The sequence below is a fragment of the Fictibacillus sp. BK138 genome, assembly GCF_004216955.1.
In the GTDB taxonomy this organism is placed as follows: Bacteria; Bacillota; Bacilli; order Bacillales; family Fictibacillaceae; genus Fictibacillus.
This window is the reverse complement of sequence record NZ_SGXL01000001.1, coordinates 905596-1020938: the sequence shown is the minus strand read 5'-3', so window position 1 is coordinate 1020938 and position 115343 is coordinate 905596. Positions and strand designations below refer to the sequence as shown.

Genomic DNA, 115343 nt, shown 5'->3' with positions numbered 1-115343 from the left:
GGATAGAGATCATGAAAGAAAGAAGGGGAAATATAAAAAAAGAGGTACAGCTCACAAATGGTCCTGGAAAGCTTTCAAAAAGTATGGGATTTTCGCTAGAACATTCTGGTCAAAAAATGAATATGTGCGGAATAAGTATAAAAGAAAAAATGAAAATCCAGTCTCATGAAATAGAGTCTGGACCAAGAATAGGCATTCAGTATGCAGAAGCGGCCGTATTTTTCCCATACCGTTTTTGGATAAAAAACAACCCTTACGTATCGCGTTAGTACGTAGGGTTGTTTTCATTGATAGAGACAGCTGCATCATCTTGAATGAAATCAACAGCTGCAGTTCTATTCGTTTCCTGCATCCAAGCAAGATGATAATAGGTCTGTTTTTTCATCGAAACATACTTTGATTGCATGATAAAAAGCCATGCAAGTAAAAATAAGACCGTTTTCAAAACACTTTCACCTGTAAAACTTACAGAGTTGATAGGCAGCACATTCGCTGCAATACTCGATAGTAATCCTGTAAAAATTGCCGCCAATAAAAATAGGGCCTGATTATTTCTCAGAAATCTCATTCGCTGCTGCAAATTATTCTGAACAAAAAGTCTTTCTTGTAAATTAAACTGTAAGTACCGGCTTTTTGCTGCTTTCGCATTTGCTACTAACCCTTTAGATCGGTCTGATTGCCAAAGAGTCTTTAAAAAGAGACTAAATTCAATATCCCTGGCAGGTTCCCTGACCATCTTTCGGTGAATAAAATTGTGCGCCTGATAAAAAGTTATAGCTCTATAAAGGATCTCTAAGATGATGAACCCAGTTATTACAGTTAAAGCAAATACAAACCAAAAAGAATTCATACCGCTTTCTATTAACTCAACAACAGGATTAATAACAGTTTGCAGCTGCACCCAAATAACTTTTCCAGCAAGTATTATTAATTCAAGCCACTTTTCCAAAAATATCACTCCGAAACATCATTATGTATTTATCTATTTTAACATGAAGTTCGGTTTTTGCTTACATTTATTTACTCATTTTCACTAAACTAGGGATTTAGGCATAAATAAAAGCCGCAGGAAAACCTGCGGCTTTTGATAAAATTTATTAAGCAGTTGCCTCTTCTTTTCTTTCGCCAACATGCTTATCTTCACCTTTGTCGACGATAAGAGCACACGCTGCATCACCTGTAATATTAACCGCTGTTCTAAGCATATCTAGAAGACGGTCTACACCTAGAATCAATGCGATACCTTCAACCGGCAATCCTACAGAGTTTAGGACCATCGCTAACATGATAAGCCCAACCCCTGGTACACCGGCTGTACCGATACTTGCCAGTACTGCCGTTAAGATAACCGTAAGCATTGCACCGATGCTTAAGTTCACATCATACACTTGTGCAATAAAGATTGTTGCTACCCCTTGCATAATTGCTGTTCCATCCATGTTGATCGTAGCACCAAGCGGCTGAACAAAACCGCTCACAGACTTACGAACACCTAGGTTTTCTTGAGCAGTTTTCATAGATATCGGAAGTGTAGCACTTGAACTTGAAGTACTGAAAGCAACTGACATAGCTGGCGAGAATCCTTTAAAGAACCAAACCGGACTCTTTTTGGCTAATAAAGCTACTCCCCCTCCATAAGTTACGATCGAATGAATAGCTAGCGCCGCAATGACTATAATCATATATAATCCCATTGCTTTAATCGCTTCCATACCTTGGCTTCCAATCGCGGAAGCAATCAACGCGAAGGCACCATATGGAGCGAACTTCATTATTAGGTTTACAAGGTACATCATTACTTCATTACCTTGTTCAACCAAGTTTAAAAGTCCCTTTGTCTTGCTGCCCAGCATTGTTAACGCAAAACCAACAAATACTGAGAATGCAATGATTTGAAGCATGTTTCCATCAGCCATAGCCTGAACAGGGTTAGTAGGAATAATTCCTAACAAAGTATCTGTTACAGCCGGAGCTTCCTGAGCTTCAAATTTTGCTCCTTCGGTTTCAAAGTCACCTACGCCAGGTTTAAAAATAAGTGCTAACGACATAGCAATAATAATGGCGATTGTTGTAGTTGCAAGGAAGAAACCGATTGTTTTTACACCGATACGTCCTAATTTTTTTGGATCACCCAAACCTGCTGTACCTAGTACGATTGAGAAGAACACAATTGGTACAACGAGCATTTTAATAAGGTTTAAGAATAATGTTCCCACTGGTTTTAATACATACTTATCCAGTGTCGCGAAAGCATCTGGCAAGGCTAAGTTGAGAATAAGACCCGCAACAACCCCAAGTGCCAATGCAATCAAGATTTTTGTTGATAACTTCATAAACGCATCCCCCTTTATTAGAAAATTCTTACTATTGTTACTATAGTATGAGGAGTGTGTCCTAATACATGCCTAAATTTTTGTTTGCATATAAAAACCCACGAAAACTAGAGAGGAATTTTCCGTGGGGTACACTGCAACACATAGACTTAGCCCATGTATATAAGCTCTCTCTCCAAAAACGCTTACGGGGTTAGCTGTCGGATTAGGGAATTGAGAGTTATCCCTTCTGCTTTTAACAAATTCATCCCAAGGCTTTAGTGCCAAAGTTGTGGTTCCCCCGCTTCTTTTAAGTTCAGAATAGAACAAAAGAATTCAGCGAATCATATTAACGTGCTTTAATCTTATCAACATACATAAAAACTTGTCAAGATTTCTGAACATGCATATTTATTCCATTTAAATGTTTCTTCATGAAGGTTTTTCCAAAACTTCTTTTCTACCCCATAAGCCAAAACGTGTAAGCGAATGATGTAAAAGGTTCTATTTTTCAGGGAGGTATTGTAAATGAAGATCGTATTTTATGAAAAAGGTGATCTAAGCATTATCGTTGGTGCTTCAAAACTCAAAGGCGAATTAACGATTGAGCAGATAAAAAATGAAAGTGAAAAAAAAGCCAAAGAACTTGGTGAGTTATTAGGCCGCGAGATTGGTTTCCTAATCGACATGAATGGAAAATTAGATGCTCAATTTAAAAAATAGTATGAAGAAAGCTGACCAATTCGGTCAGCTTTTTCTTATGGCTTCCACTGATTGTAAACCCAATTACCCATTTTATAATAACCTCTTCGGTTCGGATGCAAAGAATCTGAAAAATACATGTCTTTCTCAATATTTTCATAAAGTTCATACGTAGAGATGTATTTCGTCAATGTGCTTTCTTTACTCGCTTCAATAATTGCTTCATTCCACGAACGTATACTCTCTGGAGCTTTTTTGTCATACTCCTTTCCGAAATATGGGTTATATAACCCTAAAACATATACTTGTGCAAAAGAGTTGTTCTCCCTGATAACAGTAAGTGTTTTGCTTAAATTATTGCGCAGCTTTTCCTTTCCGAGCAAGAGCGGCTGCTGTGGGAGCTGACGGAAGTTCCAGCCAGCTGCATGCCTAAAATCGTTCGTACCTATAAATACAAACACATATTCAGCCTGCTTGAGGGCTTTTATTACGACGCCATTGTCCAATTGACGTAAAAGTTGGTCTGATCGTTGTCCGCTGATTCCGAAATTATTTACGATTACATTTCTTCCGGTTTCCTTCTGAATATTTTGACGCACAACGCCAATATATCCGGTCTTTGAAGGATCGCCCACACCATACGTTAATGAATCACCAAGTGCGACTATTTTTATTGTCTTTGTCTTATTAGAACCTTCTGTTTTTCCTGCTTGAAAAATAGCAAATAAAAGGATGGCAAGGATCGCTCCTCCAACTAGCCACTTTTTTGAAACTTTCCTCACATTACGTCCTCAATTCTAATTATTGTTTTATTACTTTTTACCATAATGGAGGAAAATATCAAGTAATGAATGTGCTATTTGATACGATAATCTTCCGAAGTTTGTGGTGCATCTTCCCAAAGGTGATCTTTATCATAGTGATAGGTGTCCTTCTTCACGAATGAATGTATGAGCAAAGCCACTCCTCCGCATAATAGTCCTGCCGGTAATAAGGCAATAAGAAAGCCTGTCATTCAAATCCCCTCCTGTACAAAACTATATGTGTACCAGAAAATTTTTATGAAACTACAAAAAAGGTGAATTTGAATCATTACATATATACTTTTAGGGTATAAGAAGATAGAAAGTATTAGACGGAGGTGCCTTCGTGGGTTTTTTGTTTACGTTATTATATTTTGCCATTATTGCAATCGTAATTGAGATCAATGTTCTTCTATTTACATTCACAGGATTAAAAAAGGAAATAGCGCGCTTCCAGGTAATTTCCATGTTTACCGCAACAGGATTTACTACAGGAGAGTCAGAGTTAATCTTAGAACACCCTATCAGAAGAAGGCTAAGCACTTTTTTGATTCTATTTGGAGTTTTCTCTCTTGCAGTAGTTATTTCTGCGATCAGCAATATTTTATCTGATGAATTTCGATCTATTGAGCTTGGAATGATTATTCTGGTTCTTTTAGGTATCTATCTAATCCTAACCATACCGAAACTTAAACATTATTTGGAGAAATCGTTTAAAGGACATCTTGAAAAACAATACAATCTAGCTGATCTGCCTCTGCGTGATGTTATGTATTTTGATGAAGATGATGTCGTAATTGAACTGCCAATCCATGATAACTCGTCAATCATCGGCAAGAAGCTAAAAGACGTTATAGAAATAGAAGATGACATGCTGGTTTTATTTATTAAGCGGGGGGATGTTACTTTACGGAAGGACAGCTATACTACTGAAATACAAGAAGGCGATATGATATTCCTCTATGGAAATCAAAACTCCCTAACGAAGAGGTTCAAAAAAGAAATGGAAGACCTAAAAGAAAAAACAGAAAAAGAAAAAGAAAATAAAGCGTAAAAAGGAGCTTAATAAGCCCCTTTTATATTTATACAGTAATAGGTTTGTTTGTTTTTATCCCACTAAAATGTTTCATCATCAACAACTCAATTTTTTTAGCTTCCATCGGCCTGCACGTAAAATATCCTTGGATTTCATTACAGTTCTTCTTTTTTAAATAATTATATTGTTCTTCTGTTTCAACACCTTCAGCCACCACGTTCATTTTTAATGAATGTGCCAGAGTGATGATGGCCGTCGCAATGGCAGAATCATCTGTTTCAGTACCAATCCCTCTTATAAATGATTGATCGATCTTTAAAGTATCAATATGGAATTTCTTTAAATACCCCATCGAAGAATAACCCGTACCGAAATCATCAAGCGCAAAATGCACACCCATTTTTTTTAATTGTTCGATAGAAAAAAGTATAGTTTCTTCATACTTCATTAATGTGCTTTCCGTAATCTCAAGTTCAACATATTCCGGAGGCAAACCCGTTTCCTTCAGAACAGATTGGATAGATGAAACAAGATCTCTTTGCAAAAATTGCCTAGCAGAAAGATTTATGGCTATCCTTACAGGGGAATATCCACGATCTATCCACTCTTTCGTCTGTCTGCAGGCTGTTCGAATCACCCATGCACCTATTTTAGTAATCAGTCCCGTTTCTTCTGCTAAAGGAATGAATTCTGCTGGTGAAATCATCCCCCATCTCGGATGATCCCATCGAATTAAGGCTTCTAACGCAATGATAGACGTCCGATCTATTGAATACCTTGGCTGGTAATGCAATAGCAGTTCATCATTTTCTATGGCTGCATGCAGCTCATTTTCCATTAATAATCTTTCATAACTGTTGCTGTCAAGTGTACTTTTATAATATTGGTACGTGTTCTTACCATCTTCCTTAGCCCGGTACATCGCAAGGTCGGCATTCTTCAATAAAGCTTTAGGATCGTGACCATCCAGAGGAAATATCGATACTCCTATACTCGCTGTAATATGTATCATTTCGTCCTTTATTAAAATAGGTTCTGAAAATATTTCTAGAAGGTCAGTCATTTTCTGTTTAAGCTTCTCTTCGTTTATATCTTCTAGAATGATTGTAAATTCATCTCCACTCATGCGGTACACTCTGCCAAAACCACTCGTAAACAGTTTTAGTCTTAAAGAAACTTCTTTTAAGACAAGGTCCCCAAAAGAATGCCCGAGAGAATCATTAATAAATTTAAATCGATCTAAATCTAAAAACAGGACTCCCAGCTGCTGGCTCTTATTTTCAGCGCTATGTATATGACCTTCAAACTCTTCTGTAAATGATCTTCGATTGGGCAAACCTGTAAGCTGGTCCTGATAGGCCATCTTTTTAATAAGTTCTTCGTGCTTATTTCTTTCAGTAATATCCCTTGCCACGACTACAATGTTCTCAATATCGCCTGATTCTTTCAGCACCGGCATGGCCCTGGCTTCAATCGTAACGTAGTGTCCACTAGTGTGAAGATAACGAAACTGAACCTCTGTCGGCTTTTTATCCTTTAAAAGAATTCTAAATTTATCAGATACAGCAGGAATATCTTCCGGATGTGTATACGTTAGAAAAGAGTTTCCCAGTTTGGCTTCAGCTCCAAAGATAAACTTGTAAGAAGGCGATGTATACTTCACCTTTCCACTCATATCAAGTGTGACGATTAAGTCCGTTACATTTTCAGTCATCGCTCTGAACTTGGCTTCACTTTTTCGAAGGGCTTCTTCTTTTTGCTTCTGTTCGATCGCTAAACCGGCAAGGTGCGTAAACGCTTCCATTGTTCCCCAATCTTTTTCACCAGGCGAAGAAGGCGCATTAAAGTATACGGCTAAGATTCCAAGCAGCTGATTTGAAGATGAAAGAATGGGGTTGCTCCAGCAGGCTCTTACTCCATGCTGCAAAGCCATTCGTTTCTTTTTATCGTTTTTTAGTTCCTTCTCGATGTCCACCAAAATAACAGGCTGGTATGTAAACGCAGCTCTTCCGCAGCTCTCTTCAAAAGAATTAATTTCGATCTGATGAATAGCTTGAACGAATGATTCAGACAGTTTAGCAGAGTATACATACTCAAGTCTTTTATCCCGCTCATTAGCCAAATGGATACACACTTCGGATTGCGGCATGGCTGCTTCAAAATTCAAAGAAATGGCTTTAAACACATCATGCAAGCTGTTTCCTTTCGCAATCATCTCTAATATTATTTTTTGACCGATAAGCAAAGATTCAGCATTTTTTTGTTCCGCATAAAGGATGCGATATTGTTCTTCTGATCTTTCTAATTTTTCTGCAATGGTTTTCGTCTCAGTAATGTCTTTAACAGATGCTAATAAATGGGTGCACTCACCAAGTTTATTATGTATAGGAGTTAAGTTCGTCAATGCAGTTTGGCGCATACCATTTTGGAACGTTTCCGTCTCAAACTGAATTGATTCTTCAGAGAATACTGTTTGTTTATATACCGCTTGCAATTCTTCAGCTAGTTTCTTATCCAGTACCTCGTCCATAAACCTGCCAATAACATCTCTCTGGATACCTGCATATTTAAGAGCTGAATCATTTGCTGCTGCATATTGAAATCTCTTTCCTTCATCCACTACTTTCATTAAAAACATCATATCGAGAAATCCATTAAATAATGTGTTGATCTCTTTTTGATCTTCTATCCGAAACATATTTTAATCTCCCCGATAATTAAGTTGAAACTATCAAAAAATTCTAATTTCTACTATAAGTATATAAAAATGTTAATTTTTTTACCATGAAAATTAAAACAACCCCCATAGCGAATACTTTATGTTCGAAAAAGTAAAAAGTATAAATAAAAAAGAACCTCTTCGCGGGAGGTCCTTTTGGTGTTTCCGTCTTAAATTTTTATCCTACTTCTTTAACAGTCATTGGAACAAATGATAGTAACAAAGAAATGATGTTATTCATTTGTTCCGGTGTAATATGTATTCCATCGTTGGCTAATAATTCTTCTTTAAGACGTATGATCCTATCCACTTCTTCTAACCGCGCATCACTCAAGCAATAATCAATTGTATTTAATAACTCCAGCAACTGATTATTTTTATTGGTAATGTAATATGTAGTGTTCACCAATAAACACCCCCCACTATCATTATTATCGAAACTAAGGTCATTTTCCTACAAAAACAATTCGTCAAATGACGACATATCTTACTTTATATGGATTTTAACCCATTATACCTAATGATTTTTGTCGAAAACAGTCGTATTTCCAGGAACAAAGTCCTATCATCAAATTATTGGTTAACTTATATTTTTTATAAGTTTACGCAAATGATTTTAATTACTTTAGTTAAATAACTTTGATAAGGAAGCAAATGGGGAGATTTCCTCTTCAGCTTTTGTCTTATAAACTAGTTTTTCAGGTTCAAAGAGTTTAGATTCCATGTAGGAAGCCGGATTCTTTGTAAACACTACATTGTTAAAAATCTTTTGAAGGATTTTAGCTGTATTGATAGCGTCATCTAGTGCACGGTGCTTAGATCCTACATAAGATAAGTCCAATGTTTGAAGTGCACGTGATAATCCATACCGAAAACCTTTTCCACTATCATGGAGCATACTGAAATGGAATTGCAGATCATTGTGATTAATAATCCATTCGATATCTGTCTGATGAAAAGTAGAATCTGTTATGAATGCCCATTTATCCTCAGGTCCCCAGGAGCATAAATAATAGTCTTCTAATCCGATCCATGCTCTAAAGCTATCAATGGCCTCAGTGTAAGAAGGAGCGGAAATTAAGTCTTTTTTTGTTATACCTGTAAGGTTCGTGATGCGTGTATTTAATTTATCCATCTTTGGCTGAACAAAGGATTGGAACGTATCAAGAAGCACAAGTTCTTCATTTACTACCTTCATACGAATTGCACCAATCTCAATAATTTCAGACAAACGGTTAGTCATTTCTAAATCATAGACAATATATTGCATCCTCCACCACACCTGCCTTTCATCATTTTGCTCTTTTGGTGAATGTCTACTATTATTGTAGATGATTTGTTAACAAAATGAAATATTTCCATGGTTTTTGTTCGTTATAAGCTGATATAATGGCTATGTCTTCATATTTAGCGTTCTTTAACATTATTTTATGACTATGATCAGCTTACATGTCATCTAATATCCATTCGTAAATGTTTATTAATCTGCCAAACTTTTCATTTTCAATTTACTTTTTCTTTTGTTAACATTATTGTTGGCTGTTTTATAAAAAGGCTGTTTTCTTGAACTTTGTTGCTCTTGAAAGTAGTTGATTTCCGCTCCAGGATGCTCGCTTTCCGCGGGGCGTGCGGTGAGCCTCCTGCCGCTTTGCGCCATTAGGAGTCTCCACCTGACCGCTCGTCCCGCAGGAGTCTCGCACCTTGCTCTCCAATCAACTATCCAATGAAGATAACAAAAAAATGACCGGAAACAGCAATCTTTTTTAGTAAAGCCTAAAAATCGAATTACATAATGAGGGATCTATTATGAAAAAACTAATAATTTTATTAATATGTGCTGTGCTTTTAACCATTTCCGCTTGTTCTAAGGATGATAAAACGAAAGATCAACCGACTTCTGAGGCGGTGAAAGCAGAGAATGATAAGAATGAATCTTCTCAGCCTGCTGCTTCAGGTGATGAAGAAGCAGAAGAAACTGTAGCAGCTGATGACGCAGAAAATACTTCAGAAGAAGATGCTTCGAGCGAAAATCAGACTGAAGAAGATAAAGATTACTTAACTAGCCATCACCAATTTGTTGCAAGTGAAGTAACAAACCTTTCGGAAAAAGAAGTCAGCAGCTTGTGGGGAGAACCCGTACGATCTGAAAAAATTCAATTTCGTTATTCTGGAACATCAAACTTTGTTCCGGCCGTTGTTCGCTATTATCAAAATGAAAAGTATGCTGTTACATTTGTTGAAGGAAAAGCCGCTCGCCTTGTTTATTCGGTAATTGATGAAGAAATCTTATTTGATGATGATAAAACAAAGGCACTAGAATTAGCTGGGCTGCCAACAGATGTTGAAGAAACAACAGATACAGACACCGCTTTTGTATGGAATGATATCGGTGGTGTTTATGAAGTCACAATGTTCTCTAAAGGTGAGTTTGCAGACTATCTATATATTATTTTAGATGAAGCATACAAGTAATCTTAAAAACTGACATCTTGGTTTCTATAAATCCGCATCTATCACGTTTCTATGCTTATCCTTTCTGCATAAAATGGGATGAGGAGAGAAACCGGCTTCTCATAGTGCAAGAAGAGGAGTGAAACCATGTCGTCGAGAAAGTACTGTTCTGATAGCTTTACGCTTTATGTGGTACTATTCGTACTGCTCATTATTGTCGGAGCCGTTTCGTACAGCGGAAATTGCTGCGTGTATTCGTATCCATGCCCTTACCCATACGGATATGCAGCGAACGTACCGGTAAGCGGTTATTGGAACGCTTAATCGAGAAAAAACACCATTCCCTTGGGAACGGTGTTTTCTTTTTATTACAGCTTATCCCTCATACTGTCTGCAATTGGCTCAACTTCTGCTCCCACTACTACTTGGATGTTTTGATTATTAAGTTTAATTAACCCTTTTGAGCCAGCTTTTTTTAGAGCAGCTTCATCAACTTTACTAATATCCTTAATCTGTAGACGCAATCTAGTAATACAGTTATCAAGCTGTACGATGTTCTCTTTGCCGCCCAATGCTGCAAGGTAAGCATCTGCCGCCGTATCATATTTTGAATCAGCTACAGTACCCGTTGCTGCTGCTTCGGCAACAATTGTATCTTCATCTTCTCTTCCTGGTGTTTTAAGATCTAATTTTACGATCAAGTAACGGAAGATTACATAGTACACTGCAAAGTATACGGCTCCGATAGGAAGTAAAACCCAACCATTTTGAGCTTTTCCGATATTTAAGAAATAGTCGATCGCTCCCGCAGAGAACGTGAATCCATGGTGGATATCAAACAATACAGCTACTGACATAGATACAGCTGTTAACACAGCATGGATAACATATAGAAGCGGTGATAAGAACATAAAAGCAAATTCGATTGGCTCAGTAATACCTGTAACAAAGGATGTAAGTGCCATACTGCCTAGCATTCCAGCAACTGCCTTCTTACGATGCTTCTTCGCTGCACTAATCATTGCAAAACAAGCTGCCGGCAGCCCGAACATCATTACAGGGAAGAATCCTGCCATATAGAAGCCTGCTTTTGGATCATCTGCAAAGAATCTCGCCAAGTCACCTGTGACTACTTTGCCGTTTTCACCCGTAAACTCACCGAAAACAAACCATAAGAAACTATTTAAAACGTGATGAAGTCCGAGCGGTATTAATAACCGGTTAAAGAACCCAAAGATTCCTGCTCCAATAGCTCCAGCACTTGTAATCCATGTACCGACATTTTCTAATCCCATTTGGATATAAGGCCAGATGAAACCAAAAACTAACGCAAGAACGACCATCGTACCCGCTGTGACAATCGGCACGAACCGTTTTCCGCCGAAGAAAGATAACCATTCCGGTAGCTTCGTATTAGAAAATTTATTGTATAAGAGCCCTGCTACAACCCCTGCCAGAATACCTCCGAGAACGGACATGTCAAATTTGCCTTCAAAGCCAAGATTCACTTCTGCAAACTTTACTGCTCCTTCTGTTAAAACAAAGTATCCGATGGCACCAGCAAGACCTGCTGCACCGTTTCCGTCTTTTGCAAGTCCTACTGCAACCCCAATCGCAAATATTAATGCCAAGTGACCAAAAATTGCATTACCAGCAGCAGCTAAAAAAGGTATACCTAATAAATCATCCTGTCCAAAACGCAATATCAATCCCGCTGCCGGAAGAACGGCAATCGGCAGCATCAGTGCACGGCCGATTCGCTGTAAAAATCCCAACATCACAACCTACCCCTTTCACTTTTGAGTGTAGTTTTTGATCGCTTCTTTTAATCTTCCATTTTGCTGTTCGAGATGTGTTTTTGCCTCAATTGGTGAAACACCAGTTACAAGCTGAAAGATAGCTGCCTTCGTGTTTCCATCCTGGTCTATCAACGCTTGTTCTGCAACATTTTCCGATACCCCAGCAGCTTCTATGATGATATTTTTGGCACGCTGTTTCAGCTTTGCGTTTGTAGGCTGAACATCAACCATAAGATTGCTGTACACTTTTCCCCATTTGATCATACTTGTTGTACTGATCATGTTAAGAACAAGTTTTTGTGCAGTCCCTGCCTTCATACGCGTTGAGCCTGTGACCACTTCAGGTCCTGTTACAACCGTTATGCACGTATCTGCTTCATTCTCCATTGGAGAATTTAGAGAACATACCACTGCAGCTGTAAATGCTCCTTGATTCTTTGCATATGCCATCGCACCAAGACAATAAGGGGTTCTGCCTGATGCTGCAATTGCTACAACAACATCTTTTTTAGTTACGTTTACTTTTTGTAAATCTTTCTTACCAAGCTCAAAATCGTCTTCTGCTCCTTCAATAGCATGCTGAAGGGCATAATCTCCTCCAGCGATAAGACCAACCACCAAATTCGGATCCGTTCCATATGTCGGAGGACATTCGGATGCGTCCAAAACACCAAGTCTTCCGCTCGTACCTGCGCCTATATAGACCAGCCTGCCGCCAGTTTCAAAAGCTTCAACTACTTTTTCAGCAACCATGCTAATCTCAGATAATACCGGGGTGATACAGCTGGCTACGCCTAGATCTGCTTCGTGTATTTTTTTGACCACACCTAAAGTTGAAAGTTCGTCAATATTTATCGTGTCTGAGTTTCTTTTTTCTGTAGCCAATTTTGTTAAATCCATCACGTTCTCCCTTCGGTGTTTGTTCACAACTATTGATCTGCTAATCTAAGAAAATATACTTCTGTCCGCTTCCAATCCATTTTAAAAGAGACTGGCTTTCCTTTTTTACATGTCCAGCTGTATTCACTTTTTGACTGACTGGAAGTGTCTCTAAACAAATTTGAAGTTCGCCTGCATATCTTCCATACAGCTTGTTATCTACTGTGATCGTACCTCTTTCGAACTTTTCATCCGATAGAGAATCTGGCTCATAGACTGTGTCCATGCCCCTCGATTCTACAGATCGGATTACATATTGCGCCGCATCCATTCTATTCGTGTGGATGCTGTTCAATAAATGCTCATACCCTTTATTAACAGAAACATATAAGGGGACAGTGCCTTCAGCTAAGTAGCTAAATCCTTTTGCAGTGTCTTCTGAGAGATTTGGGTCGCCGATGCAAATCTTATCCGTGTCAAGTGCACGAAGTTCTAAAGCTGCCTCTAAAGGCGGGATATTCCTATGGTCTTCAATCGTAGGAAGTCCCTCATGTAAAGGACCTCGTAACCGATCGTCACCCGGGACAAATCCCATCGTTCTTATTCCAAAACGGTGAAAAAGTTCGTTTCGATCTTTTAGGGCTTGTTTAGAAATGCCAGTGAACGGTTTCGGATAAAAGTTATGCCATGCTTCTGATTGATTCGGCAAGAGTCCCTCGTTCAGCAATTCTACAAGCTGAGTTTCATCGACAGTACTGGCATTCAATCCAATTTTTAAAGAATGGGACAGCCAAGCGATCTGCTTGGCTGTAAACCCATAATCCATCCTGACTCCAGAAATACCCCAATCCTTTAACTGAGGGAGTTCCTCAAACGTAAGGCCGAGACGTTCAAGTGAAGCCGGCGAAACATCAGCCATCACTTCCATATGAACATCCTGTGCTGTTTTCCCCAGCCACTTCACCTTTTCAACAAAAGAGAATCCCTCTTCTTCTGGAATATGAAGAGAAGTGAAAATGTACTGAAAACCATTTTTCGCCGCCCTCTGAATCCAGTCTTTATTAAGAGAATCCGGTTCACTTAAATAAATGGATATACCATAACACAAGGATCATTCACTCCTGGTTAGATGTCTTTTGCCATGCTTTCTTTAAATCCAAACGTCCATGTGAACAAGAATCCGAAGACGTAAGCAATGACTAAACCTACTAGATAAAGCACCATTTCATTTGGATTCACTAAGAACACTAGAGGTATTCCAGATACACCGATCGCAATTGTAGCAACCTCATAGAATGCCTGGAATGCTCCGCCCACTGCAGCCCCTAAACATGCCGTTAAGAACGGACGGCCAAGCGGCAGTGTTACACCAAAGATCAACGGCTCACCGATACCTAGCATACCAACAGGCAGACCACCTTTGATTACTTTACGAAGTCTTTGATTCTTCGTTTTAAAGTAGATCGCAAACGCAGCACCTACTTGACCGGCACCGCCCATTGCCAGGATCGGCAATAACGGGTCATCTCCGATCGTGTTGATAAGCTCCATGTGAACTGGAGTTAAACCTTGGTGAAGTCCTGTAACAACTAATGGCAAGAATGTACCTGCTAAAATAAGTCCAGAGAAAATACCGCCAATATCAATTAAATTCAGTAAACCTTTAGTGATCAGGTCTGACAAGAAGCCTCCTACAGGCTGAAGAACGAATAGTGTAGCAAAACCAGTAATTAATAGCGCAAGTGTAGGTGTAACAATGATATCAATAGATGGATGAACAAACTTTCTGATGCGTTTTTCTAAAAAGGCAATAAATACAGCTGCAAGCATCACTCCGATCAAACCGCCGCGTCCAGCTACAAGCGGATCGCCAAAAAGGGTAATGTTAGCAAGGCCAGGGTTGATGATCAAAATCCCCGCTGCACCACCTAATGCAGGTGTTCCACCAAATTCTTTGGCCGTGTTAATCCCAACAAAAACAGCTAAATAACTAAAAACACCCCAGCCGATCAAGCCCAGCATTTGTATAAATGCGGATTCTGGATCTGCACCCATTCTTATCGCTACATTAGTAATTCCGGCAATCAAACCTGAAGCTACGATAGCAGGAATTAACGGAATGAAGATGCTGGCAATCTTTCTTAGAAATTGTTTAAAAGGTGTAGCATTCTTCTTATTAATGGCATCTTTGTTCATGCGAGCCATCTGCTCAAGGTCCAAAGGGTTTGTTTCATCCTCCACCGAATGGATGTTCATACCTGTTTCTTCACTCATAGCAAGTGTGACACGGTTAACGATTCCAGGTCCGACGATGATCTGCAATGTATCATCTTCAACAACACCTAAAACACCGTCCACATCTTTCAAACCTGCTAGATCTGCCTTTGACGGGTCATGTAAATTCACCCTGATTCTTGTCATACAATGCATCAAAGTCTGGATGTTGGATGCGCCACCCAGCTTTTCAATAATGCTGTGAGCCATTTGCTGCTCTTTCCCCATTTTCCTTCCCCCTTCACGTAAACGCTTTCATTTTTTTATATAAAACGCTTCGTTTAGCGCTTCATATCGATCATAAATTTGTAGCGGTCACCCCGGTATACGGAATGAACCACTTCAAGCGGTTTTCCTGTAGTTAAATAAGTCTGCCTTTGAATCAGCAGCACAGGTGCGCCCTTGGCAATCTCCAGAATCTCACTTTCTGCCTCGCGGGCAATGGAAGCTTCTAAACTTTGATTTGCATAATCTATATGGAAGCCTGCATTCTCGACCTGTGAATACAAGGAGCCTTCTTTAATATGAATCTCACTTAATTGAATAAGCTGTACAGGGACATAAGTCGTTTCAATCGCCATCGGAATCTCGTTCGCAAGACGAACACGTTTAATCTCATAAACTTCTTCGTTTTGTGAGATATCCAATGCCTTGGCTAGCTTGTTATTCGCTTCAACCGTTTGGAAGGATACAAGCTTTGAAGCAGGTTTATAACCTCTTGTTTTCATATCTTCTGTAAAACTTGTAAGTCCCAATAACTTTTGCTCAATCTTTTTACCGGAAACGAAAGTACCTTTGCCTTTTCGCCTTGTTAAATATCCGTCATTGACCAGATTGTTGATAGCTTGGCGAACGGTCATTCGGCTTACTTCGTAATTCTCTGCAAATTCTCTTTCAGAGGAGATCATGCTGCCAGACTCCCATTCTCCTTTATCGATCTTCTGCTTGATCGCCTCTTCTATCTGAAAATAAAGTGGCAGGGGTGATGTTTTATCAATCATAAAAATGGGTCAACTCTCCTTATCTAAAAGCTTTCTAGCACCTTTATCCGCAAGCACTGTAACATGTGGATGATTTATTAATGCGGTTGCAGGTATATCTTCATTTAATGATCCTTTAAAAAGCTCTTTTACAGCATTCGCTTTTCTCTCACCTATTGCGAGCAGGAGTATTTCCCTGCTTTCCAATATCGTTCCAATCCCCATGGTAATCGCTTGTTTAGGCTGCTCACTGTCAACAAAGTATTTAGCATTTGCTTTAAGCGTGGAATCTGTGAGCTCTACAACATGTGTCCTTGCATCAAAACTGGTACCCGGTTCATTAAAACCGATATGACCGTTTTCTCCAATTCCTAATACTTGCAGGTCAATACCGCCTAGTTCTTTTATGAGTTGTTCATATCTGCTGCACTCTTCTATTAAACGATCTGCCTCTCCATTCGGAATATGAGTCTGACTTCTTGGAATATCAATATGTCGAAATAAGTGCTCCTCCATGTAAGCGTGGTATGTTGTAGATCCCACATATTCGTCGAGATTAACAGTGTGAATCTGGTGAAAAGTCTGCTTACATTCTTTACTATATTTCGAAAGGTAACGGTACATGCCTTGTGGTGTTTTACCGGTAGCGAGGCCAAGAACCAGCTTTTTAGCAGATTTTACTTTTGTAAATAAAATCTCTGCCGCCATCCTGCTGAGTTCTTCTTCATCTGAAACAGATATTAGTTTCAAACTTTCTCCTCCTTTCTCCGGTACGCAAGTTCTCCTATGCAAAAAGTCATGAACACATCATAATCCTCTGTTAATACCGTTATATCAGCATCTTTACCTTTGGACAGGCTTCCCTTTTTATCATAGATTTTTAATTCTTTCGCAGCGTTTACGCTTGTCATTTTCACGATATCTGCAATAGAACAATTAGTAAATTTCATCATGTTCTTTACTGCGTCATTCATGCTCAAAATACTCCCTGCAAGTGTTCCATCTTCTAAATTAGCTCTTCCGTTTTTAACAGTTACTTGCTGACCGCCTAACGTATAAGTACCTTCGCCTAATCCTTTGGCACGCATCGAATCAGTTATAAGTATTGTGCGATCTGATTCCGTTGAATGATAAGCTAGTTTAGTCATTTCTGGGCTGGCATGCACACCGTCGACAATCATCTCCACGTTTAATTCACTCTGAATGAGTGCAGCACCGGCAACTCCAGGGTCTCGGTGATGCATACCTCTCATTCCATTAAAGAGATGGGTGACATGAGAAATGCCATATTGTATGCCTTCTTTTACTTCTTCAAACGTACTGTCGCTATGGCCAATAGAAGCTATTATGCCATTAGTAGATAGATAAGAAGCTAGCTCCAGTCCTCCATCCATCTCTGGAGCAAGTGTCACTAATCGAATATGATTTTTCGCTCTTTCATTCCACTGTTTAAACTGTTCTATATTAGGCGGTTCAATAAACTCTTTTGGCTGCGCACCCGCACGCTTTGGAGAAATAAAAGGTCCTTCCAGGTGAATCCCAACAATTTCTGCAGATCCTGGTTGTTGTTTTTCAATAAAAAAAGCAGTTTGTGTTAATGCTTCTTCAATATGAATAGGGTTTTCCGTCATCGTTGTCGCCAAGAATGAAGTCGTTCCTTCAGCAGGTAAGGCTTTTGCCATGATCGATAAAGCTTCCTCTGTTCCATCCATCATATCTGCACCTGACGCTCCATGAATATGAATGTCGATCATACCTGGAATCATGATCGATCCTGAAGGCATCTCAGAAATCTCAGCTTTTTCATCCTCTTTTAATGGATTCACTCCGCCGACGTATTCAAGCTTGCCATTCTCTATCAGAAGATAGCCTTGATGAACGATTGTTCCGTTCTCATCTATATAGTCTCCATGCAACAATACCTTTGGCTTCATGTCCACTCCCCTTTATCACTTTATGCCAAGCGTATCATTGTTATGACTAGTTGTCTATACCAGTCAGAAAATTCAAATAAAAAAAGCTAAGGCCAAGTATTCAGCCTTAGCTCCATTTCTTAATAAAGCAGATAGTTCTGTCTGATTTCTTTAAAATCATTTAATTCATCTTGATAACGGTTTACGATCTCCTCTACAGAACTTCCGGATTCAATGGCATCTCTTACCCATCCGTTTCCAATCAATAAATCAAAGAAAGATTTACCAGCGCTGTCTTCAGCACGGAAAGCAAAATCTTGAGGGTACATGTCATGTATCGTTTTTACTAATGTAATTCCCGAAAGCACTGGCTGGAATAACTTTTCATCTGTTACATGTATTTCTACGCCATGAGATAGTTTGCCTGAATGCTTAGAGAATGACGGAATGAAAGATGCTGAACGGAACTTCACTCCAGGAAGTGCTTGTTCATTTAATGATTCAGCAAGATCATCTCCATTTATAAAAGGAGCTCCGATCAATTCAAACGGTTTCGTTGTTCCTCGTCCTTCTGAAACATTCGTTCCTTCAATTAAAGCAGCACCTGGATAAGTAATCGCTGTATCCTTTGTTGGCATATTTGGTGAAGGAAGCACCCATTCGAGTCCGCTGTCCTCATATGTCCAAGATCTCTTCCAGCCTTTCATTTCAACAACTTCCAAATCAGCATCAATATTGAATTTTTCGTTAAATAGTTTCGAAAGTTCACCAACCGTCATCCCATGTCTTAATGGAATTGGATAAAGACCTACAAACGATGAATAAGATGGATCCAATACCGGACCTTCAACTTGTTCTCCGCCAAGCGGATTAGGTCTGTCTAACACAACAAATGGAATGTTGTTTTCCTTAGCAGCTTCCATCGCATAAGACATCGTATAGATATATGTGTAGAACCGAGTACCCACATCTTGGATATCAAAAACTAATACATCGATACCTTCAAGCATCTCAGGAGTTGGCTTTTTTGTTTTCCCATATAAGCTGTATACAGGAAGTCCTGTTTTAGGATCTGTATAGAATTCTACATATTGACCCGCCTGAGCACTTCCTCTTACTCCATGTTCCGGACCGTATAACGCCTTTAACTCGATGTCCGGATGATTGTACAGCACATCAACGACACTGTTCAATTCACGATCAACACCTGTTGGATTAGTGATCAAGCCTACATTTTTACCTTCTAAAAGGGATATTTGATCACTCATCAACATCTCTAGACCAGTCTTAAAGTTTTGTCTATGTTTAAGGTGTTCACCTTTTGTTGCATTTAAAATTTGTGTACCAGGTAGAATACATGAAAACATAAGAAGCACTGCGAAAAACAATCCCCATTTTTTCATCTCTTCTTTCCCCCTCTATTAATAGCTTAAACCGTGTCCAAATGGATAAAGTACCGAATCAGCATCCCTATAAATTGTTACGGGAAGTTTTCCTGACGGATTATTCAAACCAAAAATCGTTTCTGCTGAAGCTTTGAAGCTAGCATCTCTAAATCCGTACTGTGTGAGATAAGCAGTAACTTCAGGAAAAGCCATAATGTCATATGGATTTCTAATCCCTACAGCAACCGTTTTATCAGGCGCAGCCTGAATAACTTGATTTACCATCTGCATTTGAGGAGACGATGGTGAGCGGCCAGATACATTGAATGTGTATGTTCCAAGAACGACTAAATTTGCATTTCTTACTTTCGTTAATTGCGCTTCACTTAGAGGCTGTGTTGATTTAATCAGTTCTACTGACGAGTGATGCTCAGCTAAAGCCTTTTGCAGACTATCACTATAGGTGTTTCCAATAACTACAACAGAGTCTAAGTTATTTTTATCCACAGGCAACAAGCCATTGTTCTGCACTAAAGTAATCGATTTGCGGGCAACTTCTAATTCAGTTTCTTTATGAGTGATGTTACCCACCACTTCTTCAGCATGTTCGATCTTTTCTTCCACTGGTGTCTCTGTCACTTGTTTGAAGATTCCGCGCTTCGCTTTTAATGTCAGCAGCCGTTCTACAGACTGATCTAGTCTTTCTTCTGTAATTTCACCTTGATCAACTGCTTCATATAATCCATCAGCCACTTCTTCTAACCCTACAGGCATTAAAATAATATCTGTACCTGCGTTAACCGCTCGAATTACAGCGTCTACAGGACCAAAGTGATCGGCAATTGCTTTCATATTTAATGCATCAGTAGAAATAACACCGTCAAATCCCATTTCATTTCTCATTAAATTTGTTAAGACTTCATAAGACAATGTTGCAGGGAGCGCAATTTCTGTTCCGTCCTTTTTTGAAATAACTGTTGTCGGATCAATCTTAGGGAAGGTTACATGTGCAGTCATTATGGCATCTATTCCCTCATTCATTGCCTGCTGAAAAGGATAAAGTTCTACTTCTAAAAGACGCTCTTTATCATGCGGGACAGAAGGCAGTCCTAAATGTGAATCTGTTGCAGTATCTCCATGACCTGGAAAATGCTTAGCTGTTGCAGCCATACCTGAATTTTGCAGACCTTTAGTGTAAGCAGTTCCTAAGTCAGCAACAAGCTGTGGATCTTCACCGAACGAACGCACTCCGATAACCGGATTATCAGGATTGTTATTCACATCTAAAACAGGTGCTAAATTCATATTGATTCCAAGTGAATGAAGCTCTGACCCGATCGCATGTCCGACAGATTCCGCCAGTTCTGTTGATCTTGTTGCACCAAGCGCCATATTTCCTGGGAAATCGGTACCACTCTGCAAACGTGTCACAATTCCTCCTTCTTGGTCGATTGAAAGGAGCAAACCATAGTCTTCATTAGCTTTTTTATATTCATCCACAAGTCTTACCGTTTGTTCTGTTGTCACAACATTTTCGCGAAACAGGATAACTCCGCCAAGATGGTATTTCTTAACTAACTCTTTGATTTCTTGATTCATTTCTGTAACAGGCTGGCCATTCCAGTTACGGAAATCAGGCATTAACATCTGACCCACTTTTTCTTTCACTGACATGGAATGTACAGCTTTAGAAATAACGTCATACTTATGCCCTTTTTGTTTTTCAAATTTGGCTTCACCATGTTTAACATGTACACCGATTCTGTCGTATAATTTACCATCTGTAACAAAGATAAATGTTTTACCGCTTTGACCACTTAATGTAACGACACCTTCATTTGAAACAGAAGCTACATTTTTATTCAAGGATCCCCATTTGAGGTTGTCTTTCACTTCAACATATTTACCATGCTCATAAGCTAATAGCGCTGAAAGGTCAAAGGTTTCCCCTTCGATCTCATCATCTAGCTGTGGAATGTTCTGTGCAATGATTAAATGCCCGTCATTACCTTGTTCCGCAGAAACAGACTCACCCTTCCCCATTCCACTGAACAACGGAACGATCAATACAGCAGCTAAAATTAAAAATCGAATCATTTTAAATACGTTCAATTTTCTAGCCTCCTCTTTTTTGGTAGCGCTTTCTTTCTTTGACACTTTTCGGTAGAAAAAAGGAGGTTCCTGTCACATGATGTTAAAACAGAACTTAAGTCCTTTATGCTACTAGGACTAGTTGTCTATACCAATTTTAATTACTGTTTTTACAGGTAAGAAAGCCTCATTAAAAAAAGCTTTATCTTTTTAGACAAAGCTTTTCGATCAAATCTTTTAATTATTGTTAGATAAGAGATTAGATTTATGCAAAATTAGCCAAAAAAGCTTGCGGCTTAATTTTTATAATTATATAATTCATTTGTCAGGACAATTATGGGGGCTTAGCTCAGCTGGGAGAGCGTTTGGCTGGCAGCCAAAAGGTCAGCGGTTCGATCCCGCTAGTCTCCACCATACATAACGAAAAACCCCTTGAGGAATCAAGGGGTTTATTTTTTCTTTTTGTCTCTCGGATCTTGCTCTTCTGCAAACTCAGTCGCATACCTTAGGCTTGGCTGTCTAAATCTTCTATGAGGACGCGTCACCTTTTTTCTTGATGGCATATGTTTCAACAAGTATTGATGAACGAAAACTTCTCCTGCTGTAATAATACCCGCAGAAATAATACTTCCCCACGCAATTTGAAGGTACCCGTTTAAAAGGATCGAACCAAAAATCCATACGATCATATAGATTAAAATAAATTCCGCCATTAGCGTGTTCTTTTTACCAAGTCGCGGTAGGAGGATTCGATCAGCAAGAATATAAGATACGGCTGTAGCCGTTACAGCGAATGAAATAATATCACTGATCGATGCATCAAAAAATAAATCCAATGCAATCCAAAACGCGATCAAAGAGACAATAAATTTAATTAAAATTCCTTTAGCTTGTTCCAATGAAAGACCTCCTTATTCTGTTCCTAGTTTGCAACAAAACAAGAAGGTTCATACTTAAGCTATTTAAATCTGTTTATTACGATTCTTTTATTCAGAAACAGCAGGAATTATTTCTGTATTGTCTCTTTGTTTATTTAGGTTTGTGCTTTTGTCCATTAGTGTTACAACAATGAATACAACTGTGGAAAGAGGCAGAGCATAAAATAATGGATCCACATGTGTCCATGGAAATGGCAACAGTGTAGCCTTACCAAAGATAGCCTGTGATAGACCAACGGCCGCTGCTTCTTTTAGATGGAAGAATAAAAATCCAATAATACTTACGGTAAAACCAGTGATCATGCTAGCTGTTGCGGCTGCTTTTGTAGCTCTTTTCCAATACAGAGCTCCGATCAGAGCCGGTAAGAATCCAGCAGCACAAATCCCGAACCAAAAAGCTGTCGCTTGAGCAATAATGCCGGCAGGAAGAAGGTAAGCAAGAATTACAGCTGCAACTACCCCAATTAAAACTCCAATTCTTGAAGGACTCAATCTTGAGCCGAATAAAGTGTTAACGCCTAGTGTCTTCAAAATATCCTGTCCAAAAGCTGTAGCTTGTACATGTATTAATGAACTAATTGTTGAGATCGTTGCAGAAAGAAGAGTTAACGTAAAGAGATAGATAAACCACTCGGGCATAAGCTGATTAATAAAAATCGGAATAATTAAGTCTACATTTCCTTTTGCAACACTCAAAGATATTTCACCTGTATTATTATAAAAATACAAGTTACTTAAAGGACCAATAACGAATGCCGCACCCGTCATGAAGAAGATAAAAATACCCCCTACAAGAACAGAACGATATAGCGCTCGGTCGTCCTTTACTGTCATACATCTCATTGCCAGCTGCGGCTGAGCCAATACTCCGACACCAACTCCCATTATGATTGTGCTGACAATTGTCCACCAAAGCGGTGAGCCAAACTCAGGCATACTTGTCCAGCCTCGGTGGCCCTGGTCAACAAGTGCCTGTGGTACAAGCTCTTTCATTGCACTTAACCCGCTATGTCCATCTACAATTCCGCCGACCGCTTTGTATGTAACAAACAAGAAAATGGCCATTCCAATAAGCATAATGACAGCACCAAAAGCATCCGTATACATAACCGCTTTGATGCCTCCAGTAATTACATAAATCGCGATGATGGCTGCAAGAATAATCAGTGCCAGATTAAAGTTCATGGACATTGATTCTTGCAGGAACCTTCCTCCACCGATCAGGACAATACTCGTATAGGCTGGCATTAAAACAAAAATCATGATACCTGAAAAAACGGTAATGAATTTTGAGTCGTATCTTTTACCTAAAAGTGTAGGGAAAGTCGTTGCATCTAAGTGTAAAGAAAGCTTTCTAATCCTCGTTCCAAATATTGCAAATGCTACAAAAATTCCTAGGACGATATTTAAAAAGGCAAGCCATAGTAAGCTGAACCCGTGCGCGGCAGAAACTCCCCCAAATCCAACGATCGCGGAAGTACTGATAAATGTTGCCCCATAAGAAAGCGCCATAATGGAAGGATGAATATTTCGCCCGCCAACTAAATAGTCGGATTCTGTTACTGTTTTTTTGTAACCATAGTATGCCAGCCAAGACATGATACCCATATAAACGATAAGGACTGGAATTAAGATCGCAAAATTCATTTTGAATCTTCGCCCCCTTTATTCCACATCACTGCTCCAAAAACAGCACACCCTACAGCAGAAACCACCGTTGCAATCCAAACAAACGTTATTACTCCGTCTTCCATTCCAAGCAAACTAATCTCCTCCTAGAACTTCAATTTCGAAACTTGAATATACATACAGCCGACTTTGTTAACGCTTACATTTTATAGCGCTGCCTAATCCCCCTTACAAATTTAATCATAAAATGTCATAATTTTTAGATTTCTTCTTTATGCAGAATATCCCTTTAATTTTATATATACATTCACTTTATGTAACATTTTTGAAATATTTTTGTAATAATTGAAACCAAATGAGGTTTACTTTCGTCTAATAAGTGAACTAGCTTTTAAGGGGGATTTAAATTGAAGAAAAGAAATCGTACGGTAATTTTCACAGTTTCAGCACTGCTTACAGTTGGCGTGTTTACTTTTAATAACTTTGATAGCAAAGCTAAGGCAACTTCAGATTTATACAGAAGTGATATAAATAAAATACATACACCTGATCATTCGGCGGAAACAATCTTAGATGAGACTGTTCAAAGTCAAAGGGAACAAAAAAAGCTGGGGGTAGAAAAAACTCCACAAGCTGCCGATGTTAATAACCAATCACCACTCAAGAATTCACAGTCAAAAGATGAACAAGGCCAAATTGAAGATAATAAGCCTGTAAAAAGCGATAAGGAAACAACAACTATTGAAAAAGAAACTAGAGTTAACCCTGAAACAAGAGTGGTAGATGGTTATACGTTTGTAAATATTACGGATTCTGCAGGAGAAAATTTAACTGATTTAGTTGAAATAGCAAAAAAGCATAATGCCGCGTTATATGCGATTGAATATAGTGACTCATTTGCGATGTATTCCAACAAAACTGGGGAACCTCTTATCATGTTCAGTACAGGTTCAAGATCTGTTCCTGTTGAGCATGCATCCATCCTTTACGACATGCATCCCTCCATTAAAGAGCAGATTAAATCTGTAATAGATACAGGCAAGGAAACAGTTGTTGAACTTGGTGAATTCCAGAGCTACCACATTTCTAAAACCGACGGAAGAATTTATCTTTCATTTTAAGCAATAAAAAAAGTCCTCCACACAGAGGACTTTTTATTTTTTCTTATTTATTTCTTTTAGGGCAACAACTTTTAATGCAAGCAATTCTTTTTCTGTAAATTTTTCTAATAGCTTTTCATAAACTGCTACTTTCTCTTCTTCACTCAGCCCGCCGCTAACCTGCTCTCTCGTTCTGGCTAATTCAGTTACCGTATACTTCTCAGAAATCAGCTTTACTGCTTCTTTTCTCGTGGTAAATGGTAGGTCTTTCGAGTTCGTTTCCCCTGTTTCAATGTATTTTCTGATTTCAGGGTCTTCGAGAAGCTTGTTTATTTCTTCTTCATTAGAAGATAATTCTCTAGAAATCTCACTCATTGCTTTTTCAGACGCATAGTCCATTACAAATAAATAACTGATTACACCCACTGCTATAAAAAACATGAACACAACACCAAGCCACCATTTAACCATCGAATCACCATCTTATCTTTAGATAGTTTTATTCATAACACACCTTCAAAAATTTGGAAAGTGATGATTAAGATTTTATAAGATTTCTGTTAGTCTTGCATCCCGTTCGTTTCTATTATGCTATTATTTACCATAAGAATAGATTAATTTGTATGCTGGAGGTTATTATGTCGCGTCTTACTGATCATTTAATCGTAATCTCTTTTGATTGCTTATCTACACTGGATTTCCCTATGCTGCAGGAACTTCCGAATTTTAAAGACCTTTTACAAAGAGGATCCTACTGCAATCAAGTTCAAACGATATATCCTTCTGTTACTTATCCATGCCACGCAACGATTGTGACCGGAAATTATCCGAAACGTCATGGGATCGTGAATAATACGCTTCTTCAGCCTGGCAGATTATCTCCAGATTGGTATTGGCATCGCAAACATGTAAAGGGAACCACTTTATATGATGAAGCGAAAAAGGCTGGAATGAAGACCGCCGCATTATTATGGCCAGTTACAGCGAGAGCAAACATCGATTATAACATGCCTGAAATATTCGCCAACCGTTCTTGGCATCATCAGGTTCCTGTCTCTCTATCAAATGGAAGTGTCCGCTATCAATTAGATATGAACAGACGTTTTGGTCATCTGCGGAACGGACTTGATCAGCCTGAACTGGATGATTTTGTTTTAGAATCAACAGTACATACGATTAAAACGAAAACACCAGGATTGCTTCTCGTTCATTTTGTTGATCTGGATTCACAGCGTCACTACCATGGCTTTTCATCAAAAGAGGCGAAGGCAGCTGTCAAGAGACATGATGTTCGCTTAGGACATATTATTCAAGCGCTCAAAGAAAGTGGTATATATGAAAATACTACTGTCGTGGTTCTAGGAGATCATAGTGCTCTGGATGAATCGAAGGCGATTAAACTCAACGTTTTGTTTAAACAAAACGGTTTGATAGATGTTGATAAAAGTGGAAAATTGAAAAGCTGGAAAGCCTATTGCAAGAGTTGTGATGGATCGGCATATATTTACTTAAATGATCCATCAGACCATCATACAAAGGAGGTAGTAGAGAAGCTTTTGAAGAATCTAGTAGTAGATCAAACAAGCGGTATAGAAAAAGTCATCAGCCAGCAAGAAGCAGCAGCTATGGGAGCAGATGAAAACTGTGCTTTTATGGTAGAGGCACGACGAGGCTTTTACATCAAGGAACAAATTGACGGAGAATTAATCGATTCTATTACCGACAGAGATGTAAGAGCAAAACGCTATACACTAGCGTCACATGGATACTCACCTGAAAAAGAAAATTATACAACAGTTATCATGGCAGCAGGTAAAGGTATACGAACAAATGTTGTCGTTCCTTCCATGCACCTTGTCGATGAAGGACCTACATTCGCTAGACTTCTTGGGCTTGATTTAGGCAGCACAGACGGATCTGTCATCGAAGATTTCTTAATAGACGGATAAAAAATCGTTATAGAGAGGATAAACCTAATGAAACGGTTTACGAAGGAAGAGAATAGCTGGATGTTCTATGATTGGGCTAATTCCGCATACTCCATCATCATTACAACAGCCGTGTTTCCACTATTTTATAAGGCTGCGGCCATGAAAGCCGGAGTGAGTGCTTCTGATTCAACAGCCTATCTCGGTTATACGATTGCCATTGCTACTTTTATTCTGGCAATGCTTAGCCCGATACTAGGCACGATAGCAGATTATAAGGGATTGAAGAAACGTTTTTTCACATTCTTTTTTATTCTTGGATTGATCTCTACAGCTACGCTTGCTTTTATACCAAGTGATCAATGGCTCTTATTATTAATTTTTTATACACTGACAGCAATAGGTTCTAGCGGATCAAACGTCTTCTACGATGCATTTATTACGGATGTAACAACAGAAGATAGGATGAACAGAGTATCATCCAGAGGTTTTGGTTTAGGCTATATCGGGAGTACGATTCCCTTTATTATCAGCATTGCGATAATCATTTTAGCTCAAAAAGAAGTACTTCCGTTTTCGACCACGATTGCAAGTAAGATTGCATTTCTCATTACAGCTGTATGGTGGGGTATTTTTACAATTCCAATGTTGAAGAATGTGTATCAGCGCTACGGTATTGAGAGAGAGCCAAAGCCGATTCTTAACAGCTTTAAACGTTTAGGAAATACGTTAAAAGAAATCCGAAAATATCGTGCATTGTTTTTATTCTTGCTCGCTTATTTCTTTTATATTGATGGTGTTGGAACAATTATTACAATGTCCACTGCGTATGGTTCAGATTTAGGCATCAATTCTACAAACCTGTTAATTATTCTGTTTGCCACTCAGGTTGTAGCAGCACCTTTTGCCATCCTATATGGTAGATTAGCAGAGAGATTTACAGGGAAAACGATGCTGTACGTAGGTATTTGCGTTTATATCATTGTCTGTATCTATGCTTACTTTTTAAAAACAACACTCGACTTTTGGATCTTAGCCATGCTTGTTGCCACTTCACAGGGAGGCATTCAAGCATTAAGCCGTGCTTACTTTGCTAAATTGGTACCGAAGAAAAACGCAAATGAGTTTTTCGGATTCTATAATATTTTTGGTAAGTTCGCTTCCATTATGGGACCTTTGCTGGTTGCTGTTACAGCACAGGTTACCGGGAACTCAGCGAGTGCTGTGTTCAGTCTTGTCATACTGTTTATTATTGGAATTACAATATTGTTTTTTGTTCCCGAACCTAAAATTGATTCTAATCATTCAATCAGTGCGTAACCATACAAGAGAGAAGACTGACCTAAAAGGTTTCCCCTTTGGTCAGTCTTCTTTCTGTGATCTATGCTGTAACTTCCCTCTCTTGGCTTTGTGTTCTGTCCTTTTTGAAGGTAAACACAACAAATGCTAACAGGGCAAACACAATGAGAAAGGTTAGCAGGATGGCCATGTTTGAAATAGCAGCTCCAAAATCGTTTAACGAAATAACCGATTTAAACCCTGCGATTGAATAAGTGAAAGGCAAGTATTGACTAAGACTTCTATATTGCTCTGGCAGCATCTCGATCGGAAGGTTTGCACCTGTTATCGAAAGCTGCATGATAACAAATCCTAACGCGATAAAACGTCCTAAATTTCCACCAAAAGCTGCTAAAAAAAGAACAATGGCAGAAAAGGTGATACTAGCAACCAGTGCAAAAAGGATCAATCCGCAAAAGTTGCTCACATTCACTTTTAAAAATAACACAACAATTAATAATAAGATCGCCTGAACTACAGCAAGGGATGCTAGATTAAGAAACTTTACCGCAAACCAGTTAAAGCTCGAAATAAACGGCGGCCTTTTAAAATCAATAAATAGAGACATAATCAAGATTCCGACGAACAACGCTAGGGTGATCACATATGGAGCAGTTGAATCACGATAGTGCTCATATTCATTTACTGTTTTGCTTTTTAGCTGAACAGGAGAGGCAAACATATTGATATTATCTTTGTCATTCATACCCCCTGTTTTATCCGCACCTGATTTAAGACCAGATGATAGTTTTTCGCTTCCATCGTTAATTTTACCAGCTCCGTCATTTAGTTTAGTTGCTCCTTGAGACAGTTTCTTCCATCCCTCATCAACTTTTGCGTTACCCGCTGAGATTTTTCCTGCTCCAGAATCTAATCTAGTAACTCCGGATATTAATTCGTTCCACCCTTTATCAACCTTTGCATTTCCGTCCGCAATCTGGGCAGCCCCAGATTCAAGTTTTCCTGCTCCTTGATCAAGTTTTGTCTGTCCGGCAACTAGCTGATTAAGCCCATCATTAAGAGCTTCTGTACCTGGCGCAACTTTGTAAGCGATTCCATCTGCAACCGAAACTGCTCCTTCATTCAATGCGACTGATTTGGTGGAAAGGTTATTTAATCCGGTTGATATCTTTTTTGCACCATCCATAATCTGCTGATAATATGGACCTACATTGACAGTTGGATTCGCCTTCTTATATTCTTCAAGTCCCGCAACTAATTTTTGTGCACCAGCTGCAAGTTCAGCAGAACCATCCTTAAGCCTGCCTGTACCGTCTGCGACCTTTCTGCTTCCTGGCACCAACCGTTCTGCTACACCATTCTTCAGTTCCTCACTGCCAGTTTCAGCTTTTTGGAGTCCCGCGAGAATTTGAGAAGATCCATCCTTTAAACTGACGGTCCCTTCGTGCAGCTGTTTTGAACCATTCGCTAATTTGTTAATATCTCCAGATTTTTCATTAAGCGTTTCTAATAAAAGTCCTGTTCCGCTTTTTAATTCCTTTGTTCCATTTGCGAGCTTCGTAATATCTGACTGCTTGGAAGTAACAGAGGTTAAGAGTTTATTTGTTCCCTTATGAAGCTGATCTGTTCCAGCAGCGAGCTGAGATGACCCATCGGCAGCTTTTCCGAATCCTTCAGAAACTTCACCTAATATGTTTGCTGCATAGTTTTCAGTGATGGTATCCGCAAGTTTTTCACGCATTTTTTGTGCAGCTGTTTCTGTTACTTTAGAGGCCAGGAAATTAAGCCCTTCATTCTGAATGTATTCTAATTCAAGCTTTTTGGGATCTGAATCCGTTACGGTTGTTACCCTTTCCGAAAAATCTTCAGGTATTATGATCGCCATGTAGTAATCGTTTTTCTGAATTCCTTTCATGGCTTCTGCCGAATCTACAAATTTCCAGCCGAGATCTTTTCCCTCTTTCATATTCGCCACTAGATCACTGCCCACATTGATAGGCAGATCTCCGGAGAGAGCACCCCTATCATTATTAACTACTGCAACTGGCAAGTTAGAAAGATTATCATACGGTCCCCAAGTGGCTGATAAAAGTATTCCGCCATAAACAACAGGTACAAGCAATGCTGCAATAACTGAAAAAAGAATCGCTTTATTTGCAGTGAGTTTGCTGAACTCTGCGGAAAGCAACTTAAATGTATTCATTTAGAATCCCTCCAAATGTATGTAAGACATCGAAATGAATGAGTCGCCATTCATTTAATTATCATAATATTCAAATAATAAATAGAAATCCAGTGTATTTATAAAAACACATATTCTTTACTAGTTAGCCGTACACAAAAAGTAGTATTTTAAAATATCAATGAGATAGGCAATAGTATACAAAAAAAGATGACCCTTTTGGATCATCCTACTGGTTTACTATCTTATTGTGCTGGTCCCTGGTGCGGAAACTGATTCATATAGTTCGAAAATTGCTGATAGGTTTGCTGCATTTTTTGTGCATCCGCTGCTTCAAGTGCATACCAGCCCTTTTTAAACATCATGTTGTAAAGTTCTCTTTGCATATTTTGAGTTTCATTAAATACAGCAAGCAAATCTTGATAGAGAGCTGCATGACTTGCTTCATTTAAAGCTACTGAATAAGAATCTGTCATATACTTCTCATAAGACAAAATATCATTAATGAAATCCCGGTCATTCATCTCTGGCGTTTTCGGTACCGCAGACTCAGGATTTTGAAGTTTATTAGGCTCATTCATTTTTTTAGCTCCTTTCTAGTTTTGTAAATTAGCTTGTGTCTGATTCATTGCTGATTGTTGAGATGAGATATGCCCTAAAATTCTTTTATAGTGGCTTTCATGCATTTGACATGCCTTTTCAAGTGTTGCTTTTATTTCTGGATCCTGACATTGAGTTGCCATAAAATGTGCCTTTTTCATTCCAAGAAGATTCCATGAAAGCATGTCTCTAACATAATTAAGATCTTTTCCTGTTATTACTTGTGGCGGATTTTGATAGACAGGCTGCTGTTGATTTTGCATCTGATTTTGATTCTGTTGCTGCATAAAGAATAACCTCCTTCATATTTTTTCCATATTATCATTCCTAACTCTTAGGGGATTATTCATTTTTTCTTTTGCTGATATGAAAAAACAAGCAGCAATCCACTGCTTGTTTTAGATTGATTTTTATTTTAAGATCCACTTTGGTCCAAGAATAGTCTGTATACGATAAAAGTTGCCATATGTCGCATTTACCTTATAAGTTCCGGGATACAGACTCGCTGCCGCCATTTTATGTTTGGTATTTGGACGATCATGCAGGAGTACTTTTTGTGTCAGGGTAATGGTTTTGTTTAGAGGTGTAATTCTCTTTTCCCATCTCTTATCCCCTTCTATCGCCATATATAGGCCGGCTTTTTTATTGCGGCTCCATTCTTCTGAAAAAATAGAGATCGGAGGGTTCGTTTCACCTGGATAAGGTGCAAGTTCAAAAGTAAAACCAGGACGTTTAAATGTTTGAATGAACCAGTCTTTATAACCGCCTCCGCTGGATAGTTTAGCATCTGGAGGAATTAGCCTGTACCCTGTCATCCCAGAAAGTGCAGTTCCTAATGTCTTATCACCTTCATATGTATTGGTCCCATAGTTAAAGTGATAATAAAGAATTCTTCCTGCAGTATGATAGGAATTTGTTAATTCTGGGTCCACTAAGTAGGTAAGTGCAGAAACTGCTTTTGTTTCCATCGTCTGAAGCGGTGCTTTTCCTTTATAATCTTTGTAATAAGGTGCTTTTGTATTATTATCGATTTCTTCCCACCTTGCCGGATACTGCCGATTTAAGTCTATGCCTTCTGCATTGGATTTCCAGCGTTTGAAGTCTTTGCTTCCGCCGTTCATTTTTATAAGGTTTGCATGTGCTGATGACGGAAATGCTGACAATCCTTTTTGCTGCAGAGTGACTCCATCTGGATTAGTCATCGGCACAAACCATATGGAAGTGTTATTCAGAACATGTGCAACGTTGTATCCTTCCATCGTTCCATTCACTACATACTTCTCACTGTACTGATCGATCATCTCCATCACGATATTCGTCGTAATCCATTCTCTGGCATGATGTGAGGCATTATATAGGACTGTCGCATCCCCTCTGCCAAGCTTTACTGCCCATATGTCTCTTCCATATGGTGTTTTCCCTAGAGATCGGTATTGAACTAACCCGGGATATTTTTGTGCAAGAGTTTTAATGTTACTTGTCATTGTTTCATATGTATACGTTTGATTCGGGTTTACATAGCTTGCAGCTTGAGTTTTATCGCTCATTGATGTTATTCCAACTAACATGAAAGCAATAAATAATATAAATCTCCTCTTCAAAGCTTCCTCTCCTTCCCAAAACTTAATTATTTAAATATATTAAAATTATAACGAGGAGAAGAAATTTGTGCGCATGAGTATAGTAGTCTTTAATATTTCATTTTTTTTACTTAATCTAAGACAAACCTCATGTATATTTGGTAATCATCAACAAAAAAAGAGAAACGATAAAGTCTCTCCTTAAACGCAAATATTTTATATAGACTCTTTTCTAAAGGCTTTTTCCGCATACAATGTTGCTATTGAAAGTAGTTGATTTCCCTTATGGGAGTAGAAATTGCCAAAATATTAATATATAAAATCATACCCTGTTAATTTTAGTTGGTAGGAAAGATCCTCTAATTTAGCGAGTATTCGTTTCTCCTCTTTTGAATCTAGTTTTATAACCGTATCGTTTTTAATGTAATAAGGTTTGAACTGCATACCTATTTTTCCATTTACAATATTAATTTTTAATAATCCTGTCTCTGCACTATCACCCTTTACATAGTCCGGTAATAAAAAGTTCCCTAAGGAATAAGCTATTGGCTTCCCTTTGTAATACTGAAATCCCTGAAGAACGTGGGGATGAGAACCCACGATCGCGTCTGCCCCCGCATCTATCATGGTTTGTGCATAATTCACTTGATACGGTTCTGGGTGCTTGCTTCTCTCTTTCCCCCAATGCATGTAAACCATCAAATAATCACATAATTTGCTCTCACGGCTGACGATATCTTTTATGAGACCTAAGTTGTAGCCGTTAGCTATCCCGGGACTGTTTTCCCCTGCTACCCACGATGTACTAGGCAGTACCCTCGAAAATGCAAGAAACCTTAATTTCTTTCCTTTAATTACAACTTCTTTTGAACTGTATGCTTCTTTCGCGTTTCTTCCTGCTCCTATATAAGACATTTCATATGTATGTATGTGGTTCAGGGTATCAAGCAGCCCTTTGGTCTCATAATCCATCGTATGGTTGTTAGCTAGAGAAATAAGGTCAAACCCTGCATTTTTTAGACCCTGTAGAGCTATAGGATCTGATTTAAAGTTATATTCTTTCGTGAAGACTCCAGTATGGTCGGTAACAGCTGTTTCAAGGTTAACAACAGCATAGTCACTTGCCTCAATTTCTTCTTGCACATAACGAAATGGATAATCCGGTCCTTTTGTCTTAACTGTATCCTTTATTGACCAGTCCATCATTGTATCACCGGCAAACACAATAGATATTTCAGGGTTAACGTAATCATACACGGGTTTGTGCCAAAATCGTTTAATATGATTTGTATCAAATAAAGACGTACTCGAAAGTAAGATCGTAGTAGAGAGCACTAAATTTTGCAGCACGTTCATTTGTATCCCCCCTGCTCCAGCTTTGCATGAAGATTATACAAAGTCTCGTTTGAAAAATCTGTCACAATCCGATGAAAAAGAACTCAAATCTTGTAGAACACCTTTAATTGGAATATTAAGTGCTAATTCACAATATATTGATTTAACAAATGTTATACAATAGGTTTACAAAGGTTGAAATGGTGGAATAAAATGTTTGTAATCATATTTAAAAATGGGAGGGATTTTGAATGGCTAGTAAATTTGTTAAAGTTTTAGGAATCGTTTTTCTTATTCTGGGTGTGATAGGTTTTGTGTTTCCGATGGAGGGATTATTTCATCTGACACCGATTCATAATGTAATTCACATTGTTTCTGGTATTGTGGCTCTAGTTATGAGTTCAAGTGAAGCAAAAAGCATTCTCTATGCAAAGATCTTTGGAGGGGTGTATCTGCTCGTAGCTATCCTAGGTTTATTCACCCATGAATTTGCAGGAATCATGTTTATGATCGCAACAAACATCCTGCATTTTGCAATTGCCTTTTCATCTATATATGTTGGCTTTCGATCTAATGCATCTGCAGCTGCTGGGCATACAGCATCGAGATAAGTACTTGTTTACGAAAAAAGAGCACTCCGCTTTTTTTAGCGGAATGCTCTTTTTATCTTTATATGTCAAATAGTAAATTCAGCGTTTCTTTTTACCATTTTTAAATTCTTCTTCAAAGAAAAAAGTACCAGGATGTTCACTAACTTTATAACAGTATTTCTTCATATGTTTAACATACTGAAATTTTGAGATGGTTACACATTCACCCGTTTTTAAAACTGTTACGGTATCCCCTTGATTAAAAATGTTACCTGATCCTTTCAAGTGAGCACTTCCCTTCCTCTCTATTTTACCACATATCATGAAGGGGCATTAGATTACATTTTAAATACTTTATACTGTATTTAGTTTCTTGGTTTCTTGTTTTGGGAAGAGTAATAAAACAAGAATGACGAAATTTGAGGGAAAATGAATGGGAAAAAACCAAAAAAAGACACCAGATGTACCTGATCGGCAGTATTTCTTTCCGGCACAAATTATTGAATACTTCATAGAAGAAGGAAAAGAATCCTTAAAGATTACGAACTTAGCACAATTTATTCTATCTTTTATGGCAGGTGCATTCATTGCATTTGGAGCGCTAGGTTCTGTTCTTTTATCAATGGAAGTCCATACACCAGGACCCTATAATCTGCTGGCAGGTGTTGGGTTTGCGATTGGTTATGCCATGATATTCTTATCTGGTTCCATACTTTTTACTGAGATCAATGTACTGCTTCCAAGTTATATTTTGCAGAGCAAGTATTGGATCAGTAAAAACGTTTTGCGTTTCTGGGGAATTTGTTATATTGGAAATTTCCTTGGAGCCCTCTTTGTTGGATTTTTATTGAATTTATCAGGTTCTCTCGATAAAGAGTTTTATGAAGGACTGCTCAAGTTCATGGAAAAGAAAATGCAATTTACCGAGCGGGGAACATGGGGATGGTTTCAAGTCCTTTTTTCAGGAATTCTTGCAAACTGGCTCATCGGTATAGCTGCAGTTCTTGCTACAGCAGCCCGTGATGTAATGGGGAAAATCTTTGGAATTTTATTGCCTGTCATCATATTTGAAGCCGGAAACTTTCAGCACGCAGTAGCAAATATGGGATATTTCAGTATTACGGTATTAGAAGGCTTTGAATACAGCTGGTATGAATTCATATTGCTTAACTTGATTCCAGCTTCCATCGGAAACTTAATCGGCGGTGGAATCCTTGTATCTCTTCTGCTATCATTTGCTTTTAAAGATGATATTGATGAAGATATTGTAAAAGATGATGATGAAACTGAAAACATATCCGATAAAGTTCATCATTAAAATAAGATCAACACCTTCATTGTCATATACAGTGAAGGTGTTTTTTGATAGAGTTCAACTAGGAACAGATTTTCATCAAAACAAAGGATGTATCACTATGTCTTATCAAACTAAAATCGCATTCCTATTTGTGGCGATCGGCGCTTCGTTATGGGGAATTATCGGGTATTTCGTTAAAGAGCTGGCTTCGATCGGATACTCACCTTTACAGATCGTTTTCTTACGAGCCATTAGCGCGTTTATCTTCTTTTTTATATGGATCATGATTTACCGACCCGCACTTTTGAAAATCAAAGTAAGAGACAGCTGGTATTTTTTCGGTACAGGCGTGCTGAGCGTTTCCTTCTTTAACTGGTGTTACTTTACAACGATCCAGCATTCCTCGCTGGCTATTGCAGCTATCCTTTTATATACAGCACCTGTTTTTGTTTTGTTGATCTCTATCTTTGTTTTCAAGGAAAAATTAACGTGGCAGAAGCTTACTGCATTATTCATTACTTTTTTAGGCTGTATGTTTGTTTCAGGTATTTTTTCGGGCAATTTCTCCGAGCTATCCTGGACAGGATTAATTACTGGGCTCGGAGCTGGATTCGGTTACTCCCTCTACAGTATTTTTGGAAAACTGGCATCGAAAAAGTACGAAACATTGACGATCAGCTTCTACACATTTTTATTTGCTATGATCGTTTTATTTCCAATAAGCGGCATCTATTCTTCGGAAACGGTTGCTTTTGATGCTCATGCACTCGCATATACAGCAGGGCTCGGACTATTCCCAACTGTTCTGGCTTATTGGTTCTATACGCAGGGATTAAAACAGGTTGAAGCGAGTAAAGCGTCTATCGTTTCGACAGTGGAGCCGGTTGTCGCAACCGTTATGGGACTATTACTATTTAAGGAATCCGTATCTTTCATTCAGATTACAGGTATATTGCTTGTGTTGGGTGCGGTACTGCTTATCCAAGAGCGAAAGAAAAAGACAGTGATGGATGCTTCATTATAAGCTTCTTTGACAAGTTGATTGGAACGCAAGGTGCGTGCCTACTACATGAGAAGCTTCTAGCATGGCATGCGCCGAGGAAGCTTACTGCGTTAGCATTAACTTGTAGACGCAGGAGCAAGGTTACTTCCTTGAGCGGGACAGGTGAGACCCCGCAGGCGCTATGTGCCGAGGAGGCTCACCGCACGCCCCGCGGAAAGCGAGCATCCTGGAGTGGAAATTAACCACTTCAAAGAGCCTTAAATAAAGCACAATAAAAGGGTGCAGCATAGTGCTGCACCCTTTATGATTAAAGAATGGAACTTAAGAAATCTTTTGTACGATCTTCTTTTGGGTTATTAAACAACTCGGATGGTGTTCCTCTTTCCCAAATTTGCCCGTCATGCATATATACAACTTCATCTGCCACTTCTTTAGCAAAGCCCATCTCATGTGTAACAACAACCATCGTCATTCCTTCCTGAGCGAGCTCTTTCATTGTGGCTAATACTTCACCAACCAGCTCAGGGTCTAGTGCTGAAGTGGGTTCATCAAATAGCATGATATCAGGTTTCATAGCAAGCGCTCTTGCAATAGCAACACGCTGCTTCTGTCCCCCTGACAGCTTAGCTGGATATACATCTGCTTTATCCGATAAGCCTACCTTATCAAGCAAGATCCTCGCATCTTTTTCAGCTTCTTTTTTATCTTCGTTTTTCACCATTACTGGTGCTTCCATTACGTTTTCAAGAACGGTCTTATGAGCAAATAGATTAAAGTGCTGAAATACCATTCCTACTTTTTGGCGTACTTCATTTAAATTATGAGACTTGGGATCAACTTCTTCTCCTTCAATCACAATTTTCCCGCCATTCTTTATCTCCAAGAAATTAATACAGCGCAGCAGCGTACTTTTCCCTGATCCGCTTGCACCGATTAATACGACAACATCACTCTCATTAACATTAAGATTTACTTCTTTTAATACCTCTAAATCACCGAAGCTCTTTTTCAGGTTTTCGATTCGAATCATTTCTCTTTTCATATTAATCTCCTCCTATTCCCCAGCTGAAAGTTTCTTTTCCAACATATTAACGAGAAGAGTGAAAAGAAGGACTAGGATCAGATAGTATAAACCAACAATGATTAAATAGGTCATCTCATCGAACGTTCTCGATCCTTGAGTGGTCGCAATACTGAATAGCTCTGATAACGCGATAAAAGATGCCAAGGAAGAATCTTTAAGCCCGATGATGAATTGATTTCCAAGTGGAGGAAGTGCACGTTTAAAGGCTTGCGGCAAAATAATTCTGCGCATCGTCAAACCGTATGGCATTCCTAAAGAGCGGCCCGCTTCCATCTGTCCTTTGTCTACAGATTGGATAGATCCTCTGAAGATCTCAGCAATATAAGCACCGTTATGCATAGCAAGACCAAAAGCTGCAGACCAGAATGCTGAGATGCCTAATTCAGCCAGACCAAAATAAAAGATAAAGATTTGAACGATTAGTGGTGTACCACGAATCAGTGCAATATATATGTTAGCGATCCAATTAAGGATTTTAATTCCTGATATTTTAAATAGTGCAAAAACAAGTCCGATTCCAGTTCCGATCAGAATGGAAACAACGGTTAGTTTTAAGGTAATCCATAGACCCTTCATGAAGAGCGGGTAACTTTCTATTAATACATCTAGAATATGTGCTATATCAAACATGCAGTTTTTCTCCCCTTTTCCTCTCTATTCTCTGAAAAAGAAAGCCGCCCTGCACTTTTGTCATGCGGACGGCTCACATAGGTTATTCAGGCTTTTGTGTGATATCAGCACCGACGTATTCTTCACTAAGCTTTTTAAGCTCTCCACTGTCCTTAAGCTTCTTTAGAGCTTTATTAATAGCTTTTAACAGTTCTTTATCTTCTTTTTTAACAGCAATCGCTTGTTCACTCGTACCCAACTGCTCTTGCTCTACAATTTTGAACCCTTTTTCGATCGCTTGTTTACCAGTGATCGCATCTGTAATGACAGCATCATGTTTTCCTTCACTTAATGCACGTAATGCTGTTGCATCACTGTCATAGTTTTTAATCTGATCCGTGAAATCCTGAGCAGATTTTTCATAGGTAGAACCTTTTGAAACAGCAACTTCTTTTCCTTTTAAATCTTCCTTCGTCTTAATATCACTGTCCGGTCTCGTAAAAATGACTGGACCTGAATAATAATATGGCTCGCTGAAATTCACTGCTTGTTTACGTTCTTCAGTGATTGTATGGCTTGCCACTGCTGCGTCAAAACGATCTGCCTTTATTGCAGAAACTGCACCATGAAACTTGAACTTTTCTGGAACAGCCTTTAAGCCAAGTTCGTCTGCAATTGCTTTACCCACTGCTACATCATATCCTGTTAATTCACCATTCTTATCAACAGAACTGAATGGAGGAAACTCCCCAGACACAATAAAATTAAATTCCCCTTCTTTTTTCAACTCTGGTCCACCGTCACTTGATTCACTGCTGCCACATGCAGCCAGCACCATCATTGAAAAAATGACTGTTAAAATACTAATCTTCTTTTTGAAATCCTTCATTCTTATCCTCCTTGAAATCCCATTTAGCAGGTTACCCCCACATGACAATGGTAGCATGAAATGTAATCTTTCTCAATTTTCCGCAAATTTACAGGTTAAAAAAGTGATTCCCTCCACGCTCCTATGCGTTATTTACCCATATCAAAAAAGATTTAAACACCTAGTAAGCAAGCAAAAAAACGCTTTTCAGCCGAGGCTAAAAAAGCGTTTGATATTTTTGCTATGGTAAAAGTTTAGTAGGCAGCAAGACCGTGACAGTTGTACCAACGTCTAACATACTTTCAAACGTGATGTTTCCGTGGTGGTTCTCAATAATTTTCAGACTTACCATCAATCCTAAACCTATTCCTTTTTCTTTGTTTGAATAAAAAGGTTCTCCTAATCTTGCAAGACGTTCTTCACTGATTCCAGACCCTTCGTCTGTCACTTTTATGAACACATAGCTCTCATCAAAAGTACCGGTTTCAACGGTGATCGTTCCACCATACAGCATAGATTCTATCGCATTTTTTATGACATTGATAATAACTTGTTTTATTTGATTTCCTTCGCAAAGTATTTGTGGTACATCTTTAAGCATTGTTCTAAACTGTACATTGTTAAGATTAGCTTCTGAATCTAAAAGAGTGATCGTCTGTCTAATAAAATCATTTACGTTCCGATGCTGAAACACTGTAGCCTGATGAGGTTTAGCTAAAACTAAAAATTCAGTTATGATCGACTCGATCCTATCCATTTCTGACAGTATAATTTCGCTGTGCAAGTCATCCATATCTTGTTTCATCAATTGGACAAATCCTTTTATACTCGTTAGAGGATTCCTGATTTCATGGGCTATACCTGCTGCCAGTTCACCAACGACAGTAAGTTTGTCAGATTTTCTGAGCAGTTCTTCTTTTTCTTTCAGTTCAGTAATATCTTCAGAAATACCGGCAATTCTATAAACTTCTCCTCTATCATTTGTTATAGGGAAAGCTCTCGTTCTGATCCAGCGGACTTTTCTATTTTTGCTTTGAATGCGGTACTCAATTTGTGACTCCCCGCCTGCAATTGATTGAATAAACCCTTGGACTTCTGACTGATCATCAGGATAAATATTAGTAAAGACAGATGAAAAAGTCTCTGTCTCATCTATATCCCATATTTTTTGATACGCTTTTGAAACATAGATAAGTGTTCGTGATTTATAATCTTCCATCCAAAAAACATCTTTAGCATTTTCAGCAAATTGCCGAAATCTCTCTTCACTTTCCAGAAGGCCGATCTCCATCCTTTTATTTTCTGAAATATCCCTTGAAACTCCAACAATGCCTTCTACTTGTCCTTGCTCGTTCTTAATAGGAGAGAGTATGGCTTGATAATATAGCCGCTCTCCGTCTCGAACATTGCTCCATTCATAGACCTGAGACTTTCCTTTCAGAACAAGCTGGCATACTTTTTCCTGCCCTTCGGCGATTGTTTCTCCAAATACCTCTTTTAACGATTTTCCTAAAAAATATTCAGGTGTAATATTATGTTTTTCCATCCATTTTCCATAGATGCCTGTATGTATTAGATTTTCATCTAATGTAAAAACGGTATCTTCCATTGAATCAACAAGTGAAAGAAATCTTTCTTGACTATGACTTAAGGCTTGTTCGGTTTGCTTCCTAGCCGTGATATCTACTAGTGTAATAACTATGTGATCTGCTTTTTTCTCTGTTAAGAAAATAGGCTTAGTACTTACTAGTATCCAGCGAATACCATTAAGTCCTTTTCCGGTAATGCCAATTTCACAGTTGTTAACTTCTGTGCCCGTTCGAATAGTAGTCTGTGAGGGCAGTTCTTCGAAAGAAACCTTATTCTTTAGCTGATCCATTACTTCAAATGGCATATTATATAAAAAAGAACCTTCCATTTCTGATTTGGAAAGCCCAAGTATTTCACACGCTTTCTTGTTTGCAAGCAGGATACGATTCGTTCGCTCCAACACGATAATACCACTGGAAACTGCCTCGTATAATGTATACATGATTTCATTATTGTCCTGTAATTTGGCTGGAGTATTTTTCATTAGCTACATCCCTGTTGATTTATTTTGAAGCTATTTTACAAGAATTGTCTTTTCTCTATTTTTCTATTAAATACAAAAAATTACAAGTGTTATTTTTTAGATGGGATTTGTTTTATCGTTTTAGAGGTAAAAGAAAGTATATTGATTTTCAAAAGATAGAGCATGAAATACATAAGAAGTTAATAGTTTAATAAAAATAGCAAATCGGAGGTTATCTAATGTTCCTTTTTACAATTGTTTGTTTAGCAGCTTTCTATCTTTTAACTAGAGGAGATTCATTACGGTTCAAACAAATTACCTGGCCAGCTTATGGTGTCATTGCTGTAACGTTTATAATTGGATTCTTTTCGTTAAAACCAGACACTGCAACGTATGTCTCCTGGGTACAGTTATTCTTCCTTCTCCTTGCATTGCCTGTCTTAATTCTTGTAATCAGAAAGCTTTGGCAGCTAAGCAAAAACATGCCTGTATGGGTACAATACTCCGTTTCTATTCCTGTATCTATGCTTTTCGTTCTTACCCTTTGGATTTGCTGGAACATGTTTCCGATCGTTATGTACATTTTTTAAAACCTCTCTGTTTTTATAATTTGCAGGTTACATCTGTAAGTTTATAAGCCTAAGACAACAAAAAACGCCTAATGGTTTGATTTAACCATTAGGCGTAGTTGTGTTGTTTCTGCTGCCTTGTTACTTATGTAAGTGTCCGTTCCATATAAACAAAAAGGCTATTTGTCTTTTTCTGGGGTCTGTCCCCGGGTCTGTCCCCCCTGCATCAGTGAGAGAACTTCTTTGACGATGGTATTGATCTTTTGATCGATGAAGTCGTTTCCGAAAGTTTCTTTCGCTTCCTTAATAGCAGCGATAACCTCTTCCTCATATTGAATAAGATCCTCATCATCTTCCGCTTCGTTATATAAATCAATCATACTGTCCAGACCTTCTTGCATACGATCGATGGCATCACTGTATTTTTCTCGGTCTTCTTTATTATATTTCACGTTTATCACCCACTCATCAGTTTCTCCATCTCTTTTTACTATCAAACTCCCTAACATTCGATAGACGTGACTTTTTTCACTATATTTCCAAGCAAAAGTATACTATAATAATTTGGTTATTATTATCTTGAAATATATTATTTTACATAAGTGAAATATGAAGGAAGGAGGGGTAAAGTTGATTCGCCGATGGTTTAACAAAAAGCAGAAATCTTCGCAGCCGATACAGGAATCTCCAGCCGCAGAAACGGCGGCAGGTCTGTGTAAGAAAGCTGCAAATCCAGACCCTGTACGAGAGATATCTCATTTTAAAAGCAGACTAAAGGATTTCGATATTGAATTTAGCCAATTAGCGGCCTGTACACCAAAAGAAGAAAATAGACTTCAAGCGATTCAAGTTGCGGAAGAAATTGCGGCAGATCCTGAGATGAGAAACTACTTTTTAACATGGAAACGTTTGCCCCTTCTTCATGATGAAAAATCACAGGTTCAAAAACTCACCATGAAAAGGCAGCGTGAATACATAACCGCACTAACATTGATTTTCATTGAAAATTATCAAGTGTTGATGCAATATGTGCCGGGCACGGGAGGAAAACACTAATGAACAAAGCGATTATTGTAGAAGTCAACAGCCGCCACCTCATCGTTCTGGCTGAAGGCGGAGAATTTAAGAAGGTTAAAAATACGAATCCTGCTTATACGGTTGGACAAGAAATCATGATTCCTGTTCTTAAAGAAAAGAAAGATTCCATCTTCTCTGTATTTATCAACTGGAAAACTGCAACTGCAGCAGCTTTAGCTATTTTTCTATTGTTCTTTCAAGTCTTGTCTCCTATGTCAACAGAAGGAGCGTATGCTTATGTCGGAATGGATATGGATCCGAGCCTTGAATTAAAAATCAACGAAGAAATGCAAGTCCTCAGCATTTTATCTTTCAATGAGCAAGGAGATACTGTTCTTGAACATATGGGTGATTGGGAGGAAAAAGAGATTGGCTATGTGACCAACCTTATATTTGAAGCTTGTGAAGATCTAGGATATTTAAAAACCAAAGAGGAAGTCCTTATTACAACAACTCTTTCTGAAGAAATTCCAGAGAATAAGGAAAAAGAAATGAAGGAAAAGGTCAATGAGGTCATGACCGAGACTGCAAAAAAGAAATCAGTCGAAATGACGACAATCGTTATGAGTTCTAAAGAGCGTGAAAAAGCTAAAAAAATGAAAATATCACCGGGTCATTATGCTATTTATACAGCTGCCAAGAAATCTGGCATTAAAATTAGTGCAAAAGAGGTTTCTGGCCATACCATTGAAGAGATTTCAAAAAAAGTTGGACCGATCAAAGAACTTCTAGAAGAAAATGATGAAAAAATTTCAACACCAGCTAAAACAGAAGAAATAGATCAAGTATACGAGCCGCCGCTACCCATTCTCGATAATAAAGCAGAAGAAGTAGAAGAAGTAAAAGAAAAGACAGCTGTTGCAGTTCAGGAAAAAGTAAAGAACACTCGTAAAGAAAAGGCAGCAAAACCTAAGAATACTCATTCTATTATTGCCGCAGAACCTAAAAAAGAAGAAAAGGCACCAGAACCTGTTAAAAAAGAAGCGGCCAAGAATAAAGACGTGCCTTTGACAGCAGCGGCAGCTGCACCTCCAAAAGAGGAAAAACCAAAGGAAGAAAAACCTAAAGAGGAAAAGCCTAAAGAAGAAAAACCAAAAGAGGCGAAACCTAAGGTCGATCTTCCCCCTGCTGATCCAGAGGAACCTCCTGTTCAGACAGAACCTGAACCAACAACAGAACCTGAATCAAAAGAATGGATTTACATTGAAATCATTATTGATAACCTCGTTATAACAGTGAAAATCAAAAGTGATTCTAACCTACTAAAAGAAGACTTAAAGAAACAAGCATTAGCCATTATAAATCAAAATCATTTATTATTACAAAATCAGTCTTTAGCTGTTTCCCCAGAAGAATTGAAAGGATTAGCAGCAAAAGACCAGACAACTAATCAAAACACTTATTGTGAACAAAAAGCTGATTCAGCAGCTGAATTCAGCACACAAAAAGCTTCATAATGCTTAAAACTCCGGAGATTATCCGGAGTTTTCTTTTGTTTCCCTTCGAATTATCCGTATAAGCCTCTATCTTAATTGGCAATAGTGATAATAGGAGGAGTGCATATGCTCAGAATTTATCATACCTATTTAAGACTGCCTATGCTGATTAGATTAAGCATCATTCTTATGCTTATCTTATATTTGAGCGCTATTTTAGCACACTTCTTAGAAAAAAAGACTTTTCCTACTATTTTTGAAGGCTTTTATTGGGCGGTTATGACTGCTGGCACTGTCGGTTATGGCGATTATGCCCCGCATACATTTGAGGTGAGAGTACTTGCTATTATCCTTGTATTTTCAGGCGGGTCTTTTTTAGCTTTCTCAACCGTTCACTTTGCGAGTGCTGTAGTAAAGAAGGAAAATCGTTTTTTTGAGGGGAAAAATATGTATAAAAATAAAAACCATTTTATCGTTGTTGGATGGAACGAACGTGCACGAAAAACTATATATGCAATGATGGAAAGTAAAGAAACCTATGAAATTCTTCTCATTGATGATTCTTTAACATCAAATCCATTGTATCAAGAAGGCGTTCATTTTATCCAAGGAAAAGCGAGTGAGGATCAAATATGGATGAAAGCAAATATTGATCAAGCGCAGGTTGTCCTGATTACGGCAGACGCTAATTTGAAAGAAAATGAAGCTGATATGAACACTATCTTATCGATTCTAACTGCACGTGGGTTAAATGAAAAAGTTCTTATACATGCTGAAATACTGACTTCTGAGCAAACAGCTAATGCTAAAAGAGCTGGAGCGGATCATATTATTCAAACTTCAAACCTCGCTGCTAACGAAATGGTCAATTGCTTATATAATAAACTCATGCAAAAATAGATAGGCAAACAATGCCCATCTATTTTTTATTTTAATAACTGTGCTTCAGCTTTTTGAACGAGCTCTTTCGCTATGCCGATCCACTTTTTATCAATTGTAGCATCCGGATCCTGAGGCTCCGAAAATTGATTTACACTCCCTGATAAGTTCCCTGCTCCTGCATGATCATCAAGACCGATCTGATATTTATGTGCCAACAAGAATGGCTCACCCATTTGAACAGTCGTATCTCTTTTATCAAGTTCCCCTTCAACAGCCTTAAATGGGATTCTTAAAAATGTATATCCGTCTTCATCATCGAGTTTGTAATCAAAATAGCCATGATCATAATCCCAGTTGCCTCCGTAAGAAAAGCCCATACTTTTGAGAATATCTTCCGCTTCATTCAATGCAATCAATTCGTTTTCAAGCCTGCTTTTTATCGGTTTCATGTTCACCCTCCTTCTTGTTCTAATGTTTAGGCTTTCCAAATTATAGATAGATTATAAGACCCTCACTAATAAGTGGATTGGATTACAGAAAATACAGGAGCAGAGTACAAAGCTTTCACTTTAGTAATGTTGTCTTTTTGAGGCGGACATATTTTTTGATGAGATACATTTTTGTTCGGTGGGTTAGAAAAATTGTTCGGTGAATTACCTTTTTTGTTCGGTGAGCTGTGATTTTTGTTCGGTGAACTGCGGTTCATGTTTAGATTCGACCTTTTTGTTTTTTTCACAAAGAAAAATCAAATGGGATGTTGCATGCAGCTCTTTGTTCATTCCAAACAAAAAAGCCTGGTCTATTGACCAGACTTCTTTTTCTTATAATCGCTTTTCAAGCTCTTCTTTTTCTTTCTCAAATCCAGGTTTGCCTAAAAGAGCAAACATATTTTTCTTATATGCTTCTACACCTGGCTGATCAAATGGATTAACGCCTAAAAGATATCCGCTGACCGCACATGCTTTTTCAAAGAAATATACCATGTATCCAAAATGGTAAGGAGACATTTCTGGAATATTCACGATTAGGTTTGGTACCCCACCGTCTGTATGTGCAAGAAGTGTGCCTTGGAAAGCTTTCTTATTAACAAAATCCATTGTTTGGCCTGCTAGGAAGTTCAATTTATCCAAGTTTTGATCATCTTCTTCAATCGTTAACTCTTCACGTGCGGAATCCACATAAAGAACCGTTTCGAAAAGGTCACGGCGTCCTTCTTGAACGTATTGTCCCATCGAATGCAAGTCTGTTGTGAAATCCACAGACGCAGGATAAATTCCTTTGTAGTCCTTCCCTTCACTCTCTCCATAAAGCTGTTTCCACCATTCAGAAACATAGTGAAGGCCCGGCTCATAGTTAACCATTAGCTCAATGGTTTTACCTTTGTTGTATAATGCATTTCGAACAGCAGCATATTGGTAAGCCATGTTTTCTGCTAGGTTTGGATTGTTAAAATCTACTGATGCATCTTTGGCACCGTTCATCATTTCCTCAATGTTAACTCCGCTTACAGCGATCGGTAAAAGTCCTACAGCTGTTAATACAGAGTAACGTCCGCCAACATCATCAGGAATAACGAATGACTCATAGCCTTCTTCGTTAGCTAACGTTTTTAATGCACCTTGTGCTTGATCTGTTGTAGCATAAATACGCTTGCGTGCTTCTTCTTTTCCGTATTTTTCTTCTAAAAACTTTCTAAAGATACGGAACGCGATAGCAGGTTCTGTTGTAGTACCAGATTTAGAGATAACATTAACGGAAACATCTTTATCCTTCAATACATCGAAAAGCTCTTTTACATAGGTTGATGAGATGTTTTGTCCAGCAAAGAATACTTGCGGAGTCTTACGATCTTCTTTGGATAACAGGTTGTAGAAAGAATGGTTTAACATTTCAATCGCCGCTCTTGCTCCTAAATATGAGCCTCCGATTCCAACAACTATCAAAACATCAGAATCAATTTTAATCTTTTCAGCACTTTTAACGATTCGGCTGAATTCCTCGCGGTCATAGTTCTCTGGCAGATCGACCCAGCCTAAAAAATCATGGCCTGCACCTGTTTTTTCGTGGATTGCCTCATGTGCTGTTTTAACAGCTCCTGTAAGGTAATCAACTTCATGCTGCCCAATAAAAGAAAGGGCTTTGCTATAATCAAAACTCAGCTTCTTTGTCATATGTAAGCCTCCTAACAATCATTTATTCTTTCACTTTATACAATGGAACTCAGCAAATCAAGAAACCTCATTAATGTAAACGGTTTCGTTCGAATAGACGAAATATTCTTTACTATTGCATAAAAAAGAAGGGGACATCCCCTTCTTTTATAATGACATTTTTAAAATGTTTAATACGTCTTCTTTATTTTGCTTGCTGAAGTTGCCAAACTCACCTCTAGCCATTGCTTTATCGGCTATTAGGTCAAGCTTTGAACTGTCTATATCATAATCGGCTAATGTGTTTGGTGCACCTAGAGATGTCCAGAATGCAGATAACCGGTCAATCCCTTCCAATGCTGCTTCTTTATCTGATTTACCTTCTGTTTCTACGTTAAATACACGGACAGCTAGCTGTTTAAATCTTTGCACATTGGTATCTACATTATGTCTCATCCAATTTGGGAAAAGGATAGCTAAACCGCCAGCATGAGGAATGTCATATACAGCTGATACAGCATGCTCTATATTATGGCTTCCCCAGTCACCGCGAAGACCCATTTGGAGGGTTCCATTAAGCGCCATCGTCCCATTGTAAAGAATGGTTTCACGCAGTTCATAATTTTCCAGGTCCTCCAGCAGCTTAGGTGCCGTTTCCATGACCGTTAATAGAATGGATTCAGCAAACCTGTCCTGCAAAGGTGTATTTTCTGCATTATGGAAGTACTGTTCTAATACGTGAGACATCATATCCACAATTCCGTAAATCGTTTGATCTTTTGGAACAGAGAACGTATAAGTTGGATCCAATATCGAGAATTTAGGGAATACTAACGGACTTCCCCAACCATACTTCTCTTGTGTCTCCCAATTTGTGATAACTGATCCTGAATTCATTTCTGAACCAGTAGCTGCTAATGTAAGAACTGTACCAAAAGGAAGTGCTTCTTGCGGCTGAGCTTTTAAAGTGATGAGGTCCCAAACATCTCCATCATATTTTGCTCCTGCTGCAATCGCTTTTGTACAATCAATGACACTTCCGCCGCCAACAGCCAATAAGCAATCAATTTTGTTCTCTTTACAAAGCTCTACTCCTCTCTTTACAGTGGACAGCCGCGGATTAGGCTCTACACCAGAAAGCTCACTTACTTCCATCCCCATCTCGTTTAATTCACTCATAACTTCATCGTATAATCCGTTTCGTTTTATGCTTCCCCCGCCATAAACAACGAGTACTTTTTTACCGTAACGGCCAAGTTCATCTTTTAATGCTTTAATTTGATTTTTACCGAATACTAATCGGGTAGGGTTATAATATATAAATTCATTCATTGTAAATATTCCTCCTTACATCATTTAACCCGTATTATGTGGGACTGAGCCTCAAAAAGTAAAGTAATCAGCTTACCGAATATTAGGATGTGTTAGTAAAGGTTTTTCATCCTGCTGAAGTGGGGTATGTATAAATATAGTTAAAAATTGGAACGATAAGGGAGTATTTTATTAATAAAATTGGAGGAACACAAATGAGTGGATTACAGCGATTTGCGTTAGCATTAGTGATAATTGGAGCAATAAATTGGGGCTTGATCGGATTCTTTCAGTTTGACCTTGTTGCAGCCATTTTTGGCGGACAGGACGCTGCTTTAGCTCGCATCGTTTATGGACTTGTTGGTCTATCTGGCTTGTACTGTCTAACACTATTATTTAAGCCATCTGAAGAATTAAGCGGCGAAAGAACTCCTGAACATAATCGTGTTTAATCATTAGATTTTGAATAAAAAAAAACCTCTCGCAATGAGAGGTTTTTTTATTATTTTTTAAGGCGCTTGTTAAGTTGAGCCTGACGATCTGTTGACTCTTTCAACCAGTCTTTAAGCTTCGCTTCAAGAGTGTTGAAACCTTTGTTAGCGTCTTGATTGTTGTTGCTTGTGTTTTTCTTGTTGTTGAAACCACCAGGACGGCGCTCTTTTTTCGGTGCTGGCGCTGGTGCTTCTTGTGTTTGTCGGATGGAAAGTGAAATTTTCTTGCTGTCTTCGTCAACAGAAAGAATCTTTACTGACACAACGTCGCCAACACTTAAAGCGTCATTAATATCTTTAACGAAGCCATGAGAAACTTCAGAAATATGCACAAGACCTTGTACATTATCATTTAATGCAACAAACGCACCAAAAGGCTTAATGCCTGTAACTTTACCTTCAACAATGCTACCTACTTCAAAATTCATGAAAACACTCCTAACTATTTTTTAACCTGTTAAGTATAACATAACTATACAGTACAAGCAAAATTAATAAATGGAGTGTTAACGTCCTGTTAACGTTAATTCCTGTTCGATATTCGGATTGTACATTTCGTTCTTTCCGAAATTGTATCTTTTTTCAATATTTATCTGGTGCCATAGCATGAACATCAGTACGGTCCATATTTTTCTGCTGTAATCTCCTCTTCCAGCACGGTGTCCTTCAAGGAGATTAAGCACCAAATCTTTATTAAGATATTGATCCGTATCGCTCGATTGAATCAGTTGTTTAGCCCAGTCGTATATTTCATTTTTCAGCCAGTGCCGGATCGGTACAGGAAATCCTAATTTTCTGCGGTGAAGTACTGAATCAGGGACAATCCCTTGCATAGCCTCTCTTAAGGCATATTTAGTAGTTCCGTTGGTTACGGTTAGATTAGGATGCAGACTTGAAGCCACTTTAAATACTTCTTTATCTAAAAATGGTACTCGCAGTTCCAAGGAATGAGCCATGGTCATCTTATCTGCTTTAACGAGTATATCCCCTCTCATCCATGTGTGAAGGTCAATATATTGCATTTTGTGTACATCATGAAAGGCTTCAGCTTGATCATATAAAGGTTTAGTCACATTTTTATAGTTATAAGCTGACCGATAATCTTTAAGCAACTGACTCTTTTCATATTCCGAAAACATCTTGGCGTTTCCAATATAACGCTCTTCAATCGTCATGCTCCCTCGTTCTAGAAAGCTTTTGCCTTTCATCCCTTCAGGAAGTACCTTTGCAAGAGCAGCAAGGCCTTTTGTAATCCCTTTTGGCATGGAAGACAAGTGACGTAAAGAGTTTGGTTCATGGTAGATGTTGTATCCCCCAAAAAGCTCATCTGCTCCCTCACCTGATAATACGACTGTTACATGTTTTGCAGCTTCACGAGCCACAAAATACAATGGAACCGCAGCTGGATCTGCAACAGGATCATCCATATGCCAGATTATCTTTGGGAGCTCCCTTATAAACTCTTCAGGTTTAACGAGATAATGAATGTTTTCGACATTTAGCGCAGCTGCCGTTTGCACTGCTACATCGATCTCACTGAAACCTTCTCTTTCAAACCCTACTGTAAAAGTTTTCAGTGATGGATGAAGTTCGCTTGCCAACGCAACAATTGCACTGGAATCTATGCCGCCAGATAAGAAAGCTCCAACAGGTACATCTGAACGCATGTGCACTTTTACAGAGTCACGCATACTTGAGCGAATTTCATTTTTAGCGTCTTCAATTGTCATATCTTTTGGAGTGAAATCCGGCTTCCAATATGACTTGATCTTTAAAGGTCTGCCAGCTTTTTTAACAAAATAATGCCCTGGTTCAAGTTTTTTGATTCCCTTAGTTAGGGTCATCGGTTCAGGTACGAATTGATAAGTTAAATAGTGATGCAGTGCTTCAGCATCAATATGCTGCTCTTGTTTTGCTAAAGTAATGCTTTTCTTTTCAGATGCACAATACAAACCTTCTTCATCTTCCAAATAAAAGAAGGGCTTGATTCCAAAGGGATCTCGGGCACCAAATAGCTCTTTCGTTTCCTTATCCCAGATTAAAAAACCGAACATTCCTCGAAGTTCTTTCATAGCCTCTTCACGTCTTTCGCTAAAAAGAGCGAGAATGACTTCCGTATCAGAATGAGTTTTAAATTCAAAACCTTTTTCTTCAAGGTCTTTTCTTATTTCAACATAATTATAGATTTCTCCATTAAAAATGATCCAATAACGGTCGTCTTCATATGATAAAGGCTGTTTCCCGCTTTCTAGGTCTATGATGCTTAAACGGCGGAAGCCAAAGCGGACATATTGATCAACAAAGTGTCCGCTATCATCCGGACCTCTGTGTGTAATGATGTTTGTCATCGCTATTAATTTTTCTGTTTCCTGCTGCTCAGCAGTTTCAGGTGTATTCAACATATATCCAATAAAGCCGCACATTTTAAAGTTCCTCCCAGATCAGCAGTTCAAATATCAAGTTTTTCATAAATCTCAAAAGGTAAAAAAGTTTTCCAATATATTAAATCAATTCCTATATTTGAGAAATACCTTTTAATTATAACGCCTTTTTTTAACTATTCACTACATTTTTGTTAATAAAATGAAAAACAAGGAATCTGTACTATATTTGTCGAGAAAAACAATAAAAAGTTACAACAATTTTAATTAAATCATCGAGTTCGGATCTAAAATACGCTCCGCTTCTTCCGGTGTGAATAAATCTTTTTCAATTAAAAGGTCTTTCAACGTTTTCCCTGACTCAAAGCTTTCTTTTGCCAGTGCAGCTGCCTTTTCATATCCGATATGAGGATTCAATGCTGTTACCAGGGAAAGACTTTGGTCGAGCCACTCTTTAATTCTCTCTTTATTCGCGCTGATTCCCTTCAGGCATTTATCCGTAAATACATTCATCCCGTTGCTTATGATCGAAATAGATTGCAAAACATTATAACCGATTACAGGCATCATTGGATTGATTTCAAGCTGGCTGCCGATCGCTGCAGTCGTTACACAGGAGTCGTTACCAACAACCTGTGAACAAATCATATATAAATTCTCTAGAATGACCGGGTTTATCTTTCCTGGCATGATAGAAGAACCAGGCTGGACCGCCGGCAGTGTTATTTCTGCAAGTCCAGTTCTCGGTCCGCTGCTCAACAGACGCAAGTCGCTTGAGATCTTTATGAGATGAATCGCTAGTTCTCTTAAGTGGCCGCTAATACGGATCGCAGCATTTGTATTTTGCATGAACATATACGTGTTTTCGCTTTGTGTGAATGGCAGGTTCGTACGGTTCGCAATCTCCTTTATGGCAAGACCTGCATATTTCTCGTGGGCATTAATTCCGGTTCCTACTGCATTTCCGCCTAAACCAAGTTCGAATAAATACTTTTCAGCATCTTTTATAGCTTTTTTTACAGAATGAACAGCTCCTTTATATCCTTTAAATTCACTCCCCAACCTAATCGGCACCGCATCCTGCAAATGTGTACGACCTGCTTTGACAACAGGATGGAATTCTTTTACTTTTTCTTCCAAGACTTCAAGTAAATGATCTAAAGCAGGATACAGCGTTTCATATAGCTGACCCGCAATTGAAATATGTATAGCTGTTGGAATAGTGTCGTTTGTAGATTGTGACATATTTACATCATCGTTTGGATGGACGAGACTCCAATCACCTTTTTCTCCACCTAGAATCTCAGCCGCTCTTGAAGCGATTACCTCATTAACATTCATATTTTGTGAGGTGCCTGCACCTGCTTGGTATACATCCACAACAAATTGGTCGTTCCATCTGCCATTGATGATTTCTTCAGCAGCCTGAATAATACTGTCAGCTTTTTTAGTGTCTAAAACACCGCATTCTTTATTGGCAGCGGCAGCACTGGCTTTGATGATCGCTTGAGCTTTAATAAAAGAAAAAGGCAGTCTGAGACCGCTTATTGGAAAATTATTTACCGCTCTCTGAGTTTGAGCACCATAATAAACATCTTCAGGAACTTTCACTTCACCCAACGTGTCCTTGGCAATTCGATATTTGTCCACTTCGTTCACTCCTTTTTATAGCCTCTTATGACTTGTATTCCCATCAGCCGAATGTATGTAATCCTATTTTCAATTATTTGCTTTGTTTTCTCTTTGGGTATAACCTTCACGGTACGTGTTCTTATTTTTATTACACGTTCGCTCAGATTCTTTGAGTTTCGCTCAAAAACGCTGAGTTACGCTCAAACGCGCTCTCGTTTCGCTCAAAATCTTTCTTTTTCGCTCAAAGCACAAACTCCTTACGTGTTCAGCTGACTGTAATGACAAAAAAAATCCATAGAACAGAACAAAACCGCCATGAGAAAGGCGGTTTTACAATTGAGGCAATGCTATGACCACAGCAGGTTCTTTTTTAATAAACTTATGCTCTGTTTTATAGCCCGCTTTTTTTTGTTTCAAAAAGGTTCTCTTTGAAATTGGACGGGGCCTTGACCAGGAAAGGGAGTCAAGATTTTTCCAATTATCATGTGTAATAATTTCACTTTTGTAGTAATAACAGTTTCCGCTAGTATACTCTTCACAAATATAGCGAACTGTCTGACGACTGTGCATATCATCTCTCCATTTTTTACTTCATTATCCCCGCATAACGCTTCAATCATACTTTAAGCAAAAAAAGGCCTGAAGACCCTACCTCCAAGCCTTAATCTGTTAATCTCTGGTGTTCCACCACCACCAGCCACCAAATATCAAGATGAGAATAAACAAGATTATTATTACAGCCCAGATCCAACCGTAGCCATAGCCGCCATAACCGTAGCCACCTGCATACGGATAATAGTAAGGATAATATGGAAATGCCATCCTGCTACCTCCTTCATTTCTTTTCTTTATGCGTTCTTACTCCTTATTAAAATATGTACGAAGCAGGTAAAGAGGAATAGAGACAAACGCACAAATTTTGAAGGAAATGCAGGAAACACGCGATGAAACAACCTTTAAATTAAAGGAAATAATTACACCTTGTATCTTGTGTGGCTTTGGTAAAACTACGTATAAGATTTTTGCGGACGGAGGGTGAAAGTTCATGGCCGTAAATAAACAACATCCATTTGTTCCTGGATACCGGTTAAATGTAAACAATGTAGAAATCTATTACGAATACTTCAATCATGAAAGCCCTGATGCAAAAGTAATCGTTCTCGTTCATGGGTTTTTATCATCTACAATCAGTTTCAGAAAATTACTTCCTTATCTAACAAAAGAATATAAAGTGATTGCTCTTGATCTGCCTGGTTTCGGTCAGAGTGAAAAATCTACGAGTTTTATCTATAAGCTTAGTAATTATGGACAATTAATCATCGATTTTTTAGATAAGCTGAATATTCAAGATGTTATATTAATCGGCCATTCAATGGGCGGTCAAATTTGTATGCATGCTGCAAGAAAAGCGCCAGAACGGATTAAAAAGCTTATTCTTCTTGGCTGCTGTTCCTATGTAAAACGCGCTAGCCGTTCGTTGATCGCGTGCTCATATTTACCTTTGTTTACATGGGGGATGAAAAGCTGGATTCAAAAAAAAGATGTGAAACAAAACCTATTGGCCGTCTTGCATGATTCGAAATTAGTCACGCAAGAAATGATCGACGGATACAGCAAACCGATAAGTGAAGCAGCTTTTCCCCATTGTTTGATACGGCTTTTAAGGCACCGCGAGGGAGATATGAGTTCGGAGGAATTAAAAGAGATCACTCAGCCAGTATTGATGATCTGGGGTAAGGAAGACAAAGTTATCCCTTTGAAGACCGGTTATAGGCTTAAACACGATCTCCCAAACGCAGAACTCATTGTCTATGAAAAATGCGGCCATCTTGTAATGGAAGAAAAACCAGAAGAAATCACAAACGAAATTCTTCGTTTTATCGCCCAGCCAGAAGGGGCAAGCCATGAAATTCTTTAAAACAGGGAAATCGATAAAATCCAACCGCAGTACAGAGAAAAAAGAAAATAAACAGTTAGATAACAATATCCTATGGCAAGAAACTGGTATTTCGGACTGGGAATCTGGCTATATTGAGTCTTTGATCTCACAGGAACGTTTTAATAAAGAGGTGCTTCGTTTCTTACAAGACCATCAGAAGCTCTCAAGTAAAGAAATGTATGAGCAGCTTCCATTTGGAAATAAACATTGGGATGAGAGCCCTGATAATAAAACGATCAATGCTATGATTCTGCAGGGATGTGTTGCACTGAAGAAACGGTCATCTTCAGGGATGGTTTTCGTTCATGTCATGAAAGAACAGACTGTCAGAGCCATAAGTGTACCAGAAGTAGAATTTAGCGTGATCGGTCCAAAAGAAGCTTTTAATGAGGATTTAGAAACAAACTTGGTGCTGATTCAAAAAAGGCTGCCGACCTCTGCTTTACAGATTGAGCTCATCGAAATCGGCTTGCGCTCTAAAACGAAGGTGGCTGTTCTTTATTTAAAGGATATTGCGAACGAGCAAAATGTTAAGACATTGAAGGACCGGTTAGCTGGAATTGAATATGATCACATTTTGGACAGCTCATACTTGATTCAAATGATTGAAGACAATAAAATGTCGATCTTCCCGCAATTTATCGATACAGAAAGACCTGACAGAATTGTTGCATCTTTGATTGAAGGCAAAGTTGCATTCATAACACAAGGATCTCCCCATGGTGTTTATGGACCTGTCTCGATCTTAGAATTCTTTTCGGCATTTGATGACTACTTTGTATCGTGGCATATTGCTTCTCTATTCCGCTTAATGAGAATGTTTGCCGTATTCTTTTCCATTTTTGCAACACCTTTATATGTTTCCGTAATCACCTACCACCCTGAATTGATACCGGATGATCTATTATCAACGCTCACGACTTCAAGGACAGACATCCCTTTTCCACCTGTGCTGGAAGCTTTGTTCCTGGAATTAACTATTGAATTATTAAGAGAAGCTGGAGCTCGTTTACCTACGAAAGTAGGACAAACGATCGGTATCGTTGGAGGGATCGTTATAGGAACTGCATCTGTTGAAGCGGGCTTAACCAGTAACGTTCTTTTAATTATTGTCGCTTTATCAGCACTTGCTTCCTTTACAACACCTGTATATCGAATGAGCAATGCAATAAGGCTTCTTCGTTTTCCGATGATTATTCTTTCAGGCTTTTGGGGACTTCTAAGTTTAACACTGGGATTAATGATGATTATTTCACATTTGCTGGCTTTAACTTCTCTAGGAAGACCGTATCTTGCTCCTATTTATCCTCCCAGACTCTCTGATTGGAAGGATTCGTTTATAAGACTGCCATTTTTTATGCAAAAAGAAAGACCTAAACAATTAAAGGTCAAAGAAAAACGGAAAATGAGCTGGTGGAAAAAGAGGGATATTGATGAATTTGAATAAAAGTAAATTTCCGCCTCAAGTTCATGAAAACGCCAAAATTGCGCCACAACTCGTTTTCTTTTTAGTTATTGGGGCACAAATTGGCGTTGGGATCCTTGGTTTTGTTAGATATATAGCGAAGTTTGTTAATCAGGACAGCTGGCTTGTTGTTATAGCGGGAGGCTTAGGCATCCATCTTGTTATTTGGATGATGTTTTCTATTTTGAACAAGCATGGCGGAGATATCTTTAATATCCACCATCAATTCTTTGGAAAATGGCTGTCCATACCGTTGAGTTTATTGCTTTCCTTGTACTACCTGGCTACAGCGGTTGTAGTTCTCCGCACATTTATTGAAGCCGTACAAAACTGGATGTTTCCAGGTATACCAACGTGGACACTTTCTTTAATCTTTGCAGGTTTAGCATATTACATCGTATCAAAAGGATTTCGCGTTATTACAGGTATTGCGTTCTTCTGCTTTGTTTTAACCTTATGGATTATGTTTACTCACTACTTCCCAATAAAACATGGACATGTAATCAATCTAATGCCTTTTTTCGATCATGAGTTAGAAGATTTTTATCAGGCATTTAAAGTGATGGTTTTAAGTTTTATTGGCTTTGAATATTTACTCGCCTATTATCCTCATATTCAAGATTCAAAAAAGGCACAAAAATGGGCTCATTATGGTTCAGCATCGACCACGGTTATTTATATTATTACAACCATTTCCACACTGATGTATTTCAGCCCGAAGCAGTTGCAGGGATTAACCTGGCCGACCCTTCAGGAATGGAAGATCGTTACCTTCCCTTTTATCGAGCGGTTTGAATATATAGGGATATCATTTTTCGGTATTGTAATTCTCATCAACCTGGCATTAGCACTTTGGGCTTCTTGCCGCGGTTTAAACCGTGTGTTTGATATTAAGATCAGATTATCGGTAATTCCTGTTTCTCTAATTTTATTTCTTGCTCCTGCATTTTTCACAACCCGCTTTCAAGTAGATGAACTAAATAACTATACAGGAAAAATCGCATATTATTTGTTTTATGCCTATTTACCACTGCTTTTTGTAATTAGTATTTTTAAAAAAGGAGCAAAAAAATGAAGAAATTAATTCTCCTTTTTATGTGTTTCTTATTAAGTGGATGTGCAGAAAGAGAAGTTTTGGATGACATTACAATCGTAAGAACACTTGGATTTGATAAAGCATCAAAAGACAATGAAATAAAAGGTACAATCAATTATCCGATATTTATTAACGAACAAACTTTTAAAATGAAATATTTAACTGCCTCTGGAGAAACATCGAAAGAAATTAGAAACGAATTAAATGAAATGACAGCGAGACCTCTCTTTATAGGAAAATTAAATACGGTGTTATTTAGCGCAGAGCTTGCAAAACAAGGAATCATGGAAACATTGGATACGCTGCAAAGAGATCCTGGTGTAGGAAGAGCGATTTATCTGGGTATCACGAAACAAGATGCAGAGAGTGTTTTATCGGATGATTATAATTACACAAATTCTGATGGAAACTATTTTAGTAACTTGATCAAACAAAATGAAAACTTTTCTAATCTGCCGTATTTAAATTTTCATACGTTTTTATACGCATTTTTCGCAGATTGTATGGATCCTGTTATGCCGTACTTATCAAAAAAGGATGATGCAGTAAAAATTATAGGGCTTGCACTTTTTAAGGATGATAAAATGGTTGGATCAATAGATGAACATCAAATCCTGATATTTAAGACTTTGTTTCAAAATTTTAACGAGGGAAGTTTTCAGTTTTCGACCAAAGGATATAAAGGCAATCTTGAAATTTTAAAAAGTAAAATGCATTTTGAAATCATTCAGAAGCCTCATAAGAAGGTCATGATCATCGTAGATGTAAAAGGCCGTCTAACCGAATATACAAAGGTTAATGCGGGTGATCCAAGAGTAGTAAAAGGGATTGAAAAAAACATAAAAAAAGAACTCGAACATCATGCTTTAGAGTTAACCCGTAAATTTCAAAAGTTAAATATAGATCCGCTAGGTATTGGGGAGCATGTCCGCTCTCAAACGAAGGGATTTAATCTTCAAAAATATCGGGATCAGTATAAAGATATGGATATTAATGTTGTATATAACCTGAAGATTACCGAATCGGGTATATCCCAATAAGTAGTAAGCCCGCTGAAATTCAGCGGGCTTACTTTATAGCATTTTATTGTTCCCGGCTCTTTGTCATCTGCTGCCAAACCGTTCCTGCCGCTTCTTCACCGCTTTGAATCCGTTCTAAAGCTATTTTCACCTGTAGAGAGACTTCAAATTCCGGATCATCCTGTGCGGCTTTTAATGCCGGAACTGCTGTCTCATCACCTACTTCAAAAAGAAAACGTGCTGCACGCCATCTAACTAATTTGTTTTTATCAGATAATGCATCACACATGACTGGAATCGCTTTTGGGTTACCCAGATCAGACAATGCATCACCTGCTGTGCGTCTTACAGACACATTTTTGTCCTGCAAAGCAAGATATAGTAGTGGAAGGACAGCTTCATCTTCAATCATTCCTAAATAAACAACTGCTAAACGTCTGATAGATGGCTTTTCATCCTTTAATGCTTGTTTTAAAACCATTACATCATCAAGTGTCGGATTCATTCTTTCAAGTGCGGCATACCGGGTCTGCCAGTCACTGTCACGAAGTTTCTCAGCAACTTCGGTGGTGGAAACTTCCTCTTCCTCCACGTCTTTGCCCTCATTTGAGCTATAAGCCTGTTCTACTAATTGATCAAGCCGTTCTTGAGGATAAACGGCTGAAAGTTCTTCTGCTACTTCATTCCCTACTTGCTCAAAAGTTCCATAACGAACACCTTGCTCTTCCCATTGTCTCTCCATTACAAGATTATCTGAAGAATCCTGTGCCTTAAGTGCTGCTTTTGCAAATCGCTCTGGCAGTCCAACGCGTTTTTCTTCTTTTTCTGTTTTAAGCTTTATCTGCATCGGCAGTCCGCGGAACATTTGAATAAGAACTGTAATCTCGGTAATTTCTTCTTCCTTTTCCTCACTTTGTTCTTCTGCCGTTTCTTCTTCCTGTCCAAATACTTTTCTTACTCCCGCTAAAATATCTTCCCACTTCGAACGGGGATTCCTATCCAGCGCCATAAAATCCGCAACATGATAGATGCTTTTTACCCCTTCTACTTTCAAGATTTCCTGGATAAATTCTGGAGCGTTCTGAGCATTGTCTTTCGTGTAATTGTGGCGCTCTGTTCCTGGAAGTGTTTCATCTAGATTTATTTTCATGGAGTTCGGGCTCGGAGTTGGTTCAATTCCTGTGATCTTCAATTATCATTCACTCTCCTTTAATTAATTGTTTTTCGTTTATTCGTTTTAAATAGCTTGTAATCTGCTCTTTTTCTTTATCCGTAAACTTGTACTCACAATCCACGCCTTCATCATGTGCGATGATCTCCTGGAGTTCACCGTCTTTATCATATACGGCAAGTGCACTTGGATCGTTTAATCCTTCAGGTAGAATTTCCACATTTTCAATCTCGAAGGATATATATACATTCAACCACGGGCCGACCTGGTTTATTTCATAGCCAGTGAAGTTGAGTTTTCCTTCAAAGTAATTTGTAAAACCATATTTAAACATCGTTTTCCTCCAATAAGCATCTCTTTCCTATTATAAGGAACAACCATCTAAATCTCAAAAAATGCTGTTTAACGAAAAAAAACAAACACATATAGATGTGCTTGTTTTTTAAAGAAGGATTGCTTTTGGCTCAAACTTGTTGCATTTTGAAAGTGGTTGATTTCCGTTCCAGGTGCTCGCTTTCCGCGGGGCGTGCGGTGAGCCCCCTAGGCTATTTAAGCTTTCGGTGTCCCACTTCCAAGGAAGGATTTGTGCTCCTGCGTCCACAAGGTAATCCTCTCGAAGCGAGCTTCCACGTCGCATGCCTTGCGAGGAGAATACGCATGTAGCAGGTACGCTGATCCCGCAGGAGTCTTACACCTTGCACTCCAATCAACTTGTCAATGAAGAGAATGAATAAAGTGAACCAAAATCAACAATCTTTTTGAGAGATTTCTTTGAGAATAGCGCGTACAGGACTGCCATCTGCATCTTGTAACGGAAGAGGCAGCGCGATCAGTTCATATTCTCCTTCTGGAACGTCATCAAGTACAAGCCCTTCTAAGATATGAATGTTGTGCTGATGGAGCGCATGGTGTGCGTGAAGTTCCTTGCTGTCGAGCGGATCTACTGACGGCATGTCCACTCCAATCAAACCTACTCCTTGCTTTTTTAAAAATGGAACCAATTCTGGAGATATAGGTACGATTTTTTCTGGGAAATTAGTACGATCACTCCAACAGCTCGTCTTGAAAATTACACGTTTTGTACCTTCTTTAAGTTTCCCCGCTAAACTTTCAGCTGTTATCTCCGAACTACCTGTAACATCGATCACCAAAGCGGTACCTGTGTATAGATCAAGAGGCAGATCAATAACTCTTTTCCCTTCTTGATTAAAATGAAAAGGAGCATCAATATGTGTGCCAGTATGAGTACTCATCTCAAGTCTGCCAACGTTAACAGAACCCGATTGTGCCTTCGTCCAAGCCAGGTCAAATGCATAAGGAGTGTCTCCTGGCCAGCCGGGAACACCGTTATATAGCGGCATAGAAATATCAAATATCTTCACTCTTCTGATCTCCCTTATGCAATGACTTCGCGTTTATTTTCATATTTCTCATATTCACGCGTGTTCATTATTTTAGCTAGAATGTGAACAGCATCATAAACATCACGGAACGAATTGTAAAGAGCTACAGGAGCTAGACGAATCACATTAGGAGCACGGAAGTCAGGCACGATACCGTTATCTTTTAACGCTTTACAGATTCTTGCCGCATCGTTATGCATTAATGCTACATGTCCACCTCGTCTTGCATCCTCTAATGGATTTACAATTTTAAATACACCTTTCAGCTCTTGATCTAAAAGATCCATTAATAACGTTGTCAGTTTCAATGATTTACTTCTGATTCTGTCAATCTTCGCTTCTTCGAAAATAGAAAGCGAACCGATTAATGGGGCAGTACTGAGCATATGCGGCGTACCAATTTGAAATCCTCCAGCAGATTCTTCAGAGTCAAAAGTATGATCCATATCAAACTGCGATTCTTTTTTACTTCCGAACCAACCGGAGAGCCCAGGTGTTTTTGTGAAATGCTTTTTGTTTACATAAATACCGCCTACTCCTCCAGGTCCTGCATTTACATATTTGTAGTTGCACCATAAAGCGAAATCAACGCCCCATTTGGATAGTTCATGAGGAATTGCACCAATGGAATGACATAAGTCAAATCCGATCGGGATATTTCGTTTGTGCGCCTCTTTTGTCAATCTTTCCATATCAAGCAGCTGACCACTGCGGTATAGAACGGAAGGCAGCACGATGAGCGCAATGTCATCTGTCATCGCATCAATGATATCCTGCTCATCTAAAGTCATACCGTTTTTGCTCTTGACTTGGACAAGTTCTGTGTCAGGATTAAGCCCTTTGAGCTTCATCTGGCTTTGAAGGGCATATATATCTGACGGAAATGTCAGTTCATCTGCTAAAATCTTCGTCTTGCCTGCTTTTGGCTCGAAAAATGTAGCAGCCAGCTGATGCAGGTTTACCGTCGTTGATCCAGTAACGATCACTTCGTTCGCTTCTGCACCAACTAATACTGCCAACTTTTCAGCTAGCTGTTCACTCAGTGTGAACCAAGGGTATTTACCACCCATCCAGCCGTCGATCCCATGCTCTTTCCAATCGTTAAGCACATCAAATAAAGACTGTTCAGCACGCCTTGATAATAACCCTAATGAATTTCCATCTAAGTATATTGAATCATTTTTTACGTAAAACTCATTTTTAAAAGAAGACAGGTCATCATTCTGATCTAAAAGTTCTACTGTTTCCGTTGTAATTTGGGTCATCTTGTTAATTCCTCCTGCGACTAGTACTTGTAACCGTTTTCAACTCAAGGTAAAAAGACATATACTTTTCCCCTCTTCTTCCATTATGATAGAGCCAAGGGGGGTGTTGCCAGTGAAACGTTATTTGTGGTTTTCAGGAATAATTTCCGTTTTCTTTATTACAATTGCACTCTTATATATGTATAATAACGCAGATTTACAGGCGATAGAAGAGAAAAAGGCACCCAGACAAGAAAATACAGCCGTGCCAAAAAAGAAAGAGCTTGAACCTGCAGTTGAAAAACCCATCGAAAAAACGACAAGCCTTACACTTGCCGCTGTAGGTGATATTTTAATTCATGACACCGTTTATAATAAGGCTAAACAGCAATCAGGTGCATATAATTTCAACCCAAACTTCTTGCCTGTGAAATCCTATCTGACACAGCCAGATATAACAATGGCTAACCAAGAGACAATGATTGGCGGTACACAATTTGGTCTATCTTCTTATCCATCTTTTAACTCCCCTTACGAAGTTGGTGATGCATTAAAAGAAAATGGTGTTGATCTTGTTACACTAGCGAACAATCATACGCTTGACCGAGGGGAAAAAATTATTCTAAGCGCATTAAATTATTGGAATGAAATTGATGTGATGTATACAGGAGCTTATTTTTCTCAGGACGATCAGCAGAATATCAGGCTAATGAAAAAGAACGATATCACCGTTTCCTTTTTAAGCTATACATATGGTACGAACGGAATACCTGTTCCAGCCGGAAAAGATCATCTAGTGAATTTAATTGAAGCCGAAAAAATTAAAAATGACATACAAAAAGCTAAAGACTTGTCAGATGTATCTGTTGTGTCATTGCATTTTGGCAATGAATACGAAAGGTTACCGAATGATTTCCAAAAGGAAATTGTTAAAGTGGTAACAGAGGCTGGCGGTGACATTATTATCGGACATCATCCACACGTCCTTCAGCCCGTAAAATGGGAAACAGCAAGTGACGGCTCAAAAACATTTGTAGCTTATTCATTAGGAAATTTCCTTTCTGGTCAAAGAAGGAACTATAAAGATATAGGCGGCATCGTTCAACTCACCGTAACGAAACATGTAAAAGGAGAAGAAACAACAATCAGTCTTGTGGAACCTAAATTCCTTCCGACATATGTGGATCGTTCTTTCGTTATCCATCCCATGAAAGACCTGCCTGAAATGAAAAAATCATATGACGAGATCAAATCACACATGAAACAATGGGTACCCGAACTGAATTTCTTTGAATAAGATAAAAAAGCTGGCTCTGTAGAGAGCCAGCTTTTGCTTATTATTTTCCTTTAGACCGCGGACTTTGTGTATCTCTTTTTGGAAGTTCGTCTGCAAAAGATTCATTTGAAAATTCTACGTTTGCCATACTTTCTGTCGGTGTCTGATTGTTTTTTGCCGCTGCATCTAAAGCATGTTTTCTTTTCGCCATAGTAACATCCCTCCTTATAAATAGGATGTGTACTTTTGAAAAAAATAAAGGCTGTTTTCGAAATCATTGTTGCTTTTGAAAGTGGTTGATTTCCGCTCCAGGATGTTCGTCCTCCAGGAAGGGGAAGGTGAGCCTCCTGCCACTTTGCGCCATTAGGAGTCTCATGAAAGCATATGTGCTCCTGCGTCTAAAAGCTATTCTCAACGAAGCCAGATTCCTCGTCGCATACCTTGCGAGAAGAATATTCATGTAGTTGGCACGCTCCTATCAACTTGTAAATGATGAATTACAACATGTTAAAAGTAACAGCCTTTTTGAAATAAACCCAAATCTAAATAAAAGACAGACTCAAAATGAGCCTGTCTTTTAACTTATAACACCATCGCCGCGATGAAACCAAATGCGATCAATGGCAAGTTGTAATGTAGGAAAGTTGGAACACACGTATCCCAAATGTGATTATGCTGATTATCAACATTCAAACCAGATGTTGGTCCGAGCGTACTGTCTGATGCCGGTGAACCTGCATCTCCTAATGCTGCAGCTGTTCCAATCAATGCGATGGTTGCCATAACACTAAGACCTAATTCGCCTGCTAGCGGAACGAAGATCGTTGTAATGATAGGAATCGTTGAGAACGAAGAACCAATTCCCATTGTCACAAGCAGACCGATCACTAACATAAGCAACACTCCAAGTGCTGTAGAGTTGCCAATAAATGCAGCACTGTCTTTAACCAATGTTTCAACTTCACCGGTCTCACGCATAACCGCGGCAAAACCAGCTGCAGAAATCATAACGAATCCGATGTATGACATCATCTTCATGCCTTCTGTTAGAACCGCATCTGACGATTTTAATTTTAATTGACCGCTAAAGTAAAGCAGCACAATACCTGAAAGAGCACCGAAGATCATGGAATCAGTTTTCAACTGAACGAAAAGAGTTGCAGCTATTGCTAGAACTGCTGTTATGATTGATCTTTTTGTGTAAACTGCTCCTTCTGAATCGGAAGAGCCTACACCTTTATTATCATAGCTGCGAGGCTTTCTATACGTAATGAAAACTGCGATCAATAGTCCAACAATCATACCTAGTGAAGGAATGGTCATCGCTGTTGGAATTTGATCCATTTTTACTGTTAGTCCGCTATCCTTCATATTTGTCTGGAGAATCTCATGAAAAATGCCTCCAAATCCAACTGGGAACCACATATATGGCGTTATTAAACCGAATGTGATAACTGTAGCCACCAGACGTCTGTCTAGCTGAAGTTCATTCAAAACATGCAGAAGCGGCGGAATAAATATTGGAATAATGGCAATATGAACTGGAATCAAATTCTGAGAAAAAGATGAAATCATTAAAATGACAAAAAGGATAAGAACTTTAGATAGAGATTTTTTTCTTGCTTCTCCTTCTTTCCCAACTAACAAGATGGCTTTGTTAACCATCAAAGCCGGAAGTCCCGTTCGTGACAGAGCCACAGCAAAACTTCCTAATAATGCATAACTTAGTGCAATAACTGCATTGGATCCTAATCCTTCAGTAAATACGGTTATCGTTTCTGTAAGTCCCATTCCGGCGATAAAACCGCCCGTAAGAGCACCTATTAGTAAAGCAACAACTACATGTATACGTAAAAGGCTTAGTACCAGCATAACTGCAACCGCTAATACCACAGCATTCATTTTTATTTCCTCCTTGAAGCTTTATTGCTTTATTTCGCTAAATCACTAATTTGTTAAACCTTTAACAAATTAACATGTTTGTGTGCCTCTGTCAATCAAAAAAGGAAGCTAAATCTTGTAAGATTCAGCTTCCTTTTTGTTTTATGCTTTAAAGTTTCTGACAAATGTCGTCAAAGTACGGACCATTACCCCTGTCGCGCCTTTTGGACCAAGTTCCGATGCTTTTGATGAATATGCTGTTCCTGCGATATCCAAATGAACCCAAGGCGTTTTTTCTGCAAATTCTCCTACAAATAATCCGCCAGTAATCGCATGACCCAGTCTTCCCGTAGCGTTATTAAGATCAGCGACATCACTTGTTTTCAGCATATCTTTAAATGGCTGGAAACTAGGAAGCAGCCATAGAAGTTCTGCTTCATCTGCAGCTGATTGTTTAATATGCTCATAGAAGTTTTCATCATTCGTTAAAGCACCTGTTGTACAATCTCCGAGAGCTACCAATACGCCCCCTGTTAACGTTGCAACGTCTACGATGAATTCCGCCCCTTGTTCTTTTGCGTATGTAATGGCATCACCAAGAATAAGGCGTCCTTCAGCGTCAGTGTTACGTACTTCGATTGTTTTTCCGCTTAATGAGGTTATAACGTCACCTGGCTTCATAGCAGAGCCATTTACAAGGTTTTCTGAAGATGGAATAACAAACATTACATTTATCTCAGGCTTCAATCGGCCAATAGCTTCCATGGCACCAAGCACAGCAGCACTTCCACCCATGTCGCTTTTCATCTCATGCATGTTTAATGCTGGTTTGATCGAGTATCCGCCGGCATCAAATGTTAAGCCCTTACCAACTAATGCAACCACAGAATCCCAAGTTTTTCGTCCTTGGTATTTTACTGTAATCAACTTTGGCGGCTGATCGGATCCTTGACTTACGGCAAGAATACCTCCCATACCCAGCTTTTCCATATCTTCTTTTTCTAAGATTTCGTACTCCATACCGTATTCCAGTGCCACGTCGATGGCTTCAGCAGCAAGATCAGTCGGAGTCAGCAAGTTAGCTGGCGTGTTCACTAGATCTCGTGCCAGATTAATACCCTTCGCATATGCATATCCACTGTTTAATCCAGCTTCAGCTTCACTATTTTCCGTATAAACTGTCACTTTCTCCAGCCTTTTTTGAGGTTCATTGGATTTCTTTTTATAATTCTCAAATTGGTAAGCCGAAGTCCCCACCGCTTCACTAAAAGCATGTGCAAGCTTTTCCATTGATACTTGATCACTTTCAAAAGTATCTAAAAGGATTGAAAAATGAGTTCTTTTCTCTTTTGAAATTTCTTGAACGGCTCTTCCAAATGTATTTCTCACTCGATCATACGTAAGCTCTTCTCGTTTTCCTAAACCAGCAAAATAAATGCGTTTTGTACCAATCTGATTCAGCGTATTTAATTTTTTTATGCTTTTAACTTTATTCGAAAGATCTCCGTCCTTAATGAGCTCGGTAATATGACCTTGAAGCTGTTCATCTATATTTGCCATTACTCCTGAAAGTTTAGGCTCTTGAAATAAACCGACCAGTAGGACTTCTTCTTGTTCTTTAGCATTCCATTGATGTTTTATCGTAAACACGTTAAAGTTCCCCCTTGTACATATTCTTATTTACTTAACTCATTATACTCTTTCTTTTAGAATATTTCGAATTCATCTTGTTTTATTCTTCTAAATTTATATAGTATGTCGGCAACTCAGGCAAAGTGTGTGATGCTGAGAATGGGACTCTATCAATATGTGGAGGCATTAATTCTAGACACTGTTCGATAAAATAAAGAACAGGCTCTAAATCTAAGTTCCAGAAATGAGGTTTGTAAGGTGTCAGATAGATTTTTGCGGCTTTCATCATCTCACATGCACCTTTTACATTGCCATACTCATAATGATATAAGGCAACGGTCATCTGCAGGAGTCCCTTGATGAACAAGTTGCTGCGGTCTGTAAGCCAGATCGCCTCTAATAAATCATGCCCTGTATAATAGTCACCTTCATTAAATACTACAAAAAACTCATAATACTCTTGAGGAAAAAAGTCCATCTCAAAAACCCCTTCCATAATTCATGTTACCAGAGATTGAACACCATTCAAATCGGGTAACAACTATCTAAAATAGCCATACTATAAACCACCACAATGAGAGGGAGCCATCTATGTCTGATTTATTCTTTAACTTTCCATTAATCGCAGCATTATTAGGTGTTTTTTCTGCACAATTCTTAAAAATCCCTATCCACTACTTCCAAACAAGAAAAATCAAATGGGATCTATTTATAAGTACCGGGGGAATGCCGAGTTCACACTCAGCTTCAGTGACATCTCTGGCGACTGCAGTTGGTGCCATGCATGGTCTAGGTTCTACTCTTTTTGCAATTGCAGCAATGTTTGCCATTATTGTAATGTATGATGCAAAAGGTATTCGATGGCATGCAGGAGAACAAGCCGCTGTATTGAATGATTTAGTAGAAGAATTCAGAGATCACGTTCAGAAATCAAATAAACAATTTGAGCAAAAGGATGTTGAAGAGCAAAGAAAAGAATTGAAAGAGCTTTTAGGACACAGTCCTAAAGAAGTATTCTTTGGCGGTCTGCTCGGAATAACACAAACATTGATTCTATCGTGGCTCTTTTTGTAAAAAAGGAGGTACTTTGTCTTGAAACTGATCTCAATCTGCCCCAGCAATACAGAGCTTCTTCATTTTTTAGGAGCCACTCCTGATCTGATTGGAATCGACGACTTTTCGGACTGGCCATCAGAGGTGGAGAAGTTGCCCCGATTAGGTCCAGACTTATCGATAGATATGAACAAACTTGAGGCGTTAGAGCCAGATTTAGTTTTAGCAAGTCTAAGTGTGCCCGGAATGGAGAAAAACATAGAAGAGTTGAACAAGCGAAACATCCCGCATGTCATTTACGATCCACAGTCTCTAACAGATATTCAAGATGATCTACTGGATTTAGGAAAGAGGCTGAACAGAACGGAAGAGGCTCATCACATAGTTAAATGGATGAAAAATGAAATAGAAGAATATAAGAGAATTGGCGACTCTCTCCTTCACCGTAAAAGAATCTATTTCGAATGGTGGCCTAAACCTGTTTTCACACCTGGAAAGATAAATTGGCTAACGGAGATCTCACGTCTTGCAGGCAGTATGAATGTTTTTGAAGATGTAGAACTCGCCAGCATACAAACAACATGGGAAGATGTTGTTGATCGGAAACCTGATATTATCGGAATGGTTTGGGTTGGCGTAAAGACGGATAAAATGAATCCTTCTCATATAAAAAAGAGAGAAGGCTGGGATAATTTAAACGCTCACCATACTGAGATTGTAAAGCTTGAGGAATCATTATTTTGCCGTCCTTCACCGCGTTTAATCTTCGGTCTAAAAAGACTTGCTGCGCTTATTCATCCTGATGATTATCCTGCTTTTTTACCTGATGATGAAGAAATATATATGAAAGAGCTTCAAGTTATCATGAGATGACCTGAAGCTCTTTCTTTGGTTATGTAGCTTATATCAATATATAAGCTGTTGTCTGAACACTTGCATAGATTTATCTTCGTTCATTGCCTTAAGTTCTGTTTCAGTTATTTCGCCATCACCGCGCTGCACGACATACACGTTAATGGTTTTCTTGCCCCATTTTTCATATACTTCTTCTACCGTATTGTAATAGAGGTCAATTCTATGCCCCTTAATCGCAGATCCCGTATCAGCAACGACACCATAGCCGTATCCTGGAACCCATAGAACGGTGCCAATCGGAAAAATACTTGTATCGGCAGCAATCGTTGAGTACAAATCCCTTTTTACTTTAACGCCAGATTTCGTTATTCCATATGCAGGATGAGTTTTTTCTTTTCCGGTACTTTCTTTTCCAGCAGTATAACCAGTCGCCGTTACACTAACAGCTGGATATTTTGTAAAATCAATCGTATCCTCTATGGACTTTGAAGTTTTTACCTCTGCAGAAGAAAGCATCATGTTTGGAGCATAAAACGATGGCATTGATTTTAAAGTCTGTGACAATGTTTTTAAAGCAGCGTCTACGATCGGAATATCACTGGATTGTTTTTCATCCAGCCAGCTGGCAATGTCGTCTGCCTGAACCCCGGAAACAGAACGAAACGTCGTAAAAATAGCACAAACGAATAAAATTGTGAGCACTGCTCTTTTTGCAATTTTTCTTAATGTAAGCAAAAAATGTCCACTCCTCTCCTTACTATTCCTTCCCAATCCTGAAAAAATGTATACGGATTAGTTGATTAGTTATAAGAAAGAAGAAATTATGACGGACAAGTCCTGCATCAGATTAAATAATGTTAGTTTCGTTGGCCGGAACTTCTCTTTTATTGATACCCCTTGAGGTATTAAAAAGAGCATTTCTACGGGAAATGTAATTAATCGCACGTTAATTCACTTTTTTCTCACGTTAAATGAAATAATCGCACGATATTTTAAATAATCGCACGTTAAATGAAAAATAACCACGAGACGACAAATATGGGCAATTCTTACCACACGGATACCCCACCTCAAAAAAAAGACTCCCCCGAAGGAGAGTCTTTTAGAACATCTGATAACCGCGGACACGAAGCATCTTGATCGCAACACCTGCTAAAATAGCACCGATCAGTCCGAAAGTTAATATTGTTATATCTGAAGGAGATAAGTTTACTAAATCACTTCCAAGCTTTTGAAAACTTGAACCAGGCTTAGTAAAATACTCAAAAAATCTAATATCATCCACAATCATTACGACGACAAGAGGATAAAGAATAACCATAAACCATGTAGCGCGCAGAAGCATATTAAACAAAAAGCCTATTCCAAAAAAGAGAACCATGAAAAGCAGCATTGAAATAAAAAACTGTGGTAAAAGCAAATCCATGATGATGACACCCCCATATATCTGTCGTTAGTTTACTAAATGGGGGGATTTACGTCAATTACATTGAGAGCGTTACCTCGTTAAGCTCTTTTCTTTCCGCTTCCGCAGCATTCTACACACGTTTCAGAACCTCCAAGCAACAGCTGGAAATAGCCTTTGCCTTCACAATATTGACATTGATCATGTTTTTTCTGAACCGCATGTTTTCTCATGTTGTAACACTCCCTTGTTTTAGTTTAAATTTTCAGATAATAATAACAAGGAATCAGGGAGTTGAAAAACCTGTTTTAAGGCGAAATAACCTGATGTAAGCGTAAACATTGAGCACATCCTTAAATTATCAGAATATTTCGTACATTTTTATCGGCAATCAAAAATTTTATACGAAGTGTATCCGAATATATCCCCTGGGTTAATTTTATCCTCAATATGTTTATTGTTTTCATTCATAAAATAATGAACCATTAAGGACGTAGCCGGATCTTCCTCAAGCTCCTCAGGAGTCAAAAATGCAGCTCTTTCTATTTCTTTTTCATCCGCAAATAATGCCCCGCTCTTCTTTTTCAGCAGAAAAACAATCATATTATCACTAATGGTTTCTTTGATTACACCTGAACGAATGCCTAGAACTGACACCACTTCTCCCAAAATACCAGTCTCTTCAAAAACCTCTCTTACCGCTGCTTCATCAACAGTTTCTCCTGCATCAACAAATCCTGCTGGAATGGACCATTTGCCTTTTAACCCACCATATTTCTTCTTCACGACAAGCCATTTTCCATCATCATCTATTAAAAGGCCCGCAGCTGCCAGCCAAACCTTTCCTCTGTCTTTTTTACTCATCAGCATGATCGTCCTTTCTTTAACCTTAAGAATTTTTACTTTTGATTCGAATTTGACCTCATTGACAAGTTGATTGTAGTGCAAGGTACGAGATCAACTACTCTCAAAAACAACCCTGCATAACGAAAACTGCATATAAAAAGAACAGAAGCATTAGCTCCTGTTCTTAGTTTACACGATTCGATTTAGAAAAGTTTTAATTTACCTTTTTTAATAACCATTGGTACTCCACCAAGTAAGAACAGGTAACGGTTATCGATTACTTTTTTCATTGCAGATGCTGTAGCACCAAACAATTTCTTGTTTCCTACTTTACCGATTGCTTCACCTTTACCAAGTGAGGCAACAGTACCTTTAATGTCAGGTTTGAATTCTTCAAGCTTTCCGCCGTTCATCAATGCTTTGATGTTGCGGCCGATTGTATAAGCTTGTTGAATTGCGATTTGTGCAGTTGGAGGGTATGGACGGTTAGCTTCCTCGTCGATGATAAGCGCGCAATCCCCTGCAACGAAGATGTAATCAAAGCTAGGCATACGAAGGTCCTTATCAACTTTCACACGTCCGCGCATTGTTTCAAATCCAGCTTCTTCTACAAGGTGATTTCCGCGAACTCCGCCTGTCCAAACGATCGTGTTTGCTTTGATTTCTTCGCCATTCGCAAGAACAACGCCATCTGTATTACACTCTTTGATTGGCGTGTTAACAAGGAACTCAATTCCGCGGCGCTCAAGATTGTTGATTGCATACTCAACAAGCTCTTCATCAAAACCAGGCAGAACCGTTGGAGCAGCCTCAATATTTACGATACGAACTTTTTCACGAGGAATATCATACTCGCGGCAAAGCTCAGGAACACGGTCAGCAAGCTCACCAACGAACTCGATGCCTGTGAATCCAGCTCCACCTACTACGATTGTAATAAGCTCGTCTTTTTGTCCTTCGTTATTATAGCGAGCAAATGAATAATCAATATGCTCACGAATTTTACGTACTGAGTTAATGCTGCGGATGCTGAATGCATTTTCTTTAAGACCTTGAATTCCAAAAGTTTCTGGGTCTGATCCTAGAGCAATAATTAAATAGTCGTAAGTTAACTCTTGGTTTTCTAAAACAACACGCTTTTCATCTTTTTTGATTTCTACAACAGTATCTTGTACAAAATTCACTTTGTTCATATCGATGATGTTGTCGATCATGATACGTGTTTTATCGTGATGCAAAGTACCTGCTGCATTTTCGTGAAGCCATGTTGTTTGGTAATGATAGTTATGTTTATTTACCAGTGTTACTTCTGCTTCATCTGATCCTAATTCTTTCTGTAAACGAACAGCTGACATGATTCCGCCGTAACCGCCGCCTAGAATAAGTATTTTTGGCTTACTCATCAATTTCACTTCCAGTTCTTATTTTTTTTAGTTTGACCTTTTCATTCATTAAATATGAAGAAAAGGAATAGATTGTGATATATTTCACGTAATAAGATATAAATAAATGCAAAAAAATGTTCGAAATATCGACATCTTTTTTTCATACGTACTCATCTTATTCCTTTTTTCTTGTTTTTTCAACCCTTTTTTCGTTATGATAAATATTCAATTCTTTTATGGATTGTTGTCTTTTTGGGTATCACTCTATGCCAAAATATACTAGTAAAAAAAGAGGACTTTTTGCCTTCTTAAAGAATGTTTTATGAGAGATAGGCGAAGAGTTCTGGTCAGAACATATTTCATGTTCATCAGTCATAGAAAACAGAAGAGGTGAAAGTGATGGCAAAAGAAATTTACGATATTACGATTATTGGTGGAGGTCCATCGGGATTATTTGCTGCCTTCTACGGCGGCATGCGTCAAATGAAGGTTAAAATTATTGAAAGTATGCCGCAGCTCGGCGGACAGCTTTCTGCATTATACCCTGAAAAATACATATACGATGTTGCCGGCTTCCCAAAAGTTCTGGCTCAAGATCTTGTGAACAACTTAAAAGAGCAGGCTATGCAGTTTAATCCTGCTGTTGTTTTAGAAGAGTCTGTTCAGAACGTTGAAAAAAATGATGAAGAGATCTTTGAATTAACTACCGATAAAACGGTTCATTATAGTAAAGCAGTTCTGATAACCGCAGGGGTTGGTGCATTTCAGCCACGCCGATTGGAGTTAGCATCTGCTCAACAATATGAGGGTAAGAACCTTCATTATTTTGTAGATGATCTTCAAGCATTTGCTGGCAAAAGAGTGCTGGTTTGCGGTGGCGGAGATTCAGCACTGGACTGGTCGTTGATGCTGGAGCCTATCTCACCAGAAGTAACACTGACTCATAGACGTGACAAGTTCCGTGCACATGAACACAGTGTTGAACAATTAATGAATTCTAAGGTTGTAGTAAAAACTCCATATCAAGTTACCGAATTGATTGGTGACGGTGAAAATATTTCAGCAGTCGTCTTAGAGAACGGAGACTTGAAAGAGACGATCGAAGTGGATGCAGTTATCGTTAACTACGGATTCATTTCTTCTCTCGGTCCGATTAAAACGTGGGGTCTCGATATCCAAAAGAACTCGATTGTCGTTAACTCTAAGATGGAAACAAACATTAAAGGCATCTATGCTGCAGGCGATGTGTGTACGTATGATGGCAAAGTGAAGCTGATCGCTTCCGGTTTTGGAGAAGCCCCAACAGCAGTAAACAACGCCAAAACATATATCGATCCAAATGCAAAAACGCAGCCTATGCACAGCACAAGTTTATTTTAAAAACCAGAAAGGCATCGGACAATGGTTCTGGTGCCTTTTTTACATATTTAATGAAGGAGGGAAATCAATTGAATAGACAATTTACTGAGGAAGAAATGCATGCTGCTGATTGTTTGCAGGAAATCCAAAGAATCGTAACCCAGCTTCATATAACTGACGAATCCTTTTTGGAGGAAACAAGAGTTCAAGTCCCTCGCTTAAAAGAACTTTTAAGTGAATTGGAAAAGTACACCTTGGAATAATTTCCTTCTGGATTAAGGAGTCATTCTTTGTTAATATAGGTTGTGAGGCGGACAAGTGCCGCTGACAAATTAGTTTTTTTACCCGGTGTTGGCGCGCCGGGTTTTCTTTTACCCTTTTTTAGACAAGGAGATTTATCTATGGAAATGAATTTGATTTTTGGTATCGTATTCTTTATTTTAGGAACTGTTTTAATGCCTCTTGGTTTAAAACAGACCAGCAAACAAAACAAAATGCTGCTTATTGGTGCATCCGTTTTCTCAGATTTAATCGGTCTTGCGTTAATATTTAAACTTATATAATGATTACATAACAAAACCTCCTGAACGAGATGTTCAGGAGGTTTTGTTGAATTTTATTAACATTCTTCAGGAGTACCGGCATTTGTTGCTGTACGGAAAGATGATCCGCATCCGCATGAAGCGATGGCATTTGGATTTGTGATCGTAAATCCTCCGCCCATCATGTTTTGTTTAAAATCAATAACAGTGCCTTTTAACACTTTCGCACTTTCTTCATCTACAACGACGCGAATTCCTTCGATCATTTCTTCTTGGTCTGAGTCAGCAAGGTCACTATCGAACCCCATTCCATAAGAGAGCCCTGTACATCCTCCGCCTTTTACAGCAACACGAAGAAATTGACTTTTATCTTCTTCATCAGCCAGCATTTCCTTGATTCTGCTTGCTGCACTTTCTGTAATCTCAACGATCATTCACTTTCACTCCTTTTAATAAGGATTATGGCTTAAGTATACCGTTTCCGCTGTAACCTCTCAAGGTATCAGCTTTGGCAACTATTTTTCGTTATGCTGCAACTGCATAATTTTATTATGAGTTTCATCAATTTTTTTACTATATTTCAAAACCATAGGATGCTGTATTCCAAAAGTATTGGCTGTTTGTATCATCTTATTTCGCAAGGTTTCTAATTGTTCTATTTTTTCTAATCTAGCGGCAGCTGATGTGGCTTTCATTTTCGTCACTCCACTCTTAAATTTAAGACAAGTACGGTATGTCTATTTTACAGTTATTTCAATTAATAGACAATAATCCCCTAGTAAAAAATACATATTTTTTTGTATTGGAAAGTTTTTTATAAAAGTGACTTCCTTGTCCAAATGTATGATTAGGCTTATAATGAAAATGCATCTTGATGCCTGAATAGGCTTGTTTTGTTGAATTATCTTTTTAATTCCTTATTTTACATAGTATTCGCATCGTCTTTGTAAAAGGAGAGCATAGTCTCTTCCTATGTTCCAAAAAATTTAAACATCATCCGAACATTTCGTTAGAAAATTAGGGGGATAAAAAACATGGCAAATATTTTAACGTTCGATACTCGAATGGAAGCAATTGCAGAAAAAGTTAAAAATGGTGAACGTCTTACAATTGAAGATGGTTTGTATCTTTATGAAACGGACGATTTACTATCTGTAGCGTCACTCGCAAATGAAGTGAACCGTCAAAAAAACGGTGATCATGTCTATTTCATCGAAAACCTTTATATCAATCCAACAAATGTTTGTGAAGCATCTTGCAGTTTCTGCGGATTCAAACGTAAGCCTGGAGAAGAAGGCGCCTATACAATGAACGATGAACAGCTTTTAGAGTATGTTCAAAAGCGCTGGAATGATAACATTCGTGAGTTCCACATCGTTGGCGGACACAATCACGAAGTTCCATTTGATTACTATTTAAATACAGTAAGTACATTGAAAAAGCACTATCCTCAAGTAACCGTAAAAGCATATACTGGGGCTGAAATTGAATTCTTCTCTAGAATTGCTGGTATCTCAATGAAAGAAGCCTTACAGGAGTTAATCAAGGCAGGTCTTGATACGATGCCAGGCGGAGGAGCAGAAATCCTTACTGAGCGTTATCGTTTAAAAATGAGTCCTGACAAAGCATCAACTGATCAATGGCTTGAAGCTCACGAAATTGCACATGGTTTAGGATTGAAAACACATGCTACCATGTTGTACGGTTCCATCGAAACAAAAGAAGAGCGTCTGATTCATATGGATCGTCTTCGCCAGCTCCAAGATGTAACGAACGGTTTCATGGTATTCATTCCGCTTGCGATGCAGCCCCGTTCCCAATCCATGGGCTTAACGAGAAGAACATCTGCTTTTGATGATATGAGAACGATGGCAATCAGCCGTCTTATGCTGGATAACTTTGACCATATCAAGGCGTATTGGATCAATATCGGCGTACAGCTTACACAAATGGCTCTTACCTTTGGATCAGATGATATCCATGGAACACTGATCGAAGAGCGCATCTCACATGCTGTAGGTGCCCTGACGTCAGCTGGAATTACACGCAAAGAACTTGTTCACTTAATCAAGACAGCAAATAAAGTGCCTGTTGAACGTGATACTTTCTATAACATTATCAAAAAGTATTAATCATAAAGAAAGCCCGACTACATTTTAATTAATAGTCGGGCTTTTTCATATGATCTTCCGTTACATGTTCTTCGTTTAATTAGACGTTCGCTCAGATTGTCTATTTAATATGATATTCCCCTGTGCAGATCACTTCAGCTGGACCGGTCATTAACACATCCCCGTCATCCTGCCAGTTAATTATAAGATCTCCACCTGCTAAATGAACGGTAATATCGGTGTTTTTTTCAGCTTTTTTGTTTAAAATAGCTGCAACTGCAGCTGCACAGGCTCCTGTTCCACAAGCTTGTGTAATGCCGGAACCTCTTTCCCAGACACGAAAGTGCATTTCCTGTTCAGATATCACCTCTACAAATTCTGCATTAACCCAATCAGGAAACATCGGATCTTTTTCAATTATTGGGCCTAAAGAGTGTAATGGCGCTTCTTCAATGGTATCTACAAAGAAAATCGCATGCGGGTTACCCATTGAGACTGCGGTCATTTTAAGTTCGCTGCCTTTAAAAGAAACGGGCTCATTAATAACGGAGTCTTTATTTGAGAATCCTTTTACAGGAACTCGATCGGGAATGAGAATAGGATTTCCCATATTAACAGTTACCTGACTAACTTGATCGTTTTCCTCAATTACAAGTTTTGCAGTTACAAGTCCCCCAAGTGTTTCAATTTGGAACTCCTCTTCCTCAACAATTCCATGTTCATAAGCATATTTTGCTACACATCTCAGACCGTTTCCGCAATTTTTTGCTTCTGAACCATCGTTATTAAATATCCTCATTTTAACCGGTGCTTTTTCACTCGGACAAATTAATATCATTCCGTCAGACCCGATTCCCGTATAGGGATTAGATACGGCAACAGCAAGATTTGCAAGGTCAGCTTCAGCGATTGTTTCTTCAAACATGTTCACATAGATATAATTATTTCCGAGTCCATGCATTTTTGTGAAATTTAGTTTCTTCATGTTTTAGTTAATGCTCCTTATTGTGGACCTCTTAATTTTTCATCTGTATAAAAATAATCATCATCAGCATTAAGTATTCTAAGCTTTCCATGACAGCACGGCATGATCAACCGCTGCTTTACGCCTTCTTTTGCAAGCTCCAACTGCTCTTCTTTAAAGCTTGTAAGTACATTGTCACTTTTACAAAAAGGACACTCTGCGATATAGATGTCATTCATCATTCGTTCATATGGCCATGTATATTCAAAGGTTATTTTCATGTGATTCATCCTCTATTTGGAAGGTGTGATAATTGCATTATCATTCACAACTAACATTTTTTAAAGTATAATAGGTCATGTAACAAAATACAATAGCGATCCATCTTCGGGGCAGGGTGAAATTCCCGACCGGCGGTAATTGAAGATTCCCTCTTCATCAGCCCGTGAGCTTAGAAAAGCCGAAACAACCGTTTAGACACGACAAGCACTTAACTCTTGACCAAAGACACGCTTTTTGTGTCGAAGGGCTAGAGGAAAGTGACCTCGAGTGTCTGGTTGATTGAGGCTGGACATCACATCGATGTAAACTCTTTGCTGATCTGGTGCAACTCCAGAGCCGACAGTATAGTCTGGATGGGAGAAGATGTTGGTACAGCGGTTCTTTTTGTAAAAATAGAACCCTTTGTTTAAGTACGCATTTTATACTACGTAAATGCTTCTTTCACATGCTGTTCTTCATACAACAACTCCCTTAGACCACTATTTTGGCTAAGGTTTTTTTGTGTGATACAGGCTGTGCTGCATTTGAAATCATTAGATGGCGCAAGACAAAAGAGGAGAGATTTCAATGCAAAAGGGAAAAATCAAACAAATGGTAGCTGTATCTATGCTCAGTACGATCGCATATGTGCTGATGATGCTAGACTTCCCATTTCCGGGGCTGCCGCCATTCTTAAAGATCGACTTTAGTGAAGTTCCAGCTCTGCTGGCGGCCATCATCTTTGGGCCAATTGCTGGGGTCATGGTTGAAGGAATTAAAAATACGCTTCACTATGGTATCGTAGGAAGTTTTACAGGTGTTCCGGTCGGACAGCTGGCTAATTTTATAGCAGGTGTACTATTTATTCTGCCAGTATCGTACTTATTCCGCAAAAAACACACAGTTAAACGTCTTTCAGGCGGTCTGATCCTAGGAACAGCTTTAATGACATTAACGATGGGACTCCTTAATTATGTGATCATCCTGCCTGCATACACATGGTTCCTTGGAGCTGAACCGATGTCCAGCCAGGTGATGATGGACCTAATCCTTAAAGGGATCACACCATTCAACTTAGTGAAAGGTACCATTATTACTTTATTGTTTTTAGCTTTATACAACAGAATGAAGCCTTGGGTGATGAAGCAAATCGCTCAGCAGGCTTAATATAATAGATAAAACCGTTGCGTTCGTTAGTTGCGCAGCGGTTTTTTTTTTGAGGAACTAAAGTCGAAATTTGTCTAGGAGAGTCGACTCGTGGATTAACAGCTAAAATTCGTGGATAAACAGGAAGAATTTTTGGATTCAGACCTGAAACTTTTGGATTCAAGTGCAAAATTTCTGGATTCCCTCGGGATATCTGCTTTTCTGCGCCTGTCTTCCACTCCAATAAACAAAAAAAGACGCTCAAGCAAGTGCTTGAGCATCCTTATGACTATATTTTATAGAATGAACATACCAGCGATTGCACCGCTTAGTAGGTTAGCAAGTGTTGCAGCGATAACCGCACGCATCCCAAGTCTTGCGATGTCTGGACGACGGCTTGGTGCCATTGCTCCAAGACCACCTAGCAAGATCGCAATAGATGAAAGGTTTGCGAATCCACAAAGTGCAAAGCTGACAACAGCTACAGTTTTAGGCATAAGCTCAGGAATTTGTGGTGCGAATGAAGAATAAGCAACAAATTCATTCAATACAATCTTTTGACCGATAAAAGTACCGGCTTTAACGGCTTCTTCCCATGGTACACCGATTACGAATGCGATTGGTGCGAATAGGTAGCCTAAGATTTGCTGAAGTGTAATATCATAACCGAACCATCCGCCGATACCGCCAAGGATACCGTTTACAAGAGCGATCAATGCGATGAATGCTAATAGCATCGCTCCAACATTTAATGCGATTTGAAGACCGTCACCAGCACCTTTAGCAGCTGCATCAATAACGTTTACTGTATCTTTATCACGCTCAAGCTTAATTTCACCCATTGTTTCAGGCTCTTCTGATTCAGGAACAACGATTTTTGCAACTAACAATCCTGCCGGAGCACACATAAAGCTAGCTGCGATCAAGTACTCAAGAGGTACACCTAAAAGGTAATAACCGATTAGTACAGAACCTGCTACTGATGCAAGTCCTCCAACCATTACAGCGAAAAGTTCAGATTGAGTTAGACGATTCATATATGGACGGATTACAAGAGGTGCTTCAGTTTGTCCTAAGAAAATGTTAGCTGTAGCACTCATGGATTCCGCTTTACTTGTACCTAATAGTTTTGATAAAGCTCCACCTAAAATTCGAACAACCCATTGCATAATTCCTAAGTAATAAAGAACTGAGATTAAAGATGAGAAGAAAATAATTACTGTAAGAACTTGAAATGCAAAGATAAATCCTTTACCTTCTTCAGGAATCATGCTTCCGAATAAGAAGTCTACACCTTCGTTTGCATAAGCAACAACATTTGATACTTTTTGGGATACTGCCTGTAATGCTTTCTTACCAGCTTCCCACTTAAGTACGATTAAAGCAAAAGATACTTGGATCGCTAGAGCACCCAGAACTGTACGCCAGTTAATCGCTTTCTTATTTTGAGAAAGTAAGAATGCGATAACTAGGATTACCAGCATACCACCTATTCCCCATAAAATTTGCATATTGCACACCCCTTTTGTAAGTTAGAAGAAAACGCTTTCTTTTCATGTACTAGTTGTCAGACATCGAATGACTGACCCCTTAATAATGTAACAAATTTCGACAAAAATGCAATCCCTTTTTTATTATTTACACGTTAGATATTTTTCCCAATAAAAAATGCACTATCCAATAAAAAAAACAGCTTCTCAATTTTTATGAGGAGCTGTTTTCTAAAACATAAAGTTTTCATCTATATGATTGTAAATATTCTTTACGAGTTCTTCTGGTGAATCTCCATGGACAATATCCCCATTAACGAGAGCAAAAAGTGATTTTGCACATTGCCCGCAATAACCAAGACATCCATATTCAATCACATCTAAATCATAATCTTTTTCTAATTCTTCAAGTGCTTTTTGAGCACCACTTGCCAAGTTACTGACACAAAACTCGATAATCGGTCTCATCTTTCATTTCACCTCTTAATGAATCCATCCTAACGGTTTATTGAGGGCTAGTCAATGTAAACACATTGATTTTTCCGCAAAAATAGTTGTGAATTTATTGCAAAGTGCTATACTTAAACATGTCAAAAACGTGAAATCGTTTACTTAAAGTATTTTAAGGTTATTGGTTAATATACATTACTATAAAAATAGATAAGAATTGTCTTGAAAGAAAAGGGGAAATGACAAATGAAGCACCTCGTTTTACTTGGCGGAGGATATGGAAATATGCGTGTGTTGAAGAGGCTTCTTAATTCCTCAGACCTCCCTGAAAATATTCAGCTTACACTTATTGATCGCGTGCCATATCATTGTTTAAAAACTGAATACTACGCATTGGCTGCCGGAACCATTTCAGATCACCATGTTCGGGTAACGTTTCCTGACCACCCTCGCCTCAATATTAAATATGGGGAAGTAACAGGAATTGATATTAATGAAAAAAAAGTACTTTTAAAAGATCAGGACGATGTATCCTATGATGATTTAGTTATCGGACTCGGATGTGAAGACAAGTATCACAATGTGCCAGGAGCCGATCAATTCACATTAAGTATTCAAACGATTGATAAGTCACGCCATACCTACCAAGTACTTAACAACTTACATGCTAATGCCGTTGTTGGTGTTGTTGGTGCAGGACTCTCTGGTGTGGAATTAGCATCGGAGCTTCGCGAAAGCCGGCCAGATCTATCAATTAAGCTGTTTGATCGCGGAGATATCATTCTTTCAGGATACAAAAAAAGATTAAGCAACTATGTTCAAAACTGGTTTGTAGAACATGGTGTTGAAGTAATCAATAACTCTAATGTAACGAAGGTCGAAGAAGGCGCACTTTATAACCATGACGAGAAAGTGGAATGTGATGCTATCGTTTGGACAGCAGGCATTCAGCCAAGCCATATCGTTCGTGGACTAGATGTTGAAAAGGATAGTCAGGGACGTGTCGTGCTAACTGAACATCACCACTTGCCTTCTGAAGAACATGTTTATGTAGTTGGCGATTGCGCGAGTCTTCCTTATGCACCGAGCGCACAGCTAGCGGAAGAGCAAGCAGAACAGATCTCTCAAGTTCTTCTAGCACGCTGGAACAATCAGCCTCTTCCTGAAATGAACGAGATCAAATTAAAAGGTGTTATGGGATCCCTTGGCAAGAAGAGCGGATTCGGTACGATGGGGAGCGCCGCTTTAATCGGCCGCGTACCACGCTTATTAAAGTCAGGTATCTTATGGCTATATAAATATCAAGTATAAAAAAAGCCCTTGCATCGCAAGGGCTTTTTATTTTTGGGAACGTTGAATTCTGCTTTTGGCTTTAATCAACATCACTAAGGTTTTGATACTTTTGTAAACACTTTGTTTAAATTACCAAAAGTAAGGACGGAAACGGCGAATTCTAAAAAATGGAAATCCAAAGATTCCGAAACCCGGAAAGAATGGACCAACAAAAATGATACGACTGTCACGCTGTTCACTTTCACCAGGCATGATCATATACATATTATCCTGATCATAACTGTGAAGCTTGCCATGATACACATTTCCATCATTCAATTCGATCGTAACGTTCTGTCCCATGTATTTTAGACAGAGATCATGATAATGATGGTGATAATGCCCCGCATGTGAGGACTCATCTTTAAGCAGTTTACCTTTTGAAGGGTTCAACAATGGCATTTGCCTCCTTTTTTTCCATAACATCATATTCTAAAAAAAGAGACAAAGTATGTGTACAGACCCAATTCAAAAAAAATAGGCGCTTAACTTACAGCGCCATAACCATTTTGTTCAATAATGCTATAGATTGTCTTTAGATTCGGATTCCCTTCTGCAACGACCTCTCCATCAATCACAACAACGGGATAGAACAGGTCTTCTTCTATAATTCTTACTGAAAATGCTTGATCTGCTTCATTTTCGGTTTTTTCCATATCTATATACTGTACTTGAAATACAGTGTTCGGAAATTTTCTGGAGATCGCAGCTTCCAGCCACTCTGCAGTTTCTTTAGCTGATGGAAGATGAACACAGCTCGCACATTTCTGCTCGGCACCATATACTTTAATAATAAGTGAATTTTTCATGAAGAATCACCTCAATGTATGCGCTTATTTGCTTTCATCATACCTTATTTTGCGAGAAAGAAAAAGGAGCAAATATCATGATGCTTGCTCATGGATTTTTTATTCCATATCCCGTATACTAAAGGTAAGTTCTTTTTAAGAAAGGAGCCTTGATAGTTATGGCTGAAACTCAAAACTTAGAGATGCGTGAACAAGTTGAAGAAGTTCTTGATAAATTGCGTCCGTTCCTTCTTCGTGATGGAGGAGACGTGGAATTAGTGGATATTGAAGAAGGTGTAGTAAAAGTACGCCTTATGGGTGCTTGCGGAAGCTGCCCGAGTTCTACAATTACACTAAAAGCCGGTATCGAACGTGCACTTCTAGAAGAAGTACCTGGTGTAGTTGAATTAGAACAAGTATTTTAATGAAGAAGCCGCTCCCTCAAGAGCGGCTTTTTTTTTTGGCTGTTTTCACGCAAGATATGTTGCCTTAAAAGTAGTTGATTTCCGTTTCAGGATGCTCGCATGTACCCTGAAGCGGAGATCACCTCACCAAACATTTTGTTTATGGTTTTTTGCAGTGACCACCCATTAAAACAACACTTAAGACATCAAATGCACAAGCAATGCTTTTTGTGCGTGAAGACGGTTCTCTGCTTCTGGGAAGACAACAGAATGATGACCATCGATGATTTCAGCTGTCACTTCCTCTCCGCGGTGAGCAGGCAGACAGTGCATGAAAATGTAATCTTTTTTTGCATGTGACACAAGCTCCTGATTTACTTGATACGGTTCAAAATGAGCCATTCGCTCTTCCGCTTCGCTCTCCTGCCCCATACTCGCCCATACATCTGTATAGATAACATCACTGTTCTTAACACCGCTTATCGGATCATTTGTAACTTCCACGATAGCACCTGTTTGCTTAGCAATTTCTTTTGCATAAGAGACGATTTCTGCTTTAGGCTCATAATTTTTTGGTGTAATAATCGTACAATCCATTCCGACTTTTACTGAAGCAATCAGAAGCGAATGAGCAACATTATTACCATCACCAATATAAGTGACTTTTTTCCCTTTAAATGATCCCTTATATTCCAAAATGGTTAATAGATCAGCAAGTGCTTGGCAAGGGTGGAAATCATCTGTCAATCCATTGATGACTGGAATTGTACTGTTACGTGCCAGCTCTTCGACAGTCGATTGGTGGAATGTACGGATCATGATTCCGTCTAGATAGCCAGATAATACTTTTGCTGTATCTGAAACGGTTTCTCCTCTTCCCATTTGTATATCGCGAGTACTTAAATGGATAGCATGACCACCAAGTTTAAGCATAGCGGCTTCGAACGAAACTCGTGTGCGTGTAGATGATTTTTCAAATATCATACCAAGGATTTTCCCTTTTAATAAGGGCGGTGCAGATTCTCCTTGCTTTTTTAAGTCTTTTGCCAGATTCAGCAAATCGATGATTTCATTACCCGAATAATCAAGCAGAGTCAGGAAATCTTTTTTAGTTCTTGTGGTGCGTAGAGGGTGAACGAGTGACATCAGATCAGCACTCCCTTTCTTGAGTTTTTTAATAAAACAGCTGCCTGCAGGTATGCTTGTGCGGTCTCTTTTCTAGTAAAAACGTGAAGTCTCTCTAACACTGCACTTTTTGCAGAATTTGTTTCTTCGGCAAAATTTATATATGCCGTTTTGTTGTCCGTCTTTATCCAGTCATTGAAAGACATATCGTCTTCCGTAACAATCTCAAAACCAAGTTCAGACCAGGCTTCCAGATCAGCTTGTCGAGGATCACTTTCTATAAAAATGCTTCCTTTAAAGTCCCAAATATTACTTAACTGGAGGCTGGATCCTTTTAAAGCTTTTAGGAGTGCTGACTTAAAATCGCCGTCTGTGCCGATGACTTCACCCGTTGAGGTCATGACGGGCGAAAGCACTGGTGAAACTCCTGGCAGTTTAATCGTTGAAAATACAGGTGCTTTTACAGTAATAAACGGCTGGCCGTTATGTTCGGCTTCAAGCTTTAATTGGTTTAATGGTGTTCCAAGAATAAGTTCTGTTGCTTTTTGTACTAAGTTCACATCGGTAATCTTACTCATGATCGGAGCTGTTCTTGAAGCCCTTGGATTTACTTCGATCACATAGACTTCTTCACCATTTACTGCAAATTGTATATTGAACAATCCTTTATAATTCATGTTTTTTGCAATTTTCTCCGAATAGCTGATAATACTTTTTTGAACACGATCTGTAAGAAATTGCGGCGGTGTTACGGTTAAACTGTCGCCAGAATGTACGCCGGTTCCTTCAATATGTTCAAAAATTCCCGGTATAAAAATGTCTGTTCCATCTGTAAGCACATCTACTTCTGCTTCTTTTCCTTCTAGGAACGTATCGATCAAGATAGGATAGACTACATCCTCCTTCAGCAAAAAACCATTAAGCTCTTTTTCAGAGTAAAACACTTTCATCCCTCTTCCTCCTATTACATATGAGGGCCGGACAAGTAAGGGAAATCCTAACTTTTTCGCAAAGGTTTTCGTTTCTTCTTTATCATGAGCCGTGAATCCATCTAATTTCGGAATACCGATTTTATCTAAAAATTGATAAAAACGATCTCGGTCTTCCATCTGATCGACCGTATCCGCTGGAGTTCCTAGAACATGGACGCCCGCACTCTCTAATTCTTCAGCTAAGTTGATTGAAGTCTGTCCGCCAAACTGCAGAATTACATCTGTAATACTTTCAAACTGTAAAACATTATAAATATCCTCAAACGTTAACGGTTCAAAGTATAGTGAATCGGATACCTCATAATCCGTACTTACCGTTTCTGGATTGTTGTTGATTAATATCGCTTCATAACCTAATCTGTTTAGAGCTAACGCACTGTGCACACAGCAATAATCAAATTCCACACCTTGCCCTATTCGTATAGGACCTGAACCAATAACAGCGACTTTTTTCTTTTGTTCAGGTTTCTTATCACTTACTCCGCTCCAGCTGGAATAAAAGTAAGTTGTCTTCGCTTCAAATTCAGCAGCGCACGTATCAACCATTTTGTATGAAGGCGTGATCTGCCATTCTTCCCGTTTGGTTCTCACCTCTTTTTCGGAGACAGACCACATTTTAGAAAGAGCATGATCTGAAAAACCAAACTTTTTAGCCATCTTAAGCTGAGATTCATCTATCATTTGTAGGTCTAATTTTTGCAGCGTCCCATTCATCTGAACCATCTGGCTGAATATGGATAAGAAATAAGGCGTAATCTTGGTCACCTCATGAATTTTTTCAGCAGAAATGCCTCTCTTCAGCAGTTCAAGAACGACAAAGAAACGTCGGTCGTCTGCATCAGCCACTAGTTTAAATAATGATTCTTCATTTAAAACGTCAAGTTCTTTTAAAAACATGCCTTCTGTTTTAAGCTCGAGTGAACGAATCGCCTTTTGGAAAGCTGAAGCCATATTTCGTTCCAAAGCCATTATTTCTCCTGTTGCTTTCATCTGTGTGCCAAGCTTTCGGTCGGCTTCAGTAAATTTATCAAATGGCCAGCGGGGCATTTTCACGGCTACATAATCCAAAGCTGGCTCGAAACTTGCAAATGTCGTACCTGTAACCGGATTCTTCAGTTCGTGAAGGTTGTAGCCCAGTGCAAGCTTTGCTGCGATTTTTGCTATAGGATAACCAGTAGCTTTTGAAGCAAGTGCAGATGAACGGCTCACACGCGGATTAACTTCGATTAAATAGTATTCAGAAGTATGCGGATGAAGAGCAAACTGGATATTGCAGCCTCCTACGATTTCAAGTGCATTAATAATCGTTAGAGAAGCTTTTCTTAGTGACTGATACTCGTCATCTGTCAGTGTCTGACTTGGTGCAACAACTACAGAATCACCAGTATGGACTCCAACAGGATCCACGTTTTCCATATTACACACCGTGATGCATGTGCCATTCTCATCACGCATGACTTCATACTCGATCTCTTTGTATCCAGCAATGCTTTTTTCAATCAAACACTGTTTGATAGGACTTGCAGACAGACCCTGTTTGACAAGGTTTGTGAGCTCTTGTTTGGAACTTGCAATCCCGCCTCCAAATCCCCCAAGTGTGTAAGCTGGACGTACAATAACGGGATAGCCTGTTGCATCTGCAAATCCAATTGCTTCTTCAATGGAAAATACGATCTCACTTTCAGGTACAGGTTCTCCAAGCTTGTGCATAAGGGCACGAAACGCTTCTCGATCCTCTGCTTTTTTTATAGATTGGATATCTGTACCTAAAAGCTTAACTCCGTATTTTTGTAGAATGCCATTTTCAAAGAGGTCCATCGCAAGGTTTAAGCCTGTTTGACCTCCTACTGTCGCAAGCAGGCCATCAGGCTTTTCTTTTTGAATAATCTGTTCCGCGTATTCGATTGTTAATGGTTCAAAGTAAATCTCGTCTGCAAAAGTCTTATCCGTCATGATTGTTGCAGGATTGTTGTTAATTAACACAACTTGAATTCCTTCTTCTTTTAATGCCTTGCATGCTTGAGTTCCTGAATAATCAAATTCAGCTGCCTGCCCGATGACGATGGGACCTGAACCAATTACTAAAACTTTCTTGATGCCGGATACTTTAGGCATAGCTTCTCACCTTCTCTTTATGCTTTACAGTCTGGATGAAATCTTGAAAAATTTGTGCGTGTTCTTGAGGACCAGGTGCTGCTTCTGGATGGAATTGAACACTTGAAATATCGTATTGGCTGTGCCACAGCCCTTCTACACTTTTATCGTTCACGTTCTCAAACCAAATGTTAAAACCCGTCGAATGTAAACTCTCTTTTTTCACAACATAACTATGATTTTGTGAACTCATCGATACTTTTCCTGTTTTCACGTTCATAACAGGATGATTCGCTCCTCGATGACCAAATTTCAGTTTCATTGTTTCCCCGCCAAATGCGAGTGCAAGTATTTGATGACCAAGGCAAATTCCCAATACGGGATAGCGAACCGCAATATTTTTATAACGAGAAAAATACTTTGAAAATCTCATAGGGTCTCCTGCACCATTTGAGAACACGAAACCGTCTGGATTCAATTTTTCTATTTCAGCAGTTTCATAATCGAATGGAACCACTGTGACGGTACAGCCTTGATCTATAAGTGAATCAGCGATCGATTTTTTATAGCCAAAATCAATAAGAACAATGTGTGTTTTCCCCGTACCGAATTTCTGAAGTGCCGTTTTAGGCCAGCACTCTTGTAATTGAAAGGAATCGGAAGGTATTGTACTTGCATGCATTACAGCAGGGACTGAACCCTTTTTACGAATCTGTTGAATAAGAGCTCTTGTATCGACATTTGTTAAAGCAGGAATTTGATGATGATTAAGATACGCTGTCAATGAGTGTTGTTCGCCTTCGAGCTGAAACGGATAGCAGTCTGCCATAATGACACCCGAAACTTGAATTTGAGCAGATTCCATACTTTCCGGCATGAAACCATAGTTACCGATAAAAGGGTACGAAAATACAACGATTTGTCCCTGGTAAGATGGATCTGTCAGCACTTGTTCATATCCAGTCATCCCTGTATAAAATACAACTTCACCTGAACAATATTGATGATCGCCGAGCCAGTCTCCTGCAAATGAAGTCCCATTTGCTAATGTAATAGAGCCTTTCATAGTAAATTCCTCTCCTTGTATAAAACCTATATCTATTCGTATTTTTATTCATTTATTCGTATAAAAAATAAGGATTATGCGTCCTTTACGTTTGATACAGTATGAAACTGTTTAAATAATTGATCAATAATTGCTGCAGCTGATTCTAATTCTTCATCTGAAACGGTTAATGGAGGGAGCAAGCGAATCACGTTCTCTCCTGCAGGAACAGTCAGTAACCCATGCTCTTCAAGCCACTCTATCAAACTGCCCACAGGTCTCTCACATTCTATCCCTATTAATAAACCTTTGCCTCTGATTTCTTTCACGAGTGGGTGTGATTGCAGAGAGTCTTTTAGCGTTTCCTTAAATTGATTTCCTTTACGTTCAACTTCTTGTAAAAAGTCATCTTGGAAAATGATAGTTAGAACCGATTGGCTCACTGCACAAGCTAAGGGGTTGCCGCCAAATGTTGTTCCGTGGCTTCCTGGTCCAAAAGCAGTTTTCAATTTCTCTTTTCCAAGCATTGCTCCAATCGGGAATCCATTTCCCAATCCTTTGGCAAGTGTAACGATATCTGGATTTAAACCAAAATGTTCGAATGCATATCTTTTCCCTGTTCTTCCGATCCCCGTCTGCACTTCATCAATAATCAGCAGTATATGATGTTCATCGCATATCTTCTGAATTTCATTATAAAATGACAGATCAGCCGTGCGTACTCCGCCTTCACCTTGAAAAACTTCCATCATGATCGCGGCAGTATCTTCATCTATGATTTTTTTCAGTTCCTCGGTTTCGTTCCATGGCAGATGGATAAACTCTGAAATGAGCGGACCGTATCCGTCTTTGATCTTTTGCTGCCCTGTAGCAGACATAGCACCGAATGTACGCCCATGAAAAGAATCCTTAAACGTTATGATTTTATTTTTTCCTGTATACTTTTTTGCGAGTTTAATTGCAGCCTCATTGGCTTCAGCACCGCTGTTGCAAAAAAAGGCTAAATCTAATGGGGTGTTTTTTACAAGTGTTTCAGCAAGAACTTCCTGCTGTTCGATTTTAAATAGATTTGATGTATGCCATATTTTCTCACTTTGATCCTGAATAGCTGTGACGACTACCGGGTGACAATGACCAAGGCTCGTTACAGCAATTCCGCTCGTGAAATCCAGATAGCGCTTGTTGGTTTCATCGTATACATATGTCCCGCTTCCCTTTTGCAGCTGAAACTCTTTTCTTTTATATGTTGGGAATAATGAACTCATATTGCCAGTACCTCCTTATAGCAGCGTGTACCTGACAAAGTTTGGTCCGCTATTAACACTTCATCGATGTTCAGGTTGAGGCAATTCATAGCTGCTTCTACTTTCGGTATCATTCCGCCGTAAATGTGACCCTCATCTATTCCTTGCTTTAATTGAGTAATAGTTAACTGATCCACCTTCTGCCCTTTTATTTGAATCCCTGAAATATCGGTAACAAAACAGACGGATACGGCTGATAGTGCTGCTGCTGTTTCACCAGCTGCGGTGTCTGCATTGATGTTCACTTCTTCCCCGTTTTCGGTGACACCTAGAGAAGCAATGACAGGTACCTTCCCTGACTCCAGCAACTTTTCTAAAAGGTCGATGTTCACTTTTTTAACTTTGCCCACACGGCCATATTTTTCTTGATTTAAAAACTCACATCGAATGAGTGTGTTCTCTGAACCGCATAAACCGCCAGCTTGAATTCCTTCTTGATGTAATCTCTCAACTAGTCTTTTATTTGCTGTATCCATTAATGCTGTTTTTACGCAAGAAAGAGCTTCATGTGATGTAATTCTTATTCCGTCTTTCATTTGAATAGGCAACCCTTTTTCTTGCAGCTTTTTATTTATTTCAGGTCCCCCGCCATGAACAATGACCACTTTTTCACCATTCTGAATCTTGCTGCGCAGACTTTTAAAAAAGGCAGGCTGTAAGTTTTCTAACGTGCTTCCGCCGATTTTTAATACAGACAACAAATTTCTCACATCCTTTTACGTTCGATAGCTGGCATTAATTTGCACATAATCATAGGTTAGGTCGCATCCCCAGGCTCTTCCGTTCCCGTAGCCTTCTGATAAGATGACTGTGATATGAATCTCCTGGCCTTTTAAATAGTTACGAATCTCTTCTTCTGAGAAAACAACAGGCTCTCCATCTGCCACTACTTCATGATCGCCGATCAGTATTTTCATTTGGTCCGGGTTAAAAGCCACGCCGCTATATCCTGCAGCAGCAAGGATTCTTCCCCAGTTCGCGTCACATCCAAAGACAGCCGTTTTTACAAGAGGTGAACCTACCACAGTTTTGGCTATGATTCTAGCATCCTTTTCTGTCTTAGCCCCTCTTACGTTTACTTCAATAAGTTTGCTTGCACCCTCACCATCTTTAGCGATAAGTTTGCCTAAATCTTCACAAACAAGGACAAGTGCATCCAGGAACAAATCCCATTCAGGGTGATTTTTGTTCAGTTCCTCATTCTCAGCCATACCGTTCGCAAGCATAAGGACCATATCATTTGTTGAGGTATCACCATCTACTGTAATGCAGTTAAATGTCCGCTCTACAGCGTAAGACAGTGCTTCGTGAAGATCATCCTGATGAATGTTTGCGTCTGTTGTAACAAATCCAAGCATCGTCGCCATGTTCGGATGAATCATTCCGGACCCTTTTGCAGTTCCTGCGATCGTAATCGTTTTATCATTGATTTTGAGAGAGTATGCTGTATTTTTGGATACAGTATCTGTTGTTAAGATGGCTTGAGAAAAATCAATAGATCCTTTCAGTTCGGCATCCAGTTCAAGATTTTGAATGCCCGCTGTAATTTTATCCATCGGCAGATGTTCCCCAATTACGCCGGTAGATGCTACTCCAACAAGGTGTGGAGGAATGCCGAGTTTATTCGCCGTTTGGATCTGCATTTGTTTTGCATCTTCCTGTCCCTTTTTACCTGTACATGCATTGGCGTTTCCGGAATTGACGATAATCGCTTGAAGTTTTCCTTCTTTTTTAATGCTCTCCTGTGTCACTTTTAGAGGAGCCGCTTGAACTTGGTTAGTCGTGTAAACACCCGCTGCGTTGGCAGGTTTTATGCTGTAAATCAGCCCTAGATCAAGCTTCTTATGTTTTACTCCACAGTGCAGTCCGCTTGCGTAAAAGCCTTTTGGTGTTGCAATGTTTATTCCTGTAACCTTGTGTATGGATGGTTTTGTTGCCTGCATCTATCCTGCCTCCTCTATTTAAGGGAACAATGGTGATTGTTGAAGTCCCTCTGATTCATTCAACCCGAACATGATATTCATATTTTGCACGGCTTGCCCTGCAGCACCTTTGATTAGATTGTCTATTACAGATACAACAGTGATTCGATTTGTCCGTTCATCGATTCCAAATGTTACATCACAATAGTTTGAACCGTACACCTGCTTTGTAAAGAGATCTGTATTTTCCTTAAAAACACGAACGAACGGTTTTGAATGATAGGATTCATTGAGAATCTCACTAACAGAATGCGATTGGATGTCGTCCGCTAACTCTGCATACATAGTTGCCATGATCCCTCTGGTCATCGGTACAAGGTGAGTCGTAAAGGTAATGTTAACTTCAGTATCAGTAAGAGTTTTTAACGTTTGTTCAATCTCTGGTATATGCTGATGTTTGTTCATCTTATAAACACTCAGACTATCATTTGCTTTTGTAAAATGAGATGCTTTTTGAGGTGTTGCCCCGGCACCTGATAGACCGCTTTTTGCATCAACGATCAGTGTTTTCGGGTTTATCACTTTTGTTTTCACTAATGGCAATATTCCGAGCAGCGTTGCTGTAGGATAGCACCCAGGGTTAGCGATCAAAGCGGCTTCTTTTATTTCTTTGTCGTTCCATTCCGATAAACCGTATACCGCTTTATTTACAAAAGAAGTGTTCGGAGGCTCCTTCCCATACCATTTTCGATATGTATCTGCCTCTTTCAAACGAAAATCTCCTGCTAAATCGATTACTTTCATCTTTCCATCAAGATGGGAAGGGAGAAGTTCTGTTGATACTCCGCTTGGAGCTGAGGAAAAAAGAACATCGAGTTCGTCTGATTCTACCTGCTCAAATGAGCGAAGTTTATCCTGGTTAATCTCAATCAGGTGAGGTGCTTCATCCGAAAGTAATTGACCTTGTTTTGAGGATGAATATATGAATATTTCCTTGATTTCTGGATGTGCGGTTAACAGCCGGAACAATTCTAATCCACCATATCCGGTTACTCCAATAATTCCAGCTCTCAAACCACATCACTCCTTTAATAAGTTAAGGTTCATTATAGGACTGTATAAAAATTAATTCAAGGGTATATTTATTAATTTTTAATTTATTCTAAAATTTACTTTTTTATTTCTATAAAAACAGGGTAATTTCGTACCTTTTGGCTTTTATAGGGATGGATATATCCTTTTCATCAAAAAAAGAAGCAGTTTGTTAGGTAAAACTGCTTCCAAACCTTTCATTGATAGAAAATCCTAATAATTTCACCGTAATCAATGATAATTTCACCTAAAGCCTTAATAATTTCACCTTTATCTTCAATAATTCCACCTCTATCTCCAATAATTTCACTTTTACGGAAAATGTAGATTTTTCGACAGTACACTCTTGTTGCTGCCCCAATTAAGAAAACTGGATAGGTGAGACACGCCAGCTAAACTTCCGACAATAAAATAACTGCATGTATCAGGTTATCTTAAACCTGATACATGCAGCTTTATTTAAATTTTTTATTGTCTCAAAAATCCGCCTTCAGAATGAATGATCTGTCCTGTAATCCATTCGCCTTCTGGTGAAGCTAAGAATGCGATCAGCCTTGCTGCATCTTCTGGTCTGCCTATTCTTCCTAAAGGAAACTTCGGCAATAATACTTTTTGCAGATCCTCTGTCATCCATCCAGTATCGGTAGGACCGGGATTAACAGCGTTGACCGTAATTCCTTTAGGTCCTAGTTCCGCAGCCATCGTAACCGTTAATGCTTCGATCGCCCCTTTTGTAGCGGCGTATGCCAGTTCTCCTGTCATCGGACCCTTTGACTGGCCAGAAGTCAGATGAATAATGCTTCCCTTTGATCCTTGGAAACGCTTTGCGAATTCCACGCTTAAAAGAGCAGTAGCCCGAAGATTAATGGCATAATGCTTGTCCAGCATCTCGCTTGTCGTTTCTTCCCACGTATGGTTTTGTGAAAAACATGCATTATTAACTAGAATGCTGGGCGAGCCAAGTTTCTGTTCGATTAGATTAAAGAGATCAGGAATCTGATTAGGATCAGCTAGATCAATCTCTTTATATGCAGCTTGAACGCCAAAATTTTGAAGCTTCTCAACCAGAATATCTGGATCACTTTGATAATTTCCTTCATGCATCTGCTTGTCATATGTGCCCCATGTAGTAAAGAAGATGTTTGCCCCTTTTTCTGCAAGCTGTATGCAGGTTGCTGCACCGATGCCGTTCAGCCGGCTAGCTCCAGTTACTACTGCTGTTTTCCCTTCAAGAGGACGGATTGTCATTTGTTTTCCTCCTTAGTTGACAGGGGTTTCAGCCGCTTTCCCATCTAATATAGATGCGATGTTGCGACAAGCCAGCTCTGCCATCTTCATTCTCGTTTCCACACTTGCACTTCCAATGTGAGGCAAAGCCACGACTTGATTCATGTTTAAGAGCGGATGATCCGAGGCGATCGGTTCTTGTACAAAAACATCCAATCCAGCTCCAGCGATGATGTTGTTGTGAAGAGCATCCACAAGTGCTTCTTCATCCACTGACGCTCCACGTCCAGCATTAATAAAAATAGCGTTTTTTTTCATCGCCTGAAATGCTTCCCTGTTAAACATACCTTTCGTTTCAGGTGTTAGAGGAGCGAGACAAACAACAAAATCAGACTCCTTCAAAAGATCGTAGAAGTCCTTATATTGAGCGTTCAGGTTTCTTTCAGCTTCGGGTTTACGGTTACGGTTGTGATATAAGATGTTCATATCGAAGCCCTTTGCACGTCTAGCTACAGCTTCACCAATTCGCCCCATGCCTACGATTCCGATCGTCTTGTGATGAACATCAGCTCCTGCCAGCAACAAGGGACCCCAGCTGTTCCATTTTCCCTCTTTCACATAGTTGGCTGATTCAACAATACGTCTGGCTGTTGCTAAGATTAATGAAAAGGCTAGATCAGCCGTTGAATCGGTCAGAACTTCTGGTGTATTGCACACGGTAATGTTATTTTCTTTCGCTTTATTTATATCAATGTTGTCATAGCCTACTGCAAGGTTGGCTATAACTTTTAATGACGGGGCATTATCCAAAAGTTCACCATCTACTTTGTCTGACAGCATCGTTAATAATCCTTTAGCTTTTTGTGCTTCTTTTAAAAGAACTTCACGAGGAACGGCTTTCTCCTCATGCGGCCACATACCGACTTCTGCTATTTCTCTTAACGCCTTAAGTGTTTCTTCCGGCAACTTTCTTGTCACATAAACATATGGTTTTTGCATCCGCTTTCACTCCTTGCTATTATTTTCGCATGTGAGTCTTAAAAAAACAAAAAAAGAGCTCTTGGGGAGAGCCCTTTTTCGTCAGATCATTGGAACGAGCCAATCAACCATCGGAATATTCAATTCACGTACAGGCAGACCGATCGATCTGAAAAAACTTTTAAGAAAATACTCATTTTGTCTTTCATACGAGATTAAGTCAGTAAAGCGGCGTACATATAGTTCTTTTCCTATATCCCTCTCATTTTTATAATGACCTTCAACTGTATCAAAATATTGTGAAGGGAATAAGAGTCTTCCATACAACAATCTCCATGCACCTTTTGACAGAGGTTTTACCTTCTCATAATCATCAATTAAATTTAACACTTCATCACTTCTAAACTCTGGCTGATAAATCTTTTCACGGATGCATTCTGCCACATCTCTCATCGGGCTATCAATCACCCAGCCGACAGGAAGTTTAATGAAACCACTTGAAGATCTGAGCCAGGATCGTTCGCTAAAACGGTCATAACAGATTGCCGCAGACCCGATTCCCTTAGGCCCTCTCTCTAATTGATAGTCTGTGATGTACTGAACAGCATTCTCTGCGAGTCCCTCATAATATGGAAAAGTCGTTAAGAATAGATGATCAAAATCATTTTTTTGTTTTCGCGCTGACACTTCGGCATATGTGTTATGCATTTCATCAACACGGTTCATCCATAAAAGGGGCCATTGCCCATAAGCAACCTCCTGAACCGGGTAATATTGTTCGAGACCTTTACCACGTTTATGAAATTCTGCCAGTTCCATTCCTAACGAAACATTTCGCTGTTCTTCTTTCTTATGAGACTTTTTGAAGATAATGACGGATTCTCCATCCACATATGCACTAGGCATGTTTGTAATCGTTGGATGAAGTGCGGGCAAGCTGCTCTCTCCACGCTGCTGCAATAAATCACTGATGAATATCATTTCCTGCAATTTCTCATATGTCATCTGCTGCTGAGGAATAACAATATACTGGTCTCCCTTGCAGGTAAATGTCCGGTACCCGGATTCCGATCGTCTGTCTTCACAAACCAGTTGATAATGATGAAAAATATCTCTTTCAAACAAAGGCGATCCCCCCACCTATCAGCTTTCCAGCGGCTGCAAGATCATTAACATCCGCATATATGGATACATCATTGTATGCCCATATAGGCGAAGTGGTTAGCTTTTTTTGATAAATTCATAACTTTATCATGAAAACATATACTATACAAAGCTAAGGAGACTATCAGAGAAAAGGAGTACAGGGATGCCAAACAAAAAAGTGGAAAATGTCGAAGAAACAGCACGCAAACTGCTGAACGAACGGGGCGTTACGGTAAACGATATAGCTGAACTCGTTTATTTTCTCCAAGTCCCCTACCACCCTGATTTAAAAATGGACGTATGCAGAGAAAATGTTGAAAGAGTGATTGCAAAGCGTGAAGTTCAAAATGCTATATTAACTGGCATCGGACTTGATGTGTTAGCTGAAGAAAAGAAATTAGAACAGCCGCTTCAAGAAATATTGGCTAGAGACGAGAGCCTCTACGGTATTGATGAGATCATTGCACTTTCTATTGTAAATATATATGGTTCGATCGGATTTACGAACTACGGGTTCATCGACAAACAAAAACCAGGTATTTTAGAAAAATTAAATGATAAATCTACTGGCAAAGTTCACACGTTTTTAGATGATATAGTTGGTGCAATCGCAGCAGCGGCATCCAGCCGTCTCGCACATAGAGCTGCAAACACAGAATAATAAAAAGGCTTAAGAACAAGAGAGAAACTCTTTTGCCCTTAAGCCTTTTTTATTTTGACTTACTTTTAAAAGTAGTTGATTTCCACTCCAGGCTGCTCGCTTTCCACGGGGCGTGCGGTGAGCCTCCTGACGCTTTGCGCCACTAGGAGTCTCCACCTGACCGCTTCAGTGAAGTATTCTTGCTCCTGCGTCTACAAGTAAATGCTACCGACGTGAGCTTCCTCGTCGCATGCCATGCGAGAAGCTTCTCAGGTGGTAGGCACGCACCTTGCGCTCCAATCAACTTGCAAATGATGAAAATAGAAAAAGCTAAATCAATAATCCTTTTGAAAAGAGCTTTTAATTAATATCCCACTCATCTAAACCATCAACAGTGTACGTTGGATGGACATCGATATCTTCGAGATGTTTTTTTGTGGTTACCCCTGTATGAACGAGAAGGGTGTCAAGACCTGTTCGAATTCCTGCTAAAATATCGGTTTGGTAGTTATCTCCGATCATCAGCGTTTCTTCTTTTTTAGTTCCCAATTGTTCAAGTGCCATCTCCATGATGATCGGCTCAGGTTTTCCGATAAAAATAGGCTCCGTCTGCGTTGAAACCGTGATAACAGAAGTCAGTGATCCATTACCAGGCAGAAGTCCTCTTTCTGTAGGAAGCGCAATATCTCCGTTTGTTGATATGAATGTAGCCCCGTTTCTAACCGCAAGACATGCTTTAGCCAGTTTTTCATACGTAATAGAGCGGTCGATCCCAATAACAACATAGTCTGGGTTTTCATCCACTAGCGTTAAGCCCTTTTCCGTAAGAGCTTCTCTAATACCGTCCTCACCGATACAGTAAACCGTCGCACCTTCTTTTAGATTAGATATGTAGCTGGCTGTTGCCATGCTCGTTGTAAAAACATGATCAGAGGAAGCTGGTATGTCAAAACCTTTTAATACTTCCGCAACCTGTTTCTTGGTTTTTGATGAGTTATTCGTAACAAATAAATATGGCAGGTTAAGCTCGTTCAGCTTCTTAACAAATTCAACTGCTTCATGGATTCTTTCTGTTCCTCTGTACATCGTGCCATCTAAATCGATCAAAAATCCTTTATATGCTTTCATTTATTTCTCTCCTTCGTGTACATATATCATTCTGCCCATCGCCAAAAAAAAACACACCTGAAGCAGGTTATACTTCAGATGCAGCACTCTTTTCTTTAATGACATAACAGCAATAATCGCCGCCTTTTGCCATGCATGTCTTCCGTTCAATGTCATCTGTATGGAGCATTCGTTTAAACAAAGACAGTTCACATGAACAGGCTTGCTGATATTCATTGGCTACCATAGCGATCGGACAATTATATTCAGTCAGCACATAAGTACCGGGATCTTCACCTTTTTGCCAATCCACCATATAACCTGCTTCGTTTTGAATGTTAGCTAGTTCATTCACTTTTTGCTCAAACTGAGTCAGGCTGTTCATACGATCCTTATATTTATCCTGAAGCCGGTTCTCACGTCTTTTAAACAAGCCATCGACCGTTTCAGTTCCATTCAAATCTTCAATATCTTTTAAAAACTCAACAGTCAATCCGGAATAGTTTCTCGGGAATTGTTCATCACCACTTGCGGTCAAATGATAAAAATGGATTGGTCTTCCCATGGCTTGACGCACAAGCGTTGTTTCAATAACGTGATCTCTCTCCAATGTATTGAGGTGCCGTCTAACAGCCATTTCTGTAATACCAAGAGATTTAGCCATTTCCGTAACGGTCATCCGTTTATTTCTTTTTAAAAGATAGATGATCTCATCACGTGTTGAGGTGTGAATCTTCAAAGTCATCACCATCCTTTTTTACCATTTTACCGTAAACAGAAGAAAACGTACATTTTTAAATAAAAATGTTTAAAAACTATGTTGTCTCATTTTATTCCGGTAAAAATGCAGAGACAGGCCCTAACTCTTCTTCTAAATAACGCTTAACATGAGTTGGGAAAGCTGAAAGTTCCGGTATATATCTTTTTATCGTTTTGTATGTTTGTTCAACATCTGCTTGCGGATAATCTTGAACGAGCGATTTACGCAGGTTCACAACATTTTTTAATGATACCGCTTCTTCATTAGGCAATACTTTCTCATCAATAAGAATATCCAGGATGTCTTCAAAGCTCCCTGGATCACGCATAATAAAACCATCGATGATCATATTTCCAACGTCCATCATGGATTCAATAAGCATATGGCCAATTCGTTCTACAGCAAGAACTTCGACACGATTCTCTGGAAAAGGCATTGTTTCAAATGTTGAGATTAATTCGTTCATATACACTAAATGCTCGTTGATTTTCTTGCGGTCAACAAAATACATAGTCATCACCTTTTGTAAGTTTCTCAAGTAAAGTGTAACATAAAAGAAGAGAATTCATTTATTCTAAGAATGAAAATTATCGCTAAAGAAATTTGAGGAGGATTCATACATGTCAGATGAAAGATTTTTCTTGTATGACGATACAGAAAAAACGGAAACCCGCTTTGTAAGCTTTATGGGAAAAAATACACGATTTGATCTAGCTATTACTAAAACAAGCCGTCATTACGGGAAATCACTTGTGCTGAATATGCTCGGCAGTCATTTTGCCATTATTGGACAAGATGATTTAGAAGAAGAAGGCTATCTGGAGCATGCTTTTAACTTAACGGAAGAGGATGCTATGGAGCTGCGTGAATTTTTAGCGGAGGTTATTTAAAGTTTTTTTGGGGAAGCTTTGTTGCTCTTGAAGCGGTTGATTTCCGTTACAGGTTGCTCGCTTTCCGGGGGGCGTGCGGTGAGCCACCTCGTGCTTTGCACTACGGTGTCTCACCTGTCACGCTGCTCCCCCAGGAGTCTCGCACCTTTCACTCCAATCAACTTTTCAAAGAAGTTCTTGAAAAATTAACTAAAAAGCGACAATCAAAATGTACCAAGCAAAAATCATCTTCTATGGGACAAACTTTAGTTAAGGATAGAATCTTATCCTAAACTGGCCCCGAGAGGATGGTTTTTTTGTTCGAAAAAGAAAAAGAGCAGTATACTGATTTTTCGAATGTAGAGACCGGTCGCAACTATGTGCTTCCTGAAGACCTGCCTGAAGGTCCGTATGGTTCCCCTATAAAAAGGGCTTTAGGCAAATCAACTCCTTGGAGAGAAGAGCAGCGTTACTACAGTGCCTTTAACTACGAAAATAAATCCTTGCACGAGGGGCTTGAAAGGCATGATCCTGGGGCACATCCAACCCATGATGACCCAGAGTATCATTCCGAACAGCCTTACGATGATTCTCGCGGCTCATAAGCATAGAAAAACCCCTGATTCTCAGGGGTTTACTTTTTTTAACACAAAATACGGACATCCGAAATTGCAATATTCATAAATGTATTCTGGCAATGTACTGATTTTCGTATCGAATGTAGCCTTTTCGTGATTATCTTCAAAAAATCCACGCAAACGAAGTTGTTCGTAACCGAGGTCACCAACAATATAATCGTATTTATGTAAAATTTCACTGTAGCGCGCTTTAAATTGTTCCTCATTAAAGGCTTCCCGTACATCTTCAATCACTTCATAGGAATAATTACCAACTGTAATCAAAAATGCTTCACCTCATTTCCTGATACTTATTTTACCATGCTTCGCCCATTAACAGCCAACAATTTCTTTGTAAAGTATTTGCGTTTAAGGTCATTCTAAAGAATAAGGAGGTGAAAACACCTGTGAAAAAATTAGGAATGTTTTTATGCTTGATCATCGTTCTCTCTGGGTGCGGCGGTGACGATCAAAAGAAAATGGGCCAGGAATATAAATTTTCAAGAACGAATGTTAAAGATGAAAATCGGATTGGCAACAACAAGAATTACGGGGATTTTGGATATATGCGCCATATGTCTGGGGACAAAGTAAAAAAAGGAAATGCTGTACCTTACTTAAACCGTCAAAAGCTTGCAGATATGATTTCAGACATGGTTCTTCAGCTTCCCGACATTAAAGATGTAGGGACCCTAGTGACGGATGAAGAAGTATTGATCGGATATAAGACGACGAACAAAGACAGAGTTGCTGCAGCCGACCAGGTTAAAATGACTGGATTCTCTGTTGTTCCAAGATATTATCACGTATATGTGAGTGATGAAAAAGGCATGATTAATAAAATTGAACAGTATCAAGCTTTAAATAACGATACAGAAGACATTGAAGGAATCATCGACCGCCTGATTCAGGAAATGAAGAAATCTCCACAGGGTAAGAAATGGAACTACGGAGAAAATGAAAATGGAGAAATGAATGGTGAAACAAATCCAATGCGCGGTGAACTGGAAGGAAAATAAAAACCAGAAGCAGATTTTTGCTTCTGGTCTTTTTCTGTTTGTATTAGATGTTTTGAGCTGCGGCATTTACCTGTTCATCCGCGTGATAAGAAGAACGCACGAGCGGACCGGATTCACAATGTTTGAATCCTTTGCTGAAGGCTATATCACGAAGCTCTTTAAACTCTTCAGGTGTATAATACTTTTGTACTTTTAAATGTTTTTTTGTTGGTTGTAAATATTGACCGATCGTCATAATATCTACGTTATTTGCACGCAGATCATCCATTGTTTCGATGATCTCTTCCCATGTTTCACCAAGTCCGATCATAAGACTTGATTTAGTCGGAATGTTTGCATTCATTTCTTTTGCACGGCGTAAGAATTCCATTGTTCGATCATAAGTAGCACGTGCACGAACTCTTGGAGAAAGTCGTCTTACGGTTTCAATGTTGTGGTTCATAATATCAGGTTTTGCATCCATCAACGTTTTCAGTGCGTCAATGTCACCAAGCATATCAGATGGTAATACTTCGATCGAACAGAACGGATTACGCGCGCGTACTGCACGAACTGTTTCTGCAAAGACATGTGCTCCGCCGTCTTTTAGATCATCACGGGCAACAGCCGTTATAACGACGTGTTTTAATCCCATTTGTTCTACTGACTCAGCAACGCGTTCTGGTTCTTGAAGATCCAATTCTGTAGGCAAGCCTGTTTTTACGGCACAGAAACGACAAGCTCGGGTACAGATGTCTCCTAAGATCATGAATGTTGCTGTTTTACGGACAGCCCAGCACTCATGAATGTTCGGACATTTCGCTTCCTCACAAACGGTATGTAGCTTCTTTTCTCGCATCATTTTCTTTAATTCTTTATAATTTTCGTTTGTGTTTAACTTTATTTTCAACCATTCCGGTTTACGTACATATTCTTCTTTCTTTGCCATCATCATCACCCCAAATTTTCTTGGTCTGAAAGTCACTTTTTTGTTTGAATTTAAACATTATTCCCATCAATACTCTACCATACGACAGCCAAAACTCCAAACATGAGTTTTTTTCCAACATTTTTCCTTCATGTTTTTTTGTAAGTTCAACAAACTAATGGTAAATGAAAGAAAGGAGTGGTTTGGGACGTATGAGGAAATTCACAGTCCTGTTCCTCACTCTGGCAGCCCTTCTAATGACCTTTCTTCCCGAAAGAAGCAGCGAGGCAGCCGAGCGATTTACAAAAGAAGATGTTGACAGGCTTAGCCTCTATAAAAAGATGGAGTCAGTCACACTTATTCCATGGCATTATTTTGCCGGTGTCGATCAGTATGAAAGAAGCGTCCGAAAAGCGAGACGAGACCTTCCGGCAAGAAAAGGGCTGGTAGGCATATACTTTTCCCCCATTCAGTGGTCAGGACCAATCAATCCAAAAATGGATGATACAAATCCTGAGCGAATTGCCATGTTTGGCGGAATAGGAAAAGATGGAAATAACGATGGAATTGCTGATCGAAACAACGATGAGGACATTCTCTTTACATTCGCTGATATTATACAAAAACATGGTCATGATATCGAAAATTTCAGAATCGGGCTTTGGAGTTATTATCAAAGAGACAAAGCCGTTGAAATTATTATGGAAAACGCAAAGATCTATGAGACATATGGTACTGTTTCTTTAGATAAACATAGCTTTATTGTGCCGTTAAGATCCAACTACAGCTATCGAAGCACTTGGGGTGACCGCCGTGGTTTTGGCGGACTTCGTATCCATGAAGGTACGGATATTTTTGCTGATTATGGTGTTCCAGTAAAAGCAGTCTCATACGGCGTTGTAGAAGTTAAAGGATGGAACCGCTTCGGCGGATGGAGAATTGGGGTTCGTGATATTAATAACGTGTATCATTATTACGCTCACTTAGGGAGTTTTAATAAAAGCATTGAAAAAGGCTCCATTGTAGAACCTGGTACAGTGCTTGGGTATGTAGGCAGTACGGGGTACGGTCCTCCTGGAACGTCCGGAAAGTTTCCTCCGCATCTTCATTTTGGTATGTACCGTGATAACGGCATAACCGAGTGGGCATTTGATCCATATCCTTATTTAAAAGCATGGGAACGTCAGGAAAGAATAAGTAGCAAGAGAAGATAAAAAGAAGCTGGAGCAGCTTCTTTTTTTGTTCAGGTGTATATGTATTCCGTATGGCGATCATAAATCTCGAGCTGTGCTATGATCTTAAAATGCAAAAAGCTGATTCCTCATACGAGAAATCAGCTTTCTTCTTATTTTTTTCTAGAAACTCGTACCACGTTTGCTATACTAGCCAGCAAGCCACCCCAAAGGATCACCATGCCGATAACCATCATTGCAATTGCACTGCCTGTCATATCAGCTGACCTCCCTTTTCTCTTGTACAGCATTTGTTTTCCATTTTACTAAGCTTAACAGGAATCCAAGGACGATAACGCCAACCGCAACTGCTAAACCATAAGTTACGACTAATCCAGTAGGATATCCGCCATAGTTTTCAGCAATGTTTTGTTTGATGTTATCAAACATCATGTAGCCAAGAAGGATCGGTGTAATAACACCAAGGCAAACTTTCCACCACATGCCAGTTCTCAGATCAGAAATACCGTTCGCATGGTCTTGCAGCCCCTTAAGCTGTTTGAAGAACCAAGCAACAAGAACGACTTCCGCAAGACCTGCTAATGTGATACCGAAATTGTTGATGAAGTAGTCTGTGATGTCGAGCATGTACAATCCGCCTTTTGTAGCGAAAAGCAATGAGATAACAGAAGCTACACCACCACCCATAAGAACAGCTTTTGTTCTGGAAATTCCAAACTTATCTTGTAATGCTGCAACATACGTTTCAACGATTGAGATTAACGATGTCATACCTGCAAATACAAGAGTTAAGAAGAACATTGTACCAAAGAAGGCATTACCGCCCGGGAACTCATTAATGATCGCAGGGAATACTTCGAATGCTAGTCCGATTCCGCCTTTTACAACGTCTGCAACTGGTAATCCTTGCTGCATAGCCATAAATCCTAATGCAGCGAAAACTCCGATACCTGCAAGTAGTTCAAAACCTGAGTTTGCAAAACCAGTTATGAAAGCATTGTTATTAATATCAGATTTCTTAGGCAGATAGCTTGAATACGTAACCATGATTGCAAATGCAATGGATAATGAGAAGAAAATTTGACCGTAAGCAGCTACCCAAACCTTACCGTTATTGATCATACTCCAGTCAGGTGAAAAGAAAGTGTTCAATCCTTGAGCAGCTCCATCAAGTGTTACTGCACGGATAACAATAAGTAAGAACATAATAACTAAAGCAGGAATAAAGATTTTATTGAACCTTTCAATACCTTTAGAAACACCTTTATAAAGTACTAATAATGTAACAACCCAAACAATCAGAAGCGCGATCACTACTCCTGGCACCAAACCGCCGATATCACCAGGCTTTGCACTAAGTTTAATTACCTCTCCGTAGAAAAAGTCAGATGGCTTTTCTCCCCAAGATAGGTTTAACCCATAAATGGAGTATTTTAAAGCCCATGCGATAATAACAGCATAATAGGTAGAGATGACAAACGCTACAAAAACTTGCCACCATCCAAGCCATTCCGCATTCTTGTGAAGACGGAAGTAAGATAGCGGTGCCGATCCTCTATACTTATGCCCTAGTGTAAACTCCAGGATCAATAAGGGAATACCTGCCGTTAATAGTGCTACTAAGTAAGGGATAAAGAATGCTCCTCCACCGTTTTCATAAGCAACAGCTGGAAATCTCCAGATGTTACCCAATCCGATCGCAGAACCAACCGCTGCTAAAATAAAACCATAGCGGCTTCCCCATTGTTGCCGATCTTCCATCGTTGTTTCCCCCTTTTTGATAAAGTCAAAAATTTTACAATTGTTACTTTTTTCTGACTATTCTGGGTTTAGTATATTACAATTAAACGAACCCTGTCAAAATGTTTTTAGTAATTTTGTCGTAATATAGCGAAACAAGTCGTATAAATATAAGAAAAAGTGCCCGGTTTAAAACCGGGCACTTCCATTTTAAGCTTTAATTGTATTCTCATTAACATGATTTTTGCCAAACCATTTCTTTAGTAGGACTATTGCAACAACAAATACCGCTGCTGAAACGAATAATCCCATCCATACACTCTCAGTCAAACCAAGAGCTAAATAACCTATAGCAGAAATTCCTGCAGCCACCAAGCTATAAGGAAGCTGCGTCATAACGTGATCAATATGATGGCTTCCCGCTCCCGTTGATGAAAGAATCGTTGTATCTGAAATCGGTGAACAATGGTCTCCAAATACTGATCCAGCAAGTACTGCTGCTAATACAGGCAGCATAAGTTCAACATTTGTAGAAGCTGCAATTTCTGCAGCAATAGGAAGCATTACACCGAACGTTCCCCATGACGTACCTGTCGCAAAAGCCATAAGACCGGAAAGTACAAATAAGACTAACGGCAGATAAGCCAGGTTCATGTGCTGATCAACTAATCCAGCCAAGTATTTACCTGTTCCAAGGCTATCAATAATGGAGATGATCGTCCATGCGAAAAGCAAGATTGTGACAGCACCCATCATAGATTGTGCGCCTCTTCCCAATCCTCTTGCTAATCCTGAAGCGCCCATCTTTTTAGGAAGGAAGAATATAATCGCAGCCGCTAAACCGATCAATCCCCCATAAAGCAGTGACTTTGGTACATCTGTATTCTCAAAAATGGATAGGAGAGTAACCTTGGTAGGTTCTTCTAGACCCTTTACATTTTCAATCCCTGTGTAGAACATGAAACCAACTGTTGCTGCGATCAAAAGTACGATTGGCCACACGAGGTCACCAACTTTTCCTTTATCGCTCTCTTCCAGTTTAATCCCTTCACCAATCGCTCCTTTTTTCTCTGGATCAATGACTTCTCCAGTAGCTAGAGCACGCTGCTCATGCTGTTTCATCGGACCGAAATCCAATTGAAAATAAGCAACAGCAAATACTAAAATTAGTGCAAAAACTGCATAAAAATTCATTGGGATCATTTGAATAAAAGCACTGAATGCTGAAATATTTGTGATCTCATGAGTTGCTAAAATCGTTCCAATAATACCGATGATATATGCACCCCAGCTTGAAACTGGAGAGATAACACAGACTGGTGCAGCCGTTGAATCCAGGTAATAAGCAAGCTTAGCACGTGAAATTCTGTGGCGATCAGTAATAGGTCTGCTTACATTTCCGACAGCCAATGAGTTGAAATAGTCATCGATGAAAATGACTAGTCCAAAAACTACTGTCAGTAGCTGAGCCCCTCTTCTTGTTTTGACTCTTGAAATGGCCCATTCTCCAAACGCACGGCTCCCGCCAGCCATGGAGATAATGCTTGTCATCATTCCTAAAATCAATAGGAACAATAAAATATAGACGTTCCATTCGTTGAGGGCTCCGTCTGAAATAAAATGCCCTTTAACAATCGTTCCAATCTCTTTCAATGTTGCTCCAATATTAAAGTCATGAAGCAGTAATGCACCTGCCACAATCCCCGCCCCAAGCGAGATCAGTACTTGCCTAGTTAAAATAACCATTAGTATGGCTAACACTGGCGGTATTAATGAATAAATCGAATTCTCAAATTCCATAATGTTCCTCCTTCTTGTATTTAGCCATCCATTTGAGGAGTTTATACAGGACGCTGAGGAAAAAAAGACAAAATAAAAAGCGATTAATAGACAAGGAAATAACCTGCTATCAATCACTTAAGTAATTTATGGTTTTCCTCATCGATCAGTAGTCCTCCACTGCGAAGTTACCCTCGCAGTGACAGTTTTACACTTATTTAGTGTAAACCCAGCAAAAAAAATCAGACCGTTTCTTTTTGCTTCGGCGGAAGTTCCTTTCCTTTTTCTTCACAGACGTCACTCTCTGAAAAAGTAATCTTAAAATCCGCTCCTCTACCCCATCGGTGATAGGCTTAAAGACATATAAAATTTAAAATTCACTTATCATTATAACAAAGTTCACTTATTGGTCAACCCTAATAGGAGTTGTTAATTTTAGGAAACTTTTATTCAGCTGATTCTTCTGCAACTTCCTCTGCAGCACTTTCCTCTACTGCCTCAGCATTATCTTCCTTCTTTTTTTTAGCGTCTTCTTTATCTTTTATCTCAGGATCGATCGGAAGTGCAGGCTGAATCGGATCTCCTGATTGATTATAGTAAATCGGTACCTCTCCAGGAATAAACTGCGCCATGATCTGAATCGGTCTCGTAACTGTAGCTGTTTCAGTAGCAAATGGAATAACGACCTTCGCCTTAACCGTGACAATGATATTAATCGAAATCCACGTATTATTGATGCCCACTGTTTCAATTTTCTCTTCAATGTCTGTGTTTACATCACCAACGATCGTAAATTTAATCGGAATCTTAGGACCCAGGTTAGCAAGCAGAGAGTTTTCAGTGGCTTGCCCTAATGGTATTTCCATGATTACTCCTGGTTCATTAGAATGACTGGTCTTTAGATTAAGATTATCTGATGCGGCAATGCTCTCTGGGATACGTCCTTTTTCTATTTCCTTTAAAAACTCTTGTACCACAATAGCAGATTTGTTTTGGACGTTATTTACGATTTTTTGGTTTACTCCCGCATAAACAATGTTCCCATCTTTGTCTTCTTTAGAGATTAGAATATCCTGCATATCAATAGAATCAAACAATTTATTAATAATGGCTTCATTAATCGCCAAGGATGCGATCTCTTCAGTTTTTCGTTGAGCAACATGCATTAAGGTAGGCTCAATTCCCCGATCCACCAGCCACAATCCTTGGAGTGTGATAAAAACAAAGAGAGTGAATGAAATAAGCACAACATATCGAAACGGAAGCGGCCCTTTTCGAAGTCTCATTTTTTTTCGTTTCAACAAAAGGTAACCCCCCTTTCCTACAATGTATGCAGACAAGAGGGGGGCTCATTCGATATTTAAGCGTTAATTTTTTCGTATACTACAAAATCGTGCGGATATTTATTTTTCTCATCTACAATACCAGTTGTTCGCGAGACTTCATTCCACTCATCATCGTTGAGCTCTGGAAAAAAAGTATCCGCATCAAACGTATGATGGATCTCAGTAATATATAAGCGGTCTGCAACAGGAAGAAACTGCTTGAAGATCTCTGAACCGCCTATTACACATATTTCTTCAGCATTCATCTTAAGAACTTCATCTACAGAATGAACAATCGTTGTCCCTTCTGCCACGTAACTTTGATCTCGGGTTACAACGATATTTTCTCGTCCTGGCAGCGGCTTGCCGATCGATTCATATGTTTTTCTGCCCATTACGATTGGTTTTCCCATTGTTGTTTTCTTGAAGTGCTTCAAATCATTCGGAAGATACCAAGGGAGGTCATTATCTTTTCCGATGGCAAGCTTTTCATCCATCGCAACGACAAAAGAAATCATACACTCACCTCACCTTTAATATGAGGATGCGCTTCATAATCTAAAAGTTCGAAATCATCAAAGGTAAAATCAAAGATATTGGTGATAGCTGGGTTAATTTTCATTTTAGGCAATGGCTTAGGCTCGCGTGTCAGCTGCAGCTCAACCTGCTCAACGTGGTTCAGGTAGATATGAGCATCGCCTACTGTATGAACGAATTCTCCAGGCTTTAAACCTGTCACCTGAGCAACCATCATTGTTAGTAACGCATATGAAGCAATGTTAAACGGAACACCCAGGAAGCTGTCAGCAGAGCGCTGATATAACTGACATGAAAGTTTCCCGTCTGCTACATAAAACTGAAACAGCAGATGACATGGCGGCAAAGCCATATTCGGCACATCTGCAGGATTCCATGCCGATACAATCAATCTTCTTGAATCAGGGTTGTTTTTTATGTCTTCAATAACGTTTGAGATCTGATCGATTGTATCCCCGTTCGGAGCTGACCATGAACGCCACTGATGGCCATAAACGGGCCCTAGATTCCCTTCTTCATCAGCCCATTCATCCCAGATTCGAACTTTGTTTTCTTTTAGATAGGCGATATTAGTATCACCTTTCAAGAACCATAAAAGTTCATGGATGATTGATTTTAAATGAAGCTTTTTTGTTGTTACAAGAGGAAAACCTTCCTCTAAATCGAACCTCATTTGACGGCCAAATACAGAGACCGTTCCAGTGCCTGTCCGATCTTCTTTTTTCGTACCATTATGTAAAATATCTTGAAGAAAATCCAAGTATTGTTTCATCTTTATCGCCTCCTATTTTTCTTGCTATTGAAAGATGTTGATTTCCGCTCCAGGTGCTCGCTTTCCGCGGGGCGTGCGGTGAGCCTCCTGCCGCTTTGCGCCGTTAGGAGTCTCACCTGACCGCTCGTCCCGCAGGAGTCTCGCACCTTCCGCTCCAATCAACTTGTCAACGAAGATTTTTCTAAAAATGTCCGTAGCAATAATCTTTTAGAAAAAGCCATTTCCTATTATCGTATCACAGACGGCAGTCCTGTCCAATCTTCTGATGAAATATCTTTTTTGTTCATTATTTCGCCTTAAAATTAGCATCAATACCTAACACTTTTTCCTTTTTTACACATAAAAATATAAGGAGAAAGGAGTGGAAGCATGTTAGAGATGAACCCGATTTTGATAGAAGGACATCCATTTACCGCTGTCACCCTTCGTTTGCCAAAAACAAATTTTATGGCTGTTTTTAACGAGAATGGATATATTATGTGCGGAGCTTTAGATGTAGCCTTATTGAACGAAAAGTTAGCAGACCGTAAAATTATTGCTGGGCGTGCTGTAGGAGTAAGAACAATTGAACAGCTGCTGGATGCACCTTTAGAATCTATTACACTTGAAGCTAGGGAAAAAGGTATTGAGGTTGGTATGCAAGGGAGAAAAGCACTTTTAAAGATGCTTTAATGATAAAAAACTGCGCAGTATCGCGCAGTTTTCTTTATGTTTTAAAACGGTCTCTGGTGACTTTTAAAGAGATCAAATTGATACATAACACCAGTGTCAGAAATTGAATCCGTTCAGAGTTGTTGGTAAATATGTAGATAAATAGCAAATAAACGCCACTGACGATAAAGGCAATCTGTAAGTAGTACATCATCTGAATCAATTTTTTGAAATCCAAGGTGATCCCCACTTTCTTCATCCAGCTCACGTTATTTAATTCACCCTAATAGTATATCAGGCAATCTCATAAAATGAATCAATTATTACTTTTTGAAATTAATTTGTAATATAAGGAAATCAATACTAAAATAAATCAAGCTGGCGCGGTGCCAGAAAATCGTATTGAATATCTAATAGGTCGATCATTTCCTTTGCGTTATCTGCTGCATCTCCGCCTGAATTGTTATTAAACAAGATTGTAAGGCTCTTAGTCTCGGAAGCTAACGTCTGAATACGCTCTTTCCACTCCAGCAGTTCTGTTTTGTTATAACGGTATAGATAGCGTACTTCTCGCCAATTTGGCTGCCCTGAGTTGTTCCATCCATACACATTTCTTCCGTGAAGACGGATCAGTGTTTTATCTGAAGTGGTATGCATGACGATCGGTATAGACCCGATTCCAGCCTGAGGTTCATCGCAAACCGTGTGAATCCATCCTTCCTCGTCTATGAACCGGAGTGTTTTCTCCTTCATCTCTTCACTAAACCATGTCTGATTCCGAAACTCTAAGGCTACTGGAATATCACCCATCATCTCTTTTGCAAATCGAAGGACCTGAACGTTCTCTTTTTTACAGTCAAACCATGGTGGATACTGAAAAAGAACCATCTCCAGTTTTCCTGAAGTAATCACCGGCTCGACCGATTGTATGAACGCTTCAAACATTTGTTTAACAGAATCAAAGGGCAGTTTCCCTCTTGAATGGCCGGTCATTCCTTGGTATGCCTTAACCACAAAAGAGAAGTCTTTTGGAGTAGCAGCAACCCACTTTTCATAGTTTTTCACAGGCTGAACCGCATAAAAAGAAGAATCCACTTCAACAATGGGAAAATGACCGCTGTAGACCGCCAGTTTATCTCTTGCAGGAGTACCATCCGGATACAGAGAATCATGATCTCCCCATCCTGTTACACCTATTTTAATCATTCTTTTAACTCACCTGCCTGTAAGTTTTTACGTTTTATTTAATCCCTTTTCTTGAACAAATTCTTTCATATAAGCTCGTTTCGGAGACGACATGGAAGTGGTGATTTGTGTCACCCAACCTTCTGTGCGTTTGCCGCCAGTGCGTTTCGTATAATATTCAGCTGTTTCTTTTTCATATTGCTCTAAAAGGTTTTTTGTTTCCTCATTCTTCTTATACCCGTTTTTATGAAAAACAGCCGGAATAGGCAAACGAGGTTTCTTACCTGGCTCAGCATCTGGATATCCTATTGCCATACCAAACAGGGGCAATACATGTTCCGGGCAATCGAGCAGTTCGGAGACTTCTTTAAGATTGTTTCGAATTCCACCGATGTACACGATTCCCAGTCCAAGGGATTCAGCGGCAACCGCTACATTTTGTGCGGCAAGAGATGCATCTACCGTACCAACAATGAAAGCCTCGGTTGATTGAATGGTGTCACCAATATTCTTGTCCTGCATTTCAGCAGCCACTTTATGGCGATTATAATCGATACAAAAAACAAAGAAATAGCCGTTGTCAGCAACATAAGACTGATTGCCTGCAAGTTCAGCCAATTTTTGCTTCTTCTCCTGATCTTCAATCCCAATGATGGTGCATACCTGCTGATAGCTAGAGGTTGAGGCAGCCTGTGCACATTCTACAAGTGTCGTGATCGTTTCTTCACTGATCGGTTTGTCTTTGAATTTACGAATGGATTTGTGAGCTAATATGGTCTCTATCACTTCATTCATGTTGTAGACTCCTTTTTCAATAGTGATTATTGATTGCATTATATACTTTTTTAAAGCCAAAAAGCGAACCCAAGGAATTGGATTCGCATAGAAATCACATATAGAATTCAAAATTTTTTTCAGGAACTGCTTAACATTCGTTTGTCTAGATGTTCAAGCACTAATGGCCAGGCATCTTCGTGCTTGTCTCTCGTATCTCCAGTTAAAAATCCTGAATGCGTAAGGCGGATTCTTGTTCCACTCTGAGCCGCTTCCATTTCAACGGTCACAACCGTTTCAGCACCCTCTGTTCCACCAGAACCTGTTACCCATGTTATTTCAACGAGTCTGTCTTGTTCTAGCCTTAGAAAACGTCCGTAATGAGGGTGACGCTGTTCTTCAAAAATTGTTTCAAAGTAAAATGGTGTATTAACTTCTCCATACATTAATAAAGTCCCAGGAGAAGCAAACCATAGATCAAACTCCTTCGTCCAAGCGCTGAATAGTACATCAGGGCTTGCATGCATTTGACGTTCTACCGTTAAGCTAAACGGTCTATTCGACAGATCTGGCGTGGAAATGGGTTTCATAGGGTCTCCTCCAAATTAATAAAAATCGCTTTCCAAATTATATCATATATGGATACGGCATCTTTTCCTGATAAAGATAATCTGGAAGGAAATTTTATACAAGTTCCTTAAGATTCTAGTTAGCCTGACTTTTGGTCGCCCATGCCCCTTGAAAGATCCACTTAACCACTAAAATTAAAGAAGTTTTATAAAAAGAGTGAATTCCAGTAGGTGAAAGGTAAACCTAAACAAAATCAGTACATTACATATTTGTACATAAAAAGACCTTGGTACTTTTTGCACCAAGGTCCTCCTTGTATTAACCGATAGAACCTTCCATCTCGAACTTGATCAGGCGGTTCATTTCTACTGCATATTCCATTGGAAGCTCTTTTGTAAATGGCTCGATGAAGCCCATTACGATCATTTCTGTTGCTTCCTGTTCAGAAACACCACGGCTCATGAGGTAGAATAACTGATCTTCAGAAACTTTAGATACAGTTGCTTCGTGCTCAAGCGTGATATTGTTGTTCAAGATCTCGTTATACGGAATTGTATCTGATGTGGATTGGTTATCCATGATAAGCGTGTCACACTTAATGTTGGATTTAGATCCGTCAGATTTACGTCCGAAGTGAGCAATACCACGGTATGTTACTTTACCGCCATGCTTAGAGATCGACTTCGAAACGATAGTAGAAGAACAATCTGGTGCAAGGTGCAATACTTTTGCTCCTGCATCCTGATGCTGTCCTTTACCAGCGATTGCGATAGATAGAATCGTACCTTTCGCACCGCGGCCTTTCATGATAACAGCCGGATATTTCATCGTTAGACGAGATCCGATGTTTCCATCTACCCATTCCATCGTCGCGTTTTCTTCAGCTACAGCACGTTTTGTAACAAGGTTGTAGATGTTGTTCGCCCAGTTTTGAATCGTCGTGTAACGGCAATAAGCGTTCTTTTTAACGATGATTTCAACAACCGCACTATGAAGTGAGTTAGTTGAATAAACTGGCGCCGTACAGCCTTCTACGTAGTGTACAGAGCTGTCTTCATCTGCAATGATCAGCGTACGTTCGAACTGACCCATGTTTTCAGAGTTAATTCGGAAATAAGCTTGAAGCGGAGTATCACATTTAACGCCTTTTGGTACGTAAATGAAAGATCCACCAGACCATACTGCAGAGTTTAGTGCTGAGAACTTATTATCAGATGGCGGAATGATCGTTCCGAAATGCTCACGGAAAATCTCTTCGTGCTCTTTTAAAGCCGTATCTGTATCTGTGAAAAGAATACCTAGATCAGAAAGGTCTTCCTTCATGTTGTGATAAACAACTTCAGATTCATATTGTGCAGATACACCTGCAAGGTATTTTTGTTCAGCTTCTGGAATTCCAAGCTTGTCAAAAGTAGCCTTGATTTCAGCAGGTACTTCATCCCAAGATTTCTCGGATTTTTCAGATGGCTTAACATAGTACGTAATATCATCAAAGTTTAAGTCCTTCATGTCTCCGCCCCATTGTGGCATAGGCATTTTGTAGAACTGCTCTAATGACTTCAAACGGAATTCAAGCATCCATTCAGGTTCACTCTTCATGCGTGAAATTTCTTCAACGATCTCTTTTGTTAAACCACGCTTCGATCTGAAAATGGATACGTCTTTATCTCTAAAACCATATTTATATTCGCCGATATCCGGCATCTTCTTAGCCATTGCAGAATCCCTCCTTACTGGATTGGCACTCTAATTCTCAATATCAAGAGAAACTTACTCTTCCTCTTGTTTTCCTACTCCCTGTTCCATCGCCTTCCATGCAAGTGTTGCACACTTAATGCGGGCAGGAAATTTTGAAACTCCTTGAAGAGCCTCGATGTCACCTAAATCATAGGATTCATCGTCATAGTCGTTCCCTAACATCATATCATAAAAGATCTTAGCAAGTTTTAAAGCATCTTCGACTGGAAGTCCTTTTACTGCTTGCGTCATCATTGATGCTGATGCGAGACTGATGGAACATCCTTCACCGTCAAATTTAGCTGACTCGATCTTTCCATCTTCTACTTTTAAAGTAAGCTGGATACGGTC

123 protein-coding genes, 1 tRNA gene and 3 riboswitches (2 of these 127 only partly in view) are annotated in these 115343 nt (G+C 39.1%); of the genes, 37 read left to right on the top strand and 87 right to left on the bottom strand.

Going from position 1 to position 115343, the window contains the following annotated elements; all coding sequences use genetic code 11:
- A protein-coding gene (locus EV282_RS04960; protein ID WP_130294284.1) for a DNA-3-methyladenine glycosylase crosses the window boundary here: on the top strand, positions 1-269 show its 3' portion. It extends 307 nt beyond the left edge of the window; 269 of the gene's 576 nt are visible here — the last part of the coding sequence; its start codon lies off the left edge, out of view; its stop codon occupies positions 267-269.
- On the opposite strand, the gene EV282_RS04955 is transcribed toward EV282_RS04960, so the two are convergent.
- Positions 266-949, bottom strand: coding sequence for a hypothetical protein (locus EV282_RS04955; RefSeq protein ID WP_130294282.1), 684 nt, complete (start codon positions 947-949; stop codon positions 266-268). The genes EV282_RS04960 and EV282_RS04955 overlap by 4 nt on opposite strands.
- A gap of 148 nt (positions 950-1097) precedes the next feature.
- Positions 1098-2333: a dicarboxylate/amino acid:cation symporter gene (locus tag EV282_RS04950; RefSeq protein WP_130294281.1), complete on the bottom strand. Its 1236-nt coding sequence runs from the start codon at positions 2331-2333 to the stop codon at positions 1098-1100.
- A gap of 167 nt (positions 2334-2500) precedes the next feature.
- A riboswitch (cyclic di-AMP (ydaO/yuaA leader) is annotated at positions 2501-2664 on the bottom strand.
- Between the two features lie 176 nt (positions 2665-2840).
- On the opposite strand from EV282_RS04950, the gene EV282_RS04945 reads away from it, so the two are divergent.
- On the top strand, positions 2841-3035 hold the full coding sequence (locus tag EV282_RS04945) for a hypothetical protein (RefSeq protein ID WP_077359415.1): 195 nt from the start codon (positions 2841-2843) through the stop codon (positions 3033-3035).
- Positions 3036-3070: 35 nt separating this feature from the next.
- Here EV282_RS04945 and EV282_RS04940 read toward each other — a convergent pair whose 3' ends face one another.
- Both EV282_RS04940 and EV282_RS20145 read right to left on the bottom strand, forming a co-directional pair.
- A complete protein-coding gene (locus EV282_RS04940; protein ID WP_130294279.1) occupies positions 3071-3796 on the bottom strand; it encodes a GDSL-type esterase/lipase family protein in 726 nt (241 codons plus the stop codon).
- A gap of 74 nt (positions 3797-3870) precedes the next feature.
- The gene (locus EV282_RS20145) at positions 3871-4029 is read right to left on the bottom strand and encodes a hypothetical protein (protein ID WP_165389362.1); all 159 of its coding nucleotides are present in this window, start codon (positions 4027-4029) and stop codon (positions 3871-3873) included.
- Between the two features lie 134 nt (positions 4030-4163).
- Between EV282_RS20145 and EV282_RS04935 the strand changes: the two genes are divergently transcribed.
- A complete protein-coding gene (locus tag EV282_RS04935) occupies positions 4164-4871 on the top strand; it encodes a TrkA C-terminal domain-containing protein (RefSeq protein WP_130294278.1) in 708 nt (235 codons plus the stop codon).
- A gap of 28 nt (positions 4872-4899) precedes the next feature.
- On the opposite strand, the gene EV282_RS04930 is transcribed toward EV282_RS04935, so the two are convergent.
- The 4 genes from EV282_RS04930 to EV282_RS20140 form a co-directional block, all read right to left on the bottom strand.
- Positions 4900-7551, bottom strand: a complete 2652-nt coding sequence (locus tag EV282_RS04930) for a sensor domain-containing phosphodiesterase (protein ID WP_130294276.1) — start codon at positions 7549-7551, stop codon at positions 4900-4902.
- Positions 7552-7750: 199 nt separating this feature from the next.
- A complete protein-coding gene (locus tag EV282_RS04925) occupies positions 7751-7978 on the bottom strand; it encodes a hypothetical protein (RefSeq protein ID WP_130294275.1) in 228 nt (75 codons plus the stop codon).
- 219 nt (positions 7979-8197) lie between these two features.
- Positions 8198-8842: a 3'-5' exonuclease gene (locus EV282_RS04920; RefSeq protein ID WP_130294273.1), complete on the bottom strand. Its 645-nt coding sequence runs from the start codon at positions 8840-8842 to the stop codon at positions 8198-8200.
- Positions 8843-9052: 210 nt separating this feature from the next.
- Positions 9053-9229 carry a hypothetical protein gene (locus EV282_RS20140; protein WP_165389361.1) on the bottom strand — a complete coding sequence of 59 codons (177 nt, stop codon included), beginning with the start codon at positions 9227-9229 and terminating at the stop codon, positions 9053-9055.
- A gap of 149 nt (positions 9230-9378) precedes the next feature.
- On the opposite strand from EV282_RS20140, the gene EV282_RS04915 reads away from it, so the two are divergent.
- Together EV282_RS04915 and EV282_RS04910 are read left to right on the top strand one after the other, a co-directional pair.
- Positions 9379-10044 carry a hypothetical protein gene (locus EV282_RS04915; protein ID WP_130294272.1) on the top strand — a complete coding sequence of 222 codons (666 nt, stop codon included), beginning with the start codon at positions 9379-9381 and terminating at the stop codon, positions 10042-10044.
- Positions 10045-10170: 126 nt separating this feature from the next.
- Positions 10171-10347 carry a YjcZ family sporulation protein gene (locus EV282_RS04910; protein WP_130294271.1) on the top strand — a complete coding sequence of 59 codons (177 nt, stop codon included), beginning with the start codon at positions 10171-10173 and terminating at the stop codon, positions 10345-10347.
- A 44-nt stretch (positions 10348-10391) separates the two neighbouring features.
- Here the strand turns inward: EV282_RS04910 and nagE are convergent, their stop codons facing one another.
- The 9 genes from nagE to nagZ all read right to left on the bottom strand — a co-directional run bounded on the left by nagE (position 10392) and on the right by nagZ (position 21350).
- Complete coding sequence (nagE, locus tag EV282_RS04905) at positions 10392-11801, bottom strand: N-acetylglucosamine-specific PTS transporter subunit IIBC (protein WP_130294269.1); 1410 nt, start codon at positions 11799-11801, stop codon at positions 10392-10394.
- A gap of 15 nt (positions 11802-11816) precedes the next feature.
- The gene (murQ, locus tag EV282_RS04900; protein ID WP_130294268.1) at positions 11817-12722 is read right to left on the bottom strand and encodes an N-acetylmuramic acid 6-phosphate etherase; all 906 of its coding nucleotides are present in this window, start codon (positions 12720-12722) and stop codon (positions 11817-11819) included.
- A 40-nt stretch (positions 12723-12762) separates the two neighbouring features.
- Complete coding sequence (locus tag EV282_RS04895) at positions 12763-13809, bottom strand: DUF871 domain-containing protein (protein ID WP_130294266.1); 1047 nt, start codon at positions 13807-13809, stop codon at positions 12763-12765.
- A gap of 17 nt (positions 13810-13826) precedes the next feature.
- A complete protein-coding gene (locus EV282_RS04890; protein ID WP_130294265.1) occupies positions 13827-15203 on the bottom strand; it encodes a PTS transporter subunit EIIC in 1377 nt (458 codons plus the stop codon).
- Positions 15204-15256: 53 nt separating this feature from the next.
- Entirely contained in the window at positions 15257-15976 is a 720-nt protein-coding gene (locus tag EV282_RS04885; RefSeq protein ID WP_130294263.1) for a GntR family transcriptional regulator, read from the bottom strand.
- 9 nt (positions 15977-15985) lie between these two features.
- Positions 15986-16705 (bottom strand): glucosamine-6-phosphate deaminase, encoded by a 720-nt coding sequence (gene nagB, locus EV282_RS04880; protein ID WP_130294261.1) that lies wholly within the window; start codon positions 16703-16705, stop codon positions 15986-15988.
- The gene (gene nagA, locus EV282_RS04875; protein ID WP_130294259.1) at positions 16702-17889 is read right to left on the bottom strand and encodes an N-acetylglucosamine-6-phosphate deacetylase; all 1188 of its coding nucleotides are present in this window, start codon (positions 17887-17889) and stop codon (positions 16702-16704) included. The genes nagB and nagA overlap by 4 nt, the downstream gene beginning before the upstream one ends.
- A gap of 119 nt (positions 17890-18008) precedes the next feature.
- Positions 18009-19271, bottom strand: coding sequence for an exo-beta-N-acetylmuramidase NamZ family protein (locus EV282_RS04870; protein ID WP_130294257.1), 1263 nt, complete (start codon positions 19269-19271; stop codon positions 18009-18011).
- Positions 19272-19289: 18 nt separating this feature from the next.
- A complete protein-coding gene (gene nagZ / locus EV282_RS04865) occupies positions 19290-21350 on the bottom strand; it encodes a beta-N-acetylhexosaminidase (protein ID WP_130296905.1) in 2061 nt (686 codons plus the stop codon).
- Positions 21351-21682: 332 nt separating this feature from the next.
- On the opposite strand from nagZ, the gene EV282_RS04860 reads away from it, so the two are divergent.
- A tRNA-Ala gene (locus EV282_RS04860) sits at positions 21683-21758 on the top strand.
- Positions 21759-21793: 35 nt separating this feature from the next.
- Here EV282_RS04860 and EV282_RS04855 read toward each other — a convergent pair.
- The 3 genes from EV282_RS04855 to EV282_RS20640 all read right to left on the bottom strand — a co-directional run bounded on the left by EV282_RS04855 (position 21794) and on the right by EV282_RS20640 (position 24045).
- Positions 21794-22243 carry a YndM family protein gene (locus tag EV282_RS04855; RefSeq protein WP_130294255.1) on the bottom strand — a complete coding sequence of 150 codons (450 nt, stop codon included), beginning with the start codon at positions 22241-22243 and terminating at the stop codon, positions 21794-21796.
- Positions 22244-22330: 87 nt separating this feature from the next.
- Positions 22331-23929, bottom strand: coding sequence for a sodium:solute symporter family protein (locus tag EV282_RS04850; RefSeq protein WP_130294253.1), 1599 nt, complete (start codon positions 23927-23929; stop codon positions 22331-22333).
- Positions 23926-24045: a symporter small accessory protein gene (locus EV282_RS20640; RefSeq protein WP_347400180.1), complete on the bottom strand. Its 120-nt coding sequence runs from the start codon at positions 24043-24045 to the stop codon at positions 23926-23928. The genes EV282_RS04850 and EV282_RS20640 overlap by 4 nt, the downstream gene beginning before the upstream one ends.
- 273 nt (positions 24046-24318) lie before the next feature.
- Between EV282_RS20640 and EV282_RS04845 the strand changes: the two genes are divergently transcribed.
- On the top strand, positions 24319-25032 hold the full coding sequence (locus EV282_RS04845; RefSeq protein WP_130294251.1) for a hypothetical protein: 714 nt from the start codon (positions 24319-24321) through the stop codon (positions 25030-25032).
- Between the two features lie 33 nt (positions 25033-25065).
- Here the strand turns inward: EV282_RS04845 and EV282_RS04840 are convergent, their stop codons facing one another.
- A complete protein-coding gene (locus EV282_RS04840; protein WP_130294249.1) occupies positions 25066-25482 on the bottom strand; it encodes a hypothetical protein in 417 nt (138 codons plus the stop codon).
- Between the two features lie 167 nt (positions 25483-25649).
- On the opposite strand from EV282_RS04840, the gene EV282_RS04835 reads away from it, so the two are divergent.
- Both EV282_RS04835 and EV282_RS04830 read left to right on the top strand, forming a co-directional pair.
- Entirely contained in the window at positions 25650-26960 is a 1311-nt protein-coding gene (locus EV282_RS04835) for an alkaline phosphatase family protein (RefSeq protein WP_130294247.1), read from the top strand.
- 27 nt (positions 26961-26987) lie between these two features.
- Positions 26988-28259, top strand: a complete 1272-nt coding sequence (locus tag EV282_RS04830) for an MFS transporter (protein WP_130294245.1) — start codon at positions 26988-26990, stop codon at positions 28257-28259.
- Positions 28260-28320: 61 nt separating this feature from the next.
- On the opposite strand, the gene EV282_RS04825 is transcribed toward EV282_RS04830, so the two are convergent.
- From EV282_RS04825 to EV282_RS04805, 5 genes are all read right to left on the bottom strand, one after another.
- Complete coding sequence (locus EV282_RS04825; protein ID WP_130294244.1) at positions 28321-30441, bottom strand: YhgE/Pip domain-containing protein; 2121 nt, start codon at positions 30439-30441, stop codon at positions 28321-28323.
- Between the two features lie 224 nt (positions 30442-30665).
- Positions 30666-31001, bottom strand: a complete 336-nt coding sequence (locus tag EV282_RS04820) for a spore coat protein (protein ID WP_130294242.1) — start codon at positions 30999-31001, stop codon at positions 30666-30668.
- Between the two features lie 15 nt (positions 31002-31016).
- Positions 31017-31307, bottom strand: a complete 291-nt coding sequence (locus EV282_RS04815; protein WP_130294240.1) for a hypothetical protein — start codon at positions 31305-31307, stop codon at positions 31017-31019.
- A 123-nt stretch (positions 31308-31430) separates the two neighbouring features.
- On the bottom strand, positions 31431-32567 hold the full coding sequence (locus EV282_RS04810; protein ID WP_165389360.1) for a M14 family zinc carboxypeptidase: 1137 nt from the start codon (positions 32565-32567) through the stop codon (positions 31431-31433).
- Positions 32568-32909: 342 nt separating this feature from the next.
- The gene (locus EV282_RS04805) at positions 32910-33956 is read right to left on the bottom strand and encodes a CapA family protein (RefSeq protein ID WP_130294236.1); all 1047 of its coding nucleotides are present in this window, start codon (positions 33954-33956) and stop codon (positions 32910-32912) included.
- Between the two features lie 230 nt (positions 33957-34186).
- On the opposite strand from EV282_RS04805, the gene EV282_RS04800 reads away from it, so the two are divergent.
- Complete coding sequence (locus EV282_RS04800) at positions 34187-34546, top strand: DUF4383 domain-containing protein (protein ID WP_130294234.1); 360 nt, start codon at positions 34187-34189, stop codon at positions 34544-34546.
- A 78-nt stretch (positions 34547-34624) separates the two neighbouring features.
- Here the strand turns inward: EV282_RS04800 and EV282_RS04795 are convergent, their stop codons facing one another.
- Complete coding sequence (locus EV282_RS04795; protein ID WP_226535559.1) at positions 34625-34810, bottom strand: hypothetical protein; 186 nt, start codon at positions 34808-34810, stop codon at positions 34625-34627.
- A gap of 148 nt (positions 34811-34958) precedes the next feature.
- On the opposite strand from EV282_RS04795, the gene EV282_RS04790 reads away from it, so the two are divergent.
- Both EV282_RS04790 and EV282_RS04785 read left to right on the top strand, forming a co-directional pair.
- The gene (locus EV282_RS04790) at positions 34959-35843 is read left to right on the top strand and encodes a formate/nitrite transporter family protein (protein WP_130294230.1); all 885 of its coding nucleotides are present in this window, start codon (positions 34959-34961) and stop codon (positions 35841-35843) included.
- A 97-nt stretch (positions 35844-35940) separates the two neighbouring features.
- The gene (locus EV282_RS04785) at positions 35941-36846 is read left to right on the top strand and encodes a DMT family transporter (RefSeq protein ID WP_130294228.1); all 906 of its coding nucleotides are present in this window, start codon (positions 35941-35943) and stop codon (positions 36844-36846) included.
- A 286-nt stretch (positions 36847-37132) separates the two neighbouring features.
- On the opposite strand, the gene EV282_RS04780 is transcribed toward EV282_RS04785, so the two are convergent.
- From EV282_RS04780 to EV282_RS04765, 4 genes are all read right to left on the bottom strand, one after another.
- Positions 37133-37867: an amino acid ABC transporter ATP-binding protein gene (locus EV282_RS04780; RefSeq protein WP_130294226.1), complete on the bottom strand. Its 735-nt coding sequence runs from the start codon at positions 37865-37867 to the stop codon at positions 37133-37135.
- Positions 37868-37879: 12 nt separating this feature from the next.
- Positions 37880-38539, bottom strand: coding sequence for an amino acid ABC transporter permease (locus EV282_RS04775; protein ID WP_130294224.1), 660 nt, complete (start codon positions 38537-38539; stop codon positions 37880-37882).
- An 82-nt stretch (positions 38540-38621) separates the two neighbouring features.
- Positions 38622-39407 carry a transporter substrate-binding domain-containing protein gene (locus tag EV282_RS04770; RefSeq protein WP_130294222.1) on the bottom strand — a complete coding sequence of 262 codons (786 nt, stop codon included), beginning with the start codon at positions 39405-39407 and terminating at the stop codon, positions 38622-38624.
- Between the two features lie 220 nt (positions 39408-39627).
- Complete coding sequence (locus EV282_RS04765; RefSeq protein WP_130294220.1) at positions 39628-41460, bottom strand: PAS domain S-box protein; 1833 nt, start codon at positions 41458-41460, stop codon at positions 39628-39630.
- 218 nt (positions 41461-41678) lie between these two features.
- Here EV282_RS04765 and EV282_RS04760 point away from each other — a divergent pair, with 218 nt between their 5' ends.
- Complete coding sequence (locus tag EV282_RS04760; protein WP_130294218.1) at positions 41679-42029, top strand: hypothetical protein; 351 nt, start codon at positions 41679-41681, stop codon at positions 42027-42029.
- Between the two features lie 158 nt (positions 42030-42187).
- Here the strand turns inward: EV282_RS04760 and EV282_RS04755 are convergent, their stop codons facing one another.
- Positions 42188-42460, bottom strand: coding sequence for a hypothetical protein (locus tag EV282_RS04755; protein ID WP_242611834.1), 273 nt, complete (start codon positions 42458-42460; stop codon positions 42188-42190).
- Between the two features lie 178 nt (positions 42461-42638).
- On the opposite strand from EV282_RS04755, the gene EV282_RS04750 reads away from it, so the two are divergent.
- From EV282_RS04750 to EV282_RS04740, 3 genes are all read left to right on the top strand, one after another.
- Positions 42639-43064 (top strand): hypothetical protein, encoded by a 426-nt coding sequence (locus EV282_RS04750; RefSeq protein WP_130294214.1) that lies wholly within the window; start codon positions 42639-42641, stop codon positions 43062-43064.
- On the top strand, positions 43064-44542 hold the full coding sequence (locus tag EV282_RS04745; protein WP_130294212.1) for an anti-sigma factor domain-containing protein: 1479 nt from the start codon (positions 43064-43066) through the stop codon (positions 44540-44542). The genes EV282_RS04750 and EV282_RS04745 overlap by 1 nt, the downstream gene beginning before the upstream one ends.
- A 105-nt stretch (positions 44543-44647) precedes the next feature.
- Positions 44648-45421, top strand: coding sequence for a potassium channel family protein (locus EV282_RS04740; protein WP_130294210.1), 774 nt, complete (start codon positions 44648-44650; stop codon positions 45419-45421).
- A 26-nt stretch (positions 45422-45447) separates the two neighbouring features.
- On the opposite strand, the gene EV282_RS04735 is transcribed toward EV282_RS04740, so the two are convergent.
- The 3 genes from EV282_RS04735 to EV282_RS04725 form a co-directional block, all read right to left on the bottom strand.
- Positions 45448-45852: a YugN-like family protein gene (locus EV282_RS04735; protein ID WP_130294208.1), complete on the bottom strand. Its 405-nt coding sequence runs from the start codon at positions 45850-45852 to the stop codon at positions 45448-45450.
- Between the two features lie 372 nt (positions 45853-46224).
- Positions 46225-47574: a glucose-6-phosphate isomerase gene (locus EV282_RS04730; protein ID WP_130294206.1), complete on the bottom strand. Its 1350-nt coding sequence runs from the start codon at positions 47572-47574 to the stop codon at positions 46225-46227.
- Between the two features lie 147 nt (positions 47575-47721).
- Entirely contained in the window at positions 47722-48885 is a 1164-nt protein-coding gene (locus EV282_RS04725) for an iron-containing alcohol dehydrogenase (RefSeq protein ID WP_130294204.1), read from the bottom strand.
- Between the two features lie 194 nt (positions 48886-49079).
- Here EV282_RS04725 and EV282_RS04720 point away from each other — a divergent pair, with 194 nt between their 5' ends.
- On the top strand, positions 49080-49316 hold the full coding sequence (locus EV282_RS04720; protein ID WP_130294202.1) for a DUF378 domain-containing protein: 237 nt from the start codon (positions 49080-49082) through the stop codon (positions 49314-49316).
- Positions 49317-49366: 50 nt separating this feature from the next.
- Here the strand turns inward: EV282_RS04720 and yugI are convergent, their stop codons facing one another.
- The 4 genes from yugI to EV282_RS04695 all read right to left on the bottom strand — a co-directional run bounded on the left by yugI (position 49367) and on the right by EV282_RS04695 (position 54190).
- Complete coding sequence (yugI, locus tag EV282_RS04715; protein ID WP_130294200.1) at positions 49367-49783, bottom strand: S1 domain-containing post-transcriptional regulator GSP13; 417 nt, start codon at positions 49781-49783, stop codon at positions 49367-49369.
- Positions 49784-49861: 78 nt separating this feature from the next.
- The gene (gene asnB, locus EV282_RS04710; protein WP_130294198.1) at positions 49862-51778 is read right to left on the bottom strand and encodes an asparagine synthase (glutamine-hydrolyzing); all 1917 of its coding nucleotides are present in this window, start codon (positions 51776-51778) and stop codon (positions 49862-49864) included.
- 225 nt (positions 51779-52003) lie between these two features.
- Entirely contained in the window at positions 52004-53386 is a 1383-nt protein-coding gene (locus EV282_RS04705; protein ID WP_130294196.1) for a class II fumarate hydratase, read from the bottom strand.
- Positions 53387-54037: 651 nt separating this feature from the next.
- Positions 54038-54190 (bottom strand): sporulation protein YjcZ, encoded by a 153-nt coding sequence (locus EV282_RS04695; RefSeq protein WP_083207830.1) that lies wholly within the window; start codon positions 54188-54190, stop codon positions 54038-54040.
- Between the two features lie 223 nt (positions 54191-54413).
- On the opposite strand from EV282_RS04695, the gene EV282_RS04690 reads away from it, so the two are divergent.
- From EV282_RS04690 to EV282_RS04675, 4 genes are read left to right on the top strand one after another with little or no spacing between them, the layout of a single operon-like run.
- Positions 54414-55286, top strand: coding sequence for an alpha/beta fold hydrolase (locus tag EV282_RS04690; RefSeq protein WP_130294194.1), 873 nt, complete (start codon positions 54414-54416; stop codon positions 55284-55286).
- On the top strand, positions 55273-56754 hold the full coding sequence (locus EV282_RS04685; protein WP_130294192.1) for a spore germination protein: 1482 nt from the start codon (positions 55273-55275) through the stop codon (positions 56752-56754). Before EV282_RS04690 ends, EV282_RS04685 begins: the two co-directional genes overlap by 14 nt.
- A complete protein-coding gene (locus tag EV282_RS04680; RefSeq protein WP_130294190.1) occupies positions 56741-57847 on the top strand; it encodes a GerAB/ArcD/ProY family transporter in 1107 nt (368 codons plus the stop codon). The genes EV282_RS04685 and EV282_RS04680 overlap by 14 nt, the downstream gene beginning before the upstream one ends.
- Positions 57844-58908: a Ger(x)C family spore germination protein gene (locus EV282_RS04675; protein WP_130294188.1), complete on the top strand. Its 1065-nt coding sequence runs from the start codon at positions 57844-57846 to the stop codon at positions 58906-58908. The genes EV282_RS04680 and EV282_RS04675 overlap by 4 nt, the downstream gene beginning before the upstream one ends.
- Before the next feature lie 43 nt (positions 58909-58951).
- Here EV282_RS04675 and EV282_RS04670 read toward each other — a convergent pair whose 3' ends face one another.
- The 4 genes from EV282_RS04670 to kynU all read right to left on the bottom strand — a co-directional run bounded on the left by EV282_RS04670 (position 58952) and on the right by kynU (position 62726).
- Positions 58952-60079, bottom strand: a complete 1128-nt coding sequence (locus tag EV282_RS04670; RefSeq protein ID WP_130294186.1) for a conserved virulence factor C family protein — start codon at positions 60077-60079, stop codon at positions 58952-58954.
- Between the two features lie 7 nt (positions 60080-60086).
- Positions 60087-60392, bottom strand: coding sequence for a hypothetical protein (locus EV282_RS04665; protein WP_130294184.1), 306 nt, complete (start codon positions 60390-60392; stop codon positions 60087-60089).
- A gap of 412 nt (positions 60393-60804) precedes the next feature.
- The gene (kynB, locus tag EV282_RS04660; protein WP_130294182.1) at positions 60805-61440 is read right to left on the bottom strand and encodes an arylformamidase; all 636 of its coding nucleotides are present in this window, start codon (positions 61438-61440) and stop codon (positions 60805-60807) included.
- Between the two features lie 14 nt (positions 61441-61454).
- Entirely contained in the window at positions 61455-62726 is a 1272-nt protein-coding gene (gene kynU / locus EV282_RS04655; protein WP_130294180.1) for a kynureninase, read from the bottom strand.
- Positions 62727-62832: 106 nt separating this feature from the next.
- Between kynU and EV282_RS04650 the strand changes: the two genes are divergently transcribed.
- Positions 62833-64002 carry a CapA family protein gene (locus EV282_RS04650; RefSeq protein ID WP_425590189.1) on the top strand — a complete coding sequence of 390 codons (1170 nt, stop codon included), beginning with the start codon at positions 62833-62835 and terminating at the stop codon, positions 64000-64002.
- Between the two features lie 40 nt (positions 64003-64042).
- On the opposite strand, the gene EV282_RS20135 is transcribed toward EV282_RS04650, so the two are convergent.
- From EV282_RS20135 to EV282_RS04635, 4 genes are all read right to left on the bottom strand, one after another.
- Positions 64043-64192, bottom strand: coding sequence for a hypothetical protein (locus EV282_RS20135; protein ID WP_165389359.1), 150 nt, complete (start codon positions 64190-64192; stop codon positions 64043-64045).
- A 371-nt stretch (positions 64193-64563) separates the two neighbouring features.
- The gene (locus EV282_RS04645) at positions 64564-65883 is read right to left on the bottom strand and encodes a Na+/H+ antiporter family protein (RefSeq protein ID WP_130294178.1); all 1320 of its coding nucleotides are present in this window, start codon (positions 65881-65883) and stop codon (positions 64564-64566) included.
- 141 nt (positions 65884-66024) lie between these two features.
- A complete protein-coding gene (locus EV282_RS04640) occupies positions 66025-67512 on the bottom strand; it encodes a leucyl aminopeptidase (protein ID WP_130294176.1) in 1488 nt (495 codons plus the stop codon).
- 82 nt (positions 67513-67594) lie between these two features.
- Positions 67595-67972, bottom strand: coding sequence for a DUF309 domain-containing protein (locus EV282_RS04635; protein ID WP_130294174.1), 378 nt, complete (start codon positions 67970-67972; stop codon positions 67595-67597).
- A 113-nt stretch (positions 67973-68085) separates the two neighbouring features.
- Between EV282_RS04635 and EV282_RS04630 the strand changes: the two genes are divergently transcribed.
- Positions 68086-68568: a divergent PAP2 family protein gene (locus EV282_RS04630; RefSeq protein ID WP_130294172.1), complete on the top strand. Its 483-nt coding sequence runs from the start codon at positions 68086-68088 to the stop codon at positions 68566-68568.
- Between the two features lie 18 nt (positions 68569-68586).
- Positions 68587-69420 carry a cobalamin-binding protein gene (locus EV282_RS04625; protein ID WP_130294170.1) on the top strand — a complete coding sequence of 278 codons (834 nt, stop codon included), beginning with the start codon at positions 68587-68589 and terminating at the stop codon, positions 69418-69420.
- A 33-nt stretch (positions 69421-69453) separates the two neighbouring features.
- On the opposite strand, the gene EV282_RS04620 is transcribed toward EV282_RS04625, so the two are convergent.
- From EV282_RS04620 to EV282_RS04605, 5 genes are all read right to left on the bottom strand, one after another.
- Positions 69454-70137 carry a 3D domain-containing protein gene (locus tag EV282_RS04620; protein WP_165389358.1) on the bottom strand — a complete coding sequence of 228 codons (684 nt, stop codon included), beginning with the start codon at positions 70135-70137 and terminating at the stop codon, positions 69454-69456.
- A gap of 367 nt (positions 70138-70504) precedes the next feature.
- On the bottom strand, positions 70505-70828 hold the full coding sequence (locus tag EV282_RS04615) for a YuiB family protein (RefSeq protein WP_077359537.1): 324 nt from the start codon (positions 70826-70828) through the stop codon (positions 70505-70507).
- Between the two features lie 80 nt (positions 70829-70908).
- Positions 70909-71040 (bottom strand): YuiA family protein, encoded by a 132-nt coding sequence (locus EV282_RS20130; protein WP_165389357.1) that lies wholly within the window; start codon positions 71038-71040, stop codon positions 70909-70911.
- 148 nt (positions 71041-71188) lie between these two features.
- Entirely contained in the window at positions 71189-71671 is a 483-nt protein-coding gene (locus tag EV282_RS04610; protein WP_130294168.1) for an NUDIX domain-containing protein, read from the bottom strand.
- Positions 71672-71856: 185 nt separating this feature from the next.
- Positions 71857-73056 carry an NAD(P)/FAD-dependent oxidoreductase gene (locus EV282_RS04605; protein WP_130294166.1) on the bottom strand — a complete coding sequence of 400 codons (1200 nt, stop codon included), beginning with the start codon at positions 73054-73056 and terminating at the stop codon, positions 71857-71859.
- A gap of 381 nt (positions 73057-73437) precedes the next feature.
- Here EV282_RS04605 and EV282_RS04600 point away from each other — a divergent pair, with 381 nt between their 5' ends.
- The 3 genes from EV282_RS04600 to EV282_RS20120 all read left to right on the top strand — a co-directional run bounded on the left by EV282_RS04600 (position 73438) and on the right by EV282_RS20120 (position 74960).
- Positions 73438-74418, top strand: a complete 981-nt coding sequence (locus tag EV282_RS04600; RefSeq protein ID WP_130294164.1) for an NAD(P)/FAD-dependent oxidoreductase — start codon at positions 73438-73440, stop codon at positions 74416-74418.
- Between the two features lie 68 nt (positions 74419-74486).
- Positions 74487-74660 (top strand): hypothetical protein, encoded by a 174-nt coding sequence (locus EV282_RS20125; RefSeq protein ID WP_165389356.1) that lies wholly within the window; start codon positions 74487-74489, stop codon positions 74658-74660.
- Positions 74661-74798: 138 nt separating this feature from the next.
- Complete coding sequence (locus EV282_RS20120; protein WP_165389355.1) at positions 74799-74960, top strand: hypothetical protein; 162 nt, start codon at positions 74799-74801, stop codon at positions 74958-74960.
- 56 nt (positions 74961-75016) lie between these two features.
- Here EV282_RS20120 and EV282_RS04595 read toward each other — a convergent pair whose 3' ends face one another.
- Together EV282_RS04595 and EV282_RS04590 are read right to left on the bottom strand one after the other, a co-directional pair.
- Positions 75017-75373, bottom strand: coding sequence for a HesB/IscA family protein (locus tag EV282_RS04595; RefSeq protein ID WP_130294162.1), 357 nt, complete (start codon positions 75371-75373; stop codon positions 75017-75019).
- An 81-nt stretch (positions 75374-75454) separates the two neighbouring features.
- Entirely contained in the window at positions 75455-75634 is a 180-nt protein-coding gene (locus EV282_RS04590; protein WP_130294160.1) for an aspartyl-phosphate phosphatase Spo0E family protein, read from the bottom strand.
- A gap of 339 nt (positions 75635-75973) precedes the next feature.
- Between EV282_RS04590 and mqnE the strand changes: the two genes are divergently transcribed.
- Positions 75974-77071, top strand: a complete 1098-nt coding sequence (gene mqnE / locus EV282_RS04585; RefSeq protein WP_130294158.1) for an aminofutalosine synthase MqnE — start codon at positions 75974-75976, stop codon at positions 77069-77071.
- A 100-nt stretch (positions 77072-77171) separates the two neighbouring features.
- On the opposite strand, the gene dapF is transcribed toward mqnE, so the two are convergent.
- Together dapF and EV282_RS04575 are read right to left on the bottom strand one after the other, a co-directional pair.
- Entirely contained in the window at positions 77172-78035 is an 864-nt protein-coding gene (gene dapF / locus EV282_RS04580) for a diaminopimelate epimerase (protein WP_130294156.1), read from the bottom strand.
- 17 nt (positions 78036-78052) lie between these two features.
- Positions 78053-78295: a hypothetical protein gene (locus EV282_RS04575; protein WP_130294154.1), complete on the bottom strand. Its 243-nt coding sequence runs from the start codon at positions 78293-78295 to the stop codon at positions 78053-78055.
- A gap of 98 nt (positions 78296-78393) precedes the next feature.
- Positions 78394-78665: riboswitch (FMN riboswitch) on the top strand.
- 198 nt (positions 78666-78863) lie between these two features.
- Here EV282_RS04575 and EV282_RS04570 point away from each other — a divergent pair.
- Positions 78864-79442: an ECF transporter S component gene (locus EV282_RS04570; RefSeq protein ID WP_242611832.1), complete on the top strand. Its 579-nt coding sequence runs from the start codon at positions 78864-78866 to the stop codon at positions 79440-79442.
- A 275-nt stretch (positions 79443-79717) separates the two neighbouring features.
- Here the strand turns inward: EV282_RS04570 and EV282_RS04565 are convergent, their stop codons facing one another.
- A complete protein-coding gene (locus EV282_RS04565) occupies positions 79718-80932 on the bottom strand; it encodes a NupC/NupG family nucleoside CNT transporter (protein ID WP_130294152.1) in 1215 nt (404 codons plus the stop codon).
- 210 nt (positions 80933-81142) lie between these two features.
- Positions 81143-81379 (bottom strand): YuzB family protein, encoded by a 237-nt coding sequence (locus EV282_RS04560; protein WP_130294150.1) that lies wholly within the window; start codon positions 81377-81379, stop codon positions 81143-81145.
- A gap of 228 nt (positions 81380-81607) precedes the next feature.
- Between EV282_RS04560 and EV282_RS04555 the strand changes: the two genes are divergently transcribed.
- Entirely contained in the window at positions 81608-82672 is a 1065-nt protein-coding gene (locus EV282_RS04555) for an NAD(P)/FAD-dependent oxidoreductase (RefSeq protein WP_077359548.1), read from the top strand.
- Positions 82673-82783: 111 nt separating this feature from the next.
- Here EV282_RS04555 and EV282_RS04550 read toward each other — a convergent pair whose 3' ends face one another.
- Positions 82784-83089 carry an LSM domain-containing protein gene (locus EV282_RS04550; RefSeq protein WP_165389354.1) on the bottom strand — a complete coding sequence of 102 codons (306 nt, stop codon included), beginning with the start codon at positions 83087-83089 and terminating at the stop codon, positions 82784-82786.
- An 89-nt stretch (positions 83090-83178) separates the two neighbouring features.
- On the bottom strand, positions 83179-83502 hold the full coding sequence (locus EV282_RS04545) for a YuzD family protein (RefSeq protein ID WP_130294146.1): 324 nt from the start codon (positions 83500-83502) through the stop codon (positions 83179-83181).
- A gap of 158 nt (positions 83503-83660) precedes the next feature.
- Between EV282_RS04545 and EV282_RS04540 the strand changes: the two genes are divergently transcribed.
- On the top strand, positions 83661-83906 hold the full coding sequence (locus tag EV282_RS04540; RefSeq protein ID WP_066238880.1) for a NifU family protein: 246 nt from the start codon (positions 83661-83663) through the stop codon (positions 83904-83906).
- A gap of 177 nt (positions 83907-84083) precedes the next feature.
- Here the strand turns inward: EV282_RS04540 and argF are convergent, their stop codons facing one another.
- The 10 genes from argF to yutH all read right to left on the bottom strand — a co-directional run bounded on the left by argF (position 84084) and on the right by yutH (position 96789).
- Positions 84084-85031, bottom strand: coding sequence for an ornithine carbamoyltransferase (gene argF / locus EV282_RS04535; RefSeq protein ID WP_130294144.1), 948 nt, complete (start codon positions 85029-85031; stop codon positions 84084-84086).
- Positions 85031-88117 carry a carbamoyl phosphate synthase large subunit gene (locus EV282_RS04530; protein WP_130294142.1) on the bottom strand — a complete coding sequence of 1029 codons (3087 nt, stop codon included), beginning with the start codon at positions 88115-88117 and terminating at the stop codon, positions 85031-85033. The genes argF and EV282_RS04530 overlap by 1 nt, the downstream gene beginning before the upstream one ends.
- A complete protein-coding gene (locus tag EV282_RS04525; protein WP_130294140.1) occupies positions 88110-89162 on the bottom strand; it encodes a carbamoyl phosphate synthase small subunit in 1053 nt (350 codons plus the stop codon). The genes EV282_RS04530 and EV282_RS04525 overlap by 8 nt, the downstream gene beginning before the upstream one ends.
- 74 nt (positions 89163-89236) lie before the next feature.
- Positions 89237-90406 (bottom strand): acetylornithine transaminase, encoded by a 1170-nt coding sequence (locus EV282_RS04520; protein WP_130294138.1) that lies wholly within the window; start codon positions 90404-90406, stop codon positions 89237-89239.
- Entirely contained in the window at positions 90403-91143 is a 741-nt protein-coding gene (gene argB / locus EV282_RS04515) for an acetylglutamate kinase (protein WP_165389353.1), read from the bottom strand. Before argB ends, EV282_RS04520 begins: the two co-directional genes overlap by 4 nt.
- An 18-nt stretch (positions 91144-91161) precedes the next feature.
- A complete protein-coding gene (gene argJ, locus EV282_RS04510) occupies positions 91162-92388 on the bottom strand; it encodes a bifunctional ornithine acetyltransferase/N-acetylglutamate synthase (RefSeq protein WP_130294134.1) in 1227 nt (408 codons plus the stop codon).
- A gap of 18 nt (positions 92389-92406) precedes the next feature.
- Positions 92407-93441, bottom strand: coding sequence for an N-acetyl-gamma-glutamyl-phosphate reductase (gene argC, locus EV282_RS04505; protein WP_130294132.1), 1035 nt, complete (start codon positions 93439-93441; stop codon positions 92407-92409).
- Between the two features lie 486 nt (positions 93442-93927).
- Positions 93928-94707 carry an SDR family oxidoreductase gene (locus tag EV282_RS04500; protein WP_130294130.1) on the bottom strand — a complete coding sequence of 260 codons (780 nt, stop codon included), beginning with the start codon at positions 94705-94707 and terminating at the stop codon, positions 93928-93930.
- Between the two features lie 12 nt (positions 94708-94719).
- Entirely contained in the window at positions 94720-95685 is a 966-nt protein-coding gene (locus EV282_RS04495; RefSeq protein WP_130294128.1) for a 2-hydroxyacid dehydrogenase, read from the bottom strand.
- A gap of 81 nt (positions 95686-95766) precedes the next feature.
- Positions 95767-96789, bottom strand: a complete 1023-nt coding sequence (yutH, locus tag EV282_RS04490; protein ID WP_165389352.1) for a spore coat putative kinase YutH — start codon at positions 96787-96789, stop codon at positions 95767-95769.
- 184 nt (positions 96790-96973) lie between these two features.
- Between yutH and EV282_RS04485 the strand changes: the two genes are divergently transcribed.
- Positions 96974-97471: a phosphatidylglycerophosphatase A family protein gene (locus tag EV282_RS04485; protein WP_207224282.1), complete on the top strand. Its 498-nt coding sequence runs from the start codon at positions 96974-96976 to the stop codon at positions 97469-97471.
- Between the two features lie 339 nt (positions 97472-97810).
- Here the strand turns inward: EV282_RS04485 and EV282_RS04480 are convergent, their stop codons facing one another.
- The 3 genes from EV282_RS04480 to EV282_RS04470 form a co-directional block, all read right to left on the bottom strand.
- Positions 97811-98578: a TIGR01457 family HAD-type hydrolase gene (locus EV282_RS04480; protein WP_130294125.1), complete on the bottom strand. Its 768-nt coding sequence runs from the start codon at positions 98576-98578 to the stop codon at positions 97811-97813.
- Positions 98579-98645: 67 nt separating this feature from the next.
- Positions 98646-99302, bottom strand: coding sequence for a helix-turn-helix transcriptional regulator (locus tag EV282_RS04475; protein ID WP_130294123.1), 657 nt, complete (start codon positions 99300-99302; stop codon positions 98646-98648).
- Between the two features lie 85 nt (positions 99303-99387).
- Entirely contained in the window at positions 99388-99828 is a 441-nt protein-coding gene (locus tag EV282_RS04470; protein WP_130294122.1) for a DUF86 domain-containing protein, read from the bottom strand.
- Positions 99829-99937: 109 nt separating this feature from the next.
- On the opposite strand from EV282_RS04470, the gene EV282_RS04465 reads away from it, so the two are divergent.
- Both EV282_RS04465 and EV282_RS04460 read left to right on the top strand, forming a co-directional pair.
- Complete coding sequence (locus tag EV282_RS04465) at positions 99938-100207, top strand: DUF3055 domain-containing protein (protein WP_077359565.1); 270 nt, start codon at positions 99938-99940, stop codon at positions 100205-100207.
- Between the two features lie 296 nt (positions 100208-100503).
- Positions 100504-100791, top strand: coding sequence for a hypothetical protein (locus tag EV282_RS04460; RefSeq protein WP_130294120.1), 288 nt, complete (start codon positions 100504-100506; stop codon positions 100789-100791).
- Between the two features lie 21 nt (positions 100792-100812).
- Here EV282_RS04460 and EV282_RS04455 read toward each other — a convergent pair whose 3' ends face one another.
- Positions 100813-101088, bottom strand: a complete 276-nt coding sequence (locus EV282_RS04455) for a YutD family protein (RefSeq protein ID WP_077359566.1) — start codon at positions 101086-101088, stop codon at positions 100813-100815.
- A 122-nt stretch (positions 101089-101210) separates the two neighbouring features.
- Here EV282_RS04455 and EV282_RS04450 point away from each other — a divergent pair, with 122 nt between their 5' ends.
- Positions 101211-101822: a YhcN/YlaJ family sporulation lipoprotein gene (locus EV282_RS04450; RefSeq protein ID WP_130294118.1), complete on the top strand. Its 612-nt coding sequence runs from the start codon at positions 101211-101213 to the stop codon at positions 101820-101822.
- A gap of 43 nt (positions 101823-101865) precedes the next feature.
- On the opposite strand, the gene lipA is transcribed toward EV282_RS04450, so the two are convergent.
- On the bottom strand, positions 101866-102750 hold the full coding sequence (gene lipA / locus EV282_RS04445; RefSeq protein WP_077359568.1) for a lipoyl synthase: 885 nt from the start codon (positions 102748-102750) through the stop codon (positions 101866-101868).
- 191 nt (positions 102751-102941) lie between these two features.
- Between lipA and EV282_RS04440 the strand changes: the two genes are divergently transcribed.
- The gene (locus tag EV282_RS04440) at positions 102942-103943 is read left to right on the top strand and encodes a M23 family metallopeptidase (protein ID WP_130294116.1); all 1002 of its coding nucleotides are present in this window, start codon (positions 102942-102944) and stop codon (positions 103941-103943) included.
- 131 nt (positions 103944-104074) lie between these two features.
- Here the strand turns inward: EV282_RS04440 and EV282_RS04435 are convergent, their stop codons facing one another.
- From EV282_RS04435 to EV282_RS04410, 6 genes are all read right to left on the bottom strand, one after another.
- A complete protein-coding gene (locus EV282_RS04435; RefSeq protein WP_130294114.1) occupies positions 104075-104179 on the bottom strand; it encodes a methionine/alanine import family NSS transporter small subunit in 105 nt (34 codons plus the stop codon).
- Position 104180: 1 nt separating this feature from the next.
- Entirely contained in the window at positions 104181-105683 is a 1503-nt protein-coding gene (locus EV282_RS04430) for a sodium-dependent transporter (protein ID WP_130294112.1), read from the bottom strand.
- Between the two features lie 189 nt (positions 105684-105872).
- Positions 105873-107462 (bottom strand): Na+/H+ antiporter NhaC family protein, encoded by a 1590-nt coding sequence (locus tag EV282_RS04425; protein ID WP_130294110.1) that lies wholly within the window; start codon positions 107460-107462, stop codon positions 105873-105875.
- Between the two features lie 141 nt (positions 107463-107603).
- A riboswitch (Lysine riboswitch) is annotated at positions 107604-107785 on the bottom strand.
- A gap of 102 nt (positions 107786-107887) precedes the next feature.
- Positions 107888-108745 carry a sporulation protein YunB gene (gene yunB, locus EV282_RS04420; protein ID WP_130294108.1) on the bottom strand — a complete coding sequence of 286 codons (858 nt, stop codon included), beginning with the start codon at positions 108743-108745 and terminating at the stop codon, positions 107888-107890.
- A 56-nt stretch (positions 108746-108801) separates the two neighbouring features.
- Positions 108802-109284, bottom strand: coding sequence for a dihydrofolate reductase (locus EV282_RS04415; RefSeq protein WP_130294106.1), 483 nt, complete (start codon positions 109282-109284; stop codon positions 108802-108804).
- Positions 109281-110075 (bottom strand): thymidylate synthase, encoded by a 795-nt coding sequence (locus EV282_RS04410; protein ID WP_130294104.1) that lies wholly within the window; start codon positions 110073-110075, stop codon positions 109281-109283. Before EV282_RS04410 ends, EV282_RS04415 begins: the two co-directional genes overlap by 4 nt.
- A gap of 369 nt (positions 110076-110444) precedes the next feature.
- On the opposite strand from EV282_RS04410, the gene EV282_RS04405 reads away from it, so the two are divergent.
- Positions 110445-110747 (top strand): YunC family protein, encoded by a 303-nt coding sequence (locus tag EV282_RS04405; protein WP_066292272.1) that lies wholly within the window; start codon positions 110445-110447, stop codon positions 110745-110747.
- Positions 110748-110781: 34 nt separating this feature from the next.
- Here the strand turns inward: EV282_RS04405 and EV282_RS04400 are convergent, their stop codons facing one another.
- The 6 genes from EV282_RS04400 to sufU form a co-directional block, all read right to left on the bottom strand.
- Positions 110782-110994 carry a hypothetical protein gene (locus EV282_RS04400; RefSeq protein WP_130294102.1) on the bottom strand — a complete coding sequence of 71 codons (213 nt, stop codon included), beginning with the start codon at positions 110992-110994 and terminating at the stop codon, positions 110782-110784.
- Positions 110995-111089: 95 nt separating this feature from the next.
- Positions 111090-111932, bottom strand: coding sequence for a DUF72 domain-containing protein (locus EV282_RS04395; protein WP_130294101.1), 843 nt, complete (start codon positions 111930-111932; stop codon positions 111090-111092).
- Positions 111933-111959: 27 nt separating this feature from the next.
- Positions 111960-112706, bottom strand: coding sequence for an oxygen-insensitive NADPH nitroreductase (gene nfsA / locus EV282_RS04390; RefSeq protein ID WP_130294099.1), 747 nt, complete (start codon positions 112704-112706; stop codon positions 111960-111962).
- Positions 112707-112825: 119 nt separating this feature from the next.
- Positions 112826-113275 carry an SRPBCC family protein gene (locus EV282_RS04385; protein ID WP_130294098.1) on the bottom strand — a complete coding sequence of 150 codons (450 nt, stop codon included), beginning with the start codon at positions 113273-113275 and terminating at the stop codon, positions 112826-112828.
- 298 nt (positions 113276-113573) lie between these two features.
- Entirely contained in the window at positions 113574-114971 is a 1398-nt protein-coding gene (gene sufB, locus EV282_RS04380) for a Fe-S cluster assembly protein SufB (RefSeq protein WP_130294096.1), read from the bottom strand.
- 54 nt (positions 114972-115025) lie between these two features.
- Positions 115026-115343: the 3' portion of a Fe-S cluster assembly sulfur transfer protein SufU gene (sufU, locus tag EV282_RS04375; RefSeq protein WP_130294094.1), read on the bottom strand. It continues 123 nt past the right edge of the window; only the last 318 of its 441 coding nucleotides appear in the window; its start codon lies beyond the right edge, outside the window; it ends in the stop codon at positions 115026-115028.

Coding starts and splice junctions, on each gene's coding strand:
- EV282_RS04745 (WP_130294212.1), top strand. CDS start 43,064: ATGAACAAAGCGATTATTGTAGAAGTCAACAGCCGCCACCTCATCGTT.
- EV282_RS04610 (WP_130294168.1), bottom strand. CDS start 71,671: ATGAGTAAAAAAGACAGAGGAAAGGTTTGGCTGGCAGCTGCGGGCCTT.
- EV282_RS04615 (WP_077359537.1), bottom strand. CDS start 70,828: ATGGATTTGCTTTTACCACAGTTTTTTATTTCAATGCTGCTTTTCATG.
- EV282_RS04740 (WP_130294210.1), top strand. CDS start 44,648: ATGCTCAGAATTTATCATACCTATTTAAGACTGCCTATGCTGATTAGA.
- argJ (WP_130294134.1), bottom strand. CDS start 92,388: ATGCAGGCAACAAAACCATCCATACACAAGGTTACAGGAATAAACATT.
- nfsA (WP_130294099.1), bottom strand. CDS start 112,706: ATGAATGAAGTGATAGAGACCATATTAGCTCACAAATCCATTCGTAAA.
- EV282_RS04575 (WP_130294154.1), bottom strand. CDS start 78,295: ATGAAAATAACCTTTGAATATACATGGCCATATGAACGAATGATGAAT.
- EV282_RS04930 (WP_130294276.1), bottom strand. CDS start 7,551: ATGTTTCGGATAGAAGATCAAAAAGAGATCAACACATTATTTAATGGA.
- EV282_RS04800 (WP_130294234.1), top strand. CDS start 34,187: ATGGCTAGTAAATTTGTTAAAGTTTTAGGAATCGTTTTTCTTATTCTG.
- EV282_RS04770 (WP_130294222.1), bottom strand. CDS start 39,407: ATGAAGGATTTCAAAAAGAAGATTAGTATTTTAACAGTCATTTTTTCA.
- EV282_RS04605 (WP_130294166.1), bottom strand. CDS start 73,056: ATGAGTAAGCCAAAAATACTTATTCTAGGCGGCGGTTACGGCGGAATC.
- EV282_RS04840 (WP_130294249.1), bottom strand. CDS start 25,482: ATGGTTAAATGGTGGCTTGGTGTTGTGTTCATGTTTTTTATAGCAGTG.
- EV282_RS20140 (WP_165389361.1), bottom strand. CDS start 9,229: ATGGCGCAAAGCGGCAGGAGGCTCACCGCACGCCCCGCGGAAAGCGAG.
- sufB (WP_130294096.1), bottom strand. CDS start 114,971: ATGGCTAAGAAGATGCCGGATATCGGCGAATATAAATATGGTTTTAGA.
- EV282_RS04695 (WP_083207830.1), bottom strand. CDS start 54,190: ATGGCATTTCCATATTATCCTTACTATTATCCGTATGCAGGTGGCTAC.
- EV282_RS04500 (WP_130294130.1), bottom strand. CDS start 94,707: ATGACAATCCGTCCTCTTGAAGGGAAAACAGCAGTAGTAACTGGAGCT.
- EV282_RS04565 (WP_130294152.1), bottom strand. CDS start 80,932: ATGCAAATTTTATGGGGAATAGGTGGTATGCTGGTAATCCTAGTTATC.
- EV282_RS04725 (WP_130294204.1), bottom strand. CDS start 48,885: ATGAATGAATTTATATATTATAACCCTACCCGATTAGTATTCGGTAAA.
- EV282_RS04910 (WP_130294271.1), top strand. CDS start 10,171: ATGTCGTCGAGAAAGTACTGTTCTGATAGCTTTACGCTTTATGTGGTA.
- EV282_RS04765 (WP_130294220.1), bottom strand. CDS start 41,460: ATGAAAAATACTCCAGCCAAATTACAGGACAATAATGAAATCATGTAT.
- asnB (WP_130294198.1), bottom strand. CDS start 51,778: ATGTGCGGCTTTATTGGATATATGTTGAATACACCTGAAACTGCTGAG.
- EV282_RS04870 (WP_130294257.1), bottom strand. CDS start 19,271: ATGAAAAAATGGGGATTGTTTTTCGCAGTGCTTCTTATGTTTTCATGT.
- EV282_RS04685 (WP_130294192.1), top strand. CDS start 55,273: ATGAAATTCTTTAAAACAGGGAAATCGATAAAATCCAACCGCAGTACA.
- nagA (WP_130294259.1), bottom strand. CDS start 17,889: ATGAAGCCAAAGGTATTGTTGCATGGAGACTATATAGATGAGAACGGA.
- EV282_RS20135 (WP_165389359.1), bottom strand. CDS start 64,192: ATGGCGAAAAGAAAACATGCTTTAGATGCAGCGGCAAAAAACAATCAG.
- EV282_RS04470 (WP_130294122.1), bottom strand. CDS start 99,828: ATGTATTTTGTTGACCGCAAGAAAATCAACGAGCATTTAGTGTATATG.
- mqnE (WP_130294158.1), top strand. CDS start 75,974: ATGGCAAATATTTTAACGTTCGATACTCGAATGGAAGCAATTGCAGAA.
- EV282_RS04525 (WP_130294140.1), bottom strand. CDS start 89,162: ATGAAAGGCTCTATTACATTAGCAAATGGGACTTCATTTGCAGGAGAC.
- EV282_RS04630 (WP_130294172.1), top strand. CDS start 68,086: ATGTCTGATTTATTCTTTAACTTTCCATTAATCGCAGCATTATTAGGT.
- lipA (WP_077359568.1), bottom strand. CDS start 102,750: ATGGCAAAGAAAGAAGAATATGTACGTAAACCGGAATGGTTGAAAATA.
- EV282_RS04635 (WP_130294174.1), bottom strand. CDS start 67,972: ATGGACTTTTTTCCTCAAGAGTATTATGAGTTTTTTGTAGTATTTAAT.
- EV282_RS04465 (WP_077359565.1), top strand. CDS start 99,938: ATGTCAGATGAAAGATTTTTCTTGTATGACGATACAGAAAAAACGGAA.
- EV282_RS04480 (WP_130294125.1), bottom strand. CDS start 98,578: ATGAAAGCATATAAAGGATTTTTGATCGATTTAGATGGCACGATGTAC.
- EV282_RS04590 (WP_130294160.1), bottom strand. CDS start 75,634: ATGAAAGCCACATCAGCTGCCGCTAGATTAGAAAAAATAGAACAATTA.
- nagE (WP_130294269.1), bottom strand. CDS start 11,801: ATGTTGGGATTTTTACAGCGAATCGGCCGTGCACTGATGCTGCCGATT.
- EV282_RS04485 (WP_207224282.1), top strand. CDS start 96,974: ATGCCAAACAAAAAAGTGGAAAATGTCGAAGAAACAGCACGCAAACTG.
- dapF (WP_130294156.1), bottom strand. CDS start 78,035: ATGAAGAAACTAAATTTCACAAAAATGCATGGACTCGGAAATAATTAT.
- EV282_RS04850 (WP_130294253.1), bottom strand. CDS start 23,929: ATGAATTTTGCGATCTTAATTCCAGTCCTTATCGTTTATATGGGTATC.
- argF (WP_130294144.1), bottom strand. CDS start 85,031: ATGTCACTCGTTCACCCTCTACGCACCACAAGAACTAAAAAAGATTTC.
- EV282_RS04595 (WP_130294162.1), bottom strand. CDS start 75,373: ATGATCGTTGAGATTACAGAAAGTGCAGCAAGCAGAATCAAGGAAATG.
- EV282_RS04805 (WP_130294236.1), bottom strand. CDS start 33,956: ATGAACGTGCTGCAAAATTTAGTGCTCTCTACTACGATCTTACTTTCG.
- EV282_RS04820 (WP_130294242.1), bottom strand. CDS start 31,001: ATGAATGAGCCTAATAAACTTCAAAATCCTGAGTCTGCGGTACCGAAA.
- EV282_RS20145 (WP_165389362.1), bottom strand. CDS start 4,029: ATGACAGGCTTTCTTATTGCCTTATTACCGGCAGGACTATTATGCGGA.
- nagZ (WP_130296905.1), bottom strand. CDS start 21,350: ATGATTCGATTTTTAATTTTAGCTGCTGTATTGATCGTTCCGTTGTTC.
- EV282_RS20120 (WP_165389355.1), top strand. CDS start 74,799: ATGGAAATGAATTTGATTTTTGGTATCGTATTCTTTATTTTAGGAACT.
- yugI (WP_130294200.1), bottom strand. CDS start 49,783: ATGAATTTTGAAGTAGGTAGCATTGTTGAAGGTAAAGTTACAGGCATT.
- EV282_RS04735 (WP_130294208.1), bottom strand. CDS start 45,852: ATGAAACCGATAAAAAGCAGGCTTGAAAACGAATTGATTGCATTGAAT.
- EV282_RS04405 (WP_066292272.1), top strand. CDS start 110,445: ATGTTAGAGATGAACCCGATTTTGATAGAAGGACATCCATTTACCGCT.
- EV282_RS04815 (WP_130294240.1), bottom strand. CDS start 31,307: ATGCAGCAACAGAATCAAAATCAGATGCAAAATCAACAGCAGCCTGTC.
- EV282_RS04520 (WP_130294138.1), bottom strand. CDS start 90,406: ATGAGTTCATTATTCCCAACATATAAAAGAAAAGAGTTTCAGCTGCAA.
- EV282_RS04690 (WP_130294194.1), top strand. CDS start 54,414: ATGGCCGTAAATAAACAACATCCATTTGTTCCTGGATACCGGTTAAAT.
- EV282_RS04435 (WP_130294114.1), bottom strand. CDS start 104,179: ATGACAGGCAGTGCAATTGCAATGATGGTTATCGGCATGGTGATCCTT.
- EV282_RS04540 (WP_066238880.1), top strand. CDS start 83,661: ATGGCTGAAACTCAAAACTTAGAGATGCGTGAACAAGTTGAAGAAGTT.
- EV282_RS04530 (WP_130294142.1), bottom strand. CDS start 88,117: ATGCCTAAAGTATCCGGCATCAAGAAAGTTTTAGTAATTGGTTCAGGT.
- EV282_RS04395 (WP_130294101.1), bottom strand. CDS start 111,932: ATGATTAAAATAGGTGTAACAGGATGGGGAGATCATGATTCTCTGTAT.
- EV282_RS04495 (WP_130294128.1), bottom strand. CDS start 95,685: ATGCAAAAACCATATGTTTATGTGACAAGAAAGTTGCCGGAAGAAACA.
- EV282_RS20130 (WP_165389357.1), bottom strand. CDS start 71,040: ATGAGAAAACATGCGGTTCAGAAAAAACATGATCAATGTCAATATTGT.
- EV282_RS04475 (WP_130294123.1), bottom strand. CDS start 99,302: ATGACTTTGAAGATTCACACCTCAACACGTGATGAGATCATCTATCTT.
- murQ (WP_130294268.1), bottom strand. CDS start 12,722: ATGGATTTAACAAAATTGGCTACAGAAAAAAGAAACTCAGACACGATA.
- kynU (WP_130294180.1), bottom strand. CDS start 62,726: ATGACCCAAATTACAACGGAAACAGTAGAACTTTTAGATCAGAATGAT.
- EV282_RS04945 (WP_077359415.1), top strand. CDS start 2,841: ATGAAGATCGTATTTTATGAAAAAGGTGATCTAAGCATTATCGTTGGT.
- EV282_RS04665 (WP_130294184.1), bottom strand. CDS start 60,392: ATGTTTAAATATGGTTTTACAAATTACTTTGAAGGAAAACTCAACTTC.
- EV282_RS04730 (WP_130294206.1), bottom strand. CDS start 47,574: ATGACAAAGAAGCTGAGTTTTGATTATAGCAAAGCCCTTTCTTTTATT.
- EV282_RS04890 (WP_130294265.1), bottom strand. CDS start 15,203: ATGGGGAAAGAGCAGCAAATGGCTCACAGCATTATTGAAAAGCTGGGT.
- EV282_RS04785 (WP_130294228.1), top strand. CDS start 35,941: ATGTCTTATCAAACTAAAATCGCATTCCTATTTGTGGCGATCGGCGCT.
- EV282_RS04430 (WP_130294112.1), bottom strand. CDS start 105,683: ATGGAAGATCGGCAACAATGGGGAAGCCGCTATGGTTTTATTTTAGCA.
- EV282_RS04425 (WP_130294110.1), bottom strand. CDS start 107,462: ATGGAATTTGAGAATTCGATTTATTCATTAATACCGCCAGTGTTAGCC.
- EV282_RS04560 (WP_130294150.1), bottom strand. CDS start 81,379: ATGAGACCGATTATCGAGTTTTGTGTCAGTAACTTGGCAAGTGGTGCT.
- EV282_RS04645 (WP_130294178.1), bottom strand. CDS start 65,883: ATGAATGCTGTGGTATTAGCGGTTGCAGTTATGCTGGTACTAAGCCTT.
- EV282_RS04915 (WP_130294272.1), top strand. CDS start 9,379: ATGAAAAAACTAATAATTTTATTAATATGTGCTGTGCTTTTAACCATT.
- EV282_RS04415 (WP_130294106.1), bottom strand. CDS start 109,284: ATGATTTCTTTTGTCGTTGCGATGGATGAAAAGCTTGCCATCGGAAAA.
- EV282_RS04775 (WP_130294224.1), bottom strand. CDS start 38,539: ATGTTTGATATAGCACATATTCTAGATGTATTAATAGAAAGTTACCCG.
- EV282_RS04780 (WP_130294226.1), bottom strand. CDS start 37,867: ATGAAAAGAGAAATGATTCGAATCGAAAACCTGAAAAAGAGCTTCGGT.
- EV282_RS04835 (WP_130294247.1), top strand. CDS start 25,650: ATGTCGCGTCTTACTGATCATTTAATCGTAATCTCTTTTGATTGCTTA.
- EV282_RS04790 (WP_130294230.1), top strand. CDS start 34,959: ATGGGAAAAAACCAAAAAAAGACACCAGATGTACCTGATCGGCAGTAT.
- EV282_RS04720 (WP_130294202.1), top strand. CDS start 49,080: ATGAGTGGATTACAGCGATTTGCGTTAGCATTAGTGATAATTGGAGCA.
- EV282_RS04830 (WP_130294245.1), top strand. CDS start 26,988: ATGAAACGGTTTACGAAGGAAGAGAATAGCTGGATGTTCTATGATTGG.
- EV282_RS04760 (WP_130294218.1), top strand. CDS start 41,679: ATGTTCCTTTTTACAATTGTTTGTTTAGCAGCTTTCTATCTTTTAACT.
- EV282_RS04555 (WP_077359548.1), top strand. CDS start 81,608: ATGAAGCACCTCGTTTTACTTGGCGGAGGATATGGAAATATGCGTGTG.
- EV282_RS04410 (WP_130294104.1), bottom strand. CDS start 110,075: ATGAAACAATACTTGGATTTTCTTCAAGATATTTTACATAATGGTACG.
- EV282_RS04920 (WP_130294273.1), bottom strand. CDS start 8,842: ATGCAATATATTGTCTATGATTTAGAAATGACTAACCGTTTGTCTGAA.
- EV282_RS04545 (WP_130294146.1), bottom strand. CDS start 83,502: ATGAAAAATTCACTTATTATTAAAGTATATGGTGCCGAGCAGAAATGT.
- EV282_RS04385 (WP_130294098.1), bottom strand. CDS start 113,275: ATGAAACCCATTTCCACGCCAGATCTGTCGAATAGACCGTTTAGCTTA.
- EV282_RS04680 (WP_130294190.1), top strand. CDS start 56,741: ATGAATTTGAATAAAAGTAAATTTCCGCCTCAAGTTCATGAAAACGCC.
- EV282_RS04600 (WP_130294164.1), top strand. CDS start 73,438: ATGGCAAAAGAAATTTACGATATTACGATTATTGGTGGAGGTCCATCG.
- EV282_RS04440 (WP_130294116.1), top strand. CDS start 102,942: ATGAGGAAATTCACAGTCCTGTTCCTCACTCTGGCAGCCCTTCTAATG.
- EV282_RS04675 (WP_130294188.1), top strand. CDS start 57,844: ATGAAGAAATTAATTCTCCTTTTTATGTGTTTCTTATTAAGTGGATGT.
- EV282_RS04825 (WP_130294244.1), bottom strand. CDS start 30,441: ATGAATACATTTAAGTTGCTTTCCGCAGAGTTCAGCAAACTCACTGCA.
- EV282_RS04885 (WP_130294263.1), bottom strand. CDS start 15,976: ATGATTGATAAAACATCACCCCTGCCACTTTATTTTCAGATAGAAGAG.
- EV282_RS04810 (WP_165389360.1), bottom strand. CDS start 32,567: ATGAGCGATAAAACTCAAGCTGCAAGCTATGTAAACCCGAATCAAACG.
- EV282_RS04570 (WP_242611832.1), top strand. CDS start 78,864: ATGCAAAAGGGAAAAATCAAACAAATGGTAGCTGTATCTATGCTCAGT.
- EV282_RS04950 (WP_130294281.1), bottom strand. CDS start 2,333: ATGAAGTTATCAACAAAAATCTTGATTGCATTGGCACTTGGGGTTGTT.